General features: G+C 56.7%; 94 protein-coding genes. 32 read left to right on the top strand and 62 right to left on the bottom strand.

Going from position 1 to position 102,388, the window contains the following annotated elements; all coding sequences use genetic code 11:
* The 9 genes from DD606_RS04380 to fkpA all read right to left on the bottom strand — a co-directional run.
* On the bottom strand, window positions 1–322 hold a 322-nt coding region (locus DD606_RS04380), incomplete at its 3' end, for a GTP-binding protein (protein WP_000031694.1).
* Window positions 323–391: 69 nt separating this feature from the next.
* Entirely contained in the window at window positions 392–2,506 is a 2,115-nt protein-coding gene (fusA, locus tag DD606_RS04375) for an elongation factor G (RefSeq protein WP_022651946.1), read from the bottom strand.
* A gap of 96 nt (window positions 2,507–2,602) precedes the next feature.
* Window positions 2,603–3,073, bottom strand: coding sequence for a 30S ribosomal protein S7 (rpsG, locus tag DD606_RS04370; RefSeq protein WP_003861706.1), 471 nt, complete (start codon window positions 3,071–3,073; stop codon window positions 2,603–2,605).
* Window positions 3,074–3,169: 96 nt separating this feature from the next.
* Window positions 3,170–3,544 (bottom strand): 30S ribosomal protein S12, encoded by a 375-nt coding sequence (gene rpsL, locus DD606_RS04365; protein ID WP_000246815.1) that lies wholly within the window; start codon window positions 3,542–3,544, stop codon window positions 3,170–3,172.
* Between the two features lie 124 nt (window positions 3,545–3,668).
* Window positions 3,669–3,956 (bottom strand): sulfurtransferase complex subunit TusB, encoded by a 288-nt coding sequence (tusB, locus tag DD606_RS04360; RefSeq protein WP_015571409.1) that lies wholly within the window; start codon window positions 3,954–3,956, stop codon window positions 3,669–3,671.
* A gap of 7 nt (window positions 3,957–3,963) precedes the next feature.
* Window positions 3,964–4,323, bottom strand: a complete 360-nt coding sequence (gene tusC / locus DD606_RS04355; RefSeq protein WP_003861700.1) for a sulfurtransferase complex subunit TusC — start codon at window positions 4,321–4,323, stop codon at window positions 3,964–3,966.
* The gene (gene tusD / locus DD606_RS04350; protein WP_023323814.1) at window positions 4,323–4,709 is read right to left on the bottom strand and encodes a sulfurtransferase complex subunit TusD; all 387 of its coding nucleotides are present in this window, start codon (window positions 4,707–4,709) and stop codon (window positions 4,323–4,325) included. Before tusD ends, tusC begins: the two co-directional genes overlap by 1 nt.
* Window positions 4,709–5,431: a transcriptional regulator gene (locus DD606_RS04345; protein WP_003861697.1), complete on the bottom strand. Its 723-nt coding sequence runs from the start codon at window positions 5,429–5,431 to the stop codon at window positions 4,709–4,711. The genes tusD and DD606_RS04345 overlap by 1 nt, the downstream gene beginning before the upstream one ends.
* Before the next feature lie 167 nt (window positions 5,432–5,598).
* Window positions 5,599–6,417: an FKBP-type peptidyl-prolyl cis-trans isomerase gene (gene fkpA / locus DD606_RS04340; protein ID WP_003861695.1), complete on the bottom strand. Its 819-nt coding sequence runs from the start codon at window positions 6,415–6,417 to the stop codon at window positions 5,599–5,601.
* A 238-nt stretch (window positions 6,418–6,655) separates the two neighbouring features.
* On the opposite strand from fkpA, the gene DD606_RS04335 reads away from it, so the two are divergent.
* Window positions 6,656–6,874, top strand: coding sequence for a protein SlyX (locus DD606_RS04335; RefSeq protein WP_003861693.1), 219 nt, complete (start codon window positions 6,656–6,658; stop codon window positions 6,872–6,874).
* Between the two features lie 51 nt (window positions 6,875–6,925).
* Here DD606_RS04335 and slyD read toward each other — a convergent pair whose 3' ends face one another.
* The 4 genes from slyD to kefG all read right to left on the bottom strand — a co-directional run bounded on the left by slyD (window position 6,926) and on the right by kefG (window position 10,184).
* The gene (slyD, locus tag DD606_RS04330) at window positions 6,926–7,516 is read right to left on the bottom strand and encodes a peptidylprolyl isomerase (RefSeq protein ID WP_003861691.1); all 591 of its coding nucleotides are present in this window, start codon (window positions 7,514–7,516) and stop codon (window positions 6,926–6,928) included.
* Between the two features lie 94 nt (window positions 7,517–7,610).
* Window positions 7,611–7,811 carry a YheV family putative zinc ribbon protein gene (locus DD606_RS04325; protein WP_003861689.1) on the bottom strand — a complete coding sequence of 67 codons (201 nt, stop codon included), beginning with the start codon at window positions 7,809–7,811 and terminating at the stop codon, window positions 7,611–7,613.
* Window positions 7,812–7,824: 13 nt separating this feature from the next.
* On the bottom strand, window positions 7,825–9,630 hold the full coding sequence (gene kefB / locus DD606_RS04320; RefSeq protein ID WP_003861688.1) for a glutathione-regulated potassium-efflux system protein KefB: 1,806 nt from the start codon (window positions 9,628–9,630) through the stop codon (window positions 7,825–7,827).
* On the bottom strand, window positions 9,630–10,184 hold the full coding sequence (gene kefG, locus DD606_RS04315; RefSeq protein ID WP_059288194.1) for a glutathione-regulated potassium-efflux system ancillary protein KefG: 555 nt from the start codon (window positions 10,182–10,184) through the stop codon (window positions 9,630–9,632). The genes kefB and kefG overlap by 1 nt, the downstream gene beginning before the upstream one ends.
* A 129-nt stretch (window positions 10,185–10,313) precedes the next feature.
* Here kefG and DD606_RS04310 point away from each other — a divergent pair, with 129 nt between their 5' ends.
* On the top strand, window positions 10,314–12,218 hold the full coding sequence (locus DD606_RS04310) for an ABC transporter ATP-binding protein (protein WP_003861684.1): 1,905 nt from the start codon (window positions 10,314–10,316) through the stop codon (window positions 12,216–12,218).
* 15 nt (window positions 12,219–12,233) lie between these two features.
* Entirely contained in the window at window positions 12,234–13,166 is a 933-nt protein-coding gene (locus DD606_RS04305) for a LysR substrate-binding domain-containing protein (protein ID WP_023323815.1), read from the top strand.
* Window positions 13,167–13,205: 39 nt separating this feature from the next.
* Here the strand turns inward: DD606_RS04305 and mdcH are convergent, their stop codons facing one another.
* The 8 genes from mdcH to mdcA all read right to left on the bottom strand — a co-directional run bounded on the left by mdcH (window position 13,206) and on the right by mdcA (window position 20,252).
* A complete protein-coding gene (mdcH, locus tag DD606_RS04300) occupies window positions 13,206–14,102 on the bottom strand; it encodes a malonate decarboxylase subunit epsilon (protein WP_045330106.1) in 897 nt (298 codons plus the stop codon).
* The gene (locus DD606_RS04295) at window positions 14,102–14,719 is read right to left on the bottom strand and encodes a malonate decarboxylase holo-ACP synthase (RefSeq protein ID WP_003861679.1); all 618 of its coding nucleotides are present in this window, start codon (window positions 14,717–14,719) and stop codon (window positions 14,102–14,104) included. The genes mdcH and DD606_RS04295 overlap by 1 nt, the downstream gene beginning before the upstream one ends.
* 2 nt (window positions 14,720–14,721) lie before the next feature.
* Entirely contained in the window at window positions 14,722–15,681 is a 960-nt protein-coding gene (locus DD606_RS04290; RefSeq protein ID WP_045894704.1) for an AEC family transporter, read from the bottom strand.
* Window positions 15,682–15,804: 123 nt separating this feature from the next.
* Complete coding sequence (gene mdcE / locus DD606_RS04285; protein WP_045894758.1) at window positions 15,805–16,605, bottom strand: biotin-independent malonate decarboxylase subunit gamma; 801 nt, start codon at window positions 16,603–16,605, stop codon at window positions 15,805–15,807.
* A complete protein-coding gene (locus DD606_RS04280) occupies window positions 16,605–17,438 on the bottom strand; it encodes a biotin-independent malonate decarboxylase subunit beta (protein ID WP_003861672.1) in 834 nt (277 codons plus the stop codon). Before DD606_RS04280 ends, mdcE begins: the two co-directional genes overlap by 1 nt.
* Window positions 17,431–17,730, bottom strand: a complete 300-nt coding sequence (mdcC, locus tag DD606_RS04275) for a malonate decarboxylase acyl carrier protein (protein ID WP_000411786.1) — start codon at window positions 17,728–17,730, stop codon at window positions 17,431–17,433. Before mdcC ends, DD606_RS04280 begins: the two co-directional genes overlap by 8 nt.
* Before the next feature lie 9 nt (window positions 17,731–17,739).
* Window positions 17,740–18,597, bottom strand: coding sequence for a triphosphoribosyl-dephospho-CoA synthase (locus DD606_RS04270; protein ID WP_032608032.1), 858 nt, complete (start codon window positions 18,595–18,597; stop codon window positions 17,740–17,742).
* The gene (mdcA, locus tag DD606_RS04265; protein ID WP_023298766.1) at window positions 18,597–20,252 is read right to left on the bottom strand and encodes a malonate decarboxylase subunit alpha; all 1,656 of its coding nucleotides are present in this window, start codon (window positions 20,250–20,252) and stop codon (window positions 18,597–18,599) included. The genes DD606_RS04270 and mdcA overlap by 1 nt, the downstream gene beginning before the upstream one ends.
* A gap of 228 nt (window positions 20,253–20,480) precedes the next feature.
* Between mdcA and DD606_RS04260 the strand changes: the two genes are divergently transcribed.
* Genes DD606_RS04260 through DD606_RS04250 form a run of 3 tightly spaced genes read left to right on the top strand, consistent with a single transcriptional unit; the run spans window position 20,481 to window position 22,618 of the window.
* Window positions 20,481–21,503: a hydrolase gene (locus DD606_RS04260; RefSeq protein ID WP_023314942.1), complete on the top strand. Its 1,023-nt coding sequence runs from the start codon at window positions 20,481–20,483 to the stop codon at window positions 21,501–21,503.
* Complete coding sequence (locus DD606_RS04255; RefSeq protein ID WP_003861664.1) at window positions 21,500–21,718, top strand: YheU family protein; 219 nt, start codon at window positions 21,500–21,502, stop codon at window positions 21,716–21,718. The genes DD606_RS04260 and DD606_RS04255 overlap by 4 nt, the downstream gene beginning before the upstream one ends.
* Window positions 21,719–21,748: 30 nt before the next feature.
* The gene (locus DD606_RS04250) at window positions 21,749–22,618 is read left to right on the top strand and encodes a phosphoribulokinase (protein ID WP_003861663.1); all 870 of its coding nucleotides are present in this window, start codon (window positions 21,749–21,751) and stop codon (window positions 22,616–22,618) included.
* A gap of 66 nt (window positions 22,619–22,684) precedes the next feature.
* Here DD606_RS04250 and DD606_RS04245 read toward each other — a convergent pair whose 3' ends face one another.
* On the bottom strand, window positions 22,685–23,089 hold the full coding sequence (locus DD606_RS04245; RefSeq protein WP_129258270.1) for an OsmC family protein: 405 nt from the start codon (window positions 23,087–23,089) through the stop codon (window positions 22,685–22,687).
* Window positions 23,090–23,399: 310 nt separating this feature from the next.
* On the opposite strand from DD606_RS04245, the gene crp reads away from it, so the two are divergent.
* The gene (crp, locus tag DD606_RS04240) at window positions 23,400–24,032 is read left to right on the top strand and encodes a cAMP-activated global transcriptional regulator CRP (protein WP_000242758.1); all 633 of its coding nucleotides are present in this window, start codon (window positions 23,400–23,402) and stop codon (window positions 24,030–24,032) included.
* 57 nt (window positions 24,033–24,089) lie between these two features.
* Window positions 24,090–26,177: a YccS/YhfK family putative transporter gene (locus DD606_RS04235; protein WP_050870196.1), complete on the top strand. Its 2,088-nt coding sequence runs from the start codon at window positions 24,090–24,092 to the stop codon at window positions 26,175–26,177.
* Here the strand turns inward: DD606_RS04235 and DD606_RS04230 are convergent.
* The 4 genes from DD606_RS04230 to ppiA form a co-directional block, all read right to left on the bottom strand.
* Window positions 26,174–27,394, bottom strand: coding sequence for an aspartate aminotransferase family protein (locus DD606_RS04230; protein WP_003861656.1), 1,221 nt, complete (start codon window positions 27,392–27,394; stop codon window positions 26,174–26,176). The two genes, DD606_RS04235 and DD606_RS04230, sit on opposite strands and share 4 nt — an antisense overlap.
* A gap of 87 nt (window positions 27,395–27,481) precedes the next feature.
* Window positions 27,482–28,045 (bottom strand): aminodeoxychorismate synthase component 2, encoded by a 564-nt coding sequence (pabA, locus tag DD606_RS04225; RefSeq protein WP_003861654.1) that lies wholly within the window; start codon window positions 28,043–28,045, stop codon window positions 27,482–27,484.
* Between the two features lie 30 nt (window positions 28,046–28,075).
* Entirely contained in the window at window positions 28,076–28,660 is a 585-nt protein-coding gene (locus DD606_RS04220) for a putative adenosine monophosphate-protein transferase Fic (protein WP_003861652.1), read from the bottom strand.
* 105 nt (window positions 28,661–28,765) lie between these two features.
* Window positions 28,766–29,338 carry a peptidylprolyl isomerase A gene (gene ppiA, locus DD606_RS04215; protein ID WP_003861649.1) on the bottom strand — a complete coding sequence of 191 codons (573 nt, stop codon included), beginning with the start codon at window positions 29,336–29,338 and terminating at the stop codon, window positions 28,766–28,768.
* A 278-nt stretch (window positions 29,339–29,616) separates the two neighbouring features.
* On the opposite strand from ppiA, the gene tsgA reads away from it, so the two are divergent.
* The 5 genes from tsgA (at window position 29,617) to DD606_RS04185 (ending at window position 35,749) form a co-directional block, all read left to right on the top strand.
* A complete protein-coding gene (tsgA, locus tag DD606_RS04205) occupies window positions 29,617–30,801 on the top strand; it encodes an MFS transporter TsgA (protein WP_003861648.1) in 1,185 nt (394 codons plus the stop codon).
* A 259-nt stretch (window positions 30,802–31,060) separates the two neighbouring features.
* On the top strand, window positions 31,061–33,604 hold the full coding sequence (nirB, locus tag DD606_RS04200) for a nitrite reductase large subunit NirB (RefSeq protein WP_129258267.1): 2,544 nt from the start codon (window positions 31,061–31,063) through the stop codon (window positions 33,602–33,604).
* On the top strand, window positions 33,601–33,927 hold the full coding sequence (gene nirD / locus DD606_RS04195; RefSeq protein WP_003861642.1) for a nitrite reductase small subunit NirD: 327 nt from the start codon (window positions 33,601–33,603) through the stop codon (window positions 33,925–33,927). The genes nirB and nirD overlap by 4 nt, the downstream gene beginning before the upstream one ends.
* Window positions 33,928–34,061: 134 nt before the next feature.
* Window positions 34,062–35,435 (top strand): siroheme synthase CysG, encoded by a 1,374-nt coding sequence (cysG, locus tag DD606_RS04190; RefSeq protein WP_129258265.1) that lies wholly within the window; start codon window positions 34,062–34,064, stop codon window positions 35,433–35,435.
* A 143-nt stretch (window positions 35,436–35,578) separates the two neighbouring features.
* A complete protein-coding gene (locus tag DD606_RS04185; RefSeq protein WP_008503029.1) occupies window positions 35,579–35,749 on the top strand; it encodes a YhfL family protein in 171 nt (56 codons plus the stop codon).
* 72 nt (window positions 35,750–35,821) lie between these two features.
* Here the strand turns inward: DD606_RS04185 and trpS are convergent, their stop codons facing one another.
* From trpS to pilM, 12 genes are all read right to left on the bottom strand, one after another.
* A complete protein-coding gene (gene trpS / locus DD606_RS04180; protein WP_023298773.1) occupies window positions 35,822–36,826 on the bottom strand; it encodes a tryptophan--tRNA ligase in 1,005 nt (334 codons plus the stop codon).
* On the bottom strand, window positions 36,819–37,580 hold the full coding sequence (gene gph / locus DD606_RS04175) for a phosphoglycolate phosphatase (RefSeq protein ID WP_032608044.1): 762 nt from the start codon (window positions 37,578–37,580) through the stop codon (window positions 36,819–36,821). Before gph ends, trpS begins: the two co-directional genes overlap by 8 nt.
* The gene (rpe, locus tag DD606_RS04170; protein WP_032608046.1) at window positions 37,573–38,250 is read right to left on the bottom strand and encodes a ribulose-phosphate 3-epimerase; all 678 of its coding nucleotides are present in this window, start codon (window positions 38,248–38,250) and stop codon (window positions 37,573–37,575) included. The genes gph and rpe overlap by 8 nt, the downstream gene beginning before the upstream one ends.
* A 39-nt stretch (window positions 38,251–38,289) precedes the next feature.
* Window positions 38,290–39,102 carry an adenine-specific DNA-methyltransferase gene (gene dam / locus DD606_RS04165; protein ID WP_129258263.1) on the bottom strand — a complete coding sequence of 271 codons (813 nt, stop codon included), beginning with the start codon at window positions 39,100–39,102 and terminating at the stop codon, window positions 38,290–38,292.
* A 67-nt stretch (window positions 39,103–39,169) separates the two neighbouring features.
* The gene (gene damX, locus DD606_RS04160; protein ID WP_045349841.1) at window positions 39,170–40,474 is read right to left on the bottom strand and encodes a cell division protein DamX; all 1,305 of its coding nucleotides are present in this window, start codon (window positions 40,472–40,474) and stop codon (window positions 39,170–39,172) included.
* A 92-nt stretch (window positions 40,475–40,566) separates the two neighbouring features.
* On the bottom strand, window positions 40,567–41,655 hold the full coding sequence (aroB, locus tag DD606_RS04155; protein ID WP_003861631.1) for a 3-dehydroquinate synthase: 1,089 nt from the start codon (window positions 41,653–41,655) through the stop codon (window positions 40,567–40,569).
* 57 nt (window positions 41,656–41,712) lie between these two features.
* A complete protein-coding gene (aroK, locus tag DD606_RS04150; RefSeq protein WP_003861630.1) occupies window positions 41,713–42,234 on the bottom strand; it encodes a shikimate kinase AroK in 522 nt (173 codons plus the stop codon).
* Between the two features lie 286 nt (window positions 42,235–42,520).
* Window positions 42,521–43,759: a DNA uptake porin HofQ gene (gene hofQ / locus DD606_RS04140; RefSeq protein WP_023314949.1), complete on the bottom strand. Its 1,239-nt coding sequence runs from the start codon at window positions 43,757–43,759 to the stop codon at window positions 42,521–42,523.
* Window positions 43,671–44,075 carry a HofP DNA utilization family protein gene (locus DD606_RS04135; protein ID WP_048244976.1) on the bottom strand — a complete coding sequence of 135 codons (405 nt, stop codon included), beginning with the start codon at window positions 44,073–44,075 and terminating at the stop codon, window positions 43,671–43,673. The genes hofQ and DD606_RS04135 overlap by 89 nt, the downstream gene beginning before the upstream one ends.
* Window positions 44,065–44,244 carry a hypothetical protein gene (locus tag DD606_RS26360; protein ID WP_022651950.1) on the bottom strand — a complete coding sequence of 60 codons (180 nt, stop codon included), beginning with the start codon at window positions 44,242–44,244 and terminating at the stop codon, window positions 44,065–44,067. The genes DD606_RS04135 and DD606_RS26360 overlap by 11 nt, the downstream gene beginning before the upstream one ends.
* Window positions 44,245–44,520: 276 nt before the next feature.
* On the bottom strand, window positions 44,521–45,012 hold the full coding sequence (locus DD606_RS04125) for a PilN domain-containing protein (protein WP_072140025.1): 492 nt from the start codon (window positions 45,010–45,012) through the stop codon (window positions 44,521–44,523).
* Entirely contained in the window at window positions 45,012–45,785 is a 774-nt protein-coding gene (gene pilM, locus DD606_RS04120; RefSeq protein WP_129258261.1) for a pilus assembly protein PilM, read from the bottom strand. Before pilM ends, DD606_RS04125 begins: the two co-directional genes overlap by 1 nt.
* A gap of 120 nt (window positions 45,786–45,905) precedes the next feature.
* Between pilM and mrcA the strand changes: the two genes are divergently transcribed.
* A complete protein-coding gene (gene mrcA / locus DD606_RS04115) occupies window positions 45,906–48,458 on the top strand; it encodes a peptidoglycan glycosyltransferase/peptidoglycan DD-transpeptidase MrcA (RefSeq protein ID WP_023314953.1) in 2,553 nt (850 codons plus the stop codon).
* Between the two features lie 94 nt (window positions 48,459–48,552).
* Here the strand turns inward: mrcA and nudE are convergent, their stop codons facing one another.
* Window positions 48,553–49,113: an ADP compounds hydrolase NudE gene (nudE, locus tag DD606_RS04110; RefSeq protein WP_003861622.1), complete on the bottom strand. Its 561-nt coding sequence runs from the start codon at window positions 49,111–49,113 to the stop codon at window positions 48,553–48,555.
* Between the two features lie 327 nt (window positions 49,114–49,440).
* On the opposite strand from nudE, the gene DD606_RS04100 reads away from it, so the two are divergent.
* The 4 genes from DD606_RS04100 to hslO all read left to right on the top strand — a co-directional run bounded on the left by DD606_RS04100 (window position 49,441) and on the right by hslO (window position 53,628).
* A complete protein-coding gene (locus DD606_RS04100; RefSeq protein WP_023314954.1) occupies window positions 49,441–51,579 on the top strand; it encodes an intracellular growth attenuator family protein in 2,139 nt (712 codons plus the stop codon).
* A 64-nt stretch (window positions 51,580–51,643) separates the two neighbouring features.
* Window positions 51,644–52,327 (top strand): GMP/IMP nucleotidase, encoded by a 684-nt coding sequence (yrfG, locus tag DD606_RS04095; protein WP_112017687.1) that lies wholly within the window; start codon window positions 51,644–51,646, stop codon window positions 52,325–52,327.
* A complete protein-coding gene (gene hslR / locus DD606_RS04090) occupies window positions 52,324–52,725 on the top strand; it encodes a ribosome-associated heat shock protein Hsp15 (RefSeq protein WP_112017686.1) in 402 nt (133 codons plus the stop codon). The genes yrfG and hslR overlap by 4 nt, the downstream gene beginning before the upstream one ends.
* Before the next feature lie 18 nt (window positions 52,726–52,743).
* Window positions 52,744–53,628 (top strand): Hsp33 family molecular chaperone HslO, encoded by an 885-nt coding sequence (hslO, locus tag DD606_RS04085; protein WP_006812239.1) that lies wholly within the window; start codon window positions 52,744–52,746, stop codon window positions 53,626–53,628.
* A 122-nt stretch (window positions 53,629–53,750) separates the two neighbouring features.
* Here hslO and DD606_RS04080 read toward each other — a convergent pair whose 3' ends face one another.
* The gene (locus DD606_RS04080; RefSeq protein ID WP_045345647.1) at window positions 53,751–55,508 is read right to left on the bottom strand and encodes a DUF4153 domain-containing protein; all 1,758 of its coding nucleotides are present in this window, start codon (window positions 55,506–55,508) and stop codon (window positions 53,751–53,753) included.
* Between the two features lie 376 nt (window positions 55,509–55,884).
* Here DD606_RS04080 and pckA point away from each other — a divergent pair, with 376 nt between their 5' ends.
* Window positions 55,885–57,504, top strand: coding sequence for a phosphoenolpyruvate carboxykinase (ATP) (gene pckA / locus DD606_RS04075; protein WP_003861616.1), 1,620 nt, complete (start codon window positions 55,885–55,887; stop codon window positions 57,502–57,504).
* A gap of 97 nt (window positions 57,505–57,601) precedes the next feature.
* Here the strand turns inward: pckA and envZ are convergent, their stop codons facing one another.
* Window positions 57,602–58,948: a two-component system sensor histidine kinase EnvZ gene (gene envZ / locus DD606_RS04070; protein WP_003861615.1), complete on the bottom strand. Its 1,347-nt coding sequence runs from the start codon at window positions 58,946–58,948 to the stop codon at window positions 57,602–57,604.
* The gene (ompR, locus tag DD606_RS04065; RefSeq protein WP_001157751.1) at window positions 58,945–59,664 is read right to left on the bottom strand and encodes a two-component system response regulator OmpR; all 720 of its coding nucleotides are present in this window, start codon (window positions 59,662–59,664) and stop codon (window positions 58,945–58,947) included. The genes envZ and ompR overlap by 4 nt, the downstream gene beginning before the upstream one ends.
* A 228-nt stretch (window positions 59,665–59,892) precedes the next feature.
* Between ompR and greB the strand changes: the two genes are divergently transcribed.
* The 5 genes from greB (at window position 59,893) to feoC (ending at window position 65,927) form a co-directional block, all read left to right on the top strand.
* A complete protein-coding gene (greB, locus tag DD606_RS04060; protein ID WP_003861614.1) occupies window positions 59,893–60,366 on the top strand; it encodes a transcription elongation factor GreB in 474 nt (157 codons plus the stop codon).
* A gap of 87 nt (window positions 60,367–60,453) precedes the next feature.
* Window positions 60,454–62,784, top strand: a complete 2,331-nt coding sequence (locus DD606_RS04055; protein WP_023314958.1) for a Tex family protein — start codon at window positions 60,454–60,456, stop codon at window positions 62,782–62,784.
* Window positions 62,785–63,103: 319 nt separating this feature from the next.
* Window positions 63,104–63,331 (top strand): ferrous iron transporter A, encoded by a 228-nt coding sequence (gene feoA / locus DD606_RS04050; protein WP_003861611.1) that lies wholly within the window; start codon window positions 63,104–63,106, stop codon window positions 63,329–63,331.
* A gap of 30 nt (window positions 63,332–63,361) precedes the next feature.
* On the top strand, window positions 63,362–65,680 hold the full coding sequence (feoB, locus tag DD606_RS04045; protein WP_129258259.1) for a Fe(2+) transporter permease subunit FeoB: 2,319 nt from the start codon (window positions 63,362–63,364) through the stop codon (window positions 65,678–65,680).
* A gap of 10 nt (window positions 65,681–65,690) precedes the next feature.
* The gene (feoC, locus tag DD606_RS04040) at window positions 65,691–65,927 is read left to right on the top strand and encodes a [Fe-S]-dependent transcriptional repressor FeoC (RefSeq protein WP_017384148.1); all 237 of its coding nucleotides are present in this window, start codon (window positions 65,691–65,693) and stop codon (window positions 65,925–65,927) included.
* Here feoC and bioH read toward each other — a convergent pair.
* The gene (gene bioH, locus DD606_RS04035) at window positions 65,902–66,684 is read right to left on the bottom strand and encodes a pimeloyl-ACP methyl ester esterase BioH (RefSeq protein WP_003861604.1); all 783 of its coding nucleotides are present in this window, start codon (window positions 66,682–66,684) and stop codon (window positions 65,902–65,904) included. The two genes, feoC and bioH, sit on opposite strands and share 26 nt — an antisense overlap.
* 36 nt (window positions 66,685–66,720) lie before the next feature.
* Between bioH and gntX the strand changes: the two genes are divergently transcribed.
* The 3 genes from gntX to gntT all read left to right on the top strand — a co-directional run bounded on the left by gntX (window position 66,721) and on the right by gntT (window position 69,660).
* Entirely contained in the window at window positions 66,721–67,401 is a 681-nt protein-coding gene (gene gntX, locus DD606_RS04030) for a DNA utilization protein GntX (protein WP_003861603.1), read from the top strand.
* Between the two features lie 61 nt (window positions 67,402–67,462).
* On the top strand, window positions 67,463–68,038 hold the full coding sequence (gene nfuA / locus DD606_RS04025) for a Fe-S biogenesis protein NfuA (protein ID WP_003861601.1): 576 nt from the start codon (window positions 67,463–67,465) through the stop codon (window positions 68,036–68,038).
* 305 nt (window positions 68,039–68,343) lie between these two features.
* Entirely contained in the window at window positions 68,344–69,660 is a 1,317-nt protein-coding gene (gene gntT / locus DD606_RS04020; RefSeq protein WP_003861600.1) for a gluconate transporter, read from the top strand.
* Window positions 69,661–69,745: 85 nt separating this feature from the next.
* On the opposite strand, the gene malQ is transcribed toward gntT, so the two are convergent.
* Both malQ and malP read right to left on the bottom strand, forming a co-directional pair.
* Window positions 69,746–71,827, bottom strand: coding sequence for a 4-alpha-glucanotransferase (gene malQ / locus DD606_RS04015; RefSeq protein WP_032660629.1), 2,082 nt, complete (start codon window positions 71,825–71,827; stop codon window positions 69,746–69,748).
* A 9-nt stretch (window positions 71,828–71,836) separates the two neighbouring features.
* A complete protein-coding gene (gene malP, locus DD606_RS04010) occupies window positions 71,837–74,230 on the bottom strand; it encodes a maltodextrin phosphorylase (RefSeq protein ID WP_050870187.1) in 2,394 nt (797 codons plus the stop codon).
* Window positions 74,231–74,802: 572 nt separating this feature from the next.
* On the opposite strand from malP, the gene malT reads away from it, so the two are divergent.
* The gene (malT, locus tag DD606_RS04005; RefSeq protein WP_003861595.1) at window positions 74,803–77,508 is read left to right on the top strand and encodes an HTH-type transcriptional regulator MalT; all 2,706 of its coding nucleotides are present in this window, start codon (window positions 74,803–74,805) and stop codon (window positions 77,506–77,508) included.
* 62 nt (window positions 77,509–77,570) lie between these two features.
* On the opposite strand, the gene DD606_RS04000 is transcribed toward malT, so the two are convergent.
* From DD606_RS04000 to glpE, 3 genes are read right to left on the bottom strand one after another with little or no spacing between them, the layout of a single operon-like run.
* Complete coding sequence (locus tag DD606_RS04000) at window positions 77,571–78,329, bottom strand: DeoR/GlpR family transcriptional regulator (RefSeq protein WP_003861593.1); 759 nt, start codon at window positions 78,327–78,329, stop codon at window positions 77,571–77,573.
* Between the two features lie 16 nt (window positions 78,330–78,345).
* The gene (gene glpG / locus DD606_RS03995) at window positions 78,346–79,176 is read right to left on the bottom strand and encodes a rhomboid family intramembrane serine protease GlpG (RefSeq protein ID WP_003861592.1); all 831 of its coding nucleotides are present in this window, start codon (window positions 79,174–79,176) and stop codon (window positions 78,346–78,348) included.
* Between the two features lie 47 nt (window positions 79,177–79,223).
* Entirely contained in the window at window positions 79,224–79,556 is a 333-nt protein-coding gene (gene glpE, locus DD606_RS03990; protein ID WP_003861590.1) for a thiosulfate sulfurtransferase GlpE, read from the bottom strand.
* Window positions 79,557–79,810: 254 nt separating this feature from the next.
* Between glpE and glpD the strand changes: the two genes are divergently transcribed.
* Window positions 79,811–81,319 (top strand): glycerol-3-phosphate dehydrogenase, encoded by a 1,509-nt coding sequence (gene glpD, locus DD606_RS03985; protein ID WP_023314965.1) that lies wholly within the window; start codon window positions 79,811–79,813, stop codon window positions 81,317–81,319.
* Window positions 81,320–81,406: 87 nt separating this feature from the next.
* On the opposite strand, the gene glgP is transcribed toward glpD, so the two are convergent.
* The 6 genes from glgP to asd all read right to left on the bottom strand — a co-directional run bounded on the left by glgP (window position 81,407) and on the right by asd (window position 92,118).
* Window positions 81,407–83,854: a glycogen phosphorylase gene (glgP, locus tag DD606_RS03980; protein ID WP_023314966.1), complete on the bottom strand. Its 2,448-nt coding sequence runs from the start codon at window positions 83,852–83,854 to the stop codon at window positions 81,407–81,409.
* Between the two features lie 18 nt (window positions 83,855–83,872).
* Complete coding sequence (gene glgA / locus DD606_RS03975) at window positions 83,873–85,306, bottom strand: glycogen synthase GlgA (RefSeq protein WP_003861584.1); 1,434 nt, start codon at window positions 85,304–85,306, stop codon at window positions 83,873–83,875.
* Entirely contained in the window at window positions 85,306–86,601 is a 1,296-nt protein-coding gene (gene glgC, locus DD606_RS03970) for a glucose-1-phosphate adenylyltransferase (protein WP_003861582.1), read from the bottom strand. Before glgC ends, glgA begins: the two co-directional genes overlap by 1 nt.
* Window positions 86,602–86,618: 17 nt before the next feature.
* A complete protein-coding gene (glgX, locus tag DD606_RS03965) occupies window positions 86,619–88,592 on the bottom strand; it encodes a glycogen debranching protein GlgX (RefSeq protein ID WP_129258258.1) in 1,974 nt (657 codons plus the stop codon).
* Complete coding sequence (gene glgB, locus DD606_RS03960) at window positions 88,589–90,775, bottom strand: 1,4-alpha-glucan branching enzyme (RefSeq protein WP_023314968.1); 2,187 nt, start codon at window positions 90,773–90,775, stop codon at window positions 88,589–88,591. The genes glgX and glgB overlap by 4 nt, the downstream gene beginning before the upstream one ends.
* 239 nt (window positions 90,776–91,014) lie before the next feature.
* Window positions 91,015–92,118: an aspartate-semialdehyde dehydrogenase gene (gene asd, locus DD606_RS03955; protein ID WP_003861575.1), complete on the bottom strand. Its 1,104-nt coding sequence runs from the start codon at window positions 92,116–92,118 to the stop codon at window positions 91,015–91,017.
* 178 nt (window positions 92,119–92,296) lie between these two features.
* On the opposite strand from asd, the gene yhgN reads away from it, so the two are divergent.
* The gene (gene yhgN, locus DD606_RS03950; protein ID WP_003861574.1) at window positions 92,297–92,890 is read left to right on the top strand and encodes an NAAT family transporter YhgN; all 594 of its coding nucleotides are present in this window, start codon (window positions 92,297–92,299) and stop codon (window positions 92,888–92,890) included.
* A gap of 79 nt (window positions 92,891–92,969) precedes the next feature.
* On the opposite strand, the gene gntU is transcribed toward yhgN, so the two are convergent.
* The 5 genes from gntU to DD606_RS03925 all read right to left on the bottom strand — a co-directional run bounded on the left by gntU (window position 92,970) and on the right by DD606_RS03925 (window position 97,911).
* Window positions 92,970–94,310: a gluconate transporter gene (gene gntU, locus DD606_RS03945; RefSeq protein WP_003861572.1), complete on the bottom strand. Its 1,341-nt coding sequence runs from the start codon at window positions 94,308–94,310 to the stop codon at window positions 92,970–92,972.
* 3 nt (window positions 94,311–94,313) lie between these two features.
* Window positions 94,314–94,841: a gluconokinase gene (gntK, locus tag DD606_RS03940; protein WP_003861569.1), complete on the bottom strand. Its 528-nt coding sequence runs from the start codon at window positions 94,839–94,841 to the stop codon at window positions 94,314–94,316.
* A gap of 126 nt (window positions 94,842–94,967) precedes the next feature.
* The gene (gene gntR / locus DD606_RS03935) at window positions 94,968–95,963 is read right to left on the bottom strand and encodes a gluconate operon transcriptional repressor GntR (protein ID WP_003861567.1); all 996 of its coding nucleotides are present in this window, start codon (window positions 95,961–95,963) and stop codon (window positions 94,968–94,970) included.
* A 91-nt stretch (window positions 95,964–96,054) separates the two neighbouring features.
* A complete protein-coding gene (locus tag DD606_RS03930) occupies window positions 96,055–96,750 on the bottom strand; it encodes a pirin family protein (protein WP_003861565.1) in 696 nt (231 codons plus the stop codon).
* A 123-nt stretch (window positions 96,751–96,873) separates the two neighbouring features.
* Window positions 96,874–97,911, bottom strand: coding sequence for an oxidoreductase (locus tag DD606_RS03925; protein WP_003861563.1), 1,038 nt, complete (start codon window positions 97,909–97,911; stop codon window positions 96,874–96,876).
* A 258-nt stretch (window positions 97,912–98,169) separates the two neighbouring features.
* Between DD606_RS03925 and yhhY the strand changes: the two genes are divergently transcribed.
* Entirely contained in the window at window positions 98,170–98,658 is a 489-nt protein-coding gene (gene yhhY, locus DD606_RS03920) for an N-acetyltransferase (RefSeq protein ID WP_003861561.1), read from the top strand.
* Between the two features lie 87 nt (window positions 98,659–98,745).
* Here the strand turns inward: yhhY and ggt are convergent, their stop codons facing one another.
* Window positions 98,746–100,491 (bottom strand): gamma-glutamyltransferase, encoded by a 1,746-nt coding sequence (gene ggt, locus DD606_RS03910; RefSeq protein WP_023314970.1) that lies wholly within the window; start codon window positions 100,489–100,491, stop codon window positions 98,746–98,748.
* A gap of 122 nt (window positions 100,492–100,613) precedes the next feature.
* Between ggt and DD606_RS03905 the strand changes: the two genes are divergently transcribed.
* A complete protein-coding gene (locus DD606_RS03905; RefSeq protein WP_022651960.1) occupies window positions 100,614–100,985 on the top strand; it encodes a DUF2756 family protein in 372 nt (123 codons plus the stop codon).
* Here DD606_RS03905 and ugpQ read toward each other — a convergent pair.
* On the bottom strand, window positions 100,975–101,715 hold the full coding sequence (gene ugpQ, locus DD606_RS03900) for a glycerophosphodiester phosphodiesterase (RefSeq protein WP_022651961.1): 741 nt from the start codon (window positions 101,713–101,715) through the stop codon (window positions 100,975–100,977). The genes DD606_RS03905 and ugpQ overlap by 11 nt on opposite strands.
* On the bottom strand, window positions 101,712–102,388 hold a 677-nt coding region (locus DD606_RS03895; protein ID WP_129258256.1), incomplete at its 5' end, for a TOBE domain-containing protein. The genes ugpQ and DD606_RS03895, both read right to left, overlap by 4 nt.

Here is a 102,388-nt window from a genome sequence, read left to right as displayed (position 1 = left end):
CAGCAACAACCAGGATCGCGCCGTCCATCTGCGCAGCACCGGTGATCATGTTTTTAACATAGTCGGCGTGGCCTGGGCAGTCTACGTGTGCGTAGTGGCGAGTCGGGGTGTCATACTCAACGTGAGAGGTGTTGATGGTGATACCACGAGCTTTTTCTTCTGGTGCGTTATCGATCTGATCGAAAGCACGAGCAGCACCGCCGTAGGTTTTAGCCAGTACGGTAGTGATTGCAGCAGTCAGGGTAGTTTTACCATGGTCAACGTGGCCGATAGTACCAACGTTGACGTGCGGTTTTGTACGTTCAAATTTTTCTTTAGACACGGCTATATTCCTTACTATAGTGCTCTCCCCTTCGGAGAGAGCACGGGACTTAGGTTTTAATCCTGTGGATTACTTACCACGGGCTTCGATAACGGCCTGAGCAACGTTGTTCGGCGCATCATCATACTTCAGGAATTCCATAGTGTATGATGCACGACCTTTGGTCAGAGAACGCAGCTGAGTTGCATATCCGAACATTTCAGACAGCGGAACTTCAGCGTGGATCTTAACGCCAGTTACTTCGGATTCCTGACCACGCAGCATACCGCGACGACGGCTCAAGTCACCGATAACGTCACCGGTGTTCTCTTCAGGAGTTTCTACTTCAACCTTCATGATCGGCTCAAGCAGAACTGGTTTTGCTTTCTTAAAGCCTTCTTTAAAGGCAATAGACGCAGCCAGTTTAAACGCCAGTTCAGAGGAGTCAACGTCGTGGTAAGAACCGAAGTGCAGACGAACACCCATGTCTACAACCGGGTAACCAGCCAGAGGACCAGCTTTCAGCTGCTCCTGGATGCCTTTATCAACGGCAGGGATGTATTCGCCAGGAATTACACCACCTTTGATGTCGTTGATGAACTCGTAACCTTTCGGGTTAGAGCCCGGCTCCAGTGGGTACATGTCGATCACAACGTGACCGTACTGACCGCGACCACCAGACTGCTTAGCGTGTTTACCTTCAACGTCGGTAACTTTCGCGCGAATCGCTTCGCGGTAAGCAACCTGAGGTTTACCCACGTTCGCTTCAACGTTGAATTCACGCTTCATACGGTCAACGATGATGTCCAGGTGCAGTTCACCCATACCAGCGATGATGGTCTGGTTAGATTCTTCATCAGTCCATACACGGAATGATGGGTCTTCTTTCGCCAGACGGCCCAGAGCCAGACCCATTTTTTCCTGGTCAGCTTTGGTTTTTGGTTCAACTGCGATGGAGATTACCGGCTCAGGGAATTCCATACGCTCCAGAATGATCGGGTGATCCGGGTCACACAGAGTGTCACCAGTGGTCACGTCTTTCAGACCGATAGCAGCAGCGATGTCGCCCGCACGAACTTCTTTGATCTCTTCACGTTTGTTAGCGTGCATCTGTACGATACGGCCAAAACGTTCACGCGCCGCTTTCACGGAGTTCAGGATGGTGTCACCGGAGTTAACCACACCAGAGTAAACGCGGAAGAAGGTCAGGTTACCCACGAATGGGTCGGTAGCAATTTTGAACGCCAGTGCAGAGAATGGCTCTTCATCACTTGCGTGACGCTCAGCCGGAGTATCTTTACCGTCGTCCAGGATGCCGTTGATCGCAGGAACGTCAATCGGGGATGGCAGGTAGTCAACTACCGCATCCAGCATCGCCTGAACACCTTTGTTCTTGAACGCAGAACCACAGGTTACCAGGATGATTTCGTTGTTCAGAACGCGCTGACGCAGAGCAGATTTGATCTCTTGCTCAGACAGTTCTTCACCACCCAGGTATTTTTCCATCAGCTCTTCAGAAGCTTCTGCTGCGGATTCGATCAGGTTCTGGTGCCATTCGTCAGCCAGGTCCTGCATCTCTGCCGGGATATCTTCGTATTCGAAGGTAACGCCCGCATCTGCTTCGTTCCAGTTGATGGCTTTCATTTTCACCAGGTCGATAACGCCGGTGAAACCTTCTTCAGCACCAATTGCCAGCTGAAGCGGAACAGGGTTCGCGCCCAGACGGGTTTTGATCTGGCCAACAACTTTCAGGAAGTTAGCACCCATACGGTCCATTTTGTTAACGAACGCGATGCGTGGAACTTTATATTTGTTTGCCTGACGCCATACGGTTTCAGACTGTGGCTGAACACCACCAACTGCGCAATAAACCATTACCGCGCCGTCAAGAACACGCATGGAACGTTCTACTTCGATGGTGAAGTCAACGTGCCCTGGGGTGTCGATGATGTTTACGCGATGCGGTTCGTACTGCTTAGCCATACCTGACCAGAATGCAGTAGTCGCTGCGGAGGTGATAGTAATACCACGCTCCTGCTCCTGTTCCATCCAGTCCATGGTGGCTGCGCCGTCATGAACTTCACCGATTTTATGGTTTACACCGGTGTAGAACAGAATACGTTCGGTAGTAGTGGTTTTACCGGCGTCGATGTGCGCACTGATACCGATGTTACGGTAGCGTGCGATGGGTGTTGTACGAGCCATTTGATTCCTCGTTTATATCTTTAGGCGTTCAGTTAAGTTACCCAGAGCGGGCGGCTTCTCTGAAGCGCCCGCCTGGTGACTACGACTCCGAAGGGATTACCAACGGTAGTGTGCGAACGCCTTGTTGGCTTCTGCCATACGGTGAACGTCTTCACGTTTCTTAACTGCGGTACCTTTGTTTTCCGCAGCATCAGAAAGTTCGTTCGCCAGACGCAGAGCCATGGATTTATCACCGCGTTTACGAGCAGCTTCAACGATCCAACGCATTGCCAGAGCATTACGACGAACCGGACGAACTTCAACTGGAACCTGATAAGTAGAACCACCAACGCGGCGAGACTTAACTTCTACAGTCGGGCGCACGTTGTCGAGAGCGACTTCGAAGGCTTCCAGTTCATTTTTACCAGAACGCTGAGCCAGGGTCTCCAGCGCGCTGTATACGATTGCTTCTGCGGTAGATTTTTTACCATCTACCATCAGGATATTTACAAATTTTGCCAGCAGTTCTGATCCGAATTTCGGATCTGGAAGAATTTTACGCTGACCAATGACGCGACGACGTGGCATGGGATTACTCCGTTGTTAATTCAGGATTGTCCAAAACTCTACGAGTTTAGTTTGACATTAAGATAAATCAGTTTGGCCTTACTTAACGGAGAACCATTAAGCCTTAGGACGCTTCACGCCGTACTTGGAGCGAGCCTGCTTACGGTCTTTAACACCTGAGCAGTCCAGCGCACCACGAACGGTGTGGTAACGAACACCCGGAAGGTCTTTAACACGACCGCCACGGATCAGGATCACGGAGTGCTCCTGAAGGTTGTGACCTTCACCACCGATGTAGGAAGTCACTTCAAAACCGTTAGTCAAACGCACACGGCATACTTTACGCAGTGCGGAGTTTGGTTTTTTAGGAGTGGTGGTATATACACGAGTACATACGCCACGTTTCTGCGGGCAGGCTTCCAGCGCAGGCACGTTGCTTTTTGCAACTTTGCGTGCACGTGGTTTGCGTACCAGCTGGTTAACTGTTGCCATTAAATAGCTCCTGGTTTTAGCTTTTGCTTCGTAAACACGTAATAAAACGACCTCATACAATATGAGGACGCGAAATTTTAGGGCTACGTCGAAAAGGTGTCAAGAAATATACAGCGATCTCAAATCACCAGTTCATTTGACTGGCGTGCGTCACAGTAAGATTGACGAAATCAGTATAGCCAACCACGTCAATTTTGGCTGAAATTTGACCAGAAAGACCCCGCGCATCCAGATCCTCTTTCAGCGCAGAGACTGTTATGGGGGCATTCGCGAGGATTTCAACAAAACGGCTGCCTTCAAGCGCCGCGAGCACGCCATCCTGAATCAGCAGCAGATCATCACCTTCGCGCAGCATGCTCAGTAACGTGTCGATATCGCATTGCCACGGTGAACGGCTCAGGGTATGGAGCATGGCAGCCTCAGAAAGTCAGAACGGTATCGTAGTGAGAGAGTTGTTCGCGCAGCGCAGCAGATGTCAGGATCGTCACGTCCAGCACGAACGGTGTTTTCTCGTTTAACCCACGCGCGGCCAGCGAGTCGGCGCACACATAGAAGGTTTCAATGTCATAGAGCGGCAGAACTTTAAAGGTCGCAATGTAGTCGCGCGCAAGAATGGCCTGCGGTTGTTGGCCTGCCAGAAGCTGGAATACGCCATCGCCTAAAAAGAAGACGCCGATATCTTCGGTTAATGCCGATGTCGCGAGCAATGCATCCAGCCCTTCCCGGCCTGAAGCGCTGCCATGCGGCGCAGAAGTAAAAACAAACGCTACGCGCTTCATCAAAATTGCACCACTCTGTCGCAGGTCAACGCCGCCTGTGCCAGGGCACCTAGACCACTGAGGGAAAAGCCCGGTTGCAGGTTAACCCCCGCCAGACCAAGGCGTTCGGCTTCGGTCGCATCCGTCACGCCGCGACGCAGTGCCGCCGCGACGCAGATATGCAGGTCAACGCCCTGCGTTTCGTTTAATTTTTGCCAGGCGCGCACAAGGTCAAACTCATCGCTCGCCGGGGACGTAAACTGGTTCGCGTTATAGACCCCTTCACGATAGAAGAAGACGCTTGCGAGTTCATGACCGGCATCAAGCAGCGCATGGGCAAACTGTAGCGCGCTGCTGGCCTGCTGGGTACCGTACGCCGGGCCCGTTACCATTAACGCAAAACGCATTACTTGTCTTGTCCCAGAAAGTCGCCGCTTTTGAACTGGCGAATATAGAGGTAAACCGTGTGTTTGGAAATATTCAGGCGATCGGCCACCTGGTTGATGGCATCTTTGATATCAAAAATCCCTTTCTCATAGAGGTTCAGGACGATCTGACGATTCTTGGCGTTGTTGGATACGTTGCGATCGGCATTCACCTCTTCAATGGTGAACTCCAGCGTCTGGGTCACGAGATCCTCAACCGAAGAAGCAAAGTTCACCGATGAGCCCACGTCCGGCGTTTCTGGCGGGATGAAGGTGCTCATGATTTGCGAGAATGGCACATCAAGGTTCATGTTGATGCACAGCAAACCGATTACCCGGTGTTCGCGGTTTCGAATCGCGATCGTTTCTGATTTCATCAGCACGCCGCTTTTGGCGCGGGTGAAATAGCATTTTGAGACGCTGCTGTCCGCGCCGGTCATGTCATGCAACATACGCAATGCAAGGTCGGTGATTGGCGAACCAATTTTACGGCCAGTGTGCTCACCATTCGCAATGCGGATAGCGGAACACTTAAGATCTTGCAGGGAATGCAATACGATTTCGCAGTGGGAACCAATGAGCATCGCTAACCCGTCCACTACCGCTTCGTAGGATTTCAGAATATCGAAGTCGGTCTGATCAAATGGACGTTGATCCAGCAAATCAAGTTCACTGGTTTCGTTGGTTAAAAGCGACCTGGACATGAAAAAAACACTCCTTTTCAGGAGCCTGTCGTTAGGTTTTCAGGGCAGGCTCATTATCTACACGGACAACTAAATTAATACAGCGTGTATAACGCTTTCCAGTGTTAATTATATCTGCCCCACAATAAAAAAACCGCCGCCTGTAAAGGCGGCGGTTTTTTTCAGCATTACTTCTTAGCTGCTGCGGCTTTGTCGTCAGCCGGTGCGTCTGTTTTCGCATCCGCTTTCGGCGCCGGTTTGATGTCCAGCAGTTCTACATCAAATACCAGCGTGGAGTTAGCCGGGATACCCGGAACGCCGGTTTTGCCGTAAGCCAGATCCGGTGGGATGACCAGCTTGATTTTACCGCCTTTCTTGATGTTCTTCAGGCCTTCGGTCCAGCCCGGGATCACACCATCCAGACGGAAGGAGAGAGGCTCACCACGGGTATAAGAGTTATCGAACTCTTTACCGTCGATCAGCGTACCTTTGTAGTTCACCACAACGGTGTCGCTGTCTTTAGGCGCGTCGCCAGTACCTTCTTTCTCAACCTTATAGATCAGGCCAGTAGAAGACGTTTTAACGCCTTTCTCTTTAGCGAACTTGTCGCGGTAGGCTTTGCCTTTCGCTTCGTTATCTTTAGCATCTGCTTCCATCTTGGTCTGAGCGGCGCCTTTCACGCGCGCTTCAAACGCTTGCAGAGTCTGCTCGATTTCCTGGTCAGACAGTTTGCTCTTGTCTGCGAACGCATCCTGGACCCCTGCGATCAGCTGGTTTTTGTCCAGTTTGATGCCCAGTTTCTCTTGTTCTTTCAGAGAGTTTTCCATGTAACGACCCAGAGACGCGCCAAGTGCGTAGGCGGATTTCTGGTCGTCATTTTTGAATGCCGCTTTGCTGTCTGTAGTCGCAGCAGGCTTCGCAGCAGTATCAGCAGCGAAAGACAGCGGCGCATTGAGCGCTACAGCCATAGTGGTCGCCAGCAGCGTAACTTTAAACAGTGATTTCATCCATATCTCCAGGACCTGAGGTCTCTCACCCCAGTGTTAAACGTAAATGAGTGACGTACTATAAAACGTTGTGGAAGAAATCTACAGACAGACTCCCCCGAATGTCGCTTCTTTTCAGACTATTTTTGTTTAAATAAGTTTCTTGTCAGGGAGATGGATACTGTGCTTAAGGAAAAAGTCAGCTAAACTTCGCCGCCGCTGGTCCATTATGGCGAACGACAGATAAACGAGGTGAATGATGAAGGATACAACGATCGAAGCGAGACTGGCTGAGCTGGAAAGCCGCCTGGCTTTTCAGGACATCACCATCGAAGAACTGAACCAGACCGTGACGGCCCATGAGCTTGAAATGGCAAAACTGCGCGATCACATGCGCCTGCTGACGGAAAAGCTGAAGGCCACGCAGCCGTCAAACATTGCCTCTCAGTCAGAAGAGACGCCACCACCTCATTATTGAGGCGTAAAAAAAGCGGGATTATCCCGCTTTTTTATTTTCCGCAGTACGGAATCAGTGGCAACCGCAGCCGCCGTTACCGCAACCACCTTTACCGTGGCCGTGGTCATGACCATGGTCGTGGCCGTGACCACCGCAGCAGCCGTCATGGCCGTGATCGTGGTCATGGTCGTGACCGTGCGCACCGTGAACGTGGCCATGAGCCAGCTCTTCTTCAGTCGCTTCACGGATCGCAACAACTTCTACGTTGAACTTCAGGTTCTGACCCGCCAGCATGTGGTTGCCGTCAACCACAACGTGGTCGTCTTCAACTTCAGTGATTTCAACCGGAACCGGACCCTGGTCAGTTTCCGCCAGGAAGCGCATGCCAACCTGCAACTCGTCAACGCCCATGAATACGTCTTTAGGAACGCGCTGAACCAGGTTGTCGTCATACTGACCGTAAGCGTCGTTCGCGCCTACAGCAACGTCGAATTTGTCGCCAACTTCATGGCCTTCCAGCGCCGTTTCCAGGCCGGAAATCAGGGAACCGTGACCATGCAGGTAGTCCAGCGGCGCACTCACCGGAGACTCATCAACCAACACACCGTCTTCTGTACGTACCTGATAGGCCAGGCTGACCACCAGGTCTTTTGCTACTTTCATGATATCTCCTGAGCGTGGGAAAATTGCTGGCGCAGATTGTAGCGGAAATCTGCACCCGTGTACCCTTAAGCTTAAAAAAACTCAGAGCATATCGCTAGTCTGGATGAAAAATGCCGATCACTTGCTCTTCTTTGCGAACATGATCGCGGGCTTCTTTGTCGGCCTCACGCATCTGGTGGCCGCACTTAACACATTCAACGATATCGATATTATTTTCACGCCACATGGCCAGCGTATCTTGCGCCTGGCAGGATGGGCATTTTGCGCCCGCGATAAAGCGTTTACGTACAGCCATCTTTCGTTACCCTTTATTCAAATTCATCCCAGCCGTCGAGCTGGCGTCGTTCCTGTTGCATCTCACGCTGGAAGATCTCCTCCAGTTCGCGACGCGCTTCCCGCACGCGGGAGATCTGCGCCGTGTCGCTGTGCACGGGCATCAGTTCACGCAGCATTCGCATATCCAGCCTGCGGAAATGCATCTGGGCGCGTTGCGCCTGATGAGGATGCATACCCAGCGAAACCAGCGCCTTGCGTCCCAGCTCCAGCGCGCTGGAGAAGGTTTCGCGGGAGAAGTGTTTCACACCCGCCTGCAAAAGTTCGTGAGCCTCCACACGTCCACGCGCACGCGCCAGAATATGCAGATGCGGGAAATGCTGCTGGCACAGCTCCACCAGCTTCATCGTGTCTTCCGGATCGTTGCAGGTGATGACGATGGACTCCGCAGCCTCTGCGCCCGCCGAGCGCAACAGCTCAAGCTGCGTCGCATCGCCGTAGTACACCTTATAACCATATTTGCGCATCAGGTTGACGGCGCTGATATCGCGCTCCAGCACCGTAATGCGCATTTTATTTGCCATCAACAGGCGACCAATCACCTGCCCGAAGCGGCCAAAGCCCACGACGATCACCTGCGGTTTATCATCTTCCACCCACGGCGCTTCGTCTTCATCGTCTGCGGGATTCAGGCGGCGCGACAGCAGTTTGTCCACCAGCTTCATCAGCAGCGGGGTGGTCATCATCGACAGCGTGACCGTCACCAGCAGCAGCGCCATCTGGTCATCTTTGAACAGCTTCTGAGACGACGCCGTGGAAAACAGCACAAACGCAAATTCTCCCCCCTGGCTTAACACGCTGGAAAACTGCATTCTTTCCGAGCTGCGCAGCCCGTAAATCCTCGCGAGGAGATACAGCACCAGCGTTTTGACCGCCACCAGCACGGCGACACTCGCAATAACCCACAGCAGATGGGTATAGAGCACGCCAAGATTAAGCGCCATACCCACCGAGATAAAGAACAGCCCTAGCAGCAGCCCCTTAAACGGATCGATGGCGGTCTCCAGCTCGTGGCGGTACTCGCTTTCCGCAAGCAGCACCCCGGCGATAAACGTCCCAAGCGCCATCGACAGCCCCAGCGCATCCATAAACAGCGCTGAGCCAAGCACCAGCAGCAGCGTTGCGGCGGTGAATACCTCGCGCACGCCGGATGCTGCAATAAACCGGAATACCGGACGCAGTAAAAACCGTCCGCCGATCAGCATCCCCGCGAAGGCCAGCACCTTCATGGAAATCTTCATCCAGTCGAAATGATCGTCTCCGGATCCCGCCAGCAGCGGCACCAGCGCCAGCGCCGGGATCACCGCTAAATCCTGGAACAGCAGCACCGAAAAGCCCAGTTGCCCCGCCTCGTTGCGGTTCATCCCTTTGTCGCGCATCAGCTGAAGCGCCATCGCCGTCGACGACATCGCAAGACCGATCCCGCCAATCACCGCGGCCTGCCAGGAAAACTGCGTCAACATCAGCAGTCCCGCGAGTATGGCCGCGCTGAGTAACACCTGCGCCGCCCCGACGCCAAAAATAGATTGCCGCAGCTGCCACAGCTTGGAGGGGTTCAGCTCAAGGCCAATGATGAACATCAGGAAGACCACGCCCAGTTCAGAGAAGTGAAGAATTTCATCCACATCGCTGATAAACCCAAGCCCCCAGGGGCCAATGGCTATCCCCGCCAGCAAATAACCCAGCACCGCGCCAATGCCGAGACGCGCGGCAAGCGGGACCGCGACGACGGCGGCGAACAAAAACAGCACCCCGGCAAGGAGTAAATTCGAACCGTCCATTAGCGTCCTCCCGCCGGAATCGGTGACGCCAGCCATTCGCCATAGGCCCTGGCATGGCTCGCCAGCGCTTTCGGATCCTGCCGCCGTGCCCAGTAGATAATAATCGGGCTCATCCAGTGCATACGGCACATCGCCGCCGTCAGCTCAAACGGCCGCAGAATGTCGCTCATGGGGTAACGGTTAAGCCCGTCGTGACGGTAAGCGCTTTCCGGCTCACCGGTGGTAATGACACTCCGCCAGTACTTTCCCGCCAGCTGGTTGCCCCCCACCCCGCTGGAGAAGCCCCGGCTCAGCACGCGGTCCAGCCACTCTTTCAGCAGTGCCGGACAGCTGTAGGTATAAAGCGGATGCTGGAACACAATCACGTCGTGCTGACGCAGCAGTTCCTGCTCGTAAGGAATATCGATAAAAAAATCGGGATAGTGCGCGTAGAGATCGTGCACCGTTACGTTACTGAGCTGTGTGGCCGGCTTAAGCAGCACCCGGTTCGCCACCGAGTCCTGTGATTCCGGATGGGCATACAGCAGCAGCACTTTCGCTGTCTGAGACATCATTCCCCTCCCGGTTCTGTTTTTGTGTATTGTTGTCGTTTTGGGCTACCATGGCGGCCCGGTGGGGAAAATGGCCCACACCTTACATTATCATAATGACAAATTAACATAGTCGGAACATACGGCGCTTCTATGATTGTTTTCTCCTCGTTACAAATTCGTCGCGGCGTGCGCGTCCTGCTGGATAACGCGACTGCTACCATCAACCCGGGCCAGAAAGTGGGGCTGGTCGGCAAAAACGGCTGCGGTAAATCCACCCTGCTGGCACTGCTGAAAAACGAGATAAGCGCGGATGGCGGTAACTTTACCTTCCCGGGCAACTGGCAGCTCGCCTGGGTGAACCAGGAGACGCCCGCGTTGAGCGAACCCGCGCTCGACTATGTTATCGACGGCGACCGTGAATACCGCAAGCTCGAAGCAGAGCTCAACGCCGCCAACGAACGCAACGACGGCCACGCCATCGCCACCGTCCACGGCAAGCTGGACGCCATCGATGCCTGGACCATTCGCTCCCGCGCCTCCAGCCTGCTGCACGGCCTGGGTTTCAGCAACGAACAGCTTGAACGCCCGGTGAGCGATTTCTCCGGCGGCTGGCGTATGCGCCTTAACCTGGCGCAGGCGCTGATCTGCCGCTCCGACCTCCTGCTGCTCGATGAACCCACCAACCACCTCGATCTTGATGCGGTTATTTGGCTGGAGAAGTGGCTCAAGAGCTATCAGGGCACTCTGATTCTGATCTCCCACGACCGCGACTTCCTCGATCCGGTGGTGGATAAAATCATTCATATCGAGCAGCAAAGCATGTTCGAATACACCGGCAACTACAGCTCTTTCGAGCGCCAGCGCGCGACGCGCCTTGCCCAGCAACAGGCGATGTATGAAAGCCAGCAGCAGCGCGTGGCGCACCTGCAAAGCTTTGTGGATCGCTTCAAGGCCAAGGCGTCAAAAGCCAAGCAGGCGCAGAGCCGCATCAAGATGCTGGAACGCATGGAGATGATCGCCCCCGCGCATGTGGATAACCCATTCCACTTCAGTTTCCGCGAGCCGGAGAGCCTGCCGAACCCGCTGCTGAAAATGGAAAAAGTGAGCGCGGGCTATGGCGATCGCATTATCCTCGACTCTATCAAGCTCAACCTGGTGCCAGGTTCACGCATTGGCCTGCTGGGGCGTAACGGCGCCGGTAAATCGACGCTGATCAAGCTGCTGGCGGGCGAGCTTAACCCGGTCAGCGGCGAAATCGGCCTGGCGAAAGGCATCAAGCTTGGCTACTTCGCCCAGCATCAGCTGGAATTTTTACGCGCGGATGAATCGCCAATTCAGCACCTGGCTCGCCTGGCGCCGCAGGAGATGGAGCAAAAGCTGCGCGACTACCTCGGCGGCTTTGGCTTCCAGGGCGATAAGGTGACTGAAAATACAGCGCGTTTCTCCGGCGGTGAAAAAGCCCGTCTGGTGCTGGCGCTGATCGTCTGGCAGCGTCCAAACCTGCTGCTGCTTGATGAACCGACCAACCACCTCGATCTCGACATGCGTCAGGCGCTGACCGAAGCGCTGATTGAGTTCGAAGGGGCGCTGGTTGTCGTGTCGCACGATCGCCACCTGATCCGCTCCACCACCGACGATCTCTATCTGGTACACGGCGGCAAAGTCGAACCGTTTGACGGCGACCTGGAAGACTACCAGCAGTGGCTGACGGACGTGCAGAAGCAGGAAAACCAGCCGGAAGAGTCAGCGAAAGACAACGCCAACAGCGCCCAGGCGCGTAAAGACCAGAAGCGCCGTGAAGCGGAGCTGCGCACCCAGACGCAACCGCTGCGTAAAGAGATTGCCCGCCTCGAAAAAGAGATGGAAAAGCTCAACGCCACGCTTGCTGCCGTCGAAGAGAAGCTGGGCGACAGCGAACTGTACGATCAGAGCCGCAAAGCGGAGCTGACGGACTGTCTGCAAACTCAGGCGAAAACCAAATCCAGCCTCGAAGAGTGCGAAATGGCATGGCTGGACGCGCAGGAACAGCTGGAAGCGATGCTGCAAGCCGACTAACACGCCGGGAGGGTTATGAGCTTCGATACCACGAGCGAGATTACATTCCGTAAGCTCAGCATCTTCATGACGTTCATGGAGAAGGGCAATATCGCACGTACCGCCGAAACGCTCGGCCTGAGCGGTGTCAGCGTGCACCGCGCGCTGCATACCCTCGAAGAGAACGTCCGCTGCCCGCTCTTTGCTCACAAAGGGCGTAACCTGATTGCCCTCCCCTCCGCATGGACGCTGCTGGAGTATTGTCAGGAGGTGATGCAGGTGATGGAGCGCGGGCTGGAAGAGTCGCGCAAGATCGCCGGTATCGGCCAGGGACGGTTGCGCGTCGGCACGCTCTACTCGCTGACGCTGGAAACCGTGCCGCGCCTGATAATGGGCATGAAGCTGCGCCGTCCGGATCTGGAGATGGATCTGACGATGGGCTCGAACGAAACCCTGCTCCATATGCTGGATGAGGGATCGCTGGATGCGATTTTAATCTCTATTTCCGAAAGCGATATCGACCGTAACAGCCTCGAAGTGCTTCCTCTGTTCCATGACGATATTTTCCTTGCCGCACCGGCTTCTGCCACGCTGAATACCAGCGGCCCCGCCGATCTGCGTGATTATAAAGATCAGAAGTTTGTCGCCCTCGCGGAAGGGTTCGCCACTTACGCCGGGTTTCAGGAAGCGTTTCATATCGCCGGTTTCGAGCCGGAGATTGTGACGCGCGTGAACGATATCTTCTCGATGCTGAGCCTGGTGCAGGCGGGGGTCGGGTTTACGCTGATGCCGGGCAGGATGAAGAAAGTGTACGAAAATTCGGTGCAGCTACTGAAGCTGGCGCAGCCGTACCAGATGCAGCAGCTGATTGCGATCGTCTTTGCCCGCAACCGCGAGCAGGATCCGAGCCTGCGGGCGCTGGCCGCGGAAGGGCGGATGTATGCCAGAAGTTTGCAGGATAGTGCCTGATGTTATTGCCCGGTGGCGCTACGCTTACCGGGCAAAAAGTCACCGCTGAAGCCGACCCGCCAGATGCACCGCCACGTCCACTCCGCTGCGCTCCAGCGAAATGGATTCGCCTTCCCACGCCGCCTGCCGCGTCAGACAGGTCAGAATACCCCCTGGCGGCATCTCAATCGCCAGACGTGCTTCGCGCTCGTTAGCGGAAATCACCGCCTCCTGCCAGCGCACGGTTCGCGCCATATTCATCGCCAGGTCGTCGGCAATTTTCTCTGGCTGCCAAAGCACGCGCCCGGTACTGCCGCTCAGGTACGCGCAGCGGGGGCGTGAAAGCGTGACTGATTCAAACGCTGCGGCCAGCTTCTGCGCCGGTTCCGCCAGCAGTTCACAGTGCGACGGTACGCTTACCGCCAGCCGTTTGGCCTTGTTCGCGCCCTTCGCCAGCGCGCGTTCGGCTACCTGCGCCATGCCGTCATCGGCTCCGGCAATCACGATCTGCGTTTCGGCGTTCAGGTTAGCGATATAGGTTCCTGTCCCCTGAATCAGGTTTTCCACCTGGGGCAGGGTCAACCCCATTATCGCCGTCAGGCCGTAGCCGTGGGGATACGCCTGCTCCATCAGATCGCCGCGCAGCGCCACCAGCTTCAGCGCGTCCGTAAAGTCCAGCACACCGGCGATAACCGCCGCAGGATAAGCGCCAATGGACAGACCGCTGACAATATCCGGCGACACGCCGCGACGTTCCAGCTCGCGCGCCCAGGTCACGCCTGCAATCAACAGCGAAAGCTGAACCGCGCGGGTGTGGGTTAACGAGGATGCGCTGTCCAGGGTATCGACTTCCGCCCCCAGCACAGCACGGGCCTGCTCCAGCTCCGTTCCCGGCAGGTTTTGCAGCATACCTTCGTGCTGTGTGCCCTGCCCCGGAAAGGTAAACAATATTTTCATTACTCCTCCCTGTGCCATGGATCCGCTACCAGGCGCGGCCCATATTGCGTTTTTAGCAGCGTTTTGCCGTCGCGTAACCATTCCGCCAGCGCGAATCCGCCCTCGGGCGTATCCACCTGTGTATCCGCCCGGCACAACGCACGACTGAGCTGAGCCTGCCAGTCAGTAAACGCCTCAGGGGAAACGGTACACGGGGCGCGGATCAGCAGATCGAGATCGCTGTCGGCGTGGATCACCGGAATGCCGGTCGCCAGCGCGTAACCCGTACTGCCGGTTATCCCCCACGTCCACGGCCATGACTGCTGCGCAAGCTGAAGCGCCACCTGAACCGGCGGCTGGGTGATAAACGGCGAACGCAGCAGGTCGGCGGCAACGCTCAAATCTTCGGGCGACACCACGCGCAACACGTTCTCAGGCTTCACCCATCCGGCCGCCCGCTGGTCGCGGCGCAATCCGCGCACGCCAACGGGAATACGGCCTTCATTATCAACATCACGCCGTACCACTACCGGTAGCCCGGTATGCCAGGCCGCGTCCACCCAGGATTCAGTAATCCCTTCCAGGGCGTCGCGCGCGGTAAGCCAGATGAGGTCGTGTGGGCGTAATGTTGTGGTCATGATTACATTCCTGAAGTCAGCGAGATAAACAGCGGCAGCGACAGGATACACAGTATGGAGCTCAACAGCAGCACGGCTTCAGCATCCGGCGACTGCACGCCAAAGCGGTTACCGAACACCACGCCAAAGAAGCCCGCAGACAGCGCAATCATCAGGATGGCGGTGATAGCCACGGAGCCGTGCAGACCGAAGATTAAAACGATACCCCAGGCAATCGCTGGCTGGATCAGCAGCTTGGCGATAGTAGAAGTGATCACCATGGTGTTGATCTGGAGCTTACGGGCAGAGAGGATCACGCCGGTCAGGAACAGCGCCGCAGCGGTCGCGGACAGTCCCAGCGGTTTAATCGCCGCCAGCACCAGCTCCGGCATTGTGATGCCGATAGCGGACAGGATCACACCCAACAGCGGGCCCATCACGATCGGTTTTTTAATGGAGCGCCACATCAGCACCGGCAGCATGGAAAGCGTTGAACCGGAGTTATTGCCTTCGGCGCGGGCTTTCTCACGCTCCAGAATCAGCAGGCAGAACGGGGTCATCAGCACCGAACCACAGGCGATGGAGACCGCCACGGAGAGAGAAGTAGAAGAACTTTCACCCAGCACGCTGCCCAAAATCGGCAGGCCGAGCGCCGCATAGTTTGGCAAGGCGACGGTGAGCGTCAGCACGGCCGCATCCTGCGGGGATTTTTTAAATACGTTTGTCGCGAGGAAGTAGATGACCGCATAGGTGATCCACATCGCCAGGGTGAGCACCAGGATCAGCGGCGACTGCGCCACGATGCCGGTCCACGGGGTTTGCACGGTGGCGCTGAATAGCGCGGCCGGGAGTGCAAAATCCATCACGAAGATATTCAGCAGGGAAACATTTTTGTTATCGACCATCTTTGCCTTACCGGCCCAGAATCCCAGCAGCATGATGACGAAAATCGGTGCAAGAGCATGAACAATTACGTAAGTCATAAATCACCTGTAGTAAAAAAGTTTAAGCACTGGCGCGATGTTTATTATTTTCAGGATGCAGGTTCCCGCGTGGACGCAACGGGCGCGCCCACGGGGTGATGCATCTGGCAGGTCTCTTTTTACTTACCAGCTGGCTCGCATACGTTCACGTACGAGCGCTGAGCTGCGGCGGTTGTCAGCACCCAGACGGTTTTTCAACGTGGTGTCCTGACGAGCGTCACTGATGGCCTGTTGCAGGGTGGTTTTCACCCGCGTCAGATCGCTTTCGGAAGGGGCATCCGGATTGCTGATATCCAGCAGGTCGGAAAGCAGCCCCAGCGTGGCGTAGTTGCTGATGTCGTACGCCATTGGCGGGATGGTTGCCGCCAGTTTTTCCAGCGCCTCAACGGTACGCAGCGTAATGCGCGCCGCAGACTCTTTGCCCATGGCGTGGATCAGCACGCCTTTATCGTTGAAGGCAATCAGACGGTTAGCCTGGTAGCCGTGCGCCAGAAACGCGCCGGACATGGCCTTACCGACGATAAGACCAATCACCGGATGACCTGCCAGCCGCGCATTAGCGTAGGCGGCAGCGGCGCCGGCCAGCGCCTGGTGGATGCCAAACGCCTCTTCGCGACGGCCATAGGCCTGGCTTGGGACATCGATCACCGCCACAATCGGGTGCTTCACGGCTTTATCTGCATCAGCGGCGACGGTTTCGCTGACCACTTTTGCCAGCGTCCAGCCTTCCAGCAGGCCGACTTCCCCTTGCGCCGCGCGCGGGAAGTGGTTGTTGGCGTCCGGCACCACGGCGACAAAACGCACCGTTTCACCGTTCAGCTCGCCGTCTGCGGCCTGCACGGACGGGCATAACCCCTCCAGACGTTTCGCGTTCGGGGCCAGAGTTTCCAGCCAGAGTTCGCCACGGCTAATTGAGTTAGTCATCATTTCACCTCCCGGGCAAAAAGCGCTTTAATCTGTTCGGCATCGGCCTGTTTGCGGGTGTCGAAATTCGTCAGACGGTTCAGATAATCGTCGTAGTTATCGGTGCGATGTTTCGCCGGTACGCCTTTGGCGATGGCCTCGTTCATCGCGGCTTTCACCGCGTTCACGCCGTCGCCGACGAGCGCGTCCACCAGCCCGCTTTCATAGCGCACTTCGCCGCCGGTCATGCTCCAGATAAACGGACGGTCGCGGGAGTCGTACTCTTCAATGCCCGCTTCCTGCTCAATAACCTGCGGGCCGTTGAGGCCAAGACGCGCTTCGCGGGTCACAATCAGATAGCTGCACAGCGCCGCGGCGATAGACATCCCGCCGAAGCAGCCTACGGTCCCGGCGACAATCCCGACGACCGGGGTATAGCGACGCAGGTCAACGATCGCGGCGTGGATATCGGCAATCGCCGCCAGGCCAAGGTTGGCTTCCTGCAAACGTACGCCACCGGTTTCGAGGCACAGTACCGCCTGAGTCGGAATGCCGTTGCGGTTATCTTCCGCCGCCAGCTCCAGCGCCGCCGCCATTTTGGCGCCGGACACTTCGCCCATGCTGCCGCCCTGGAAGGTGCCTTCAATCGCCACCACCACCGCAGGCTGGCCGTTGATGGTCCCTTTCGCGACCACCATGCCATCATCAGCCTGAGGAACAATCCCCTGTGGCCCAAGCCATGGAGAAATAATGCCTTCGAACGGATCCAGCAGTTCGCGGTAGCTGCCGTCGTCGAGCAGCGCCTGTGCACGCTGGCGCGCTTTTAGTTCGATAAAGCTGCTGTCATCACGCATGATTCACCCCTTCAAAGACCTGTTCGATACGAATGCGTGCCACGCCCGGCGTCGCGCCGAAGTCGTGGATGGTCAGCTTACCTGCGGGCAGGCTGCTGACGGTTTGCAGGCGGTTGAACAACGCCTCCCAGCGCCCGCGGCTGTTGTCGACGGAGGTGGTGATATCAATGGTTAAGGTCTGGCCCGGTTCGGCGGTGAAAAGCACCTCCATATCCCCGGAACCGACTACCCCTGCCAGCGCCCTGCCGCTTACTTCGCGGCTGGCGGGCACGGTCAATGTGATTTTTTCCATAACATCCTCTTAATGCTTTGAATAGGGCGTTTCGACGCGGTCAAGAAACAGCGTGGCGGCAAGCAGGTCTGCGGCTCCGCCCGGCGAGGCGTTAAGCGCCAGCATCTGACGGTCTAACCGCGCCAGCGCCTGCTGCCCGGCGAGCGTTGCGCATCCTCCGGCGTTCAGCACTGCACGGGCGCCGTTCTGCATGGCGTCCAGCCCCTCCATGCCGGCGCGCGACAGCACGCAGGTGTCGGTGAGCGAGGTCATGATCGCCATCAGCGCGTCGAGTCTGGCCTGCGTTTCGCTGCTGCCGTTGAGACGGCTGAGGCGAAGCTGCGGCAGCGCGCGCTGCATGATGTGCGGAAACGCCTGCTGAGCCTCTTCACGCGCACCCGGTACACGGTAGCGGTGCGTGACGCGTAACCCCTTGCTGAACACTTTCGGCGCCGCGTCATCCGGCAGCTTCGCCAGCTGAGCGGCGATGTTCGCGACGGTTTGCGCCCGGGCATCGCCGCCCAGCATCGCCACCGCGCTCACCAGCAATCCCAGCGCCCAGATCGCACCACGGTGCGTGTTCACGCCGTCGGTAGCGACCATCATCTGCCGTTCACCTTCGCGACCCAGGCGGCCAACGGTTTGCCGGAGGGCAATATCCGCCGGACGCTGCCAGCTCTGCTGCGCCAGCGCCTGAAACGTGGGGGTCAGGCTGCGAGCGGAGCGCTCCATCAGCGCAAGCGATAAATCGTGGTGCGCGCCGTTCCCCCGGCTGTCCACCAGACCGGGCTTCGGGCTTAAACGTGCTTCGTCAATCAGACACTGCGTGGCGGTTCGCGCCAGCCATTCGGCACCGCCTTCAACCTGGATCTGGGGCAGAAGTTTCATTACCAGCTCCGGAATTTCGCAGGTGGGTTATACAGACCACCGGACCACTCAACGAGATCAGCCACGCTGCCCGCAGCCAGCAGAGAGCGAGTGGCATCGGTACGACGAATGCCCATATCTTCCGGATACACAACCTTGCCGCTCTGGCGCAGTTCCGCCACGCGTTTGGCGTCAACGCCCAGACCGATATCGGTGATACCCGCCACGGCGGCGACCATGGCGCGACGCTCTTCCAGATCTTTCGCCCGGTAGAGGTAAGCAATCCCCTCTTCCGTCAGCACGTGGGTGACGTCATCGCCGTAAATCATGACCGGCGCCAGCGGCATACCGGAGGCTTTCGCGACGTCAACAGCGTCGAGTTTTTCCACGAAGGTTGGCTTCACGCCCGCCTGGAAGGTTTCCACCATCTGCACAACCAGCTTTTTACCGCGCTGCATCGGGTCAGGCTCGGTGATCATGTTCAGCCAGGCCGGTGTGGCGTGGCGACGACCGTGCGGATCGTGGCCCATGTTTGGCGCGCCGCCGAAGCCGGAAAGACGGCCGCGAGTCACGGTTGAGGAGTTAGCGTAACCATCAACCTGTAGCGTGGAGCCGATAAACATATCGACCGCGTACTGACCAGCCAGCTGACAGAAGGCGCGGTTAGAGCGCATGGAGCCGTCAGCACCGGTAAAGAACACGTCCGGACGAGCGCGGATGTACTCTTCCATCCCCAGCTCGCCGCCGAAGCAGTGGACGCTCTCCACCCAGCCGCTTTCGATGGCCGGGATCAGCGTTGGATGCGGGTTCAAAGTCCAGTGTTTACAGATTTTGCCTTTGAGTCCGAGCTGTTCGCCGTAGGTTGGCAGCAGCAGTTCGATCGCTGCGGTATTAAAGCCAATCCCGTGGTTCAGGGACTGCACCTGGTGTTCGGCGTAGATGCCTTTAATCGCCATCATCGCCATCAGGATGTGTTCCTGTTTAATCAGGCGCGGGTCGCGGGTGAAGAGCGGCTCAATAAAGAACGGCTTGTCCGCCACCACCACGTAATCGATCCAGGAGCCCGGAATATCGACGCGCGGCAGGTCGCACTCGTCGTCCACCAGCTCGTTCACCTGCGCGATGACGATGCCGTCGTGGAACGCGGCGGCTTCCACCAGCGCCGGGGTATCTTCGGTACTCGCCCCGGTATAGAGGTTCCCTTTGCGGTCCGCTTTAAAACCGGCAATCAGCGCCACGTTTGGCGAAAGGTCGACGTATAAACGTGAGTAGAGTTCGATGTAGGTGTGAATCGCCCCGATTTCGAGCTGACCATCCTCCAGCAGCTGCGAAATGCGCAGGCTTTGCGTACCGGAGAAGGAGAAGTCGAGCTTGCGGGCGATGCCTTTCTCAAAGATGTCCAGATGTTCGCTGCGGCCCACGCTCGGCATGATCATATGCAGATCGTGCACGATTTGCGGGTTCACTTCCGCCAGTGAACGGGAAAGGAAATCCGCCTGCTTCTGGTTGTTGCCTTCCAGAACGACTTTGTCGCCTGGTGCGATCAGTTTTTCCAGCATGGCGACAAGATCGCCGGTTGGCAGTACCTTGCCCTGCACCGGTACGGACGCCAGACGACGCGCTTTCTCACTGCGTCGGGTGTTCCATTGCCGGGTGGGTGTTTGCCCAGATAACATTATTAACCTCCTGATTCAGCACATCATTCTGATTTGCTTAACGTTGAGTAAAGTGTGCGCTCTGGTGAGAAAGGCATCAATTAAGCGTAGAGGCAAATCATTAGCCTGAGAGTAATAATCAAGGTAAATATTTGTGATCGGGATCAGTTCATGTTTCGGAAAAACGGGCTAAACGGGGTACAATTCGGAAGGTATAGTTAATTTCTGACAAGAATCAGCATCGCCCTTATGACCCAAATCATTCCCTCAGACTTCGACATTGCAGCCGAAGAGAGCGCAGAGTTCGTGCCCATGCGCGGTGTGGCTAACCCTCACCTGCAAACCATGCTGCCGCGCCTGATCCGCCGCAAGGTACAGTTCACCCCGCACTGGCAACGCCTGGATTTGCCGGATGGCGACTTTTTGGATCTCGCCTGGAGCGAAGATCCGGATCGGGCCAGACATAAACCCCGTCTGGTAGTGTTTCACGGTCTGGAAGGCAGCCTGCACAGCCCTTACGCACACGGACTCATTGAGGCGGCGAAAGCCCGCGGCTGGCTTGGGGTGGTGATGCATTTTCGCGGATGCAGCGGCGAGCCTAATCGTCAGAAACGCATTTATCACTCGGGTGAAACCGAGGACGGCACCTGGTTCCTGCGCTGGCTAAGAGACAATTTCGGCGAGGCGCCAACGGCAGCGGTGGGGTATTCGCTGGGCGGCAATATGCTGGCCTGTCTGCTGGCGAAGGAGAGCGACGCCGTACCGCTGGATGCGGCGGTGATTGTCTCTGCGCCGTTTATGCTGGAGCAGTGCAGCTATCATATGGAAAAGGGCTTTTCGCGAGTGTACCAGCGCTACCTGCTCAACCTGCTGAAAGCCAACGCCGCGCGCAAGCTGAAGGCCTATCCGGATACGCTGCCTGTGACGCTGCAACAGCTCAAACGCGTGAAGCGCCTGCGCGAGTTTGATGATTTGATCACCTCGAAAATTCACGGTTTTGCCGATGCGATTGACTATTACCGTCAGTGCAGCGCCATGCCTTTACTGAATCAAATCACGAAACCCACGCTGATTATCCACGCCAAAGACGATCCGTTTATGGATCATCACTCGATCCCCGCCCCTGACTATCTGCCGGATAACGTGGAGTATCAGCTCACCGAGTTCGGCGGGCACGTCGGCTTTGTTGGCGGCACGCTGCGTCGGCCAAAAATGTGGCTTGAGACGCGTATACCCGACTGGTTAACGGCCTATCTGGACGGTAAAAAATGATTATTCCCTGGCAGGATCTCTCTCCCGAAACGCTCGATAATCTGATTGAAAGCTTTGTCTTGCGCGAAGGCACCGATTATGGTGAACATGAACGTTCGCTTGAACAAAAGGTCAACGATGTTAAGCGCCAGCTTAAAAGCGGCGACGTGGTGCTGGTATGGTCCGAACTGCATGAGACGGTCAATATCATGCCCCGCAACGCGTTTCATGGCTGATCTTTACACTTTTCCAGTCAGGGAGTTGCTATGTCTGCCAGACATCCGGTTATTGCCGTTACGGGTTCGAGTGGGGCGGGAACCACTACCACCAGCCTCGCCTTCCGCAAGATCTTCGCCCAGCTTAACTTACGGGCGGCCGAGGTAGAAGGCGACAGCTTTCACCGCTACACGCGCCCGGAGATGGATATGGCCATCCGCAAGGCGCGCGATCTGGGTAAACACATCAGCTACTTCGGCCCGGAGGCCAATGACTTCGGCCTGCTGGAGCAAACCTTCCGTGAATACGGGCAAAGCGGTACCGGGCAGTCCCGCAAGTATCTCCACACCTACGATGAAGCCGTGCCCTGGAACCAGGTCCCCGGCACGTTCACGCCCTGGCAGCCGCTGCCGGAACCGACTGACGTGCTGTTTTACGAAGGATTGCACGGCGGCGTGGTGACGCCTCAGCACGACGTGGCGCGCCACGTGGATTTGCTGGTGGGGGTGGTGCCGATTGTTAACCTTGAGTGGATCCAGAAGCTGACGCGTGACATGAGCGAGCGCGGCCATTCGCGAGAGGCGGTCATGGACTCGGTGGTGCGCTCCATGGAAGATTACATCAACTTCCTGACGCCGCAGTTCTCCCGAACCCACATTAACTTCCAGCGCGTCCCCACCGTGGACACCTCCAACCCGTTCGCCGCAAAAAGCATCCCTTCCCTGGACGAGAGCTTTGTGGTGATCCACTTCCGCAACCTGGAAGGCATTGATTACCCCTGGCTGCTGGCGATGCTACAAGGTTCGTTTATTTCGCACATGAATACGTTAGTGGTGCCCGGGGGAAAAATGGGGCTGGCAATGGAACTTATCATGACACCGCTGGTGCAGCGGCTGATGGAAGGGAAGCAGATCGCGTGAACATGTTCCCTCTCCCCGTGGGAGAGGGTTAGGGTGAGGGCATCAACACGCACGATGCCCCAATAATTAAGCCTCTATCACTTCATACGAATGGGTGATGTTTACCGCTTTCTCCAGCATTAACGCCACAGAGCAGTATTTCTCCGCAGACAGGTCAACCGCACGCGAGACCGCCCCATCCTTCAGTTCTTTGCCAGTGACGATAAAGTGCAGATTAATATGCGTGAACAGGCGTGGCGCCTCTTCGCGACGTTCTGACGTCAGCTTCACTTCACAATCGGTCACGTCATGACGGCCTTTTTGCAGGATCGACACCACGTCGATCGCGCTGCATCCGCCCGCCGCCATCAGCACCATCTCCATCGGGCTTGGCGCTTTATCGCCGGAGTTGCCATCCATCAAAACCTGGTGCCCGGAAGCAGACTCGCCCAGGAACGTTAACCCTTCAACCCATTTCACACGCGCTTGCATATTCACTCACTCCAACGTTGCATTTTTTATGACAGATTACGTGTACGTTACATTTCTCGCAACGGAAGGCGACCTGCGTCATGCTGAAGCGAGACACCAGGAGACACGCGGCGAAAGCTATGCTAAAACACTCTGGATGCTACAGTAATACATTGACGTTACACATGTATGCAGAGGACATCAAACTTTACTGGCTGCGAAACGTTACGACAGCCGACTTCCCAGGTATGGGTAAGAATTCGATTGCAACCCCAGAGTCCGGATGCATCTTATGACTCTGGTGACAGCTTATAACAGAGGATAACAGCGCATGGTGCTTGGCAAACCGCAAACAGACCCGACTCTCGAATGGTTCTTGTCTCATTGCCACATTCATAAGTACCCATCAAAGAGCACGCTGATTCACCAGGGTGAAAAAGCGGAAACGTTGTATTACATCGTTAAAGGCTCGGTGGCCGTGCTGATCAAAGATGAAGAAGGGAAAGAGATGATCCTTTCTTATCTGAACCAGGGCGATTTTATCGGTGAACTGGGCCTGTTTGAAGAAGGCCAGGAACGTAGCGCCTGGGTTCGTGCAAAAACAGCATGTGAAGTGGCTGAAATTTCTTATAAGAAATTCCGTCAGCTGATTCAGGTCAACCCTGACATCCTGATGCGTCTCTCTTCCCAGATGGCACGCCGTCTGCAAGTGACCTCTGAGAAGGTGGGTAACCTCGCCTTCCTGGACGTGACCGGTCGTATCGCGCAGACGCTGTTGAACCTGGCGAAACAGCCAGACGCCATGACCCACCCTGACGGTATGCAAATTAAAATTACCCGCCAGGAAATCGGTCAGATCGTCGGCTGCTCCCGTGAAACAGTGGGCCGTATCCTGAAGATGCTGGAAGATCAGAACCTGATCTCCGCCCACGGTAAAACCATCGTGGTTTACGGGACCCGTTAATTCCGGTCAAACGGCGTGCCGCCGCAGGGTGGCACGCCGTTTTTGTCTCTACTCCTCATGTGGCGCAGGCTGATCTATCACCCGGAAGTTAACTACGCACTACGACAAACGCTGGTGTTGTGTCTTCCCGTGGCCGTGGGCCTGCTCCTCGGACATCTTCAGCAAGGCCTGCTGTTTTCCCTCGTGCCCGCCTGCTGCAACATTGCCGGTCTGGATACGCCGCATAAACGCTTTTTTAAACGTCTGATTATTGGCGGCTGCCTGTTTGCCGGCTGTAGCCTTGCCGTACAACTCTTACTGGCCCGCGACATTCCTCTGCCGTTGATCCTGACCGTGCTGGCGATGACGCTCGGCGTCACCGCCGAAATCAGCTCGCTGCACGCCCGCCTGCTTCCCGCGTCGCTGATTGCCGCCATCTTCACCTTAAGCCTTGCAGGTAATATGCCGGTGTGGGAGCCATTGCTGATCTACGCCCTCGGCACGCTGTGGTACGGGCTGTTTAACTGGTTCTGGTTCTGGCTGTGGCGGGAACAGCCGCTGCGCGAATCCCTGAGCCTGCTCTACGTGCAGCTTGCTGAATACTGCGAAGCAAAATACACCCTGCTCACTCAACATACCGACCCGGAAAAATCCCTGCCGCCGCTACTGGCGCGCCAGCAAAAAGTGGTGGATCTGATCAGCCAGTGCTATCAGCAGCTGCACATGCTTGCCGCCAACAAAAATCATGAATACAAGCGGCTGCTGCGAATCTTCCAGGTCGGGCTGGATTTGCAGGAGCATATCTCCGTCAGCCTTCATAATCCGGAAGAGGTGCAAAAGCTGGTGGAGCGCAGCCATGCAGAAGCGGTGATCCGCTGGAACGCGCAGACCGTCGCGGCCCGCCTGCGGGTGCTGGCTGACGATATCCTCTATCACCGCTACCCGACGCGCTTTAACATGGACAAACAGCTCGGCGCGCTGGAAAAGATTGCGCGTCAGCACGCGGATAACCCGGTCGGGCAATTTGCTGCCTGGCATTTCAGCCGCATCGCCCGGGTGTTACGCACCCAGCGCCCGCTTTATGCCCGCGACCTGATGGCCGATAAGCAAAAACGGCTGCCGCTGCTGCCCGCGCTCAAAAGCTATCTTTCACTGAAATCTTCTGCCCTGCGCAATGCCGCACGGATCAGTGTGATGCTGAGCATCGCCAGCCTGATGGGAATGGCCCTGCACCTGCCGAAACCCTACTGGATCTTAATGACCGTACTGTTTGTTACCCAGAACGGCTATGGCGCCACGCGGGTCCGTATTCTGCATCGGGCGGGCGGCACGATGGCGGGGCTGATTATCGCGGGCATAACGCTGCACTTCCACGTGCCGGAGGGCTATACCCTGGCCGGTATGCTGGCAATCACGCTGGTGAGCTATCTGATTATCCGCAAAAACTACGGCTGGGCGATGGTGGGCTTTACGGTGACGGCGGTGTATACCCTTCAACTGCTCACGCTTAACGGGGAACAGTTTATTATTGCCCGTCTGGTCGATACGCTGATTGGCTGCCTGATCGCCTTTGGCGGCATGGTCTGGCTGTGGCCGCAGTGGCAGAGCGGGCTGTTGAGGCAGAACGCCCACGACGCGCTGGAAGCTGACCAGCAGGCCATTCGTCTGATCCTGAGCGATGACCCACAGCCCTCTCCGCTGGCCTACGAGCGCATGAAGGTCAACCAGGCGCATAACGCCCTGTTCAACTCCCTTAACCAGGCCATGCAGGAGCCGGGCTTTAACGCGCACTATCTGGCTGACATGAAGCTGTGGGTCACGCACAGCCAGTTTATCGTCGAGCACATCAATGCCATGACGACGCTGGCGCGGGAGCACACGATGCTGACGCCGGATCTGGCGCAGCGCTATTTGCAGTCGTGTGAAATTGCGTTGCAGCGCTGTCAGCAGCGCCTGGAGTATGATGCACCGGGCGAGTCAGGTGATTCGAACATTCTGGAAGCGCCGGAGACGCTGACCCACGGGCCGATGAGCACCCTTGAGCAGCATTTACAGCGCGTTCTCGGCCACCTGAACACCATGCACACCATTTCGTCGGTGGCATGGCGTCAGCGCCCGCATCACGGGATTTGGTTAACGCGCCGGTTAAAACGAACCGCGTATTAGCCGCTGACGATCTTCGCGACTGCCGCGGCAAAACGGGTTAATCCGTCTTCGATGTCTTTGTCTTCCACCACAAGCGATGGCGCAAAGCGCATCACGTCCGGCCCGGCATTGAGCACCATGACGCCTTCGTGCGCGGCGGCGTGCAGGAAATCGCGCGCGCGGCCTTTATACTGAGGCTTCAACTCGGCGCCAATCAGCAGCCCCATTCCGCGGATTTCGCTGAAGACATCAAACTGTTCGTCAATCTGCTGAAGATGTTTCACAAACAGATCGCGTTTCGCATTCACGCCATTCAGGACGTCCGGCGTATTAATGATATCGAACGCCGCACCCGCCACGGCACACGCCAGCGGATTACCGCCGTAGGTGGAGCCGTGTGAGCCCACATGAAATGCGGAAGCGATATCCTGGGTAGTGAGTACCGCACTGACCGGGAAACCGCCGCCGAGCGCTTTCGCGCTGGTCAGAATATCCGGCGTTACGCCGTAGTGCATATAAGCGAACAGATCCCCGGTACGCCCCATCCCACACTGCACTTCATCAAACACCAGCAGCGCCTGGTGCTCGTCACACAGTTCGCGCAGCCCTTGCAGAAATTCCGGGGTGGCCGCCGTGACGCCGCCTTCCCCCTGAATGGGCTCGACCACCACGGCACAGGTGTGATCGTCCATCACCGCTTTAACGGCGTGCAGATCGTTAAACGGCACGTGGATGATATCCGCAGGTTTCGGACCAAAGCCGTCGGAATACTTCGGCTGGCCGCCCACGGAAACGGTAAAGAACGAGCGACCGTGGAAGGCGTTATGGAAGGCGATGATTTTGGTTTTGTACGGACTATGACGCGTGGTTGCGTAGTAGCGCGCCAGCTTAAAGGCGGTTTCGTTGGCTTCGGTGCCGGAGTTCATAAACAGCACGCGTTCGGCGAAGGTGGCATCGATGATCTTACGCCCCAGACGCAGCGCCGGTTCGTTGGTGAACACGTTGCTGGTGTGCCACAGCGTTTCGCCCTGCGTTTTCAGCGCGTCCACCAGCGCAGGATGGCAATGGCCCAGTGCCGTCACCGCAATACCGCCTGCGAAATCAACATACTCGTTGCCCTGCTGATCCCAGACGCGGCTGCCTCTCCCTTTCACCGGGATAAACTCAGCCGGTGCATAAATCGGCAGGATCACTTCATCGAATGTCGCGCGGGTAATTGCTGGTTGTTCAGTTGCCATGTCATGACCATCCATTTTTATGTCACAGTTATTGTGAAAATATAATCACAAAATATGCATAAAAAATCACAGCAAGGCAACCGATATTCAGCGATTAAGGAAATTGGCCAGCAGCGCGTGCCCCTGTTCGCTGAGAATGCTTTCCGGGTGGAACTGCACACCTTCCAGATCGTACTCGCGGTGGCGAATGCCCATGATCTCCTGCGTCTCGCTCCAGGCGGTAACCTCAAAGCAGGCCGGCAGGGTCGGCGGATCAATAATCAGAGAATGGTAGCGCGTCACGGTTAACGGATTGTTTAGCCCCAGGAATGCGCCGGTACCGGTGTGTGTGATCGGTGAGGTTTTGCCATGCATGACTTTCGCGGCACGGACAATGGTGGCGCCAAAGACCTGCGCAATGGCCTGGTGACCCAGGCAGACGCCCAGAATCGGCAGTTTGCCCGCATAGTGTTGGATTACCGCCAGCGAGATGCCGGACTCCGACGGGGTACACGGCCCGGGCGAAATCACGATTTTCTGAGGTGCCAGCGCGTCAATGTCATCCAGCGCGATCTCATCGTTACGGCGGACAACCACCTCTGCCCCCAGCTCGCAAAAATACTGGTAGAGGTTCCAGGTAAAGGAATCATAGTTATCAATCAGCAGAATCATGGCGGCTCCTGAAAAAATGGCCGCCCTATTTTACGCAGATTCCCGCGCTTCGCTCACAACTTTGGCGAAGATGACGTTCAGGGCGGTCAAATCCCCCATCGCCCCGCTCTGGTTGGCGGCAGCCCAGTCGTCCGGGTCGATCCCCTGCCAGTTCAGCACGTAGCCCGCATGAATAGCCAGTTGTTCAAAGAAGATCCGCTGGGCCACGCCATTACCGCTCATAAACGGATGTAGCATGTTGATTTCACAGTAGTAATGACTGATTCTGTCTGTAAACTCTTCTTTCTGAAGGCCTACCAGATATTTATCACTTTCCAGCGAAGCCATCAGCTCATTACCCACTTTCTCGATGTACTCGAAATGGCAAAAAGGAATGTCGCCCTTGGAAATATCGGCGGTGCGCAGCTCGCCCGCGCCTTTCATTTCGTTGCGGAATAAATGGCGGTGAATAAGACACAGATGGGGTAAACCCGGTGCGGAAGGCCCCAGTTCCAGCGTCTCGATATCGGGTTCAGCGGGCCCCTTACCTTTTTCAAGGAGGCAGCTGGCCTGAAAATTGACACTACGTTGTTGCTCCCAGAGACGGGATTTTTGCTTGTCGGTGAGTTTTTTCACTACGCCTCCCTGAATAGTCCGTTTGCCACAAGTATAAGCAGCAAAACGCGCTTTCGCAGGGAGGGCGGAAAGACACGGGCAGGATATGCCCGTGTGGACGAACGATTACGGCAGCACTTTCGCGGAGAGAATGACGACAGGCTTAGTCGGCACATTCTGGTATGGACCGACATCGTGAGTCTGAACCTGAGAGATCTTATCCGCCACGTCCATGCCTTTCACCACTTTGCCAAACACCGCGTAGCCAAAGTCGCGCTGACCGTGGTCCAGGAAGGCGTTATCAGCCACGTTGAGGAAGAACTGGCTGGTGGCGCTGTCTTTGTCCGCCGTACGCGCCATCGAGATGGTGCCGCGCTTGTTCAGCAGGCCGTTGTCAGCTTCATTTTTGATGGGCGGGTTAGGCTGTTTCTGCTGCATCTGCTCGTTAAAACCGCCACCCTGAATCATAAAGCCCGGGATCACGCGGTGGAATGTGGTGTTGTTATAAAAACCACTGTTCACGTAGTCGAGGAAGTTTTTCACCGAAACAGGGGCTTTCTGGCTATCCAGCTCCAGCTCAATATTCCCCGCAGAGGTAGTCAGCAGGACGTGAGGGTCTCCTTTGGCTGCCAGCGCAGCAGGGGAAACGGCAGAAAGAGCAAACACAGCTGCAACAGCCGCCAGTGTTGATTTGAGCATGAGAATTCCTTAACAAAGCGCAGTATAAAAAGCGAATGGCTTGATTCTAAAGAGCAGTATGAACCCAGACCAGTCTTTTACCTAATTTTACCAAATTGAAACAATTATTACCGCGCAAACGATTGTTCACCCCGCAACATAATGTGATCTGCATCACGTTAAAACCTGCAATTGTGCTCAAAATTTTCTGAAAAGATTTAATTAGATCACTTTCGCGACTAAAATCTGCCCGCTCAAACGCAGCCATTGCGTTTTTCTTTACTTTTAACAGGCCAGACATGACTAACAGCAATCGCATCAAGCTCACATGGATCAGCTTCTTCTCTTACGCCCTGACCGGCGCGTTGGTGATCGTCACCGGGATGGTGATGGGAAATATCGCAGACTACTTCCAGCTGCCCGTTTCCAGCATGAGTAACACCTTCACCTTCCTGAACGCGGGGATCCTGATCTCTATTTTCCTTAATGCATGGCTGATGGAAATCGTGCCGCTGAAAACGCAGCTGCGTTTTGGCTTCGTGCTGATGGTTGCCGCCGTGGCGGGCCTGATGTTGAGCCACAGCATCGCCCTCTTCTCTGCCGCCATGTTCGTACTGGGCCTGGTGAGCGGGATCACCATGTCGATCGGTACGTTTCTGATTACGCACATGTATGAAGGCCGCCAGCGCGGCGCACGTCTGCTGTTCACCGACTCCTTCTTCAGCATGGCCGGGATGATTTTCCCGATGGTCGCCGCGTATCTTCTGGCGCGCAGCATTGAGTGGTACTGGGTATATGCCTGCATTGGTCTGGTCTATGTCGCGATCTTTATTCTCACCTTCGGCTGCGAGTTCCCGGTGCTGGGCAAAAAAGCGCAGACTACATCCGAGCCGGTTGCGAAAGAAAAATGGGGTATCGGCGTACTGTTCCTCTCCATCGCCGCGCTGTGTTACATCCTCGGCCAGCTGGGCTTTATCTCCTGGGTTCCAGAGTATGCTAAAGGTCTGGGCATGAGCCTGAACGACGCGGGTAAACTGGTGAGCGATTTCTGGATGTCTTACATGTTCGGCATGTGGGCATTTAGCTTTATCCTGCGCTTCTTCGACCTGCAACGGATCCTGACCGTTCTGGCGGGTCTGGCGACCGTGCTGATGTATCTGTTCATCAACGGTTCCCCGGAGCATATGCCGTGGTTCATCCTGACCCTGGGCTTCTTCTCCAGCGCGATTTATACCTCGATCATCACCCTTGGCTCTCTTCAGACCAAAGTGGCCTCGCCAAAGCTGGTGAACTTTGTGCTGACCTGCGGCACCATCGGCACCATGCTGACCTTCGTGGTCACGGGCCCGATTGTTGCGCACAGCGGCCCGCTGGCGGCGCTGCATACCGCTAACGGTCTATACGCCGTGGTGTTTATCATGTGCTTCGTGCTGGGCTTTGTGACCCGTCACCGTCAACACAACCCGGCAACAGCTACCCACTAATCGCCGTAACCCCTTTGCGTACTGCAAAGGGGTTTCCCCCAGCTCACCCGCCCTGCCCGCCGATGGGTAAAAACCCCATTAATTTTGTGCGAAAAACGAACAAGCACAAAAATCAAACAATATCCGTCACTTATAAAAATCCTGACAAATCATAGATATACCCCCTAAGGGGTAGGTGAAGGCGTATTTGATTTGCATCAATAAGTGCCCCTGCTGAATCGTTAAGGTAGGCAGTAATAGAAAAGAAATCGAGGCAAAAATGAGCAAAGTCAGACTCGCTATCATCGGTAACGGCATGGTCGGCCACCGCTTTATTGAGGATCTTCTCGATAAAGCCGATGCTGAGCAGTTCGATATTACCGTGTTCTGTGAAGAACCCCGCAAGGCGTACGACCGTGTGCACTTGTCTTCCTACTTCTCTCACCATACCGCCGAAGAGCTCTCTCTGGTGCGTGAAGGGTTCTACGAGAAGCATGGCGTAAAAGTGCTGGTGGGCGAACGCGCTATCACCATCAACCGTCAGGAGAAAGTAATCCACTCCAGCGCCGGACGTACGGTTTTTTACGATAAGCTGATCATGGCGACGGGCTCGTATCCGTGGATCCCGCCTATTAAAGGGTCGGAAACCCAGGATTGCTTCGTTTACCGTACCATTGAAGACCTCAACGCCATTGAATCCTGCGCACGTCGAAGCAAACGCGGCGCGGTTGTCGGCGGTGGTCTGCTGGGTCTGGAAGCGGCAGGCGCGCTGAAAAACCTCGGCGTTGAAACCCACGTTATCGAATTTGCCCCGATGCTGATGGCCGAACAGCTCGACCACATGGGTGGCGATCAGCTGCGCCGTAAGATCGAAAGCATGGGCGTGAAAGTTCACACCAGCAAAAACACCAAAGAGATCATTCAGGAAGGGACTGAAGCACGCAAAACCATGCGCTTTGCCGACGGCAGCGAGCTGGAAGTGGACTTCATCGTCTTCTCCACCGGTATCCGCCCGCGCGACAAGCTGGCAACGCAATGCGGTCTGGCCGTCGCGCAGCGCGGTGGGATCATGATTAACGACACCTGCCAGACCTCCGACCCGGATATTTACGCCATCGGCGAATGCGCCAGCTGGAACAACCGCGTATTCGGCCTGGTCGCGCCTGGGTACAAAATGGCGCAGGTCGCCGTTGACCATATCCTCGGCAGCGAAAACGCCTTCACCGGCGCAGACATGAGCGCCAAGCTGAAGCTGCTGGGCGTGGACGTGGGCGGTATTGGCGATGCGCATGGTCGCACCCCGAACTCCCGCAGCTATGTTTATCTGGACGAAAGCAAAGAAGTCTACAAACGTCTTATCGTCAGCCAGGACAACAAAACCCTGCTCGGGGCGGTGCTGGTGGGCGACACCAGCGACTTCGGCAACCTGCTCCAGCTGGTGCTGAACGCCATTGAGCTGCCGGAAAACCCGGACGCGCTGATCCTCCCGGCGCACGCCTCCAGCGGTAAGCCGTCCATTGGCGTGGATAAACTGCCGGACAGCGCGCAAATCTGTTCCTGCTTCGACGTCACCAAAGGCATGCTGATCTCCGCCATTAACAAAGGCTGCCACACCGTTGCGGCGCTGAAGGCGGAAACCAAAGCCGGGACCGGCTGCGGCGGCTGTATCCCGCTGGTCACCCAGGTGCTGAACGCCGAGCTGGCAAAACAGGGCATTGAAGTGAACAACAACCTGTGCGAGCACTTCGCTTACTCTCGCCAGGAGCTGTACCACCTGATCCGCGTGGAGGGCATTAAGTCCTTTGACGAACTGCTGGAGAAACACGGCCAGGGCTATGGCTGTGAGGTATGTAAGCCTACCGTTGGTTCGCTGCTGGCGTCCTGCTGGAACGAATATGTGCTCAAACCAGAACACACTCCGCTTCAGGACACCAACGATAACTTCCTGGCCAATATTCAGAAAGACGGGACTTACTCGGTGATCCCGCGTTCTGCCGGAGGGGAAATCACCCCGGAAGGGCTGGTCGCCGTGGGTCGTATCGCCCGTGAGTTTAACCTGTACACCAAAATCACCGGTTCCCAGCGTATCGGCCTGTTCGGCGCGCAGAAAGATGACCTGCCGGAAATCTGGCGTCAGCTGATTGAAGCGGGCTTCGAAACCGGCCACGCGTACGCCAAAGCGCTGCGCATGGCGAAAACCTGCGTGGGCAGCACCTGGTGTCGCTACGGCGTCGGCGACAGCGTGGGATTCGGCGTTGAGCTGGAAAACCGCTACAAAGGCATCCGTACCCCGCACAAAATGAAGTTCGGCGTCTCCGGCTGTACCCGCGAATGTGCGGAAGCGCAGGGTAAAGACGTGGGTATTATTGCCACCGAGAAAGGCTGGAACCTGTACGTGTGCGGCAACGGCGGGATGAAACCTCGCCACGCGGATCTGCTGGCCGCCGATCTCGATCGCGATACGCTGATCAAATACCTCGACCGTTTCATGATGTTCTACATCCGTACCGCCGATAAGCTGACCCGTACCGCCTCCTGGCTTGATAACCTCGAGGGCGGCATCGACTACCTGAAGTCGGTCATTATCGACGACAAGCTGGGCCTGAATGAACAGCTGGAATCCGAGATGACTCGCCTGCGCGAGGCGGTGATCTGCGAGTGGACCGAAACCGTGAACACGCCAGCGGCGCAGACGCGCTTCAAACACTTTATCAACAGCACCCAGCGCGACCCGAACGTGCAGGTGGTGCCGGAGCGTGAACAGCATCGTCCAGCGACCCCGTATGAACGTATTCCGGTGATGCTGGTGGAGGAAAACGCATGAGCCAGTGGGTAAACATCTGCAATATTAACGACATTCTGCCAGCAACCGGCGTCTGTGCCCTGCTGGGCAACGAGCAGGTGGCGATTTTCCGTCCTCGCCACGATGAACAGGTCTATGCCATCAGCAATATCGACCCGTTCTTCGAGGCCAGCGTGCTCTCCCGCGGTCTGATTGCGGAGCACCAGGGCGAACTGTGGGTTGCCAGCCCGCTGAAAAAGCAGCGCTTCCGCTTAACCGACGGGCGCTGCATGGAAGATGAAAGCTTCTCGGTCAAACACTACGACGTCCGCGTGAAGGACGGCAAGGTGCAGCTGAAAGGGTAACCCCTCGCCTTTTCAATAGGAAAGGCTTATGACCCCTTATGGGTAACGGCAGGAAAAACCGTATGTTCTGTACGATTCCTGCTGTTATCCTGACGTCAATTCTTCCCCCGCCATGAATGCTGTGAGGTAACGTCGTGGATCACCTGCCGATTTTTTGTCAATTACGCAACCGCGACTGCCTGCTCGTGGGCGGCGGCGATGTGGCTGAACGCAAGGCGCGCCTGCTGTTAGAGGCGGGCGCCCGACTGACCGTTAACGCCCTCACCTTCGCCCCACAGTTTGACGTCTGGGCGCAGGAAGGGATGCTCACCCAGGTGCAGGGCGAATTTGATGAATCCCTGCTGGATACCTGCTGGCTGACCATCGCCGCAACGGATAACGATGACGTTAACCAGCGCGTCAGCGACGCCTGCGAAGCGCGCCGCATCTTCTGTAACGTGGTGGATGCGCCGAAAGAGGCGAGCTTTATCATGCCGTCGATTATCGACCGTTCACCGCTGATGATTGCGGTGTCGTCCGGTGGCCGCTCGCCCGTTCTTGCCCGTCTGCTGCGGGAAAAACTGGAAGCCGTGCTGCCGCAGCATCTTGGCCAGATTGCCCAATACGCCGGGCAGCTGCGTTCCCGCGTGAAGCAAACCTTCGCAACCGTGGGCGAACGCCGTCGCTTCTGGGAGAAGTTCTTTGTCAATGACAGGCTGGCGCAGTCGCTGGCCAATCAGGACACCAAAGCCGTTGAAGAGACGACCGAACAGCTCCTGAGCGAGCCGCTGGATCATCGCGGTGAAGTGGTACTGGTGGGCGCAGGTCCCGGCGATGCGGGCTTGCTGACGCTGAAGGGTCTCCAGCAGATCCAGCAGGCGGACATCGTGGTGTATGACCGTCTGGTCTCTGATGACATCATGAATCTGGTACGCCGCGATGCTGACCGCGTGTTCGTCGGCAAACGGGCAGGTTATCACTGCGTACCGCAGGAGGAGATCAACCAGATCCTGCTGCGGGAAGCGCAGAAAGGTAAGCGTGTGGTGCGTCTGAAAGGGGGCGATCCCTTTATCTTTGGTCGCGGCGGCGAGGAGCTGGAAACTCTCTGCAACGCGGGCATTCCATTCTCCGTGGTGCCGGGTATTACGGCGGCATCCGGCTGTTCTGCCTATTCCGGCATTCCGTTAACCCATCGCGACTATGCCCAGAGCGTGCGCCTGGTGACGGGCCACCTGAAAACCGGCAGCGAGCTGGACTGGCATAATCTGGCCGCTGAAAAGCAGACGCTGGTCTTCTACATGGGGCTAAATCAGGCAGCCACGATTCAGGCGAAACTGCTGGAGCACGGCATGGAAGCAGATATGCCGGTCGCACTGGTGGAAAACGGCACCGCCATTACGCAGCACGTGGTCGATGGCGTGCTGACGCAGCTGGGTGAGCTGGCGCAGCAGGTTCAAAGCCCGGCGCTGATCGTTGTTGGACGCGTGGTTGAGCTGCGCGAAAAGCTGAACTGGTTCTCAAACCACTAACCATAGTCTCTCTTCCTGGAGTAGTCCTTATGCGGACTACTCCCTTCATACCTCAGTCGATAACATACCGCCCGCATAATGGAACTTTTCCATTTATTCCCTCGTGTTACATCCAATTTTAGATTTTTAGACAAGGAATGCGTATGTTCAAACTGGCAAAAGCTGCCGTTCTGGTCGGCCTGTTATCAACTCTGACGGCCTGCACCGGTCACGTTCAAAATACTAAAAATAATTGCAGCTACGATTACCTGCTGCATCCGGCGATCTCCATTTCGAAGATCATCGGCGGTTGCGGCCCGGCGGCACAGCAGTAAGCGTTTTTCAGGCGTAAAAAAACCGGGAATTTCCCGGTTTTTTTATTGAGTCCGTATTTGTCGGGTGGCGGCTTAAGGTTTCGCCACAAACCCAATCGCCTCGTACACCGCTTTCAGGGTTTCCGACGCGCGCGCGCTGGCTTTTTCTGCGCCCTCTTTCATCACTTTTTGCAGGAAAGCTTCGTCGTTACGGTAACGGTGATAGCGCTCCTGCAACTCGGTCAGCATGCCGGAAACGGCGTCTGCCACTTCGCCTTTCAGGTGGCCGTACATCTTGCCTTCAAAGTGTTTTTCCAGCTCAGGGATGCTCTGTCCGGTCACACCGGAGAGAATGTCCAGCAGGTTGGATACGCCCGCTTTGTTCTGCACGTCGTAGCGCACCACTGGCGGCTCATCGGAGTCGGTCACCGCACGCTTGAGCTTTTTCACCACCGATTTCGGATCTTCCAGCAGGCCGATAACGTTGTTGCGGTTATCGTCAGACTTGGACATCTTTTTGGTCGGCTCCAGCAGGGACATCACGCGCGCGCCGGATTTCGGAATAAACGGCTCAGGCACTTTGAACACGTCGCCGTAAAGCGCATTGAAGCGCTGGGCAATATCGCGGCTCAGCTCCAGGTGCTGCTTCTGGTCTTCACCCACCGGCACCTGGTTGGTCTGGTACAGCAGAATGTCGGCCGCCATCAGCACCGGATAGTCAAACAGACCGGCGTTGATGTTCTCAGAGTAGCGCGCAGACTTATCCTTGAACTGGGTCATGCGGCTCAGCTCGCCGAAATAGGTGTAGCAGTTCAGCGCCCAGCCCAGCTGCGCGTGCTCTGGTACGTGAGACTGAACGAAAATGGTGCTCTTCTCGGGATCGATACCGCACGCCAGGTACAGCGCCAGCGTATCGAGCGTTGCTTTGCGAAGCTTCTCTGGATCCTGACGCGCGGTGATAGCATGCAAATCCACGATGCAGTAAATGCAGTGGTAGTCATCCTGCATGCTCACCCACTGACGTAACGCACCCATGTAGTTACCAATGGTCAGTTCACCTGAAGGCTGTGCGCCACTAAAAACGATGGGCTTAGTCATTATTCAATTCCTGATGTTCACTGTGCGAGAGCCCGAGTGCGGGCAACAAATCTTTGAAGTGGTCGAACACAACGTCCGGCTCACTCAGCGTAATGGCTTCACCGTAGTTGTAGCCGTAGGTCAACCCAACCGACGGGCAACCTGCCGCTCTGGCAGCCAGAATATCATTGCGGGAATCCCCGACAAAGAGCAGCTCCGCAGGTGCTAAGGATAATTTTCCTGCCACCAGCAATAGCGGTTCCGGATGCGGCTTTTTATTCTGTACGTCATCGCCGCCCACAATCACGGAGAAGTATTTCGCGATATCCAGCGCTTCCAGCAGAGGCGCAACGAACGGTGTCGGCTTGTTAGTTACCAGCCCCAGCGGGATGCCTTTAGCATATAGCGCGCTCAGCGTTTCAGCGACATCCGGGAACAGGAAGCTGCCCTCTTCGACGGTCTCTTCGTAGAAACGGTCGAACAGTTTGCGCAGAATACGCTGCTGCTCATCCTGGGGAATATCCGCGTGGTCAACACTCGGTTTACCTTGCGCGGAACGCTGAGAGGCACGCTCCTGACGAGCCCAGGTCAGCGCGCGCTCCATCAGCACGTCTGCACCGTTACCAATCCACGTCACGACGCGCTCTTCGCCTGCAACGGGGAGTTCAAGGGCATACAGCGCCTGATCGACGGCGCTGGTTAATCCTGGCGCGCTGTCGACCAGCGTGCCGTCGAGGTCAAATGCTACACCCCGAATAGCCTGCAATTTATCCATGACTTACCTTCGCCAGTTCACGGCGCATTTCATCAATGACTTTTTTGTAATCCGGTTGATCGAAGATGGCGGAGCCTGCGACGAACATATCCGCCCCTGCCTCCGCAATCTCTCCGATGTTATTGACCTTCACGCCGCCGTCCACTTCCAGACGAATATCATAGCCAGACTCATCGATACGGCGGCGCACTTCACGCAGTTTGTCGAGGGTCTGAGGGATAAATGACTGACCACCAAAGCCTGGGTTGACGGACATCAGCAGGATCACGTCCAGCTTGTCCATCACGTAGTCGAGATAGCTCAGCGGGGTCGCCGGGTTAAAGACCAGTCCCGCCTTACAGCCGTTCTCTTTGATCAGCTGTAGCGTGCGGTCAACATGTTCGGAGGCTTCCGGGTGGAAAGTGATGATGCTGGCACCCGCCGCGGCGAAATCGGGTACGATGCGGTCAACCGGTTTCACCATCAGATGCACGTCAATGGGCGCGGTGATCCCGTAGTTACGCAGTGCTTTAAGCACCATCGGACCGATGGTCAGGTTGGGAACGTAGTGGTTATCCATAACGTCGAAATGGACGACATCCGCGCCAGCCGCGAGAGCTTTAGCAGTGTCTTCACCCAGGCGGGCAAAATCGGCCGACAGAATTGAGGGGGCAATCAAAAACTGTTTCATCCGCATCTCCTTGAAATGTGTTTACCGGCGGGCAAAGGCTCAGGGTCGATAAAGCGCCAGAAGTTCGTCCACCTTTTTACGTGTGCCGCCGTTGCTGCTAATGCTACGCCGCACTTTTACCTGAAAATGCTTCGCGGCTTTGTACCATTCGCGCGTATCAGGCGTGTCGTGATTCGAAATTAACACCGGAATTCTTTTGCTGACCAGCTTTTCCGCCATCTCAGCCAGACGAGCCTGCTCGGCCGGGCTGAAGCTATTGGTGTGGTAGGCGGTGAAATTTGCCGTGGCAGACAGCGGCGCGTAAGGCGGGTCGCAGTAGACCACCGAGTTTACGCCCGCCAGCTCCATGCACTCTTCATATGAGAGACAGTAGAACTCGGCATTCTGCGCTTTTTCAGCAAAGTGATACAGCTCGTCCTGCGGGAAATAAGGACGCTTATAGCGGCCAAACGGCACGTTAAACTCGCCACGCAGATTATACCGGCACAGACCGTTGTAGCCATGGCGGTTGAGATAAAGAAACAACAGCGCGCGACGGAACGGATCCTGGCTTTGATTAAACTCAGCGCGGAACTGATAGTAGACGTCCGGGTTGTTGTTCTCTGGCGTAAACAGCTTCCGTGCCTCTTTCACATACTCATCGGTACGCAGTTTGACGATGTTATAGAGGCTAATAAGGTCGCTGTTGATATCCGCCAGGATATAACGAGAAAAATCGGTATTCAGGAACACCGATCCAGCACCCACGAAGGGCTCGATAAGACACTCGCCTTTCGGCAGGTGCTTTTTAATATCGTCGAGCAGGGGGTATTTCCCCCCTGCCCATTTCAGAAAAGCGCGATTTTTTTTCATGCTGACTAACTGATTACACCTTCTCCGGCTGTGGAGAAAGCTCCGACAGCATCCTGCGCTTTAAACATTACTTCAGATCGGCCTGCACCTGATGAATCGGCTTCGCCCACGGGTTTTTCGCCTGCACGTCGGCTGGCAGCGTGGAAACGGCACGTTTTGCTTCATCTTTGGAAGCATAAATACCACTCACCAGCACATACCACGGTTGACCGTTACGGGTCGTCTGATAAACCACGTAGTTTTTCAGATTCGATTTCTTCGCCCAGGCGTTGAGGTTGTCATAGTTAGACGAACTGCTCAGCTGAAGGGTGTAGTTGCTGGAAGAGGCCGACTGCAAAGAACCCACGTTGCCCGTCGTTTTACCTGGCGAAGCGCCCGTTTTGGCTGCGGGAGCCGCAGGTGTTGTTGCAGCAGGTGTTGTTGCAGCAGGTGCGGTTGTGGTCGCCGTTGCTTTCGGTGCAGCGGTTGCCGCAGGCGTTGGCGCTTTAACCGGCTGGCTCACCGCAGGTTTTGTCTGCGCTGGCGCTTTCGTTTCTGGCGCTTTTGCCACGGCCTGTGGTTTCGTCTCACGCTTCGGCTCAATAACAGCCTGCTTACGCTCCTGGCGTGGTGCAGTCTGCGTCTGGCGCGGTTTGGTTTCCGTTGCCGCCGTCTGCTGCTGGGCATTGCTGCCATGAACTGGCGCAACGGTGGCTGGTTCAGTTGGCAGCGTGGAGTTCACCACGGCAGCGTTAACCTGTTCCTGATTCTGCGGCTGCATCAGCGCGTTGTTCAGATCGCCCTGAACCTCAACACGCTGCTGGCCTTCAGGCGTAGCTGGCGCCTGGCCCTGAGTCGGGGTAGAAGAGACAGGCGGCAGAGAGATATCCTGACCGGCGCTGGTGTTGCCTGCGGTCTGCTCTGCGGAAGTGGTGCCCGGCGCAGGCTGAGCGCCATTCGCCTGGTTGCTCGCATCGTTACCAGACAGGTCGATGCTCTTCTCGGCAGACGCGGTCTGCTCGGTAGAATGGGTAGAAGGGGCTTTTAGCGCGGAACCAATGCCGACAATCAGCAATACCAGCACCAGAACGCCAAGGCCCATCATGATGTACTGACGGGAGGCCGGTTTTGCCGCTACCGCTTTTTTACGCTTGCGCGGTCGACGTTCAACAGGCTGTTCATCCATTAACTCTTCTTCGGATTCAAACTCCTCGTCTTCACGCTCATTGCGCGCGTTGCGGCTACGCGAAGGGCGACGATCGTCTGCATCCAGATCGACATCGTCAAAGTTGATCTGCGGCTCGTTATCACGTTCTGAAGATTGACGAGAACGACCAGTACGACGATCGCTGGGATCGGGTTTCAGCTCGTCTTCTGGTTTGAATTCATCCATTTAACACCCCACTCAAAGGCTTCTGCCAACGACTCTGCATTAACCTGAAGCTAAAACGACCACCTGTTACAGCGGTCTGACCTTTCTAGTTGTTACGCTTGCTGACAATCAGCAATAGCGCCAAGTACGACTTCGTGCGGCACTCCGCCGCGCACTTCACTTTTCCCTATTGCAAGCGGGAGTACCAGACGCATCTCACCTGCTAATACTTTTTTATCGCGCATCATGTGGGGAAGGTACGCCTGCGCAGACATTTCCTGCGGACCACTTACCGGCAAGCCAGCACGTTTAAGCAACGCGATGATACGTGCTGTCTCTTCCGGCCTGAACTGCCCCAGACGTTCAGAGGCACGCGCCGCCATAACCATTCCGGCAGCGACAGCTTCACCGTGAAGCCAGTTACCGTAGCCCATTTCGGCTTCGATCGCATGACCAAACGTATGCCCCAGATTCAGTAAAGCACGTAAGCCGGTTTCACGCTCATCTGCGGCAACGACTTCTGCTTTCAGCTCACAACAACGGCGAATACAGTAGGCCATTGCCTGCCCGTCGAGGCGCAGCAGCGCATCCATATTCTCTTCCAGCCAGGTGAAGAACTCCCCGTCAAGAATAATGCCGTATTTGATCACTTCTGCAAGGCCGGACGCCAGTTCGCGCGCTGGCAAGGTTTTCAGACAGTCGAGATCCACCACCACCGAGGCGGGCTGGTAGAACGCGCCAATCATGTTTTTGCCGAGCGGATGGTTAACCGCCGTTTTACCGCCCACAGAAGAATCGACCTGTGAGAGCAACGTGGTTGGAATTTGAATAAAGCGCACGCCGCGCTGGTAGCTGGCGGCTGCAAAACCGGTCAGATCGCCCACAACGCCGCCGCCCAGGGCAAGCAGTGTTGTATCACGACCGTGCGGTTTTTGCAGAAGTGCGGTAAAGACGGTATCCAGTACCGTCAGGCTTTTGTACTGCTCGCCATCGGGCAGAATCACACTGTCGACCTTCACGCCCGCCTGCTCAAGCAGGTGACGTACACGGTCGAGATAAAGCGGAGCCAGCGTCTCGTTGGTGACCAGCATCGCCTGATCACCCGCTTTCAGTGGTAAGAAGGAAGCTGGGTCGTTAAACAAACCAGCCGCGATGGTGATAGGGTAACTACGTTCCCCGAGAGTAACTGTAATCCTCTCCATGACGCGACATCCACCTTAAATGCTTTTACCCGCAGGCGAGTGTATATATAGCCAGAATCAGTTGCTTTCCAGCATATGAATAATCTGGTTTGCAACCACTTTAGCGCTTTGATCGTCAGTACGAATGGTCACATCAGCAATCTCTTCGTACAGAGGATTGCGTTCATCGGCCAAAGCTTCCAGAACTTCACGTGGCGGTGTTTCAACCTGCAACAACGGGCGCTTTTTATCACGCTGCGTGCGTGCCAGCTGTTTTTCGATGGTCGTCTCAAGATAGACCACTACGCCACGGGCGGAGAGACGGTTGCGGGTTTCGCGAGATTTTACAGAGCCGCCGCCAGTTGCCAGCACAATGCCCTGTTTTTCCGTGAGTTCGTTGATCACTTTTTCTTCTCGGTCACGGAAACCTTCTTCGCCTTCTACGTCGAAGACCCAGCCCACATCCGCTCCGGTTCGTTTCTCAATCTCTTGATCAGAATCGTAAAATTCCATATTGAGTTGTTGAGCTAACTGACGCCCAATAGTGCTTTTGCCGGCACCCATAGGCCCAACCAGAAAGATATTGCGTTTCTCTGCCATTTTTTCGGTACTACTAAGACTATTCGTTAATGGTAATCCCCGCTGCGCAGACACCCGGCGTAGCAGGACATGAACTGAAACCTCATTTGCAATAGAGCGAGAGTCAGACGAAAAATTATCTCAATACTCCGGCTTGTTTGGCAACTGATTAAATCACCGTTCCCGGCGCATAAGGAAATAAGACGTAAGTCCAACTCAAATCGGTACTCCTTGTATGCTAATTCATGCCCCACGTCAAACATCTGCAACAAACTGAATGCAAAATCATTGCGGGGATCGTTACCCATTACTGAATACTGACCAGACGTGGCGTGATAAACACCACTAACTCGCGCCGTTCGTTATCTTTTCCGTCATGGCGGAACAGCTGACCCAGCCACGGAATGTTGCCCAGCACGGGCACGCTGTCGCGTCCGGTTTTATTCTTTTGCGAAAAGATCCCGCCCAGCGCGAGCGTTTCCCCACTTTTTACCTCAACCTGCGTTTCGATCTCCTGCTTATCGATCGCCAGCGTTTCGCCGTCTGCCTGTTGCAGCACCTGGCCGGGCATATTTTCACTGATATGCAATTTCAGGCGCACACGACCACCCGGCAGAACCACCGGCGTGACCTCCATGCCTAATACCGCTTCTTTAAATTCAACGGATGTCGCCCCGCTCTCGCCGCTGGAAACCTGATACGGAATTTCGCTGCCCTGCTTGATGCTGGCCGGCTGCATGTGCGATGCCAGCAGCCGCGGGCTGGCGATGATATCCACCTGCTGCTTTTGCTCAAGCGCCGACAACTCAAGATCCAGCATCCTGCCGTTGATGCGCCCGATGTTAAACCCTGCGTGGGTGGTCGCACTGGCCACCGACAGGTCCGCACCCAGCGTCGTGACCTGACCCACTTTACTGGCCTCCGTTGCGTCAGCGAGGTTCCATTTCACCCCCAGTTCACGCAGGCTTTTTTCACTGATGGTCACAATCTGCGCCGCCAGTTCCACCTGCTCGACGGGCAGATCCATCTGCACAGCCCAGCGCTGGAGCATATCCACCACCGTCTGGTTATCCCTGACCAGGAAACGGTTGGTGCGCTTGTCGACGGAGAGACTGCCTTTCGGGCTTAAGAGCTTTTCCGCCGCTTTTTGCAATTCGGCCGCATCCGCATAAGCAAACGGAATGCTGTGAGAGTGCAGCGGGGCGTCGAGCAGACGCTGGGCCCGCTCCTGCTCTTTACGCGTCTGTTGCTCCCGTTGCCAGGCCGCCGTATGCACATAAAAAATGCCGCCCTCTTCCCGCAATACCAGCCCGGCGCTGTTCACTACCGTCTGAAGCGCCTGCCTCCAGGGCACCCGCGTTAAATTCAGCGAAAGCGAACCGCTGACATCCGGCGACACCACCAGATTGCGATCCTCCTGCGCTACCAGCGCCTGTAATATTTGCACCACCGGGACATCATCCACCAGCAGGGTGACCGGTTTTGGCGTCGCGGCCCACAGGGGCTGGCTGAGTACCGCCAGTAACAGCCCTATCCTTATCTTCACTTTTTTTCGTTCCTTCTCGTTGCCATGTCCATCGCTTCGGCTCGCACATATCGCCGACATCAACGGTCAGTTGTTGTCTATCTATCGCGCTCACCCGCCAGCCTGTCGGTAACCGCATCTGCGTTTTTACCCGGTGCCAGCGTTTCTGCCCGTCCTGCATAAGGCCGATATCCCTGCTGCCGCTGACTATCCCCTGATACCGCCACTGGCTGAGCTGCCCGGCTGCGCAACGCTCTTCCGGCACAGAGAAGGGATCCCGCATCCCGGTCAGGAAAAGCTGAGAAAGCAGGATGACTAGACGGGCTTTACTGCGCATGACCGATCTCCAGTTGCAGGCTGAGGCGTAACTGTTTGCCCTGTGGGATGATGGAAAACGCACTCACCCGCACGTTCTCAAGCGCCAGCCGGGAAAAGAGCGCCGGAACCGCGCCCCATGAGGCATCCAGCGCCAGCTCTCCCCCACTCTGCTGCGGCTTCCAGTACACCAGCCTTGCGTCCTCACGCTGAAATGCCAGGGGAGAAAAGGGCCGCGAGGGCGTCACTTGCGTAAACACTGCTTGCCGTCCGGCCTCTGGCCACAGCGAGGCGTTGATTCGCTTCGCACTGATGGCCTGCGCCTGAACATCGGCGTAACGCAGAGCAGCGGGCCTGAGCAGTAGTCCCCAAATTGCCCACGCAACAAGCCCCGACGCGATCAACCAGCAAAGGACGCGCCGGGAAGGACGTGCATCAGCCCAGCGTTGATACCAGATACCCACCGGCTACCTCCGGCTATGCAGTTTAAAAGAGAACATCCATCGCCCCAGGCTATCCTGTTGCAGTTCGCCTGCCGGTCCGGGGTTAAATCCCGTCACCCTTTTCAGCGCATCGGTCATGGCTGCGAGCGCTGGCAGTGAAGTGGTATAGCCGGTCAGGGTCAGCGAGGGTGGCTGATAACGCAGCGCCGTCAGCCACGCCTGCCGGGGCATTGCGCTGGCAAGCGATTCCAGCGCGGGTTGCCAGGCCGGATCAGACGGCGGCGAAGGGGTTTTCAGCCCCGCTGACTGCGGCTGACGGGCTCTCAATACTTTCTGCACCGCCCGTGTCCCCGCCAGTTCGCGCTGCAACGCCTGTAACGCGAGAGACTGCGTCGCCCGCAGGCTGATACCACCCGCCAGCATCACCAGCAATGAGGCGGCAAACAGCATCCCCCAGAAACGCAGGCGCTGATTACGTTGCTGCCGACGCCAGGGTAAAAGATTGGGCATGCTCATTACGGCGCCTCGCTCATGGCCAGCGCCAGGGCGACGGTGTAATCAGCACCGCATTCCGGCAGCGGCGGCTGGCACAGCGTCACCGCTTCCCAGGGATCGCGGGCAGCATCAAACACGGCGATATCAGAAGAAGAAAGCGCAAGCAGCGCCGCCAGTTCATTCACCGTCGCCGCTTCTGTGGTGTAGCGCCGCCCCCACTGGTGACGCATCGCCCATAGCCACTGGTGTTGATCTCTCCAGGCGACGCACCGGGCGGGGGCAACAGCAGAGAGAAGATTAGCCAGCGCGCCGGCATCCGGGGCGATTGCTGCCAGACGCAAACGCAGCGCGTTCGCCAGCGTCAACAGGGTATCGACCTCTCTGTTTTGCGCTGCGGTAACCTGAAAAGTGTTGCTGAACGTATCCTGCGCGTAGTCAAAGCAGAGCGTATCGGCGGGCATCTCCAGCTCACGCGCTAATGCGGCGCCTACCCAGATGAGCTGTTCGCTGTCACGCAAGGTAACGGATGGACGGGGCAACGCGCGTTGCAGAACGCGCGTTGCCGGAAATGAGAGGAATACCCGATGCGAGTGCGGCAATGTTTTCCGCCAGCCACGTAATGCGTTAACCAGCTCTTCTGGCTTAAGTATTTTGCCTTCCCCGATAACGCCGTCCGACAGCGGCACCGCCCACCAGCGCCGTAAACGCCATCCGGCCCGCTCTCTGGTCAGCGCTACCGCAACCACCTTATCCTGTTGAATATGAACACCTGTTTGCCACGTTTTAAAAGCCATGCTTCACGATCTCCTTATCGCCCGTCGGAGTGACGGCTATATCAATGAATCAGGCTTGCCTTTATACTACCGCGCGATTGTTTAGAAACTGCCCAGGCTAAACCAAATGGGAAATCTCCGGTGAAGTTCGTAAAGTATTTATTGATCCTTGCAGTCTGTTGCATTCTGCTGGGAGCAGGCTCGATTATTGGTTTGTACAAATATGTCGAGCCGCAACTCCCTGATGTCGCCACGCTTCGTGATGTGCGGCTTCAGATCCCTATGCAGGTCTATAGCGCCGATGGTGAACTGATGGCGCAATACGGCGAGAAACGTCGTATCCCTTTGACCTTAAATCAAATCCCACCCGTGATGGTGAAGGCTTTTATCGCCACCGAGGACAGCCGTTTTTACGAGCACCACGGTGTCGATCCGGTCGGTATTTTCCGTGCGGCAAGCGTGGCGCTGTTCTCCGGTCATGCCTCTCAGGGGGCAAGTACCATTACCCAGCAGCTGGCGCGTAACTTCTTCCTCAGCCCGGAAAAGACGCTGATGCGTAAGATCAAAGAGGTGTTCCTCGCGATCCGCATTGAGCAACTGCTGAGCAAAGACGAGATCCTTGAGCTTTACCTCAACAAGATCTATCTGGGCTACCGCGCCTATGGCGTAGGGGCTGCGGCTCAGGTCTATTTTGGTAAGCCGATCGATCAGCTCACGCTGAGCGAAATGGCGACCATTGCCGGCCTGCCAAAAGCGCCATCCACGTTTAACCCGCTCTACTCGCAGGACCGCGCCACCGCGCGCCGTAACGTGGTGCTGTCGCGTATGTTGAGCGAAGGCTATATCAGTCAGTCTGAGTACGATAAGGCGCGCAGCGACGTTATTGACGCCAATTACCATGCGCCGGAAATCGCCTTCTCTGCACCGTATCTCACTGAAATGGTTCGCCAGGAGATGGTGAGTCGCTACGGTGATAAAGCGTATGAAGATGGTTATCGCGTCTATACCACCGTGACCCGCAAAGTGCAGCAGGCTGCCCAGCAGGCGGTGCGTAATAACGTGATGGATTACGATATGCGTCACGGCTATCGCGGCCCGTCCAACGTGCTGTGGAAAGTGGGGGAAGGCGCATGGGACAGTAAAAAAATCACTGATTCCCTGAAAGCGCTGCCGACCTATGGCCCGCTGCGTCCGGCTGTCGTCACCCAGGCCGATCCACAGGAAGCGGTGGCGATGATGGCCGATGGCACATCCGTTTCGCTGCGCATGGAGGGTGTCCGCTGGGCGCGTCCGTACCGCTCTGACACTCTTCAGGGCCCGACGCCACGTAAAGTGACCGATGTGGTACAAACCGGACAACAAATCTGGGTCCGTCAGGTCGGTGATGCCTGGTGGCTGGCGCAGGTGCCGGACGTCAACTCTGCGCTGGTCTCCATCAATCCGCAGAACGGTGCCGTGATGGCGCTGGTTGGCGGGTTCGATTTCAACCAGAGCAAATTTAACCGCGCGACCCAGGCACTGCGTCAGGTTGGTTCGAACATCAAACCGTTCCTGTATACCGCGGCGATGGATAAGGGGCTGACGCTCGCCAGCATTCTCAACGACGTGCCAATTTCCCGCTGGGATGCCGGTGCGGGCTCTGACTGGCAGCCGAAGAACTCTCCGGCGCAATACGCTGGCCCTATCCGTCTGCGTCAGGGCCTTGGCCAGTCGAAGAACGTGGTCATGGTTCGCGCGATGCGTGCGATGGGCGTTGATTATGCGGCAGAGTATCTGCAACGCTTCGGCTTCCCGGCGCAAAACATTGTTCATACCGAATCTCTGGCGCTCGGCTCCGCGTCCTTTACGCCGCTCCAGGTCGCTCGTGGCTACTCGGTGATGGCGAACGGGGGATTCCTGGTCGATCCGTATTTCATCAGCAAAATCGAGAACGATCAGGGCGGCGTACTGTTTGAAGCGAAACCGAAAATTGCCTGCCCTGAATGCGATATTCCGGTGATTTACGGCGACACGCCAAAATCCAATGTCCTGGAAAACAAGGATATGGAAGATGTGGCGATCTCTCAGGAACGTCAGAATCTGGCGGTGCCGCAGCCTCAGCTGGAACAGGCCAATCAGGCGCTGGTCGCCCAGAGTGGCGCGCAGGAGTACGCCCCGCACGTGATCAGCACGCCGCTGTCGTTCCTGATTAAGAGCGCACTGAACACCAACATCTTTGGCGAACCGGGCTGGCAAGGCACCGGCTGGCGAGCGGGCCGCGATTTGCAGCGCCACGACATCGGCGGCAAAACCGGGACAACCAACAGTTCAAAAGATGCCTGGTTCTCAGGTTATGGCCCGGGCGTTGTCACCTCGGTCTGGATTGGTTTTGACGATCACCGCCGCACTCTGGGGCGCACAACCGCTTCTGGCGCGATTAAAGATCAGATTTCCGGTTACGAGGGTGGGGCTAAGAGTGCGCAACCGGCCTGGGATGCTTACATGAAGGCCGCTCTCGAGGGCGTGCCGGAGCAGCCGCTAACGCCTCCGCCGGGCATTGTCACGATCAATATTGACCGCAGCACTGGACAGCTCGCGAATGGCGGCAACAGCCGTGCCGAGTATTTCATCGAGGGTACGCAGCCAACCACGCAGGCAGTGCATGAGGTGGGTACAGAGATCATTGATAACGGCGAGACGCACGAGCTGTTCTGACGCCGACAAAAAAGCCGGGTGGCGACTACGCCTGACCCGGCCTACAACATCAATGCAAAACGGCAACCTTCGGTTGCCGTTTTTAATGGTGGCGCTACAAACGACCCTGCCCCTTCAGCCACTCTCGTACCAGGAACAGTGCGCTCACGTTGCGTGCCTCGTTAAAGTCAGGATCTTCCAGCAAATCCATCAGATGAGCCAGCGGCCAGCGAACCTGCGGCAGCGGTTCCGGCTCGTCTCCTTCCAGCGATTCAGGATAGAGATCTTCCGCGACAACGATGTTCATTTTGCTGGAGAAATAGGACGGCGCCATGCTCAGCTTTTTCAGGAACGTCAGCTCTTTCGCGCCAAAACCGACCTCTTCTTTCAGCTCCCGGTTTGCCGCTTCAAACACCGTTTCGCCCGGATCGATCAGTCCTTTGGAGAAGCCCAGCTCGTAGGATTCAGTGCCCACGGCGTATTCACGAATGAGGATCAGGTGCTCGTCGACGATAGGCACTATCATCACCGCTTCACGCGAGGAGGGGCGCATACGCTCATAAACACGACGCACACCGTTGCTGAACTCCAGATCCACGCTTTCGACATTAAACAGACGCGATTTCGCGACGGTTTCAACATTCAGAATGGTGGGCTTTTGTAAGGGTTTGGTCATCTTGACGGGTCTTTGCTGGGTGAACTGGCTTTATTGTGCGATACGCCGCACGGTTTCGGCAATGTCAATTGCTCTTTATTTACATTTATGCAACGTAATTGAATGCGATTCTCATTTCAAAACAAATGTCAAGAGGTTGAAATGTTTCCAGGAATTTGCTGATATCGCGCCGGAACAGGCTTTGTTATCATTACCGGTCACTGGGATGCGCGTCAACATGCTCAAGTTAGACTCCATACTTGCCGATAGCCGACCACAGAATCTCATTCATTGTACAAAAGGTGCGACTGACAACACCTGTAAGAAGATAAGTAAGATGGGGAAAGCATGAGCACCATTTTGATTTTTCTCGCTGCTGTGCTGGCCTGCGCGTCGATTGCGGTGTGGGTATTCAGGCGCCGCGTACATCGCCGTTATCGGCTGCCCTTTTTAAACGCGTTCGCCGGGGCAAACACGCGCAAGCTTTCGCCAGAGGAACGCAGCACCGTTGAGCAGTATCTCGACACGCTGAACCGATCCCGGCTTTCGCCTGGCCCTACCGGCGCCAGCACCGCCCCCGTATCGCTCAACCTTAACGCCCAAAGCGACACCGTTCTGTGCGTGACGCGCTCCATTACCCGCTATGGCATCACAACCGACGATCCCAACAAATGGCGTTACTATCTCGACTCTGTTGAAGTACACCTGCCTCCCTTCTGGGAACAGTATATTAACGACGAAAACAGCGTCGAGCTCATCCATACCGATACGCTGCCGCTGGTTATCTCCCTCAATGGTCATACTCTGAGCGAATATGTTCAGGAAGCGCCACGCTTTGCGCTGGAACGCGCGAGCGGAACGCAGGCCTCTATTCGTGGTGAAGAGACAGAGCAGATTGAACTGCTCAACATCCGCCAGGAAACGCATGAAGAGTACGTCCTGAGCCGCCCGGATGGCATTCGCGAAGCGGTGCTGATTGTCGTCTCGTTCCTGCTCTTTTTCATCTGCCTGCTGACGCCGGACGTGTTTGTTCCGTGGCTCGCGGGTGGCGCAGTACTGCTTCTGGCCGCCGGGCTGTGGGGCATATTTGCCCCGCCGGCAAAAACGTCATTACGCGAAATTCACTGCCTGCGCGGAACCCCAAAACGCTGGGGACTGTTCGGTGAGAACGATCAGGAACATATCAACAATATCTCGCTCGGGATCATCGATCTTATCTATCCACGCCACTGGCAGCCGTGGATTGCGCAGGACCTGGGCCACAAAACGGATATTGATATCTATCTCGACCGCCACGTTGTACGCCAGGGACGTTACTTATCCCTGCACGACGAAGTAAAAAACTTCCCGCTTCAGCACTGGCTTCGCAGCGCGGTGATTGCCGGTGGCGCCGCGTTAATCTTCCTCATGCTGCTGCTTTTCGTGCCGCTGGATATGCCAATTAAATTTACCCTGTCATGGATTAAAGGGGCGCAAACCGTGGAAGCCACCAGCGTACAGCAGCTCGAAGAAGCGGGTGTACGCGTGGGGGATACGTTGCGGCTGAAAGGCACCGGGATGTGTAATATCCACTCACCGGGTGCCTGGAACACGCGCCAGAACTCGCCGTTCGCGCCGTTCGACTGCTCTCAGATCATCTGGAATGACGCCTCTCCGCTGCCGCTGCCGGAATCGGATGTGGTCAATAAGGCCACTGCGCTCACCCAGACGATTAATCGCCAGCTCCATCCAAAACCGGATGATGATTCTCGCGTCAGCCCTGCCCTGCGTTCGGCTATTCAGAAGTCGGGCATGGTGCTGCTGGATGACTTTGGCGAAATCGTCCTGAAAACCGAGGATCTCTGTTCCGCCCAGGATGACTGTATCCGGCTGAAGAACGCGCTGGTCAACCTCGGCAACAGCAAAGACTGGGACGCGCTGGTGAAACGCGCCGAAGCGGGACGCCTGGACGGTGTGAACGTGCTTCTGCGTCCGGTCAGCGCCGAGTCGCTGGATAATCTGGTGGCGACCTCTACCGCCCCCTTCGTGATGCGTGAAACCACCCGTGCCGCCCAGGCGCTTAACAGCCCGGCGCCGGGCGGTTTTGTGATTGCCAGCGATGAAGGCAGCGACCTGGTGGATCAACCTTATCCGCAGGTTTCGCTGTATGACTATCCTGCCCAGGAGCAGTGGAGCGAATTCCAGCGTCTGGCGCAGATGCTGATGCAGACGCCATTCAGCGCGGAAGGGATCGTCACCACCCTCTTCACCGACGCCAACGGCACGCGTCATATTGGCCTGCACCGTATGCCGGATAGCGCTGGCCTGTGGCGCTATATAGGGACATCCCTGCTGCTGATTGCGATGCTGGCGTGCATCGTCTGGAACGGTTATCAGGCCGTACGCCGCTATCAGCGTTCCCGCACGCGGCTGGCAGAAATCCAGGCCTACTACGAAAATTGCCTTAACCCGAAACTGATCTCCTCTTCTGAGAGCCTGATCGGATAACGTCCCTGCGCGACAAGTTGTGCTACCCTGTCGCGCACGTTTCTTCTGGCTGGAGTTCCCCCTTATGCATCTTGATATCGACTGGCAGGCGGTCGATACCGTCCTGCTTGATATGGACGGCACGCTGCTTGATCTCGCCTTTGATAACTATTTCTGGCAAAAGCTGGTCCCGGAAACTTACGGTGAACAGCAGGGGATCTCCCCGGCAGAAGCGCAGGAATTCATTCGTTCGCAATATAGCGCGGTGCAGCATACGCTAAACTGGTACTGTCTTGACTACTGGAGCGAGCGACTCGGTTTGGATATTTGTGCCATGACCACCGCCCAGGGCGCACGCGCCGTACTGCGCGACGATACGGTCCCGTTCCTGGATGCGCTGAAAGCCTGCGGTAAGCGCCGTATTTTGCTGACAAATGCGCATCCCCATAACCTGGCCGTGAAGCTGGAACATACCGGTCTTGCTTCGCACCTTGATTTATTGCTTTCCACCCACACATTTGGTTATCCGAAAGAGGATCAGCGGTTGTGGCATGCCGTGGTAGAAGAAACCGGTTTACAGCCGGAACGCACGCTGTTCATTGACGACAGCGAGCCGATTCTGGATTCTGCGGCCGCTTTTGGCATTCGCTATTGTCTGGGCGTGACCAATCCGGATTCCGGCCTGGCTGAAAAAATCTATCTGCGACATCCGGGGCTGAACGACTATCGCCGGATGATCCCCTCACTCACCGTGAAGGAGACGCCATGAAAGAAAAACCCTCTGATGGGGTAAGACTGGATAAATGGCTGTGGGCCGCCCGTTTTTACAAAACGCGCGCCCTTGCCCGTGAAATGGTTGACGGCGGAAAGGTGCATTACAACGGTCAGCGCAGCAAACCGAGCAAGCTGGTTGAACTGAATGCCACGTTAACGCTTCGCCAGGGCAACGATGAGAAAACGGTGGTGGTGAAAGCCATTACCGAACAACGGCGGCCCGCAACCGAAGCCGTTTTGCTGTATGAAGAGACGGCCGAAAGCCTAGAGAAGCGCGAGAAAACCGCGCTGGCGCGCAAAATGAACGCGCTAACTATGCCTCACCCGGACCGGCGACCGGATAAAAAAGAGCGCCGCGATCTGATGAAATTTAAACACGGTGAGAGCGAGTAACCCTCACCTGCACGAGAGATGAAAATGGCCCAACACGACCAATTACACCGCTATCTGTTTGAACAATTCGCCGTGCGCGGCGAGCTGGTCACTGTATCCGAAACCTGGAAACAGATTCTGGAAAACCACAACTACCCGCTGCCGGTGAAAACCCTGTTGGGCGAACTGCTGGTTGCCACCAGCCTGCTGACCGCCACGCTGAAGTTCGCTGGCGATATTACCGTTCAGTTGCAGGGTGATGGCCCGATGTCGCTGGCGGTGATCAACGGTAATAACCAGCAGCAAATGCGCGGCGTGGCGCGCGTTCAGGGCGATATCCCTGAAAATGCGGATCTGAAAACGCTGGTCGGAAATGGCTACCTGGTTATCACGATTTCGCCTGAAGAGGGTGAGCGCTATCAGGGCGTTGTCGGTCTGGAAGGCGACACGCTTGCCGCCTGCCTGGAAGATTACTTTATGCGTTCCGAACAGCTGCCAACCCGTCTGTTCATCCGCACCGGTGAAGTAGATGGTCAGCCTGCTGCCGGTGGTATGCTGCTTCAGGTTCTGCCTGCGCAGGATGCACAGACCAATGATTTCGAGCATCTGGCAACGCTGACGGAAACCATCAAAGCGGAAGAGCTGTTCACCCTGTCGGCGACCGACGTGCTGTGGCGTCTCTACCACGAAGAAGAAGTGACGGTTTACGATCCGCAGGCGGTGGAATTTAAGTGCACCTGCTCCCGCGAGCGTTGTGCTGGCGCCCTGAAAACGCTGCCGGATGAAGAGATCGACAGCATCATGGCGGAAGACGGTGAAATCGATATGCACTGTGACTACTGCGGTACGCACTACGTGTTCAATTCGATGGATATCGCGGAGATCCGCAATAACGCCTCTCCGGCGGATCCGCAGGTTCACTAAGCTCTGAGCCTGATGCCCGGCGGCGCTATGCTCGCACGGGCCTACAATGAATTGTGCAATTTTTTGATATGATTGCTAATTGTAGGCCGGGTAAGCGTAGCGCCACCCGGCAAGAAAAATCACTAACGCCACTGCGCATTATTGTAACTGTCGTAGCTCATATCGACACGCTCCCCAAAAATCTCAATATCCGCCCAGGGCTTCACGACAGATTTCACTTTCCTCTGCCTTAATGCGCGGTCAAGTTCTCCTCTGGTCAATGCCTCCGGCATTTTCCACGCGTCCCCGGCGATCCTCCAGCCCGTGTTAGTTTGTGTGTAAGCCACGATCGTGCGATCGGTAAATTGAAATAGCACGGCTTCCGGCTTGCCGTCGCTGTTAAGATCCAGCGGCATAAGTAAACAGTTACTCTGGGCGCTATCGCAGCTCTCGAAGCGATACTGATTGCTGAGCATGGCTTGCCACAATGTCTTATCAGGATGAGCCATTCCCGGTGCGAGCTGGACCTGTTTTTCCAGCATCGCGGCGGTCATCTTACCTGCTCCGCCAGCATTCCTGGAGAGAAGACCATTTATTTCACGCTGGCGTTTTGGGTTAGAGATAAACTGCGGATCGTTTTGCAGCGTGAGCATCGCCTCCCGCCCCTTTCGTCCAGCGTTACTGAGCATATACAGGCTGACTTGATCCGCAGTTATTCTGCCGTCCTGATAGCGGGCCATATGGCTTGCAACACTTATTCGCCACGGATCCAGCACGGGGGTATGGACCAACGCCAGGAAAATGAGGGAAAGCAGCCCGGTCGCCGGGATGACGTACGCATGGATCTTCTGCGGTTCACGGCGCTGAATCAGAGCGCTGGCGCAAAAACCGATCGCCCAGACCAACGCCACGATGGTTATCAATACCCCGTACAGACGCTCGGGTGACCAGCCGTATTGCGAAATGCGTAGCCACAGCGCCCACCCCGCCAGAACCGGATACGCGGGTACGATAGCCACAGCGAGGCGAATCATCCCTCGCAGCGGGGCATAGTAAGGCAGTGTTTGACGCTGTGGATGCCACACTATCGTCACCAGGAATAACAGCAGCAGCGCTAAGGTGGTCAGCAAGCCCGCGGCGGATATTCTGGCTGAAATGGATTCAAAGCCGACAAAAGGCAACGCGCCAATAAAGAGCAGCGCCAGCGCCGCCATTAGGGGAAGCAGACCGGTGGCGATGAGGGTCAGCAGATTTTGCAAGGCATGGATTAACCTTACCTGCATACGCGTGAGCACGGCCGCACTGGCTGAAACCACGCCAATCGCCACTGAAATAAACCCGTCAGAATGAAAGAAAAGACGATCAAAAAAGCCGATGCCGATAAGTTCGAAAAGCTCGGCCCAGAGGAAAAGCACCAGCCAGAAGAGACCATTCGAAACAAAAATAATGAGCAGTGTCAGCGCGTTATGCCAGTTTCGTTGATAAAAGTCGCTGTAGAACGAGGTAGTCGGGACGGGATCCAGACGCCGCTGAAGCCATGGCAACACGAACAGCGTCATCAGCAGCAGATGAAAGCCGAAAACGAGCATCTCATCTCTGAGATTCCAGCTTTCGAGTCCTGCAACGCTCCACTTAAGCCAGCCGCCCATACCCGCGACTGCCGCGCCGATCATCCCGAGTGACAGCCACAAAAATGGCTTTCTGAATGACGTCATGGCAAGAGACAACGTGGTTGTCATTACCACGGTGGCAGGTACTACACACATCAGCCACAGCGTATCCGATGGCAATTTTGCGTACTCGATATACCACGTGATTACATAGCAAATTACGCCCTGTAGAGCCCCCGCCAGCACGACGGCTACGCGCGTTAAAGCGGATAACGTCTCACGGTTTTCCATTTCTCATCCCTTGTTCATGAAAAATCTATTGTCTCATCAAAGCAAAACTCTGGCCCCCACCTCAAACTCTGAAAATAGCTGACCCAAGAGACCTGAATCGTTTTCCCAGTGTAACCCTTACGTAATTTTCTTACATGTATGCGATTACATTCACATTCTTCTGGATAAATTCACCAGAGATTAACCTTTTAAGAACATTTTCCCCATCCAAAAAGCGATTCCTGCGATAATCTGCCCGCCCTGTGACTGGAGTCGCAGCGTTTTCCGTTAGTAAGGGTTTTGACCAGATACGTAAATCTATGAGCCCCGTCGCGGTTAACATCCCCAGAAAAACCCTACAATTTCAGGCAGTACATATTGGCTAAGGAGCAGTGATATGCGTGTTAATGGTTTAACCCCGCAAGATCTCAAGGCTTATGGTATTCACGACGTCCAGGAAGTGGTCTACAACCCCGATTACGATACGCTGTATCAGGAAGAGCTCAATCCGGCACTGGAAGGATACGAGCGTGGTGTGTTGACGAACCTGGGTGCTATCGCCGTCGATACGGGTATTTTTACCGGTCGTTCGCCGAAAGATAAGTATATCGTCCGAGACGACACCACCCGCGATACGCTGTGGTGGGCTGATAAGGGCAAAGGTAAGAACGATAACAAACCGCTCTCCCCGGAAACCTGGCAGCATCTGAAAGGACTTGTCACCCATCAGCTTTCCGGCAAGCGTCTGTTTATTATTGATGCGTTCTGCGGCGCTAACGCCGACACCCGTCTCTCCGTACGATTTATCACCGAAGTGGCCTGGCAGGCGCATTTTGTGAAGAACATGTTCATTCGTCCAACCGATGAAGAACTGCAAGACTTCACCCCTGACTTTATCGTGATGAACGGCGCGAAATGCACCAACCCGCAGTGGAAAGAGCAGGGTCTGAACTCCGAAAACTTTATCGCCTTCAACCTGACCGAGCGTATCCAGCTGATCGGCGGTACCTGGTACGGCGGCGAAATGAAGAAAGGGATGTTCTCGGTCATGAACTACCTGCTGCCGTTGCGCGGTATCGCCTCCATGCACTGCTCGGCGAACGTCGGGGAAAAAGGCGATGTAGCAGTGTTCTTCGGCCTTTCCGGCACCGGTAAAACAACGCTGTCCACCGATCCAAAACGTCGTCTGATTGGCGACGATGAACATGGCTGGGATGATGACGGCGTGTTTAACTTTGAAGGCGGCTGCTACGCGAAGACCATTCGCCTGTCGGAAGAGGCAGAGCCGGATATCTACCACGCGATTCGCCGCGATGCGCTGCTGGAAAACGTCACCGTGCGTGCCGATGGCTCTATCGACTTCGACGATGCGTCTAAAACCGAAAACACCCGCGTCTCTTACCCGATCTACCACATCGAGAACATCGTCAAGCCGGTATCGAAGGCGGGTCACGCCACGAAGGTGATTTTCCTGACCGCAGATGCATTCGGCGTGCTGCCACCGGTTTCCCGCCTGACCGCCAGCCAGACGCAGTACCATTTCCTCTCCGGCTTTACCGCTAAACTGGCGGGTACCGAGCGCGGTGTGACCGAGCCAACCCCAACCTTCTCCGCCTGCTTCGGCGCGGCGTTCCTGTCGCTGCACCCAACGCAGTACGCGGAAGTGCTGGTGAAACGCATGCAGGCATCCGGCGCCCAGGCATACCTGGTAAACACCGGCTGGAACGGTACGGGCAAACGTATCTCCATCAAAGATACACGCGCCATCATCGACGCGATTCTGGATGGTTCGCTGGATAACGCCGAGACCTTTACGCTGCCGATGTTCGATCTGGCGATCCCAACAGCGCTGCCGGGCGTGGATACGCGTATCCTGGATCCGCGTAACACCTACGGTTCACCGGAACAGTGGCGTGAGAAGGCTGAATCGCTGGCGAAACTGTTTATCGAAAACTTCGAGAAGTATACCGACACCCCGGCGGGTGCTGCGCTGGTGAGTGCTGGACCGAAGCTGTAGGTAAAAGCAAAAAGGCAACGAAAGTTGCCTTTTTTAATGTTTTTTCCCTCTCCCCGTGGGAGAGGGCCGGGGTGAGGGCATCAGGCCCCACCCTTTTTTAACTCTCTTTCACCTGACCCCGTAAAACCGGCACCGGTAACCACGCACGAATGCTCAAACCACCCCGCTCGCTGGTGCCAATTTCCAGCAGTCCGTTATGGTTATCCACAATACGCTGCACAATCGCCAGGCCTAAGCCGGTTCCGCTGGTGCTGCGCGCGCTGTCGCCGCGCACAAATGGCTGGAACAGGTGCTTACGCTGCTCAGGCTTGATGCCCGGGCCATCGTCTTCCACCTGGAACCAGGCGCGGTTGAGTTCCGTACCGCTGCTGACTTTGATCCAGCCGTTGCCGTAGCGCGCCGCGTTGACCACCATATTCGCCACCGCGCGTTTAATGGAGAGCGGGTGCATACGTACCTGAATCTCACCTGCCTGAAGGTCGGTCGCAATTTCACGTTCGTAGCCGCTTTCGGCAGCAACCACTTCGCCCAGAACCGCATTCAGATCCGCCATCTCCATCGGCATCTCCTGCCCGGTGCGCAGGTAGTCGATAAACTGCTCGATGATGGCGTTACACTCTTCGATATCCTTGTTGATGGACTCTGCAAGATAGCCATCCTGCTCGCCCATCATCTCCGTCGCCAGCCGGATACGCGTCAGGGGCGTGCGAAGGTCATGGCTGACCCCCGCCATCAGCAGCGTACGGTCGTCCGCCAGCTGTTTAACGCCTGCCGCCATGTGGTTAAACGCACGCGTTACCGAGCGCACTTCCGATGCGCCATACTCGCGCAGCGGCGGTGGGATAATACCTTTACCGACCTGTAATGCCGCATGCTCCAGGTCGACCAGCGGTCGGTTCTGGATACGAATAAACAGCCATGCGCCGCCGATGGCCAGCAGCATGATCGCCAGGGTGTATCGGAACAGCGGTGAGAAGTCGCCCTGATGAATCTCGGTGAGCGGAACACGCACCCAGATGTTGGGTGACAGCCAGGTTTTCAGCCAGACAACCGGCGAGCTTTTATTGACCTCAACGCGCACTTCCGTCGGGCCGCCAAGCTGCTGCGCCATCTGCTGGCTGAGGAATTCATAGTGCTGCGCCCAGCGCAGGCCGGCATCTTCCGCCGCTTCGTTCGAGTAGAGAGAAATGCCCAGCTCACGGTAGATTTCCCGACGGAACGCCGGGGGAACAACCAACTGCGTGCCGTCCTCCAGTTGCAGTTTGTCGGTCATCAGCATACGCACTTCGTATGCCAGCACCTTATTAAACTGCTGGAGGCTCGGCAGGATTGCAAAGTTCAGCACCACCAGGTAGGTCGTCACCAGACTGACAAACAGCAGGGTGACGATCAATAACAGCGTGCGGGCAAACGAACTTCGCGGCGAGAAGCGCATTCGCCTCATGCTTTAGAGCCGTCCGGGACAAACACGTAGCCCAGACCCCAAACGGTCTGAATATAACGAGGATGCGCCGGATCTTCTTCCACCATACGACGCAGACGAGAGATTTGCACGTCGATAGAACGCTCCATCGCGGAGTATTCACGACCACGCGCCAGGTTCATCAGCTTGTCACGGGAGAGCGGCTCACGCGGGTGGCTGACCAGCGCTTTCAGCACCGCGAACTCACCGCTGGTGAGCGGCATTGGCTCATCTTCACGGAACATCTCACGGGTGCCGAGGTTCAGCTTGAACTTACCGAATGCAATGACGGCCTCTTCCTGAGATGGCGCGCCCGGCAGTTCGTTCGCCTGACGACGCAGCACGGCGCGAATACGCGCCAGCAGTTCACGCGGGTTAAACGGCTTTGGAATGTAGTCATCAGCGCCAATCTCAAGGCCGACAATACGGTCGACTTCTTCACCCTTCGCCGTCACCATGATGATCGGCATCGGGTTGCTCTGGCTGCGCAGACGGCGGCAAATAGAGAGCCCGTCTTCGCCAGGCAGCATCAGGTCCAACACCATCAGGTGGAAAGATTCACGCGTCAGCAGACGATCCATCTGTTCCGCGTTCGCGACGCTACGAACCTGGAAGCCCTGCTCGGTCAGATAACGTTCCAGCAGCGCACGCAGGCGCATGTCGTCATCTACGACCAGAATTTTGTAGTTCTCTTGCATTGTGTGTACTCCCAAAGGTTCGGATAAGCCTGGAACAGCGTATTCTAAAAAAGTGCACGGGTTCGACCAGCAAATTCTGGTATAAATTCTAGACGAAATTGTTACAAAGCATATTTAACAGCAGCTTATCTGTTCATTTCATCACATAAATCATTATTAATCTTGTCTGTTACACTGTGCGCTACGTATTGTGCGCAAAGACAGTTAACCGGCATTAAAGGCTGCACCATGAAAACGCCTCTGATCACCCGCGAAGGGTACGAGAAACTCAAAAAAGAGATGGATTACCTGTGGCGCGAAGAGCGTCCGGAAGTGACCAAAAAAGTCACCTGGGCCGCAAGTCTGGGCGACCGCAGCGAGAATGCGGACTATCAGTACAATAAAAAGCGACTGCGCGAAATCGATCGCCGGGTACGCTACCTGACGAAGTGTCTCGAGAATCTCAAAATTGTCGATTACTCCCCGCAGCAGGAAGGTAAAGTGTTCTTCGGCGCGTGGGTCGAAATTGAAAACGACAACGGCGATACCCTGCGTTTTCGTATCGTCGGCTATGATGAAATTTTCGGTCGTAAGGATTACATTTCTATCGATTCACCCATGGCCCGCGCCCTGCTGAAAAAAGAGGTGGGCGATTTAGCCGTTGTCCAGACGCCCGCAGGTGAAGCAAGCTGGTACGTCAACGAAATCGTGTATGTTAAATAGTCCGAGAGCGCCCTCCCCGGCTGGCATTTTTTGGTGTCAGCCCGTATAACTATCCCCCTGATTTTCGATCCACAAGATGAACTGACCATGATGAAAGAGTCGCTCTGCCGCATTATTGCGGGTGAACTTCAGGCCAGAGCCGAACAGGTAGAAGCTGCCGTTCGCCTGCTTGATGAAGGGAACACCGTGCCGTTTATTGCACGTTATCGTAAGGAAGTCACCGGCGGTCTGGATGACACGCAGCTGCGAAACCTTGAGACCCGTCTGGGCTATCTGCGCGAGCTGGAAGACCGACGTCAGGCGATCCTCAAATCTATCGGCGAGCAGGGCAAGCTGACCAGTGACCTGGAAAAAGCCATTAACGGTACCCTGAGTAAAACCGAACTCGAAGACCTCTATCTGCCGTACAAACCGAAGCGCCGCACGCGCGGGCAGATTGCGATCGAAGCCGGCCTTGAGCCACTGGCCGATCTGCTGTGGAACGAGCCGTCTCACGATCCGGAAACCGAAGCCGCCAAGTTTATCGACGCCGATAAAGGCGTAGCAGACACCAAAGCCGCGCTGGACGGTGCTCGCTATATTCTGATGGAGCGCTTCGCCGAAGACGCGGCGCTGCTGGCCAAAGTGCGTGATTACCTGTGGAAGAACGCGCATATCGTCTCCACCGTGGTGTCCGGCAAAGAGGAAGAAGGCGCGAAATTCCGCGACTATTTCGATCACCACGAACCCATTTCTACCGCGCCGTCTCACCGCGCGCTGGCGATGTTCCGCGGCCGTAACGAAGGCGTGCTGCAACTCTCCCTGAATGCCGATCCGCAGTTTGACGAGCCGCCAAAAGAGAGCCACTGCGAGCAGATCATTATGGATCATCTGGGCCTGCGCCTGAACAACGCACCGGCGGACAGCTGGCGCAAAGGCGTGGTGAGCTGGACCTGGCGCATTAAGGTGCTGATGCACCTCGAAACCGAGCTGATGGGCACCGTGCGCGAGCGCGCCGAAGACGAAGCGATCAACGTCTTCGCCCGTAACCTGCACGACCTGCTGATGGCTGCGCCAGCTGGCCTGCGCGCCACCATGGGTCTCGATCCGGGTCTGCGTACCGGCGTGAAGGTGGCCGTGGTTGACGGCACCGGCAAGCTGGTTGCCACCGACACCATTTACCCGCACACCGGTCAGGCAGCGAAAGCGGCTGTCGTCGTCGCCGCGCTGTGCGAGAAGTACAACGTTGAGCTGGTTGCCATCGGTAACGGTACGGCGTCCCGCGAAACCGAACGTTTCTATCTCGACGTGCAGAAGCAGTTCCCGAAAGTGACAGCGCAGAAAGTGATCGTCAGCGAAGCGGGGGCATCAGTCTACTCCGCCTCTGAGCTGGCAGCGCAGGAGTTCCCGGATCTGGACGTTTCCCTGCGCGGCGCGGTCTCTATCGCCCGTCGTTTGCAGGATCCGCTGGCGGAGCTGGTGAAGATCGACCCGAAATCCATCGGTGTGGGCCAGTATCAGCACGACGTGAGCCAGACGCAGCTGGCGCGCAAGCTGGATGCGGTAGTGGAAGACTGTGTTAACGCCGTCGGCGTGGACCTGAACACCGCTTCCGTTCCCCTGCTGACCCGCGTGGCGGGCCTGACCCGTATGATGGCACAGAATATCGTCGCCTGGCGTGATGAGAACGGTCAGTTCCAGAACCGCCAGCAGCTGCTGAAGGTGAGCCGTCTGGGGCCGAAAGCATTTGAGCAGTGCGCGGGTTTCCTGCGCATCAACCACGGCGATAACCCGCTGGATGCCTCTACCGTTCACCCGGAAGCGTACCCTGTTGTTGAGCGCATCCTGGCCGCGACTCAGCAGGCGCTTAAAGACCTGATGGGCGACAGCAGCGCGCTGCGTAACCTGAAAGCGGTGGATTTCACCGACGAACAGTTCGGTGTGCCGACGGTCACTGACATCATCAAAGAGCTGGAAAAACCGGGCCGCGATCCGCGTCCTGAGTTTAAAACCGCGACCTTTGCTGACGGCGTGGAAACCATGAACGACCTGCTGCCGGGCATGGTGCTGGAGGGGGCGGTAACCAACGTCACCAACTTTGGCGCGTTTGTGGATATTGGCGTGCATCAGGACGGTCTGGTGCATATCTCTTCCCTCGCCGACAAGTTCGTTGAAGATCCGCACACCGTGGTCAAAGCGGGCGACATCGTGAAGGTGAAAGTGCTGGAAGTGGATCTCCAGCGCAAGCGTATTGCCCTGACCATGCGTCTGGACGAGCAGCCGGGCGACACTAACGCGCGCCGTGGCGGTAATGGCGGTGGCCGTGAACAGCAGCGTCCGGCAGCGAAAGCCGCGAAGCCACGCGGACGTGACGCACAGCCAGCAGGCAACAGCGCGATGATGGATGCGCTGGCAGCGGCGATGGGTAAGAAACGCTAATACTGTAAATGCCCGGTGGCGCGACGCTTACCGGGCCTACGGTTTTGTAGGCCGGGCAAACGCAGTGCCGCCCGGCAAGCAGGCCGCAGGGAATTAAAATAAATAAGTTGTATCCATATTTAAACCACGAATTATCACCTCATTAACAAATAGCCTTCTTTTTATTTTCACCTCAATTTCGCAAATATTGAGCAAGGTCAAGCAGACCGCAAATTAATACGATTAACAACATCCCGTCACATTTTTATTATTGCTGATAAAAACTATTCTCATTATCATCGCAGTGTAGATTATTTAACCTCTCGTGGAATCAGGCGCTATGCAATTCACTCCAGACAGTGCGTGGAAAATTATCGGTTTTACCCGTGAGATAAGCCCGGCCTATCGGCAGAAGCTGCTGTCCCTGGGCATGCTACCCGGCTCATCGTTCCAGGTGGTGCGCGTTGCGCCGTTGGGCGATCCTGTTCATATCGAAACCCGACGCGTTAATCTGGTTCTGCGTAAAAAAGACCTCGCATTAATTGAAGTTGAATCTTTATCCCGTTAACAAGCCAGCGGTTTCAGTGAGTCTATTACAATGAAAAAATTAACTATTGGCTTAATTGGCAATCCTAATTCCGGCAAGACAACCTTATTTAATCAGTTAACCGGCGCACGCCAGCGTGTGGGAAATTGGGCAGGCGTGACGGTGGAACGCAAAGAGGGCCAGTTCTCTACAACAGATAATCAGGTCACGCTGGTTGATTTACCGGGGACCTATTCACTCACCACGATTTCATCCCAGACCTCACTCGATGAGCAAATTGCCTGCCACTATATTCTGAGCGGCGACGCGGATCTGCTCATCAATGTGGTGGATGCCTCCAATCTCGAACGAAATTTGTATCTCACGTTACAACTGCTGGAGCTGGGTATTCCCTGCATCGTGGCGCTTAACATGCTCGACATCGCCGAGAAGCAAAAGCTGCGCATCGACGTCGACGCCCTCTCCGCCCGTCTGGGCTGCCCGGTGGTTCCGCTGGTTTCTACCCGCGCACGCGGCATTGACGCCCTGAAGCTGGCGATTGACCGCCACACGGGCAATGCCGACGTCGAACTGGTGCACTACGCCCAACCCCTGCTGCGCGAAGCCGGGCAACTGGCGCAGGAGATGGACAACAGCATGCCCGCCAGACAACGTCTGTGGCTTGGCCTGCAAATGCTGGAAGGCGATATCTACAGCCGCGCCTACGCAGGCGATGCGGCGGATAAGCTGGGCGTCGCGCAGGCTCGCCTGAGCGACGAGCTGGACGATCCCGCTCTGCATATTGCGGATGCGCGCTATCAGGCCATCGCCGCTATCTGTGACGTGGTCAGCAATGCATTAACCGCTGAACCCAGCCGCTTCACCGCCGCCGTAGATAAGATTGTGCTCAACCGCTTCCTAGGTTTGCCGATCTTTTTACTGGTGATGTACGTGATGTTCCTGCTCGCCATTAACATCGGCGGTGCATTACAACCTATCTTTGATGGCGGCTCTGTCGCTATCTTCGTGCACGGTATTCAGTGGCTGGGCTACACCCTCCACTTCCCGGAATGGTTGACCATCTTCCTTGCGCAGGGGATCGGCGGCGGGATCAACACCGTCCTGCCGCTGGTGCCGCAGATCGGCATGATGTACCTGTTCCTCTCCTTCCTTGAGGATTCCGGCTACATGGCGCGCGCGGCCTTCGTAATGGACCGCCTGATGCAGGCGCTGGGGCTGCCGGGCAAATCGTTCGTGCCGCTGATTGTCGGTTTTGGCTGCAACGTGCCGTCAGTCATGGGCGCGCGTACGCTGGATGCCCCGCGCGAACGCCTGATGACCATCATGATGGCGCCGTTCATGTCCTGCGGCGCGCGTCTGGCGATCTTCGCGGTCTTTGCCGCGGCGTTCTTTGGTCAGGAAGGGGCGCTGGCCGTCTTCTCCCTGTATGTGCTGGGTATCGTGATGGCTATTCTCACCGGCCTGATGCTGAAGCACACCATCATGCGTGGCGAAGCGTCGCCGTTCGTGATGGAACTGCCGGTTTATCACGTTCCGCATCTGAAAAGCCTGATTATTCAGACATGGCAGCGCCTGAAGGGCTTCGTTCTGCGCGCCGGTAAGGTGATTGTGGTGGTCAGCATTTTCCTGAGCGCCCTGAACAGCTTCACCCTGAGCGGCCAGGCCGCGGACAACATTAATGACTCTGCCCTGGCCTCCGTCAGCCGGATCATTACGCCGGTCTTCAAACCGATTGGCGTTCAGGAAGACAACTGGCAGGCAACCGTGGGCCTGTTCACCGGCGCGATGGCAAAAGAGGTGGTTGTCGGCACCCTGAACACGCTTTACACCGCGGAAAACATCCAGGAAGAGGAGTTCAACCCGGCAGCGTTCAACCTCGGCGATGAACTGCTTGGCGCGGTGGAAGAGACCTGGCAGAGCCTGAAAGACACCTTCAGCCTGAGCGTACTGGCGAACCCGATTGAAGCCAGCAAAGGCGACGGCGAAATGGCGACCGGAGCAATGGGCGTGATGGGCCAGAAATTTGGCAGCGCGTCGGCGGCCTACAGCTACCTGATCTTCGTCCTGCTCTATATTCCGTGCATCTCGGTCATGGGCGCCATTGCCCGTGAGTCCAGCCGCGGCTGGATGGGCTTCTCCATTCTGTGGGGGCTGAACATTGCCTACTCGCTGGCGACCGTGTTTTATCAGGCCGTCAATTACAGCCAGCATCCGCGCTACAGCCTGGTCTGTATCCTCGCGGTGATCCTGTTTAACGTAATGGTGATTGGCCTGCTGCGCCGGGCGCGTAGCCGCGTTGACGTTAACCTGCTGGCAACGCGCAAAACCCCAACGACCTGCTGTAACAGCCCAGCAGGCGACTGTCACTGAGGGGAAAAAGATGGCATCGTTGATTCAGGTTCGTGACTTACTGGCGTTACAGGGACGAATGGAGGCGAAGCAGCTCAGCCTCAGCCTGCATACGCCGCAGCCGATGATCGATGCCATGCTGGAAAGGCTGGAGGCGATGGGGAAAGCCGTGCGCATTCAGGAAGAGCCGGACGGTTGTCTGTCCGGCAGTTGTAAGAGTTGTCCTGAAGGCAAAGCCTGTCTCAGGGAGTGGTGGACGCTTCGCTGATAAAACCGGACAGCGCCGAACAAAACTCAGCAGGATGAGAGATGAACGGCGCATGTGCCGCTTTGGCAACCACCATTGATTTACTCTCCGGCCACAGCGCATCCAGCAGCGGAACCACCTTGCGCGGAACCAGTCCATCCAGATAGCCATAAATACGCAGATGCGGCACCGTTAACGACGCCAGCGGCTCGCGCAGATCGGCCGTTTTCAGGATCTCCAGTCCACCGTTCAGCACCTCAACCTCCGGCATCGGCAGAGAAAGCACCGTCTGCTTCAACGTCCGTGCGTCCTGACGGGCGGTTTCTGTTCCCATGGTTTGTAGCGCCAGAAAACGCTCCACCGTCCGCTGGAAGTCTTCGCTCAGCTGATGCTGGAACCCGGCCAGCACCTCGGGTTTAATGCCCGGCCACGCCTCGCGGGCGCTGAAACAGGGTGATGAGGCAACGGTGATCAGCGCCTGGACCCGCTCAGGATGGCGCAGCGCAATCTGGCTTACCACCAGCCCGCCCAGGCTCCAGCCGAGCCAGACGGCTTTTTGCGGCGCCGCTTCCAGAACCTGCTCCGCCATGTCGTCAAGCGTCATCGCGCCATAGCCGTGGCTACGGCCATAGCCCGGTAGATCCACCAGGTGTACCGTGAATTGCGAGGCCAGTTCCTCACTTATGCAACGCCACACTTCGGCGTTCAGTCCCCATCCGTGCAGCAGCACAAGATGACAATTTCCCGTCCCAACGGTCTGCCACCACAGCGTCTTCATCAGTTAACGTTCTCTTTTTTCACATGGAGGTTGCGTATGCTAACAGTGCCCGGCTTGTGCTGGCTATGCCGAATGCCACTTGCGATGAGCGCGTGGGGCGTCTGTTCCGTTTGCACGCGAGCGCTGGGTTACCTGAAGGGCTGTCCGCAATGCGGCTTGCCTGCCGTCAGCCAGACGCTTCCCTGCGGCCGATGCCTGAAAAAAGCGCCGCCGTGGAGCGCGCTGGTGGCGGTGGATGATTATGTATTGCCGCTGAGTCGTCTGGTTCATCAGTTCAAATTTTCCAGCCAGATCGCGCTGGCGCAGCCGCTGGCACGCCTGTTATTACTGGCGGTATTGCAGGCGCGAAGAACGCGAGGACTGCCGCCGGTCGACACGCTTGTGAACGTCCCACTGTTTCAGCGCCGCCACTGGCGGCGGGGATACAATCAAAGCGACCTGCTGTGTCGTCCGCTCGCCCACTGGCTGGGTTGCCGGTACCCCGCCTCTGCACTGAAACGTACTCATGCCACTGCCGTTCAGCACCGGCTCAACGCCCGGTCGCGCAAAAGGAACCTGAAAAACGCCTTTCGCCTTGAATTGCCGGTCAACGGCCTCCATATCGCGATTGTGGATGATGTCGTCACCACGGGCAGTACCGTGGCTGAACTTTCCCGACTGCTTTTGCAAAGCGGCGCCGCGTCAGTTCAGGTATGGTGTCTGTGCCGTACCTTGTAGCCCTTCTTCAATGGGCGTATGATTATACCCAGGTAATTTAGTCAACTATTAGGCCAAAGCTATGATCCGTATTTCCGATTCTGCACAAGCGCACTTTGCCAAACTGCTGGCAAATCAGGAAGAAGGGACGCAGATCCGCGTGTTTGTGATCAATCCAGGCACTCCGAATGCAGAATGTGGTGTCTCTTATTGTCCTCCGGATGCAGTGGAAGCAACTGACACTGCCCTTAAATTTGAACAGCTCACCGCGTACGTTGATGAGCTGAGCGCGCCGTATCTTGAAGATGCGGAGATTGATTTCGTCACCGACCAGCTGGGTTCTCAGCTGACGCTGAAGGCACCGAACGCGAAAATGCGTAAAGTCTCTGACGATGCCCCGCTGATGGAGCGTGTGGAATATCTGCTGCAATCGCAGATCAACCCGCAGCTGGCCGGCCACGGGGGGCGTGTTTCCCTGATGGAAATCACCGAAGATGGTCTGGCAATCCTGCAATTCGGCGGCGGCTGTAACGGCTGCTCCATGGTCGATGTCACTCTGAAAGAAGGGATCGAGAAGCAGCTGCTGAACGAATTCCCGGAACTGAAAGGCGTGCGCGATCTGACAGAGCACCAGCGCGGCGAGCACTCCTACTACTGATTCAGTGCCCGTCTGTATTGCCCGGTGGCGCTGCGCTTACCGGGCCTACATTTTCTTGCCTCCCCCTCTATATGTTGACCTGCGTCTCATAATTCAAATTTTGCCTCCCTGGGTGATTCTCAATCACATCATGTTACCCGTATCATTCTCGTGGGCACTCAACACCCTTATAACAGCCGACTAAACTTAACGTTTTCGCAGGCATCAGTATGAGTGCCGTTAACACTCTGTTCCCAGTTGGGACAACCGGAATTTGTCGTTGAAACAATGACGTTACCCATAACAATTCAAAGGCCAGGTCAATCATGCCATTAGTCATCGTCGCTATCGGTGTTGTGTTATTACTGCTCTTGATGATCCGCTTCAAAATGAACGGATTTATCGCTCTGGTTCTGGTGGCACTTGCAGTCGGTCTGATGCAGGGAATGCCGCTGGTTAAAGTTATCAGCTCCATTAAAGCCGGTGTCGGCGGTACGCTCGGCAGCCTGGCGCTGATCATGGGCTTCGGCGCCATGCTCGGTAAAATGCTCGCGGACTGCGGTGGCGCGCAGCGTATTGCCACTACCCTTATCGATAAATTTGGCAAGCAGCACATCCAGTGGGCGGTGGTGTTAACCGGTTTTACCGTCGGTTTCGCACTGTTCTATGAAGTGGGCTTCGTTCTGATGCTGCCGCTGGTGTTCACCATCGCCGCTGCCGCCAACATCCCACTGCTGTTCGTGGGCGTGCCGATGGCTGCGGCGCTGTCCGTCACCCACGGTTTCCTGCCGCCGCACCCGGGTCCAACGGCTATCGCCACCATCTTCCACGCCGATATGGGTAAAACCCTGCTGTTCGGTACGATTCTGGCGATCCCGACGGTGATTCTGGCAGGCCCGGTGTATGCGCGCTTCCTGAAAGGCATCGATAAGCCTATCCCGGAAGGGCTGTACAGCGCCAAAACCTTTACTGAAGAAGAGATGCCAGGCTTTGGCGTCAGCGTCTGGACCTCACTGGTACCGGTGATCCTGATGGCGATGCGTGCCATAGCAGAGATGGTTCTGCCGAAAGGTCACGCGTTCCTGTCCGTTGCGGAGTTCCTGGGCGACCCGGTAATGGCAACGCTGATTGCGGTATTGATTGCGATGTTTACCTTCGGTCTTAACCGCGGTCGCTCCATGGATCAGATCAACGATACGCTGACCTCTTCCATCAAAATCATCGCCATGATGCTGCTGATCATCGGCGGCGGCGGCGCGTTCAAGCAGGTGCTGGTCGACAGCGGCGTGGATAAATACATCGCTGCCATGATGCACGAAACCAACGTCTCTCCGCTGCTGATGGCGTGGTCTATCGCCGCCGTTCTGCGTATTGCGCTGGGCTCTGCGACCGTTGCGGCGATTACCGCAGGCGGCATCGTGGCACCGCTGATTGCCACGACGGGCGTCAGCCCTGAACTGATGGTTATCGCGGTCGGTTCGGGCAGCGTGATTTTCTCCCACGTGAACGATCCGGGCTTCTGGCTGTTCAAGGAGTACTTCAACCTGACCATCGGTGAAACCATCAAGTCCTGGTCCGCGCTGGAAACCATTATTTCGGTGTGCGGTCTGGTCGGAGTGCTGCTGTTGAATATGGTGGTTTGATGTAAAAAGCCGGGTAGCGCTGACGCTTACCCGGCCTACATTCTATTCCCTCTCCCTCTGGGAGAGGGTTAGGGTGAGGGTGAAACTACCGCTTATTACCCACCGCTCTTCTGCGCTTGTCCAAATCCTTAATCAACCTGTTCACCCCGTCATCGGCGAACATCGCTTCAAGCGTTGTGGACAGTTTGCGTCGCCAGTTTTTGTATTGATAGCTGGTGCCGGGGATGTTTACCGGCTCCGCCATATCAATCCAGTCTTCCGGTTGCAGACCGAGCAATGCGCTGTTGCTGTCGGCAATATAGCGCTGTAAGCCACGATTAAGCGTTGGCGTCATCGACATCAGCGACGCCTTATGCCCGGCGCGCTTCGGCAGACAGCCATGTTTATGCAGCGCGTCCAGCAGCCCCTGCTTCGCCAGCTCGCGATCCTGATATAGCCCGCGCAGAACCTCTTCATCCGGGTAGAGACCTAACGTTTTGCCGAGCGTCAGGTCGCCGCTTTCCCAGTAGCCTCTGAGCGTAGGAAGATCATGCGTCGTCGCGACTGCCATTGACTGTTCAGGGTACGCTTTCGGCGCGCGGAAGGTTTTCTCATGGTCGTTTTCAAAATACAGCACTTTGTAGGAGTAGACGCCGCTGTCGCGGAGCTTACTGACAATTTCCACCGGCACGGTTCCGAGATCTTCGCCAATCACCATGCACTGATGACGTTTACTCTCCAGCGCGAGGATTGAGAGCAAATCGTCCACCGGATATTGCACGTACGCCCCGTGGTCAGCCGTTTCACCGTACGGGATCCACCACAGGCGCAGCACGGACATCACGTGGTCGATACGCAACGCGCCGCAGTTCTGCATGTTAGCGCGCAGCAGGTCGATAAACGGCTCGTAGGCACGCGCCGCCATCACGTGCGGATCCATTGGCGGTAAGCCCCAGTTCTGACCAAGCGGGCCCAGAATATCCGGCGGCGCACCCACCGAAGCATTCAGGCAGTAAAGCTCGCGGTCACACCAGGTTTCCGCCCCGCCTTCCGCCACGCCGACGGCCAGATCGCGATACAGCCCGATCGGCATGTTATAGCCCTGGCTCACCTGCCAGCAGGCGGCAAACTGGCTGTACGCCAGCCACTGCAACCAGAGATAGAAATCCACCTCGTCGGCATGCGTCTCACAGAACGCCTTCACTTCCGGGGTATCCACGGACTGATACGCTTCCGGCCACACCGGCCAGCCCCAGCGCATCTCATCCTCCTGGACCTGATACGCATGCAGCGCATCAAACGCTGCCTGCCAGTAAAGGCTCTCGCCTTCCTGCATCACAAACTGGCGGAAGGCTGCCATCTGCTCGTCGTCACGCTTCGCAAAGCCCTTCCATGCCAGACGCAGCGCCGCCATTTTCAGCGCGGTCACGGAGGCATAATCGACCCAGTCCGCATCGCGGGCCTGTTTCAGCATCTGTTGGGTGGTCTCAAGCTTCCACCACGCCTGCGCCTCTTTGCTGTTTTTGAAATCGTCTAACGCGTTAACGTCGATGTAGATCACGTTCAGCCAGCGGCGGGAAGACGGGCTGTACGGGCTGGCGCTTTCCGGGTTGGCCGGATAGAGGGCGTGGATCGGGTTGAGGCCGATGAACGCGCCGCCGCGCTCGCCCACGGATGCCAGCATCTTTTTCAGGTCGCCAAAATCGCCAATGCCCCAGTTGCTGTCCGAACGCAGGGTATAGAGCTGCACGCAGGCGCCCCACAGCTTTTTGCCTTCAAGCAGCGCCTGCGGCTCATAGCAACGCTTTGGCGCCACGATCACCCGACAGTGAAAACGCTGGTCGTCCCGGGTAAGCGTAAGCGTGTGGTAGCCCTCCGGCAGCTTCGCCGGAAGGTTAAGGGTTTTGCCGCCTGTGGCATGGCCTTTGTGCTGATGCCCCTCTTCGGTGGTGAGCAGCCAGCTGAACTCGCCGCGCCCTTCCACCGCCAGCGGCATCTTTTTGCCCGCGGTAAAGACCTTCACGTTCGGCACCGGCGCACCCGACGCTTTCGCGTCGGTTTTGTGCATGGCATCCAGCAAACGTCTTTTGGTGTCCGCACCAATAGACTGCGGTTTGCCGTGCGCATTGATGTAACTGAGGCTAATTCCCGCCGCCTGCGCGGCACTGTCCAGACGTTTACTCTCCATCGCGCTTCCTTAGCGTTTTGCCTGCCAGATACGAGCCTGATAATCACGGATTGAGCGGTCAGAGCTGAACATACCGCAGCGCGCGGTGTTCAGGATACACGCGCGGGTCCAGGCATCCTGGTCGCGATACAGCACGTCGACCTGCTTCTGCGCTTCAACATAAGCCGAGAAGTCAGCCATCACCAGGTACGGGTCGCCGCCCTGTTTGTCCATGCTGTGCAGCATCTGGTCAAACGCGTGCTTGTCGCCGTCGCTGTACTTCCCGCTTTCCAGCTCTTTGAGCACCGCATCCAGCACTTTGTCTTTTTTACGCCATTTCACCGGGTCGTACCCTTTGGCTTTGATGGCTTTCACTTCTTCAACAGTATGGCCGAAGATAAAGATGTTCTCTTCGCCGACCTTCTCGGCAATTTCGACGTTCGCACCGTCCAGCGTGCCGACGGTCAGCGCACCGTTCAGGGCCAGCTTCATGTTGCCGGTACCGGACGCTTCTTTACCGGCGGTAGAGATCTGCTCGGAAATATCCGCCGCCGGGATCAGCATTTCAGCCGCAGAAACGCAGTAGTCCGGCAGGAACACCACCTTCAGCTTATCGCCCACTTTCGGATCGTTGTTGATCGCCGCCGCCACTTTATTAATGGCGAGGATAATGTTTTTCGCCAGGTAGTAGCCCGGCGCCGCTTTCGCACCGAACAGGAACACGCGCGGAACGCGGTCGGCCTGTGGATTCTCGCGGATCTCTTTATACAGCGCCAGAATGTGCAGCAGGTTCAGGTGCTGACGTTTGTACTCGTGCAGACGCTTGATCTGAATATCGAAAATCGCATTCGGGTTGATCTCAATCCCGGTGCGCATTTTCACGAACTCAGCCAGACGAACCTTGTTCTCCAGCTTAATGGCGCGGTACTGCTCGCGGAACTTCGCGTTGTCGGCCTGTTTTTCCAGGTTGATGAGCTGGTCCAGGTCGTTGGCCCACTCTTTCTTCAGGGTTTTGTCCAGCAGGCCGGCCAGCAGCGGGTTGCACTGCTTGATCCAGCGACGCGGCGTGATGCCGTTGGTCACGTTATGGAATTTGGTCGGCCACAGCTGGTGGTATTCCGGGAAGAGATCTTTGACCACCAGATCCGAGTGCAGCGCCGCCACGCCGTTCACCGCAAAGCCGCTGACCACGCACATGTTCGCCATGCGCACCTGTTTGTCGTGTACCACAGCCAGCTTCGCCCAGACGGCTTTGTCACCCGGCCAGGTTTTCTCCACCAGCGTTTTGAACTGGTCGTTAATCTTATTGATGATCTGCATATGGCGCGGCAGCAGCGCTTTCACCAGCTTCTCATCCCAGCACTCAAGCGCTTCTGGCATCAGGGTGTGGTTGGTGTAGGCAAAGGTACGGCTGGTGATGGCCCAGGCGTCGTCCCAGCTCAGCTGATGCTCGTCAATCAGCACGCGCAGCAGTTCCGGGATGGCAATGGTCGGATGCGTGTCGTTAAGCTGAATAACTTCGAAGTCCGGCAGTTGAGCCAGCTTGCGGCCCGCCAGGTGGTGTCGACGCAGAATGTCCGCCACGGAGCAGGCGCACTGGAAGTACTGCTGCATCAGACGCAGCTTTTTACCCGCCAGATGATTATCGTTCGGATAGAGGACTTTGGTCAGCTTCTCGGCGTCGATCCCCTGCTGCTCGGCGCGCAGGAAGTCACCGTCGTTGAATTTGGTCAGGTTAAACGGATGCGCGTGCTTCGCCTGCCACAGACGCAGCGGCTGCGCCACGCCGTTACGGTAGCCGAGTACCGGCAGGTCCCAGGCTTCACCGGTAATGGTGAACGCCGGTTCCCAGAGTCCCTGCTTCGTGACTTTCCCGCCAATCCCGACCTGCACATCCAGCTGCGCGTTGTGGCGGAACCACGGATAGGTATTGCGGTGCCAGTCGTCCGGCGCTTCCATCTGATGGCCGTCGGCAAATGACTGACGGAACAGGCCGTACTGATAGTTCAGGCCATAGCCAATCGCCGACTGGCCCACCGTTGCCATGGAATCCAGGAAGCAGGCTGCCAGACGTCCCAGACCGCCGTTACCCAGCGCCGGGTCAACCTCTTCTTCCAGCAGATCGGTCAGGTTGATGTCGTGTTCTTTCAGCACGTCACCGACCTCCTGATACCAGCCAAGGTTCAGCAGATTGTTACCCGTCAGACGGCCAATCAGGAACTCCATCGAAATGTAGTTGACGTGACGCTGGCCTTTCACAGGCTTCGCCACAGGCTGAGCGTCCAGCTGTTCTGCGAGCGCCCCGCTCACCGCCTGCCACCACTGGTGAGGCGTCATCTCGTTTGCAGCATGAAGGCCAAAACGCTGCCACTGACGCGTCAGGGCAGCCTGAAATTGAGCTTTGTTGAAAGTAGGCTGTGACATAGGGAATCGGCATCCTGTAGAGAGAAAACACATTTGGCGCTAGTGTGCCTGGCTCATTGCGCCTCTTCCTCCTCCTGTCGGGGATTAGGCAGGGAGGAGTAGCGGGGATGAGCATAAAAGTGTGATCGAGGCCACTGTGTAAGTGTGCGCTTCGCGGAAAAAGCGATCCCGGAAGAACGTCAAAGAAATGAAATGCAGTTTCGGAAGAAATTAATCATCGCTGAAATGATTACTTACGTAGAATAATATTTCCGCGCGTCGGGATTATTCAGCACCACTATTAAGCCCATGCAACTTTCCCCAAAGTTAATTAACTTCACCGTCATTATCTCTTTCTGAAACCAGTTTCAGCGCAACCGAGCGTCATGCAGACAAGCCAGAAGCAGCGCGGCATCCAGCCATTTACGGAAAGTTCCATCAGTGATGAGAATGTTTTGTGACAGAGTGCAAATTCAGAGCCTCCAAACCCAGACATAACTTGCAATAGTTCCTCTATTGGCCGAACTTATAGATATTAATTACGAAGCGCAAAAAAAATAAATTCTCTCGTTCCCCACAGTGAAGTGAAAACTATGTTGATTCCGTCCAAATTAAGTCGCCCGGTTCGTCTTGACCATACTGTGGTCCGCGAGCGCCTGCTGGCTAAACTTTCCGGTGCGCATAATTTCCGACTGGCGCTGGTTACGAGTCCTGCGGGTTATGGAAAAACAACGCTCATTTCGCAATGGGCGGCAGGTAAAAGCGATCTTGGCTGGTACTCCCTGGATGAAGGTGATAACCAGCAGGAGCGTTTTGCCAGCTATTTAATTGCCGCGATTCAGCAGGCGACCAACGGACACTGCGTCACCAGCGAGGTGATGGTGCAAAAGCGCCAGTACGCCAGCCTGTCCTCTCTTTTCTCCCAGCTGTTTATCGAGCTGGCCGAATGGCATCGCCCGCTGTATGTGGTGATTGATGATTATCATCTGATCACCAACCCGGTTATTCACGAGTCCATGCGTTTCTTCCTGCGCCATCAGCCGGAAAACCTGACGCTGGTTGTCCTGTCGCGTAACCTTCCGCAGTTGGGCATTGCCAACCTGCGGGTGCGCGATCAGCTTCTGGAAATCGGCAGTCAGCAGCTGGCCTTTACCCATCAGGAAGCGAAGCAGTTCTTTGACTGCCGTCTGACGTCTCCGATTGAGGCGTCTGAAAGCAGCCGCCTGTGCGATGACGTTGCCGGCTGGGCCACGGCGCTGCAGCTGATTGCCCTCTCCGCGCGGCAAAACAACAGCCCGACGCATCAGTCCGCACGCCGCCTGGCGGGCATCAACGCCAGCCACCTGTCGGATTATCTGGTGGATGAGGTACTCGACAGCGTTGACCTCTCCACCCGCCATTTCCTGCTGAAAAGCTCCCTGCTGCGCTCCATGAACGACGCGCTGATTGTGCGCGTCACCGGTATTGAAAACGGGCAGCTCCAGCTCGAAGAGATTGAACGTCAGGGTCTGTTCCTGACGCGTATGGACGATCACGGCGAATGGTTTAGCTACCATCCGCTGTTTGGCAGCTTCCTGCGCCAGCGTTGCCAGTGGGAGCTGGCCGCAGAGCTGCCTGACATTCACCGCGCCGCCGCCGAAAGCTGGATGGCGCAAGGTTTCCCGAGCGAGGCTATCCACCATGCGCTGGCCGCCGGGGATGCCGGTATGCTGCGCGATATTCTGCTCAACCACGCGTGGGGACTGTTCAACCACAGCGAACTGACGCTGCTGGAAGAGTCGTTAAAAGCGCTGCCGTGGGAAAGCCTGCTGGAGAATCCGCGTCTGGTGCTGCTCCAGGCCTGGCTGATGCAGAGCCAGCATCGCTACAGCGAAGTGAACACCCTGCTGGCGCGCGCCGAGCAGGAGATGGAAAGCGAGATGGATACCACCCTGCACGGCGAATTTAACGCCCTGCGCGCACAGGTGGCGATTAACGACGGGGACCCGGATGAAGCTGAACGGCTGGCGATGGTCGCGCTGGATGAGCTGCCGCTGGCGAATTTTTACAGCCGTATTGTGGCCACCTCGGTACACGGCGAAGTGCTGCACTGTAAGGGCGATCTCACGCGTTCGCTTTCACTCATGCAGCAAACCGAACAGATGGCGCGCCGCCACGATGTCTGGCATTACGCCCTGTGGAGCCTGATCCAGCAAAGCGAGATTTTATTTGCTCAGGGGTTTCTGCAAGCAGCCTGGGAAAACCAGGAGAAAGCGTTCCAGCTGATCCGTGAACAACATCTGGAACAGCTGCCGATGCACGAGTTCCTGTTGCGTATTCGCGCTCAGCTGCTGTGGGCATGGTCGCGTCTGGATGAAGCAGAAAGCTGCGCCCGCCAGGGTCTGAATGTCCTTTCGAGCTTCCAGCCGCAGCAGCAGCTCCAGTGTCTGGCTCTGCTGGTGCAGTGCTCGCTGGCACGCGGCGACCTGGATAATGCCCGTAACCACCTTAACCGCCTGGAAAATCTGCTCGGCAACGGACAGTACCATAGCGACTGGGTCTCCAACGCCGATAAGGTCAGGGTGATTTACTGGCAGATGACCGGCGATAAAAAGTCCGCCGCCAACTGGCTGCGTCACACGCCTAAACCGGAATTTGCCAATAACCACTTCCTGCAAAGCCAGTGGCGCAATATTGCCCGCGTGCAGATCCTGCTGGGTGACTTTGAGCCTGCCGAGATCGTGCTGGAAGAGTTAAACGAAAACGCCCGCAGCCTGCGTCTGATGAGCGATTTAAACCGCAACCTGCTGCTGTTAAACCAGCTTTACTGGCAGGCAGGACGTAAAAACGATGCCCAGCGCGTACTGCTGGAAGCGTTGCAGCTGGCGAACCGCACCGGGTTTATCAGCCACTTTGTAATTGAGGGTGAAGTGATGGCCCAGCAGCTGCGCCAGCTGATTCAACTCAACACGCTGCCGGAACTCGATCAGCATCGCGCCCAGCGCATTCTGCGCGAGATTAACCAGCATCATCGCCACAAGTTTGCGCACTTCGATGAGAACTTTGTTGAACGTCTGCTGAACCATCCGGAAGTGCCGGAGCTTATCCGTACCAGCCCGCTCACCCAGCGTGAATGGCAGGTGCTGGGGCTGATCTATTCCGGCTACAGCAACGAGCAGATTGCCGGTGAGCTGGCGGTGGCGGCGACCACCATCAAAACGCACATTCGCAATCTGTATCAGAAGCTGGGCGTGGCGCACCGTCAGGATGCGGTGCAGCATGCGCAGCAGCTGTTGAAGATGATGGGGTACGGAGTGTAAATCCTTTGCGGTCTGATGCCCTCACCCCGGCCCTCTCCCACAGGGAGAGGGAGAATGGCTTCTCAACATAACTCTAACTGCAAATTATTATCTTTAATCACCTGCATCACGCCCGCTGGTGGCATCACATCAGTATAAACCGCATCCACCATGCTGATGCTGCCCATGTTCACCATCGCGTTACGACCAAACTTGGAGTGATCCACCACCAGCATCACATGACGTGAGTTTTCAATGATCGCGCGCTTGGTGCGCACCTCGTGGTAATCAAACTCCAGCAGCGAGCCGTCGGTGTCGATGCCGCTGATCCCCAGAATGCCGAAATCGAGGCGAAACTGAGAGATAAAATCGAGCGTCGCTTCGCCGATAATGCCCCCGTCGCGGCTGCGCAGTTCGCCGCCCGCGAGGATGATGCGGAAATCGTCTTTCTGCATCAACGTGTTGGCCACGTTCAGGTTGTTGGTCACCACGCGGAGGTTCTCGTGGTTCAGCAGCGCATGGGCGACCGCTTCCGGCGTGGTACCGATATCAATAAACAGCGTCGCGCCGTTCGGGATCTGGCTCGCCACTTTACGGGCGATACGCTCTTTCTCTGCCGTTTGCGTCGCCTTACGATCATGCCATGAGGTGTTCACCGAGCTGGACGGCAGCGCGGCGCCGCCGTGGTGACGCAGAATACGGTTCTGATCGGCCAGGTCGTTGAGGTCACGACGGATGGTTTGCGGGCTAACGGCAAACTGCTCCACCAGCTCTTCAGTACTGACGTATCCCTGTTTTTTTACCAGTTCGATAATGGCGTCATGACGTTGTGTTTGTTTCATGAAATATCCCTGGGAATTATGTTCGCTTTCGCGCATGGAGCGTATCGGCCAGCGCCATCGCCAGCCCGACCGCCAGGCCGGTAACGTGCGCACCATTGGCGATAGACATACCAAACAGATCAAACCATCCGGCAATAAGCCATATTAATGCAAAGGTTATTAATCCACGTTGTAAATAGATGCCGCTATCCGGGTCGCGCTCGCCTCTGAGCCAGGCGTAACCCATCAGGGCGTACACCACGCCGGATAACCCGCCGAACCATGGACCGCTGAATTTATGCTGCACGTAGCCGCTTAACAGGGCGCTGATAAGGGTGATCACAATCAGCTTGCCGCTGCCGAGCCGCTTCTCCACCGCCCCGCCGAGATACCACCACCACAGCAGGTTAAAGAGGATATGCATCACCGAGAAGTGCATCAGCGCATGCGTGAAGTAGCGCCAGACGTCAAATTGCAGGGAGGGATCGTACGGCCATGCGAGGGCAATCATCACGCTCTGGTCACCCACCACGCTCATAATAATGAAGACGATGATGCAGGCTACCATTAAAAGCAGCGTAAACGGTCCTGCGCGCTCGCGGAGGGTGGCGAGAAACGGAAAACGTTGATAGTGCAGGCCACTGCCGGTCTGGCCGGATTGCCAGCTTGCCGCCAGATAACGCGGGTCGCCCGGGTTTTCCAGGAAACGCGCCAGCTCGGCGTTCACGCGCCCAGCCTGGCTTTCGTCTGCCAGCCAGACATCCGTCTGTGTATGCTGCTGAATAGTCAGGATAATGCCCTGCGTCGCCATATAGTCGACAAACGCCTGGGCGACGCGCGGGTTGCTAAAAGAGGTGATCATCAACATGGGCAGCGGTCGCTTATTTCCACACAAAAGGGGACAGTATAGCGGGATCAGCGCTCAAACGCGTATTCAACTTCTGCCGGGAAATGACGATGCCAGGCATCGAAGCCGCCATCGACGCTGTATACCGCCTCGTAACCCTGCTGGAGCAGATACTGCGCCGCGCCTTTACTGCTGTTGCCGTGATAGCACATCACCATCACCGGGGTATCGAAGTCGTTATCGCGCATAAACGCGCCCAGCGTGTCGTTGGTGAGATGGAACGCGCCCGGCGTGTGGCCCATCGCAAAGCTCTGCGGATCGCGGATATCCACCAGCACCGCTTTTCCCTGGTGCATCTTCTGGTGGGCTTCTTCTACGTTAATACATTCAAACTGATCCATGGTGTTCTCATCTTATATTCAGGTGTGGTGCGGTTTTCCCCTCACCCTACCCTCTCCCGGAGGGAGAGGGCTGGGGTGAGGGCATCAGACCGCACGATTTTACCCCGTAGTGTACGTCCTGGCGGCGGGTAAACGCCATTATGTTATCCATATCACTCTAAATTGTTTTTTTGATGTTACCAAAAGCGCGTTCCTTTGCTATTATGAGCGATATCGAACATTTTTGAGCTTTAACGAAAGTGCATGAGGGTGTTATGGAAACCAAAGATCTGATTGTGATAGGCGGTGGCATCAACGGTGCCGGTATTGCGGTTGATGCCGCAGGACGCGGTTTATCCGTGCTGATGCTGGAAGCTAACGATCTCGCCTGCGCGACGTCGTCCGCCAGCTCCAAGCTGATCCACGGTGGCCTGCGCTACCTGGAACACTACGAATTCCGCCTGGTCAGCGAAGCGCTGGCCGAACGCGAAGTGCTGCTGAAAATGGCCCCGCATCTGGCGATCCCGATGCGCTTCCGCCTGCCCCATCGCCCGCATCTGCGTCCGGCGTGGATGATCCGCATCGGTCTGTTTATGTACGATCATCTGGGTAAACGCACCAGCCTGCCGGGTTCAACCGGTTTGCGTTTTGGCTCAGAATCGGTCCTTAAGCCTGAAATCGTGCGCGGTTTCGAATATTCCGACTGCTGGGTGGACGATGCGCGTCTGGTACTGGCTAACGCGCAGATGGTCGAGAAGAAAGGCGGCGAGGTGAAAACCCGCACCCGCGCCACCGCCGCACGCCGCGAAAACGGCCTGTGGATTGTGGAAGCGGAAGACGTGGATACCGGCGAGAAGTTTAGCTGGAAAGCGCGCGGCCTGGTGAATGCCACCGGCCCGTGGGTGAAACAGTTCTTCGACGACGGCATGCACCTGCCTTCACCGTACGGCATCCGCCTGATTAAGGGCAGCCACATCGTGGTGCCGCGCGTGCATACCCAGAAACAGGCTTATATCCTGCAAAATGAAGACAAGCGCATTGTGTTTGTGATCCCGTGGATGGACGAGTTCTCCATCATCGGCACCACCGACGTGGAGTACAAAGGCGATCCGAAAAACGTTGAGATCGACGAGAGTGAAGTCAGCTACCTGTTGAAAGTGTACAACGCGCATTTTAAGAAACAGCTGGCGCGCGATGACGTGGTCTGGACCTACTCCGGCGTGCGTCCGCTGTGTGATGACGAGTCTGACTCACCGCAGGCCATCACCCGTGACTATACGCTTGATATTCACGACGTTGACGGTCAGGCGCCTCTGCTCTCCGTGTTTGGCGGTAAGCTCACCACCTACCGTAAACTGGCGGAGCACGCGCTGGAGAAACTGGCGCCGTATTACAAAGGCATCGGCCCGGCGTGGACGAAAGGCGCCGTGCTGCCTGGCGGCGATATCGGCGATAACCGCGACGATTACGCCGCGAAGCTGCGTCGCCGCTTCCCGTTCATTACCGAAGGCATGGCGCGCCACTACGCCCGCACCTACGGCAGCAACACCGAACTGTTCCTCGGCGACGCGAAAGAGATTGCCGATCTGGGCGAGCATTTTGGCCATGAGCTATACGAAGCCGAGCTGCGCTACCTGGTGGAACACGAGTGGGTGCGCCGTCTGGACGATGCCATCTGGCGTCGTACTAAAGAAGGGATGTGGCTGAATGCCGAGCAGCAGTCTCGCGTGGCGCAGTGGCTGGCGCAACATGCGGGAAAGCGTGAATTATCGCTGGCGTCGTAATTGAAAAAAAGCCGGGTGTCGGCTCCGCCTTACCCGGCCTACTCGATCCCGTAGGCCCGGTAAGCGCAGCGCCACCGGGCTTTGTTTTTACAACCGCACCGGATCAATATGCCAGATATTCTCGGCATACTCTTTGATGGTCCTGTCTGACGAGAAGTAGCCCATGTTGGCGATGTTATGCATCGCGGTGCTGGTCCACTTCTCCTGCTGACGGTACAGTTCGTCCACCTTATCCTGACAATCCACGTAGCTGCGGTAATCCGCCAGCACCTGATAGTGATCGCCAAAGTTAATCAGCGAGTCCACCAGGTCACGATAGCGTCCAGGCTCCTCAGGGTTAAACACTCCGGTGGCGATTTGCGTCAGCACCTGGCGTAACTCTTCATCCTCTTCATAATACTCACGCGGCGAGTAGCCCTGCTTGCGCAGCGCCTCCACCTCTTCCGCCGTATTCCCGAAGATAAAGATATTCTCCGCGCCCACATGCTCCAGCATTTCGACATTTGCGCCGTCCAGCGTGCCGATAGTCAGCGCGCCGTTCAGGGCAAACTTCATGTTGCTGGTGCCGGATGCTTCCGTCCCCGCCGTGGAAATCTGCTCAGAGAGATCCGCCGCCGGAATGATCAGCTGCGCCAGGCTCACGCTGTAGTTCGGGATAAACACTACCTTCAGCTTATCGCCAATGTCCGGATCGTGGTTCACCACCTTCGCCACATCGTTGATGAGATGAATGATGTGCTTCGCCATGTAATACGCGGAGGCCGCCTTACCGGCAAAGATTTTCACACGCGGCACCCACTCCGCCGTCGGGTCAGCCTTAATGCGGTTGTAGTGGGTAATGACGTGCAGGACATTCATCAGCTGACGCTTGTACTCGTGGATACGTTTGATCTGCACGTCGAACAGCGCTTTCGGGTTCGCCACCACGTTCAGATGCATCGCCAGCCAGACCGCCAGACGCTTCTTGTTCAGCAGCTTGGCTTCCCGTACCGCTTTGTTCACCGTCGGGAAATCGATGTGCTGCTCAAGCTCGCTCAGCTGGCTCAAATCGGTGCGCCAGGTGCGGCCAATGTTCTCATCCAGAACGTCGGAGAGCGGCTGGTTCGCCAGCGCCAGCCAGCGGCGCGGGGTGACGCCGTTGGTCACGTTGCAGAAACGCGTCGGGAAGATCTTCGCGAAGTCCGCAAACAGCGACTGCACCATCAGGTTCGAATGCAGCTCTGATACGCCGTTGACCTTGTGGCTGATCACCACCGCCAGCCAGGCCATGCGTACGCGACGCCCGTTGGATTCATCAATGATCGAGGCGCGGCTCAGCAGACCGGTATCGTTCGGGTACTGCTCCTGCAAGGTCTTGAGGAAGTAGTCATTGATCTCGAAGATGATTTGCAGATGGCGCGGCAGAATTTTGCCGAGCATATCCACCGGCCACGTCTCCAGCGCTTCACTCATCAGCGTATGGTTGGTGTACGAGAACACCTGGCAGGTTACTTCAAACGCGTCATCCCAGCTGAACTTATGCTCGTCAATCAGCAGGCGCATCAGCTCAGGGATCGACAGCACCGGATGGGTATCGTTGAGGTGAATAGCGGTTTTTTCCGCCAGATTCGCATAGGTTTTGTGCAGCTGATAGTGACGGCTAAGGATATCCTGAATCGTTGCCGAGACGAGGAAATACTCCTGACGCAGGCGCAGCTCGCGGCCTGAGTAGGTCGAGTCATCCGGATACAGGACGCGGGACACGTTCTCAGAGTGGTTTTTATCTTCCACCGCCGCGAAGTAGTCGCCCTGGTTGAATTTACCCAGGTTGATCTCGCTACTGGCCTGCGCGTTCCACAGGCGCAGCGTATTGGTCGCATCGGTGTCGTAGCCGGGGATGATCTGGTCGTAGGCCACGGCCAGGATCTCCTCGGTTTCCACCCAGCGGGATTTTTTACCTTCCTGCTGAATACGCCCGCCAAAACGCACCTTGTAGCGCGTGTTGTGGCGCTTGAACTCCCACGGGTTACCGTACTCCAGCCAGTAGTCCGGGGACTCTTTCTGACGGCCATCCACGATGTTCTGCTTGAACATGCCGTAGTCGTAGCGAATACCGTAGCCGCGCCCCGGCAGCGCCAGCGTCGCCAGTGAATCGAGGAAGCAGGCGGCAAGACGCCCGAGACCACCGTTACCCAGCCCCGGGTCGTTCTCTTCGTCAATCAGCTCTTCTAAATCCAGCCCCATCTCTTCCAGTGCGTTTTTGACGTCGTCATAAATCCCGAGCGATAACAGCGCATTGGAGAGGGTGCGACCAATCAGAAACTCCATCGACAGGTAATACACCTGTCGCGTCTCCTGCGAGAGCTGGGCGCGGTTGGAGCGCAGCCAGCGTTCGACCATACGATCGCGCACCGCAAACAGCGTGGCGTTCAGCCACTCATGTTTGTTGGCAATTACGGGATCTTTCCCAATGGTAAACATCAGCTTATAGGCGATGGAGTGTTTCAACGCCTCAACGCTGAGCGTGGGGGAAGAGTAGCTAAATGGAGCATTCATATCAGTAACTTCGCCTCGTTACATCAAGCGTTGATAAAGGTCGCGGTAGGACTGCGCCGCAACGTGCCAGCCAAAGTCCATGGACATCGCCTGACGTTGTACGTAACGCCACAGGGATGGACGGGACCACAAGACGAAAGCACGCCGGATCGCCCGAAGCAGCGACCAGGCATTACTGTCCTCGAAAACAAACCCGCTGGCGATACCATCCGCCAGGTTTTCCAGGGAGCTGTCAGACACCGTATCCGCCAGCCCGCCCGTGCGACGTACCAGCGGCAACGTGCCGTATTTCAGACCATAGAGCTGCGTCAGGCCGCAGGGCTCGAAACGGCTCGGCACCAGAATCACGTCCGCGCCGCCCATGATGCGGTGCGAGAACGCTTCGTGATAGCCAATCTGCACGCCCACCTGCCCCGGATGTTCCGCCGCGGCCGCAAGGAAACCTTCCTGCAATACCGGGTCGCCCGCGCCGAGCAGCGCCAGTTGCCCACCCTGCTCCAGTAATCCCGGCAGCGCTTCCAGCACCAGATCCAGCCCTTTCTGGCTGGTCAGGCGGCTGACCACCGCAAACAGCGGTACCTTGTCGTTGACCTTCAGCCCCATCGCAATCTGTAGCTGGCGCTTGTTCTCCGCTTTGTCCTCCACGGAGTCGCGTCCATAGCGCGCCGCCAGCAGGAGGTCCGTTTCCGGATTCCAGATCTGTTCATCTACGCCGTTCAGAATGCCCGACAGACGACCTTCACGGTGGCGCTGTTGCAGCAGCCCTTCCATACCGTAACCGAACTCCGGCTGGGTAATTTCACGCGCGTAGGTTGGGCTGACCGCCGTGATATGGTCGGCGTAGTACAGACCCGCCTTCAGGAAAGAAATCTGTCCGTTAAACTCCAGCCCGTGCATGTTAAAGAACGACCATGGCAGATCGATGTCATTCATATGATGCGCGTAATACATGCCCTGATACGCCAGGTTGTGCACCGTAAACACCGATTTGGCCGGGTGCCCCTTCGCCGCCAGATACGCAGGAGCCAGCCCCGCGTGCCAGTCGTGCGCGTGCACCACGTTCGGACGCCAGAACGGATCCAGCCCGACGGCCATCTCCGCCCCCACCCAGCCGAGCAGGGCAAAGCGCAGCACGTTATCGGTATAGGCGTACAGGTTGGTATCGTGATACGGGCTGCCGGGTCGATCGTATAAATGCGGGGCATCAATCAGGTAAATCCCTGTGCCATTGTAATGTCCAAACAGCAGGGTGATACGTCCCGCGAAGGTCTCGCGACGGGTAACAACCTTTGCATCGGGAATACCACGCCGGATATCCGGAAAAGCGGGCAACAACACGCGGGTATCCACCCCTCCGGCAATTTGCGCCGCCGGTAGTGCACCAAGAACATCCGCCAGTCCGCCCGTTTTTAACAACGGGAACATCTCAGAACATACGTGTAAAACCTGCATCATCGCTCCTGTTTGATTTGCAGCTTCCGCAACATTTCCCGTGTTACTAACACGATCCCCTCTTCCGAACGGTAGAAACGACGCGCATCTTCTTCCGCGTTTTCCCCAATCACCATCCCTTCGGGAATGACGCAGGCACGGTCGATAACGCAGCGACGCAGACGACATGAGCGCCCTACCCAGACATCCGGCAGCAGGACTGCCGAATCGATATTACAGAATGAGTTTATACGCACGCGCGGGAACAGCACGGACTGCACCACCACCGAACCGGAGATAATGCACCCGCCAGAGACCAGCGAGTTGAGCGTCATACCGTGGCTGCCGGAGCGGTCCTGGACGAACTTCGCCGGCGGCAGCGATTCCATATGGGTGCGAATCGGCCAGTTCTGGTCGTACATATCCAGCTCAGGCGTGACGGACGCAAGATCGAGGTTGGCTTTCCAGTACGCTTCCAGCGTTCCCACATCGCGCCAGTAAGGTTCCGCATTCGGATCGGACTGCACGCAGGACAGCGGGAAAGGATGTGCATACGCCATGCCAGCTTTGGTAATTTTCGGGATAATGTCTTTGCCGAAGTCGTGACTGGAGTTCTCGTCTTTGTCGTCCTCTTCCAGCAGTTCATAAAGATAATCGGCGTCAAAGACATAGATCCCCATGCTGGCGAGCGATTTGGTGTCATCTCCCGGCATGGTTGGCGGGTTCGCCGGTTTTTCGACAAAGTCGATAATCTTGTCGTCGCCATCTACATGCATCACGCCAAACGCGGTTGCTTCCGCAACAGGCACCGGCAGGCACGCCACGGTGCAGCGCGCCCCTTTTTCGACGTGGTCGATCAGCATGTGGGAGTAATCTTGCTTGTAGATGTGGTCCCCGGCGAGGATAACGATGTATTCCGCGTTGTAGCGGCGAATGATGTCGAGGTTCTGGGTCACGGCATCCGCCGTGCCGCGGTACCAGTTCTCCCCGTGAACGCGCTGCTGCGCCGGGAGCAGATCGACAAACTCGTTCATCTCTTCGCTGAAGAATGACCAGCCGCGCTGAATGTGCTGCACCAGCGTGTGCGACTGATACTGGGTAATGACGCCAATACGGCGAATGCCTGAGTTCAGGCAGTTTGACAGTGCAAAATCGATAATACGGAACTTACCACCAAAGTGAACGGCCGGTTTAGCGCGCTTGATGGTCAAATCTTTCAGACGGGTACCACGCCCGCCCGCGAGTATCAGGGCAACTGTTTTTAATGGTAGCTGGCGCGCCAACATTAACGGATCGTTCTTCTCTAATCTAACCATGACTAACTCCTTTTTTATCATCTTTGGAATACGCACACTCCGTGCGCAGGCCCGTGCCAGACAGCCATAACAACCGGATTATCCGCTCCGGCAAAGGGAGGAATGGCTCGCCACTCCCCGTCAGGTAAAACAATCTCTGCGACGTCATCCGTCGCGTTCAGCGTCACCAGCCACGCATCCGAAAGCAGGATTTGCAGACAGGGTATGCCGTGTTGCCACTCTTGCGCGCTTAACGGTTGCGCGTCTTTATTCAGCCAGCGAACGTTGCCGTCGCCCTCTTCCCACCAGCGGTCGGCGGTGAGCGCGGGGATGCGCTGGCGAAGATGGATCAGCGCCGCGGTGAAATGGGTCAGCCCGCTGTTCGCTTCTCCCCAGTCGAGCCAGGTCAGGGTGTTGTCCTGGCAATAGGCGTTGTTGTTGCCGTGCTGGCTGTGGCCGTGCTCATCGCCCGCCAGCAGCATCGGCGTGCCCTGCGACAACAAAAGCGTCGTCAGCAGCGCATGAACGCTGGCGCGTCGCCGCTCGATCACATCCAGACTTCCGCCTAACCCTTCTATACCATGGTTAAAGCTATGGTTATTGTTAGACCCATCGCGATTCTCCTCGCCGTTTGCCTCATTGTGTTTCTGATTGAAACAAACGCAGTCGCGCAGCGTAAAACCGTCGTGCGCCGTCACCAGGTTAATGGTGGCCGACGGACGTTTGCCGTCACGCTTAAAGAGATCGCTGGAGCCGGCAAAGCGACCGGCAAACTCCCCCAGCGACAGATCGCGCGTCAGCCAGAAGCGGCGGACGGCATCGCGGAAGTGGTCGTTCCACTCGGCAAACAGCGGCGGGAAGTTCCCCACCTGATAACCGCCCTCGCCGATGTCCCAGGGCTCCGCAATCAGCTTCACCTTTGAAAGCACCGGGCAGTTTTTGATGGCCTCAAACAGCGGCGCCTGCTGGCTGAACGCCGGGGTGCGCCCCATCACTGGCGCCAGGTCGAAGCGAAAACCATCCACGTGGAACGTCTCAACCCAGTATTTCAGGCACTCGTACGCGTAATGCGTAACGGCCGGATGACTGAGGTTGAGGGTGTTACCGCACCCGGTCCAGTTCTCGTAATCGCCGTCGTCCCTGATCCAATAATAGCTACGGTTATCGATTCCGCGCTGTGAGAACGTCGGGCCGTCAAGATCGCTTTCCGCACTGTGGTTCAACACCACGTCCAGAATGACCTCGATACCCGCCGCGTGAAGCGCTTTCACCGCATCGCGAAACTCATCCCGCGCCTTCTCAGGATTCACCGCATAACGCGGATCGAGGGCGAACAACGCCAGCGGGTTGTAGCCCCAGTAGTTGCTTAACCCGAGACGCTGTAGCCGCGGCTCGCTGGCGAAATGCGCCACGGGCAACAGCTCCAGCGCGGTGATCCCTAAGTGCTTCAGGTACGCGACCATCGTCGGATGCCCAAGCGCTTTATAGGTGCCGCGCATCTCTTTGGGAATTGACGGGTGCAGATACGTCAGCCCTTTGACGTGGGCTTCATAAATAACGGTGTTGCCCCAAGGCGTACGCGGCGGGGCATCGTCTTCCCAGTCGTAGAGATCGTGCACCACCACGCTTTTGGGCGCGACGGGCGCACTGTCGCGGTGGTCAGGTTCGCCGTAGCCAACGTGGAACAGCGGGTCATCTTTAAACTCACCGTCCACCCGGTGCGCACAAGGGTCAATCAGCAGCTTCGCCGGGTTAAACCAGTGCCCCTGAGAGGGCTCCCAGGGGCCGTGTACGCGAAAACCGTAGTGCATCCCCGGCCGTCCTCCGGCCAGGTAGCCATGCCAGGTATCCCCCGTGCGCGCCGGTAAATCGTAACGGTGCTCGTTACCTTCCCCGTCAAACACACAGAGTTCCACCCGCTCCGCATGGGCGGAAAAGAGCGTGAAGTTCACCCCCTTTCCGTCAAAACTCGCCCCGAGCGGTTCGGGTTTACCTGCCGTAAGCTGCGTCATTCTCCCTCCCGCACCAGCCAGATTGTGCCAAGCGGCGGCAGCGTCAGGCTCAGGGAGTTCGGACGGCCATGGCTTTCAATGGCATCGCTCTGCACCAGCCCGCCGTTACCCGCATTGCTGCCGTGGTAGTGCATGGAGTCGGTATTGAGAATTTCGCGCCATTTGCCCGGCTGGTTAATGCCGAAGCGGTAGTGTTCACGCGGCACTGGCGTGAAGTTGCTGGCGACGATGATCTCGTTACCCGCCTTGTCGCGGCGCGCAAAGACAAACACCGAGCGCTCGTGGTCGTCCACCACCAGCCACTCAAAGCCGTACGGATCAAAGTCCAGCTCGTGCAGCGCTTTGTGGTGGCGATAGGTCAGGTTCAGGTCACGGACCAGACGCTGTACGCCGTGGTGCCAGTTGTCCGCACCTTCCAGCAGATGCCAGTCAAGACTGGTATCGTGGTTCCATTCGCGCCCCTGCGCAAATTCGTTGCCCATAAACAGCAGCTTTTTGCCCGGGAAGGCGAACATCCAGCCGTAGTAGGCGCGCAGGTTGGCAAACTTCTGCCACGCGTCCCCCGGCATGCGGTCGAGAATGGATTTCTTGCCGTGCACCACTTCATCGTGCGACAGCGGCAGCATGAAGTTTTCGGTGTAGTTGTAGAGCAGCCCGAAAGTGAGCTTATCGTGGTGATACTGACGATAAACCGGGTCGAGCTTCATGTAGTCGAGCGTGTCGTGCATCCAGCCGAGGTTCCACTTGTACCAGAAGCCCAGTCCGCCCATTGACGGTGGACGGGAAACGCCCGGGAAGTCGGTGGACTCTTCCGCCATGGTCACGGCACCTTCCACCTGCTCCCCGATGATGCGGTTGGTGTTGCGCAGAAACTCAATCGCTTCGAGGTTTTCACGCCCGCCATACTCGTTCGGGATCCACTCACCCTCTTTGCGGCTGTAGTCGCGGTAAATCATCGACGCCACCGCATCGACGCGCAGGGCATCAATGCCGAAACGCTCGATCCAGTACAGCGCGTTCCCGACCAGGTAGTTCGATACTTCACGGCGACCGTAGTTGTAGATCAGCGTGTTCCAGTCCTGGTGATAGCCTTCGCGCGGGTCGCTGTGCTCGTAAAGCTTTGTGCCGTCGAACTCTGCCAGCGCAAAATCATCCGACGGGAAGTGGCCCGGCACCCAGTCGAGGATGACGTTCAGCCCGGCGGCGTGCGCGGCATCGATGAAATAGCGGAAGTCATCGCGCGTACCAAAGCGGCGCGTAGGCGCATACAGCCCGGTTGGCTGATAGCCCCAGCTGCCGTCGAACGGGTGCTCGTTGATCGGCAGCAGCTCCAGGTGCGTAAAGCCCATCCATTTGGCGTACGGCACCAGCTGGTCCGCCAGCTCGCGATAGCTCAGCCAGAAGTTGTTATCGGTGTGGCGACGCCACGAGCCGAGATGCACTTCATAGACGGAGATCGGCGCATCAAAGCGGTTAGCCTGCTTGCGCTCTTCCGTCTGGACAACCTTCTCCGGCAGGCCGCAAATCAGCGAGGCGGTATTCGGGCGCAGTTCGGCCTCAAAGGCGTACGGGTCAGATTTAATGCGCAGCTTGCCGTTGGCATCGATCATCTCGAATTTGTAGAGCTGACCGTTGTGCGCGCCGGGGATAAACAGCTCCCAAATGCCGGTTTCCCGGCGCAGGCGCATGGGGTGACGACGACCGTCCCAGTAGTTGAACTGCCCGACAACGGAGACGCGCTGGGCGTTTGGCGCCCATACGGCAAAACGCGTGCCGGTGATACCGTCCATGGTATCCGCATGGGCACCCAGCGTTTCGTAAGGGCGTAAATGGGTCCCTTCGGACAGCAGCCAGGCGTCCATCTCTTTTAAAAGCGGGCCGAAGCTATAGGGATCGTCAATCAGGTTTTGCTGACCGTGCCAGATAACGGCAAGCTGATAACGAAAAGGATTTTTACGGCGGGGCATGACGCCCGAGAAGAAGCCACGCGAGTCGAGGCATTCCAGATTACCCACCTTGCGGCCGGTTTTGGGTTCGATAACCCACACTTCTGTTGCATCCGGTAACAGCGCACGAACTTCCAGTCCGGCCTCTGTACGGTGCATCCCTAGCACAGAAAAGGGGTCGGCAAAGTGACCCGCAATAAGCGCATTAATCACGTCTCTCGAAATACGATCGGACATGGTATTCATCCTGTTTTTTTATGTCGCCCTTTTTACGCGCTCCGGGACGACTTTTAATGTGACCTAAACGGTGCAGTTAATCCTCTCTGCTCCGCCCTACCCTCAGGTGAGAAATAAATCTTCCTTAAAGCATAGCCAACGTCGTGGGTCCTCCTGATAAAAAATAAGACATCTGCGTTTTACTCCATGTAGTACGCAAAAAAAGGGGGTGACAATCACCCCCCGTGTTTAACAAATTATTACGCCAGCTGGCGCAGCATGCGGCGCAGCGGCTCGGCGGCACCCCACAGAAGCTGGTCGCCAACGGTGAACGCGGAGAGGTACTCCGGCCCCATGTTCAGCTTGCGCAGGCGGCCAACCGGGGTGGTCAGCGTGCCGGTGACGGCTGCCGGGGTCAGTTCGCGCATGGTGATATCGCGATCGTTTGGCACCACTTTCGCCCACGGGTTATGCGCGGCCAGCAGCTCTTCCACGGTCGGAATAGACACATCTTTTTTCAGTTTAATGGTGAAGGCCTGGCTGTGGCAGCGCAGCGCGCCGATACGCACGCACAGACCGTCAACCGGAATGGTGTTCGCGGTGCCGAGGATTTTGTTGGTCTCAGCCTGGCCCTTCCACTCTTCGCGGGTCTGGCCGTTATCCAGCTGTTTGTCTATCCACGGGATCAGGCCGCCGGCCAGCGGTACGCCGAAGTTATCCACCGGCAGCTCGCCGCTGCGGGTGAGCTGAGTGACTTTACGCTCGATATCGAGGATCGCGGACGCCGGGTCTGCCAGCTCGGCAGCGACGCTCTGGTGCAGCTGGCCCATCTGGGTCAGCAGCTCGCGCATATGACGCGCGCCACCGCCGGACGCCGCCTGGTAGGTCGCCACGGAGACCCACTCCACCAGATCCTGTGCGAACAGACCGCCGAGAGACATCAGCATCAGGCTGACGGTGCAGTTACCGCCAACAAAGGTTTTCACGCCGTTGTTCAGGCCGTCGGTGATGACGCCCTGGTTAACCGGGTCGAGAATAATGATGGCATCGTCTTTCATGCGAAGCGAAGAGGCCGCGTCAATCCAGTAGCCCTGCCAGCCGCTTTCACGCAGCTTCGGATAGATTTCGTTGGTATAATCGCCGCCCTGGCAGGTCACAATAATGTCGAGTGCCTTCAGCGCCTCCAGGTCGTAAGCATCCTGCAACGTGCCTGTGGTACCCCCAAAGGACGGTGCAGCCTGGCCGAGCTGGGAAGTGGAGAAGAAGACTGGGCGGATGGCGTCGAAATCGCGCTCTTCAACCATGCGTTGCATGAGTACAGAGCCGACCATACCGCGCCAGCCGATAAAACCAACGTTTTTCATAGCATTTTTTTCCTGCAAGGGGTGTGTGCTGATTGTGCAAGCCAGTATTGAACTGGGATATGCTTCACATTACAAAATGCTGCCAAAGTCGCAAGCGAAATTAATCGATGATTGCCCGGCAATCAGAAAAAGTGCTAATCATCGCAATGACCACAATAAGTATCAGGGATAATTTAAGATGAGTGAAATCATTTCCGCAGCGGTTTTATTGATCCTGATTATGGATCCGCTCGGAAATCTGCCGATCTTCATGTCGGTGCTGAAGCACACCGAGCCGAAGCGCCGTCGGGCGATCATGATCCGCGAGCTGCTCATCGCCCTGCTGGTGATGTTTATCTTCCTGTTCGCCGGTGAAAAAATTCTCGCTTTCCTGAACTTACGCGCCGAAACGGTCTCCATTTCCGGCGGGATCATTTTGTTCCTGATTGCCATTAAGATGATTTTCCCTAGCGCGGAGGGCAGCAGCAGCGGCCTGCCTGCGGGTGAAGAGCCGTTTATCGTGCCGCTGGCGATTCCGCTGGTCGCCGGGCCAACGATTCTGGCCACGCTGATGCTGCTGTCGCATCAGTATCCGAATCAGATGAGCCATCTGGTGATTGCCCTGCTGATCGCCTGGGGCGGGACGTTTATTATCCTGTTGCAGTCGTCGCTATTCCTGCGCCTGCTGGGTGAGAAAGGGGTGAACGCGCTGGAGCGCCTGATGGGGCTGATTCTGGTAATGATGGCAACGCAGATGTTCCTGGACGGGATCCGAGCGTGGATGAAAGGATAGGTAAAAGCAAAACGGCAATCCTTGATTGCCGTTTTTAGTGTTTGCTCCCTCTCCCCGTGGGAGAGGGTGAAAACCGGGATCAGCTCAGCAGCGTAAACGCAATCATCCCGACAACCGCACCCGTCGTGCCGAGGATGGTTTCCATCAGCGTCCAGGTTTTCAGGGTTTGCGCTTCGGTTGCGCCGGTAAATTTACCGAACAGCCAGAAGCCTGCATCGTTCACGTGAGACACCACAATCGAACCACCCGCGATACAGATAGAGAGCGCCGCCATCTGCGCGCCGGAGTAGTTCAGCTGTTCAATCACCGGCATTACCAGACCCACGGCGGTTAAGCACGCCACGGTCGCGGAGCCCTGAATGATACGCACCGCCGCGGCCAGCACAAAGCAGGTGACCGCAATCGGCAGGCCCATTCCGGTCAGCGCTTCGCCCAGCGCCGGGCCAACGCCGGAATCCACCAGCACCTGCTTGAACACGCCGCCCGCCCCGATCACCAGCAGGATAATCCCCGCCGGTTGCAGCGCGGCACCACAGATCTCCATCACGCGGTCTTTCGGCATGCCCTGACGCATTGCCAGGCCGTAAATCGCGACCAGACACGCCACCAGAATCGCAGTGAACGGATGACCAATAAATTCGAACCATTCGTAAGCGGTTGACCCCACCGGCACAAAGCGTGCAGCGATGGTTTTCAGGCCCACCAGCACCAGCGGCAGCAGGATCAGCGACAGACTGAAGCCGAAGGACGGCATTTTACCCTCGCCCAGGTGCGGCTCGGTGATGTCGTCCGGAATGTGCAGCTCAACGTAACGGCTGATAAAGTTTCCCCACAGCGGACCGGCGATAATCATCCCCGGGATCGCCGCACACAGGCCAATCAGGATCATCCAGCCAAAGTCAGCATGCATCTGGGAGGCCAGCAGCATCGGCGCAGGCCCCGGCAGCAGGAACGCCGCCGCCGCCGCCACGCCCGCAAACAGCGGAATGACCAGCTTCACGAGGTTAGTACCGGTATGGCGCGCCATGGAGAATGCGACGCTTATCAGCAGCACAACGGCCACTTCAAAGAACAGCGGCAGCGCGCAAATCAGACCGGCCAGACCAATCGCGTAGTGCGCACGGCTGTGCCCGAAGGATTTCAGCATCTTGACGGCAATCTGATCGACCGCGCCCGTCTCGTGCAAAATCTTGCCAAACATCGCGCCCAGTGCCACCACAATGGCCAGGAAGCCGAGCGTGCCGCCCATCCCTTTTTCCATCGTCGCCGCGATTTTGTCGAGCGGCATGCCGGAAAAGAGACCAGCACCAATAGAAACCACCATCAAAGCAACGAAGGCGTGCATACGTGCCTTCATCACTAAAAACAGCAGCAGCAATACGGAACCCACTGCTGTCAAAACTAGCGTTAATGTACTCAAAACTTACTGCCTTTTATTAATAACCTCGATGGTGCTGGCAACAACACCTTCCAGCGGCTGATCGATATCAACCACTAAGACATCCTGCTCGTCAGCACCCGGCTCCTGCAACGCTTCGAACTGCGTTACCAGCATCTGGGTTTTGAAGAAGTGGCCTTTACGCGCCTTCAGGCGGCTTTCAATCACCCCGAAATCGCCTTTCAGGTAGATGAAAGAGAGGTTCGGGTTGCCGTCGCGCAGCAGGTCGCGATAGGTTTTTTTCAGCGCGGAACAGACGATCAGGGAGACTTTATTGGTGCGCTGCATCGCGAACGCGGCGTCATTCAGCGCCTGCAACCACGGTTTGCGGTCGTCGTCGTTCAGCGGCTCGCCGGAAGCCATTTTCATGATGTTGCTACGCGGATGGAGGAAGTCACCATCAAGAAACGCAGCCTGGAGTTGATGCGCCACTTCGCTCGCCACGGCAGATTTACCGCTACCGGACACGCCCATCAGGACGTAAACGTGGTGATCGTGATTAGTCGTGCTCAAAGGGTGTCCCTCAGTCAATTGTTACGGGTAACAGTTATCGGTAACATTGTCCTGCCGGGGCATAAGAGAAGCAATATCCAAACGTGCGCGAAGTGAATAAGTGTGAGCTACTTCAAATTTGTCGGATTAAATAGATCCACCCGGTGACAAGGTGAAACCTAAATCTAACATTTTAGGGGTAACTGCCTCACCACGAATGCGCGCCAGCAGGCGTTCTGCACCAATGCGGCCCATGCGTTCACGCGGGGTCAGGACGCTCGCCAGACGCGGCTCCATCACCTGGCCAATGTCGTGGCCGTGGAAACCGGCAATCGCCATATCATCCGGGATTTTTAAACCCAGACGCTGGCACTCAAACGCCGCGCCGACCGCAAGGTCATCGTTGGTACAGAAAATACCGTCCAGTTGCGGATACTCGCGTCGCGCCTGACGCATCAGCTCAATACCCGACGTGTAAGAAGAAGATTGCTCCACCATCACGCTGTACGGGGTTAAACCGGCGTCGAGCATCGCCTGCTCGTATCCCTTCTGTTTGATGATAGTACGTTCATCCAGACGCGCACCCAGATAGGCCACATGGCGATGACCGCGGGCGATGATCGCCGCCGTCATCTGACGCGCCGCTTCAAAGTTATCGAACCCCACGGCGATGTCGAGGCACGGCGACTGGCTGTCCATCAGCTCCACCACCGGAATGCCTGCCACTTCAATCATTTTCAGCGTGCGCGGGGTGTGAGTACGTTCCGTTAAAATCAGGCCGTCGATGTTCCAGGAAAGCATCGATTCAAGACGTTCCTCTTCCAGTTCCGGCTTGTACCCGTAGTGGGCGAGCATGGTCTGATAGCCAAACGCATCGGTGACGCTTTCGATGCCACGCAGCACTTCGGCGAATACCTGGTTGGTTAAGGAAGGAAGCAGGACGCCCACCGCACGGCTGGTCGCATTGGAGAGAATATCGGGCGCGCGGTTGGGGATATAACCCAGTTCATCAAGGGCGGCGGCAATCTTGCCACGCAACGCCACGGAAACCTGTTCCGGGTTACGTAAAAAACGGCTGACCGTCATTTTGGTCACACCGACGCGATCGGCGACATCCTGAAGTACGGGGCGTTTCTTTTTCATCGTCCTGAGAAATCTTGAAGTGAGAGATTTGCTCAGTTTATCACGGACAAAGCTCAACCTTCCCCGTTTAAAGGGAAGGTTGAGAAATTATTTAGACCGGCGGCAGGTCAAACAGCAGAATTTCACTTTCGCTGTCGGCATGCACGGAGAGCGCCTGCTCATCCCAGACGGCCAGACCATCGGCGGTTGTCGCTTTGGTGCCATTGATGGACACCTCCCCTTTCACCACCTGGATCCACACGCGGCGGTTGGCGGCGATCTGGTGCACAGACTGTTCATCTTTCGCCAGCGCCCAGCGGTACAGCTCCATATCCTGATGCACTTTCAGGGAACCTTCACGCGCATCCGGCGAGAGCACCAGCTGTTTGCCCTGTTTCGCGTCGAAGCGGCGCTGCTCGTAGCGTGGCGTGATGCCGGTCTCTTCTGGAATGATCCAGATTTGATACAGGTGCAGTTTTTCCGTTTTGCTCGGGTTGTACTCAGAGTGACGCACCCCGGTCCCCGCGCTCATAATCTGGAACTCGCCCGCCGGAACCTGCTCTTTGTTGCCCATGCTGTCCTGGTGCTCAACCGCCCCTTCCAGCACATAGGTCAGGATTTCCATGTCTTTGTGCGGGTGGGTACCGAAGCCCTGGCCTGCATCAATCACGTCATCGTTAATCACGCGCAGTGCGGAGAAGCCCATGAAGTTCGGGTCGTAGTAGTCGGCAAACGAGAATGAATGCCATGAGTCCAGCCAGCCATGATTCGCGTGACCACGTTCGTTTGCTTTGCGTAAGTAGATCATTGTTTTCACCCTCAGTTCGTTTCGATGGAGTAAGTGTGGACGCAAACGCCCTGGGATCATAGAGGGTGAAAATTGACTCCTCTGTTCAAAAATTGTGAACAAGCGCAGAGGAGCCGTTTTTGCTTATTTCGCGAGGGTTACCGTGGCAGGAGAAGCCTGTTCGAAGGCCCGTTCGAGGATTTCCAGGTTGGTCAGAACGTCAGATTCCTTGACGTAATTCGCCGTGCCGTTTGTGAGGGTCTCAAACAGCGCATCATAGACGCGTCCATAGTCGCCCGTTTCCGGCTTCAGCTCTTCCCTGACCGTCACGCCCTCGTCGTTCACGTACTCCAGCACGCCCACGGAATCATCTGCCGCAAAGCCCGGTTCACCCGGCATGATATTGGCCTTCAGGCTGGTCTCCTGCTGGTCAATGCCGTACTTGATAAAGGAGCCTTTCTTGCCGTGAACGATAAATTTCGGGTAGTCGATTTTCACCAGATGGCTGGTTTTCACGATGGCTTTGAGATCGCCGTAGAACAGCTGTGCTTCAAAGGTATCGTCCGGGTTGGCCTTATTGCGCAGGCTGCGGATGTCATACGCCACGTGGTCCGGGCGGCCAAACAGGGAAATAATCTGGTCCATGGTGTGCACGCCCAGACCGTAGAACGACCCGTCCTGCGGCAGTCCGGGCTGGGTTTCCGCCACCGGGCGGTAGTAATCGAAGTGGCTTTCGATTTCCACGATCTCGCCGAGTTTGCCGCTCTCAATCGCCTTTTTCGCCGTCAGGAAGCAGCTGTCAAAGCGTCGGTTCTGGTACGGCGTGACGGTCAGGCCTTTGCTTTTCGCCAGCGCAAAGAGTTCCTTCGCTTCGGCGATGGTCGGAGTGAACGGTTTTTCCACCAGCACGTTTTTACCTGCTTCCAGCGCGCGTTTCGCGTAGTCAAAGTGGCTGTCGGCGTGGGTACAGACCACCACCAGCTTCACCTGCGGATCATTTAACACTTCATCAAGATCGCTGGTGAAATGAATATGGGAATACTGCGGAGACTGTTCTTCCGGCTTCGCGCTGCGGCGGTAGATATGAGCGACGTGCCAGGTCTCTTTACGGTTGAGAACATACGGAAGGTGGTAACGCGTGGTGCTTTTGCCAAATCCAATAAATGCGCAGTGTAGTGTCATGGCTCAGTCCTTTTTCGAAGGTTGCTGAGTCTAACCATAACAAAAAAAAAGCCAGCTAAAAGCTGGCTAAAGTAATACTGGAAGCAATGTGAGCAATGTCGTGCTTTCAGGTTCCCGTAGGAGGTCTTCCTGAACGCAGAGCAATAATAATCATTCTCATTCGCACTTGTCCAACACTTTTTGCAAAAAATAGCGATTGACTCAACTTTTAAAGTCACTGATGTTGGAGGGGACTTTTAACTGACTGAGGAACAAGGAATGAGTGAGATAGTGATACGCCACGCTGAACCGAAAGATTACGACGCCATTCGTCAGATCCACGCCCAGCCGGAGGTGTACCACAACACGCTACAGGTTCCTCATCCTTCAATGGAAATGTGGCAAATGCGGCTAGGCGAACAGCCGGGCATTAAACAGCTGGTTGCCTGCATTGATGATATCGTGGTCGGCCACCTCACCATTGATGTCGCCCAGCGACCACGCCGCAGCCACGTTGCCGATTTCGGTATATGCGTTGGCGCAGAGTGGCATAACCGCGGCGTGGCCAGCGCGCTGATTCGCACCATGATCGATATGTGCGACAACTGGCTGCGCGTCGACCGCATCGAGTTAACGGTGTTTGTGGATAACGAACCGGCAATCGCGGTGTACAAAAAGCACGGGTTTGAGATTGAAGGCACCGGCAGGCGCTATGCCCTGCGTAACGGCGAGTATGTGGATGCGTATTATATGGCGCGAATGAAGTAGTTTGTTGCCGGGTGGCGGCTTCGCCTTACCCGGCCTACGTCCGTGCCGTTGTAGGCCCGGTAAGCGCAGCGCCACCGGGCAACAAAATCAATACCCCGCCGTTAAATCATCCACCGAACGCGGGTCCGACGCGCCAAACAGCGCGCCATCCGGTCCGACCATAATGCTCTGGGTGCTGCCCATCGCCTCCTTCACCGCCACCTTCTGCCCGCGCTGCTCAAGCAGCTTGAGGGTGTCCGGGCTAAAGCCCTTCTCCACGCGCAACTCGTCCGGCAGCCACTGGTGATGGAAACGCGGCGCATTGGTCGCTTCGGCGACGTTCATCCCAAAGTCGATGCTGTTCACCACCATTTGCAGTACGGTGGTGATAATCCGGCTCCCGCCAGGGCTGCCGGTCACCAGCCAGGTTTTGCCGTCTTTCACCACAATGGTGGGCGACATGGATGATAGCGGGCGCTTCTTCGGCCCTACCGCATTCGCATCGCCGCCGACCAGGCCGTAGACATTCGGCACGCCCGGCTTGGCAGAGAAATCATCCATCTCGTTGTTCAGCAAAATACCGCTATTGCCCGCCACAATCCCGGTGCCGAAGGTGGTGTTAAGCGTGTAGGTCACCGCCACCGCGTTTCCTTCTTTGTCCACGACCGAGAAGTGGGTAGTCTGGTTACTTTCATACGGCGCCAGCTTGCCCGGGCGGATCTCGCTCGACGGCTTAGCCTTGTTGATGTCGATCTGATCGGCAATGGATTTGGCGTACGCCTTGTTGGTCAGCGCATGCCACGGCACCTTTACGAAGTCCGGGTCGCCGAGGTATTCCGAGCGGTCAGCGTAGGCGCGCTTTTCCGCCTCGGCCATCACCTGCATGGCATCGGCGCTACCGAAGCCATACTTGTGCATATCGAAGTTTTCCAGAATATTGAGGATCTGCACGATGTGAATGCCCCCGGAAGACGGCGGCGGCATGGAGAAGACCTCGTAGCCGCGATAGGTGCCACTAATCGGCTCGCGCTCCACCGCCTTATATTCCGCCAGATCCGCTTTGGTGATCAGCCCGCCGTTCTTCTGCATCTCATCCGCAATCTGATCGGCAATCGGCCCCTTATAGAAGGCATCCGGACCGTTTTCGGCAATCAGTTCGAGACTTTTTGCGAGGTTCTTCTGCACCAGCTTATCGCCCTTCTTCAGCGGCTCGCCGTCTTTCCAGAAGATAGCCTTGCTGTTCTCATGATTGGGAATAACTTCGCTGCCGTAGGTTTTGAGGTCGTCCGCCAGCGCGTCGTTGACGACGAAGCCGTCGCGCGCCAGCCTAATGGCAGGCTGCACCACTTTATTCAGCGGCAGCGTGCCGTATTTTTCCAGCGCCAGCGAGAAGCCCGCAACGGTGCCCGGCGTGCCGGAGGCAAGGTGCGAGGTCAGGGATTTTTTACTGTCCGGATTACCCTGATCGTCGAGGAACATATCGCGGGAGGCCTGGTTCGGCGCCATCTCACGGAAGTCGATGGCTGTGGTTTTACCGTCTTTCGTGCGCAGCATCATAAACCCGCCGCCGCCCAGGTTCCCCGCCTGTGGATGCGTCACCGCCAGCGCATATCCCACCGCGACCGCCGCATCCACCGCGTTACCGCCCTGTTTAAGAATATCGACGCCCACCTGCGTTGCCAGCGCGTCAACCGAGGCCACCATGCCGTGCGTCGCCCGCACGGGGTGAAAAACATCCTCCTCCACGCCGTAAGAGACCGGTGGAGCGGCGGGCGGGTTGGCCGCCACGGTAAATGTGCCGCCTGCCATCAGCGCAGCGATGGCGACCCAGCGCAAAAAGGTTGGTTTCATCATTATTGTTCTCCAGGTGAAGGGGCCCATATTCCCCGCTTAAGCCTGGTTCACAACTCTTAAAAAATCATCGTTATGCAGGAATGAGGATAAACTTAAGAGAAGCCTCAAAGGAGGAGATAACCATGAAACGATTACTGATCCTGACCGCGCTGCTTCCGTTCGCCGCGCTCGCACAGCCAATCAACACCCTGAACAACCCGAACCAGCCGGGCTACGTCATTCCGAGCCAGCAGCGTATGCAGACGGAGATGATGAGCCAGCAACAGCAGCAGAAAGGGATGCTCAATCAGCAGTTAAAGACGCAGACCCAGGTGCAGCAGCAGCACCTGCAAAACCAGATGAATACCAACACCCAGCGCGTACAGCAGGGCCAGATGCTTGAACAGCCGCTGCCTAATGCAAACGGTGGGATGTTAGGAGGCGGAGTATCGCAAAGCAGCGGTCAGCAGCACATGCTGCCGACCCAGCAGAACGGCAGTATGCTTAATAAATAAAGTTCGGCCCGATCTGGTCAATCGCATCGGTACAGATGCTGTCCACGCCCCAGCGCAGCAGCTCGGCTGCACGCTGGGGTTTGTTGACGGTATACACCAGGATATGCAGACCGGCCTCCTTCAACAGCGTCACGCGCGCTTCATCCAGCAGCTTATGGTTGAGGTGGATCGACACGCAGCCTAAGCGGGTCGTCAGCGCGCGCCAGTCTTCTCGCCACGCATCCAGCAGCAGCCCGCGCGGCAACTCCGGAACGGCGGCCTGTGCGGCTTCCAGCGCGTCGATATCAAACGACGACAGGAGCGGCGCGGTCATCCCTTCCCACAGCTCACGCGCGGCAATGGCAATCACTTTACCCGTCAGCGGCCCGGTGCCAGTGGTCGGTTTGATTTCAATATTGGCCATCATGCCGTGTTGACGACAGCGGTCCGCCACTTCCGCCAGCAGCGGCAGCGGTTCGCCTTTGAATTCGCCGCTGAACCAGCTTCCGGCGTCCACCTTCAGCAGGTCACGCCACGGCAGTTCACCCGCCACGCCCCAGCCGTTGCTGGTGCGTTCGAGGTTGTCGTCGTGCAGCAGGAAAATTTCGCCGTCCTTCGATAGCTTGGCGTCGAACTCGATCATCGTGTGGCCGTAGCGTGCGCCAACGTCAATTGCCGCCAGGGTGTTTTCCGGCGCCAGTTTACCGCCACCACGGTGGGCGACGATGTGGGGGTAAGGCCAGTTGCTCATACTCGTTGTCCTGTTTCACCGTCAAATAAGTGCAGGTGATTTTCCGGCATATGCAGCCACAGCGTGCTGCCTGCTTTCGGGCGCTCCTGATGCGGCAGACGCACTACCAGCTTTTGCTCGCCCCAGCGTCCGTGCGCCAGGTTGTCTGCGCCCAGCATCTCCAGCGTGTCCATCACCAGCGGCACGCCGCCGTCCGCCTGAGACGTCAAACCAATATGCTCGGGGCGGATACCAAGCGTCATCTTACGCCCGGCGTAGCCACGATAGTACCAGTTGATCGGCAACGCCATCCCGCTTTCCAGCTCGAAGTGGGTTCCCGCCGCATTGATCCGCCCGTCCAGCAGGTTCATCGCCGGGCTGCCGATAAAGCTCGCCACAAAACGGCTGGCCGGTTTCTCGTAGACTTCCACTGGGGTGCCAATCTGCTCGGCGATGCCTTTGTTCATCACCATCACGCGCTGGGCGAGGGTCATGGCTTCAACCTGATCGTGGGTCACATAGAGGGACGTGGTTCCCAGCCGCCGATGCAGCTGCTGTAGCTCAAGACGCATCTGCACGCGCAGTTTGGCGTCGAGGTTTGACAGCGGTTCGTCGAACAGAAATACCGCCGGATCGCGCACGATGGCGCGCCCCATCGCCACGCGCTGGCGCTGGCCGCCGGAGAGCTCGCGCG

It is taken from the genome of Enterobacter cloacae complex sp. GF14B, assembly GCF_004136805.1.
Classification (GTDB): domain Bacteria; phylum Pseudomonadota; class Gammaproteobacteria; order Enterobacterales; family Enterobacteriaceae; genus Enterobacter; species Enterobacter hormaechei_C.
The sequence above is the reverse complement of the archived record's forward strand: the minus strand, read 5'-3'. Positions and strand labels throughout refer to the sequence as shown.

Coding starts and splice junctions, on each gene's coding strand:
- mdcA (WP_023298766.1), bottom strand. CDS start 20,252: ATGTTATCTGGGCAAACACCCACCCGGCAATGGAACACCCGACGCAGT.
- DD606_RS03905 (WP_022651960.1), top strand. CDS start 100,614: ATGAAACGATTACTGATCCTGACCGCGCTGCTTCCGTTCGCCGCGCTC.
- glgA (WP_003861584.1), bottom strand. CDS start 85,306: ATGCAGGTTTTACACGTATGTTCTGAGATGTTCCCGTTGTTAAAAACG.
- gntX (WP_003861603.1), top strand. CDS start 66,721: ATGCTAACAGTGCCCGGCTTGTGCTGGCTATGCCGAATGCCACTTGCG.
- pckA (WP_003861616.1), top strand. CDS start 55,885: ATGCGTGTTAATGGTTTAACCCCGCAAGATCTCAAGGCTTATGGTATT.
- gph (WP_032608044.1), bottom strand. CDS start 37,580: ATGGATAAATTGCAGGCTATTCGGGGTGTAGCATTTGACCTCGACGGC.
- tusC (WP_003861700.1), bottom strand. CDS start 4,323: ATGAAGCGCGTAGCGTTTGTTTTTACTTCTGCGCCGCATGGCAGCGCT.
- envZ (WP_003861615.1), bottom strand. CDS start 58,948: ATGAGGCGAATGCGCTTCTCGCCGCGAAGTTCGTTTGCCCGCACGCTG.
- malP (WP_050870187.1), bottom strand. CDS start 74,230: ATGTCACAGCCTACTTTCAACAAAGCTCAATTTCAGGCTGCCCTGACG.
- DD606_RS04345 (WP_003861697.1), bottom strand. CDS start 5,431: ATGTCCAGGTCGCTTTTAACCAACGAAACCAGTGAACTTGATTTGCTG.
- glgX (WP_129258258.1), bottom strand. CDS start 88,592: ATGACGCAGCTTACGGCAGGTAAACCCGAACCGCTCGGGGCGAGTTTT.
- rpsL (WP_000246815.1), bottom strand. CDS start 3,544: ATGGCAACAGTTAACCAGCTGGTACGCAAACCACGTGCACGCAAAGTT.
- ggt (WP_023314970.1), bottom strand. CDS start 100,491: ATGATGAAACCAACCTTTTTGCGCTGGGTCGCCATCGCTGCGCTGATG.
- DD606_RS04325 (WP_003861689.1), bottom strand. CDS start 7,811: ATGGCTGTACGTAAACGCTTTATCGCGGGCGCAAAATGCCCATCCTGC.
- DD606_RS04245 (WP_129258270.1), bottom strand. CDS start 23,089: ATGCAAGCGCGTGTGAAATGGGTTGAAGGGTTAACGTTCCTGGGCGAG.
- gntT (WP_003861600.1), top strand. CDS start 68,344: ATGCCATTAGTCATCGTCGCTATCGGTGTTGTGTTATTACTGCTCTTG.
- DD606_RS04280 (WP_003861672.1), bottom strand. CDS start 17,438: ATGCGTGATGACAGCAGCTTTATCGAACTAAAAGCGCGCCAGCGTGCA.
- DD606_RS03930 (WP_003861565.1), bottom strand. CDS start 96,750: ATGATCTACTTACGCAAAGCAAACGAACGTGGTCACGCGAATCATGGC.
- rpsG (WP_003861706.1), bottom strand. CDS start 3,073: ATGCCACGTCGTCGCGTCATTGGTCAGCGTAAAATTCTTCCAGATCCG.
- nirD (WP_003861642.1), top strand. CDS start 33,601: ATGAGCCAGTGGGTAAACATCTGCAATATTAACGACATTCTGCCAGCA.
- glpD (WP_023314965.1), top strand. CDS start 79,811: ATGGAAACCAAAGATCTGATTGTGATAGGCGGTGGCATCAACGGTGCC.
- malQ (WP_032660629.1), bottom strand. CDS start 71,827: ATGGAGAGTAAACGTCTGGACAGTGCCGCGCAGGCGGCGGGAATTAGC.
- trpS (WP_023298773.1), bottom strand. CDS start 36,826: ATGACTAAGCCCATCGTTTTTAGTGGCGCACAGCCTTCAGGTGAACTG.
- DD606_RS04000 (WP_003861593.1), bottom strand. CDS start 78,329: ATGAAACAAACACAACGTCATGACGCCATTATCGAACTGGTAAAAAAA.
- pilM (WP_129258261.1), bottom strand. CDS start 45,785: ATGGCTTTTAAAACGTGGCAAACAGGTGTTCATATTCAACAGGATAAG.
- nudE (WP_003861622.1), bottom strand. CDS start 49,113: ATGACCAAACCCTTACAAAAGCCCACCATTCTGAATGTTGAAACCGTC.
- mdcH (WP_045330106.1), bottom strand. CDS start 14,102: ATGAAAATATTGTTTACCTTTCCGGGGCAGGGCACACAGCACGAAGGT.
- DD606_RS04250 (WP_003861663.1), top strand. CDS start 21,749: ATGTCTGCCAGACATCCGGTTATTGCCGTTACGGGTTCGAGTGGGGCG.
- DD606_RS04125 (WP_072140025.1), bottom strand. CDS start 45,012: ATGAGCATGCCCAATCTTTTACCCTGGCGTCGGCAGCAACGTAATCAG.
- feoB (WP_129258259.1), top strand. CDS start 63,362: ATGAAAAAATTAACTATTGGCTTAATTGGCAATCCTAATTCCGGCAAG.
- bioH (WP_003861604.1), bottom strand. CDS start 66,684: ATGAAGACGCTGTGGTGGCAGACCGTTGGGACGGGAAATTGTCATCTT.
- pabA (WP_003861654.1), bottom strand. CDS start 28,045: ATGATTCTGCTGATTGATAACTATGATTCCTTTACCTGGAACCTCTAC.
- glgC (WP_003861582.1), bottom strand. CDS start 86,601: ATGGTTAGATTAGAGAAGAACGATCCGTTAATGTTGGCGCGCCAGCTA.
- tusB (WP_015571409.1), bottom strand. CDS start 3,956: ATGCTCCATACCCTGAGCCGTTCACCGTGGCAATGCGATATCGACACG.
- DD606_RS04260 (WP_023314942.1), top strand. CDS start 20,481: ATGACCCAAATCATTCCCTCAGACTTCGACATTGCAGCCGAAGAGAGC.
- glpE (WP_003861590.1), bottom strand. CDS start 79,556: ATGGATCAGTTTGAATGTATTAACGTAGAAGAAGCCCACCAGAAGATG.
- aroK (WP_003861630.1), bottom strand. CDS start 42,234: ATGGCAGAGAAACGCAATATCTTTCTGGTTGGGCCTATGGGTGCCGGC.
- DD606_RS04080 (WP_045345647.1), bottom strand. CDS start 55,508: ATGGAAAACCGTGAGACGTTATCCGCTTTAACGCGCGTAGCCGTCGTG.
- dam (WP_129258263.1), bottom strand. CDS start 39,102: ATGAAAAAAAATCGCGCTTTTCTGAAATGGGCAGGGGGGAAATACCCC.
- feoC (WP_017384148.1), top strand. CDS start 65,691: ATGGCATCGTTGATTCAGGTTCGTGACTTACTGGCGTTACAGGGACGA.
- mdcC (WP_000411786.1), bottom strand. CDS start 17,730: ATGGAAAAAATCACATTGACCGTGCCCGCCAGCCGCGAAGTAAGCGGC.
- gntR (WP_003861567.1), bottom strand. CDS start 95,963: ATGAAAAAGAAACGCCCCGTACTTCAGGATGTCGCCGATCGCGTCGGT.
- crp (WP_000242758.1), top strand. CDS start 23,400: ATGGTGCTTGGCAAACCGCAAACAGACCCGACTCTCGAATGGTTCTTG.
- slyD (WP_003861691.1), bottom strand. CDS start 7,516: ATGAAAGTAGCAAAAGACCTGGTGGTCAGCCTGGCCTATCAGGTACGT.
- nirB (WP_129258267.1), top strand. CDS start 31,061: ATGAGCAAAGTCAGACTCGCTATCATCGGTAACGGCATGGTCGGCCAC.
- malT (WP_003861595.1), top strand. CDS start 74,803: ATGTTGATTCCGTCCAAATTAAGTCGCCCGGTTCGTCTTGACCATACT.
- mdcE (WP_045894758.1), bottom strand. CDS start 16,605: ATGACTAACTCAATTAGCCGTGGCGAACTCTGGCTGGAAACTCTGGCC.
- feoA (WP_003861611.1), top strand. CDS start 63,104: ATGCAATTCACTCCAGACAGTGCGTGGAAAATTATCGGTTTTACCCGT.
- rpe (WP_032608046.1), bottom strand. CDS start 38,250: ATGAAACAGTTTTTGATTGCCCCCTCAATTCTGTCGGCCGATTTTGCC.
- yhhY (WP_003861561.1), top strand. CDS start 98,170: ATGAGTGAGATAGTGATACGCCACGCTGAACCGAAAGATTACGACGCC.
- yrfG (WP_112017687.1), top strand. CDS start 51,644: ATGCATCTTGATATCGACTGGCAGGCGGTCGATACCGTCCTGCTTGAT.
- DD606_RS04185 (WP_008503029.1), top strand. CDS start 35,579: ATGTTCAAACTGGCAAAAGCTGCCGTTCTGGTCGGCCTGTTATCAACT.
- yhgN (WP_003861574.1), top strand. CDS start 92,297: ATGAGTGAAATCATTTCCGCAGCGGTTTTATTGATCCTGATTATGGAT.
- fusA (WP_022651946.1), bottom strand. CDS start 2,506: ATGGCTCGTACAACACCCATCGCACGCTACCGTAACATCGGTATCAGT.
- aroB (WP_003861631.1), bottom strand. CDS start 41,655: ATGGAGAGGATTACAGTTACTCTCGGGGAACGTAGTTACCCTATCACC.
- DD606_RS04335 (WP_003861693.1), top strand. CDS start 6,656: ATGAAGGATACAACGATCGAAGCGAGACTGGCTGAGCTGGAAAGCCGC.
- DD606_RS04255 (WP_003861664.1), top strand. CDS start 21,500: ATGATTATTCCCTGGCAGGATCTCTCTCCCGAAACGCTCGATAATCTG.
- DD606_RS04295 (WP_003861679.1), bottom strand. CDS start 14,719: ATGACCACAACATTACGCCCACACGACCTCATCTGGCTTACCGCGCGC.
- fkpA (WP_003861695.1), bottom strand. CDS start 6,417: ATGAAATCACTGTTTAAAGTTACGCTGCTGGCGACCACTATGGCTGTA.
- kefG (WP_059288194.1), bottom strand. CDS start 10,184: ATGATGTCTCAGACAGCGAAAGTGCTGCTGCTGTATGCCCATCCGGAA.
- glpG (WP_003861592.1), bottom strand. CDS start 79,176: ATGTTGATGATCACCTCTTTTAGCAACCCGCGCGTCGCCCAGGCGTTT.
- DD606_RS04230 (WP_003861656.1), bottom strand. CDS start 27,394: ATGGCAACTGAACAACCAGCAATTACCCGCGCGACATTCGATGAAGTG.
- DD606_RS04235 (WP_050870196.1), top strand. CDS start 24,090: ATGTGGCGCAGGCTGATCTATCACCCGGAAGTTAACTACGCACTACGA.
- ugpQ (WP_022651961.1), bottom strand. CDS start 101,715: ATGAGCAACTGGCCTTACCCCCACATCGTCGCCCACCGTGGTGGCGGT.
- greB (WP_003861614.1), top strand. CDS start 59,893: ATGAAAACGCCTCTGATCACCCGCGAAGGGTACGAGAAACTCAAAAAA.
- DD606_RS04290 (WP_045894704.1), bottom strand. CDS start 15,681: ATGACTTACGTAATTGTTCATGCTCTTGCACCGATTTTCGTCATCATG.
- DD606_RS04310 (WP_003861684.1), top strand. CDS start 10,314: ATGATTGTTTTCTCCTCGTTACAAATTCGTCGCGGCGTGCGCGTCCTG.
- hslO (WP_006812239.1), top strand. CDS start 52,744: ATGAAAATGGCCCAACACGACCAATTACACCGCTATCTGTTTGAACAA.
- tusD (WP_023323814.1), bottom strand. CDS start 4,709: ATGCGTTTTGCGTTAATGGTAACGGGCCCGGCGTACGGTACCCAGCAG.
- asd (WP_003861575.1), bottom strand. CDS start 92,118: ATGAAAAACGTTGGTTTTATCGGCTGGCGCGGTATGGTCGGCTCTGTA.
- DD606_RS04100 (WP_023314954.1), top strand. CDS start 49,441: ATGAGCACCATTTTGATTTTTCTCGCTGCTGTGCTGGCCTGCGCGTCG.
- DD606_RS04270 (WP_032608032.1), bottom strand. CDS start 18,597: ATGAAACTTCTGCCCCAGATCCAGGTTGAAGGCGGTGCCGAATGGCTG.
- ppiA (WP_003861649.1), bottom strand. CDS start 29,338: ATGCTCAAATCAACACTGGCGGCTGTTGCAGCTGTGTTTGCTCTTTCT.
- damX (WP_045349841.1), bottom strand. CDS start 40,474: ATGGATGAATTCAAACCAGAAGACGAGCTGAAACCCGATCCCAGCGAT.
- hslR (WP_112017686.1), top strand. CDS start 52,324: ATGAAAGAAAAACCCTCTGATGGGGTAAGACTGGATAAATGGCTGTGG.
- nfuA (WP_003861601.1), top strand. CDS start 67,463: ATGATCCGTATTTCCGATTCTGCACAAGCGCACTTTGCCAAACTGCTG.
- tsgA (WP_003861648.1), top strand. CDS start 29,617: ATGACTAACAGCAATCGCATCAAGCTCACATGGATCAGCTTCTTCTCT.
- glgP (WP_023314966.1), bottom strand. CDS start 83,854: ATGAATGCTCCATTTAGCTACTCTTCCCCCACGCTCAGCGTTGAGGCG.
- DD606_RS04305 (WP_023323815.1), top strand. CDS start 12,234: ATGAGCTTCGATACCACGAGCGAGATTACATTCCGTAAGCTCAGCATC.
- glgB (WP_023314968.1), bottom strand. CDS start 90,775: ATGTCCGATCGTATTTCGAGAGACGTGATTAATGCGCTTATTGCGGGT.
- DD606_RS04135 (WP_048244976.1), bottom strand. CDS start 44,075: ATGCGCAGTAAAGCCCGTCTAGTCATCCTGCTTTCTCAGCTTTTCCTG.
- kefB (WP_003861688.1), bottom strand. CDS start 9,630: ATGGACGGTTCGAATTTACTCCTTGCCGGGGTGCTGTTTTTGTTCGCC.
- ompR (WP_001157751.1), bottom strand. CDS start 59,664: ATGCAAGAGAACTACAAAATTCTGGTCGTAGATGACGACATGCGCCTG.
- DD606_RS04055 (WP_023314958.1), top strand. CDS start 60,454: ATGATGAAAGAGTCGCTCTGCCGCATTATTGCGGGTGAACTTCAGGCC.
- DD606_RS03925 (WP_003861563.1), bottom strand. CDS start 97,911: ATGACACTACACTGCGCATTTATTGGATTTGGCAAAAGCACCACGCGT.